We start from the raw sequence: 115,343 nt of genomic DNA, 5'->3' as shown, positions 1-115,343 counted from the left end.
CAATTAAAAATTAAGCTATAAAAGGAATTAAATTATGGATGTAATTATTTCAAGTATTATTGTTTTTTTAGTACTCATTCTACTCTTGGTTGTCATTCTTTTGACCGCTAAAGCTAAACTTTCTCCTTCTGGCCCGGTGACAATTAATGTCAATGACGAAAAGGATATGGAGGTGAGTTCTGGATCAACCCTTCTCAATACATTGAGTGATAATAAATTGTTTTTGCCCTCTGCTTGCGGAGGTGGCGGAACTTGTATTCAATGCAAATGTATCATAAAAGAAGGTGGAGGTGCCATATTGCCGACAGAAGAACCACATTTTACAAAAAAAGAGATTGCTGAAGGATGGCGCTTAGGCTGTCAAGTCAAAGTGAAACAAGACATGGAAATTGAAATTCCAGAAGAAATATTTGGAATTAAAAAATGGGAAGCCAATGTCGTGTCTAATTACAACGTGGCGTCTTTTATCAAGGAATTTATTATTGAAATTCCTGAAGATATGGACTACAAAGCAGGTGGCTATATCCAAATTGAAGTCCCACCATGTGAGGTTAAGTTTGAAGATATGGATATCACTGCACATCCAGAAGAACATCCAGGTGAGCCAGATAAATTTCAAAAAGAATGGGATAACTTTAAGCTATGGCCATTAGTAATGAAAAATAATGAAACAGTTGAACGAGCATACTCCATGGCATCTTATCCAGCTGAAGGACGTAGAATTATGTTAAATGTTCGTATAGCAACACCACCATTTGATAGAGATAAAGGAGATTGGATGGATGTTAATCCTGGTGTGGCTTCATCTTACATTTTTAATCTTAAAGAAGGTGATAAGTGTACTATCTCAGGACCTTACGGAGAGTTTTTTATCAATGAAAGTGAAGCTGAAATGTTATATGTTGGCGGTGGAGCAGGAATGGCGCCAATGCGTTCACACTTATACCATCTGTTTAGAACACTTAAAACAGGTCGTAAAGTTACATATTGGTATGGTGGACGTTCAAAACGTGAACTCTTCTATATAGATCACTTCAGAGCTCTTGAAAAAGATTTTCCAAACTTTAAGTTTTATATGGCTCTATCTGAACCGCTTGAAGAAGATAACTGGAAAGTTAAAAAAGACTTAGAAGATGAAGGTGATGGATTCGTTGGATTTATACATCAATGCGTTATTGATAATTACCTCAAACATCATGAAGAACCTGAAGAAATTGAACTCTATTTTTGCGGTCCGCCACTTATGAATCAAGCTGTCCAAAAAATGGGAGAAGATTTTGGCATTCCAGACGAAAACATCAGATTTGATGACTTCGGAGGATAAACAATATAATAATTATCACAACCCGAGTCTTGCACTCGGGTTTTTTGTTTCAAAATGGTAGATTTAAACAAACAAGAACTTCATAACTTAGCTATGAACGTGGTTGGTAAAGATCTCGAAAAGCAAGGTTATGAATTCTTAGCCGTAAATAGTAAATTTAAAAAGGATCCTCAATTTGTGGCTTTGAAAGATAAAAAGTTGCATTTCGTTATTGTTAGGGCTGTCACCTATCCTGATAACCCTGTCAATTACGACGAGAAATTGATGACCAAAATGAAGAATCACGCTGATAAGTTTGATGCGCTCACTTATTTTGCTGGTGTAGGCATAGCAAATCAATTCGATTATCAGTTACCCGTTAATAAAATGGATAACTATGTCATCAATTACAATGGTTTAATCAAAATTGAATAAGATGAGACCCAAAATTCAAATTTTAATTTTAATAATTACGGTATTACTGTTCTCTTGTGATGACGGTTTTAACAAGTATGAAGTTTACGGTAATGCCTTAGGAACCACTTATTCCGTAAATTATTACGCTCAACAAGATCAGAATATCAAGCCTAAATTTGACTCTATATTTCAGGTCATCAACCTGTCTTTAAGCACTTACATAACTAATTCTGATATCTCCAAGCTCAACAGTGGTATTCAAGCAGAGGTTGACAATCACTTTAAAAATGTGTTTAAAGCTGCTAAAATTATCCATCAAAATACAGAGGGTTATTTTGACCCAAGCACAGGTATCTTTGTAAATGCCTACGGTTTTGGGCCTGAGAGATATAATATGGAGATGTCTCCAAAGGTAATTGATTCCCTGATGAATTTTGTAGGGTTTAATCAATTTAAATTAGATGGTAATCATGTAAAGACAGACTTAGACTCTTTTTATTTAGATTTCAACGCCATTGCTAAGGGCTACGCTGTGGATATTTTATCAGATTTTTTAAAAAATAATAATTTACAGCATTTTTTTATTGAAGTTGGTGGAGAGGTTGTCGCTCATGGTCAAGACCTAGAAAACAACAAAATATGGAATTTTGGTATAGAAACGCCAGATGAAAATAATACATCGCGACAGTTATCTTATGCAGTTAGCATAGAGAACAAAGCATTAGCCACTTCCGGTAATTACAGAAAATTCAAAATTGACTCTTCTTCTGGTCAAAAGTATGTTCATACCATAAACCCAAAGACTGGAGAGGCCAAAAAATCGGATGTCTTAAGTGCGTCAGTAGTTGCAGAAAACTGTATGATTGCAGACGCATATGCCACTGCTTTTATAGCAATGGGTTTTGACAAAGCCCAAAAGACCATAGACAAATATCAAATCAGCACACTTTTAATTTATGTAAATTCAGACAATAAAGTTCAGACTTTTATATCTGATGATTTAGAAGGTATCGCCTCACCGCTTTGAGATTTATAATTGTATTAATTCAATTTATAATAAATATAGTATTTTAGAAGCAGTTTAATATTTATATATGAGTTTAGATTATTCATCAAAGCTTTTGGAAAATGCTGTCGAAGAAATGTCAAGGTTTCCAGGTATTGGGAAGCGATCTGCTTTGAGGTTAATTTTGCATTTACTCAATCAAGACGAAGAGCAAACCGTTGATCTCGCCAAAGCTCTAGTCAAATTGAGAACAGAAATCAAATTTTGTAAAAATTGCCATAATATAAGCGACTCTGAACTATGTGAAATATGTCAAAACTCAAATCGTCAAAGTGAAATCATATGTGTGGTCGAGGATATCAGAGATGTGATGGCCATTGAAAACACTCAACAATATAAAGGCATGTATCATGTATTGGGGGGGAAAATAAGTCCGATGGATGGTGTAGGTCCTCAAAATCTCAATATAGAATCTTTAGTTAATAAAGTAAGGGACGGAAAAATAGACGAAATTATTTTTGCTTTGAGCTCAACTATGGAAGGTGATACGACCAATTTTTATATTTACAAACAAATTCAAGATTACGGAATTAAAACTTCAAGCATAGCTCGTGGCATTTCAGTTGGCGACGAATTAGAATTTGCAGATGAAATTACTCTTGGTCGAAGTATCATCAATAGGCAGCCCTTTGAAAATTCACTAAAATCTTAAAACAAATTGAAAGTATCGGTTGTTATTGTGAGCTATAAAGTGCCTTATCATTTAATGCTGTGTTTGACGAGCTTACAAAAAGCCACCACAGGAATTAAAACTGAAATTATTGTGATTGATAACGCCTCAAATGATCAAACACATATGCTGATTCTAAAATATTTCCCCAATGTAAAATATATACAAAACCAAACAAACGATGGCTTTTCAAAAGCTAATAACATCGCAATACATCAAGCTTTGGGCGAATATATATGTTTGGTTAACCCCGATACCATTCTATCTGAAACCTGCATAAAATCTGTAATAGAAAAACATCAGAGCATAAAAAACTGTGGAATTTTAGGCCTCAGATTAATTGATGGCACAGGTCACTTCTTGCCAGAAAGCAAAATCAATACATTGACTTTAAAAGTTGCCGCATTAAAAATGCTTGGATTTTCAAAACATTATTACAATAACAATATATCTGAACAAGGTGAAGGTCAAACCGCTACGCTTGTTGGTGCTTTTATGTGTTTTAAGAAACAAGATTATGAGCAATTACAAGGTCTAGATGAGGACTATTTTATGTACGGTGAGGATATTGATTTGAGTTATCAGTTTATAAAAAAAGGTTTTCAAAATTATTATTTAGGGTCAGAAAAAATAATACACTTTAAAGGAGAAAGTACACTGAGAGATAAAATATATTTTAAACGCTTTTTTGACTCAGTCAAGCTTTTTTTTAGAAAGCATTACTCCAATTCAAAACTAATGATAGGGTTAGTTTCTGTTTTTTTCCATGTAGCGAAATATTTTAAAAAAATTAAGATGGCTAAAAAAGAAAAAACTGAAATTAACTTTAATTCAGTTTATTTATTTAGCGATGATATACTTTTAATCGAAAACCTAAAACCTCTTTTTAATCAAGAAGTTAAGTTGTTGAATAATGTAGAAAGGCATCAAAAAAAATTTGAAAATGATTTGATAATTTTCGATCCTTCAGTATCCTCATATCTTGAAATTATTGACTTTATGATCAAGCAAAGAAGAGGAAACAATTTGTTTAGGTTTATTATTCCCCAATCTAATATTTTAATAGGAAGTGACAGTAGTACCTCTCAAGCAAGAGTGATGACTTTTTGATTTTGGATATGAAACTTATTTTTTAAAGAATCCTAGCGTTTTTGATAGACTATCTCGTCATTATTACCTATGCTGCATTCTTGTTTATCATGGCTAATGTGTTGATATCATCAATTGATTTCAATAATGATTTTACATATCATCCGCTTAAAAGTCAGGCTATAGGCTTTTTTAGTCTTACACTTCCAGTTTTTTTTATTCATTTATTACAGAAAAAAGTCGTCGGCAAGCTACTTTAGGTAAAAAGGCTCTACATCTTGTTATTGAAACTTGTAGTAAAAATAGGTCTGTCCATCTTTTAAAACGAAATGTTTTTAAGTACCTGCCATGGGAAATCCCACATACAGGCATACATTGGTTATTTTATTACAATTCAAAAGGTCTTCAAATTCCAATTGGGGTGTGGTTGCTTTTAATTATTCCTCAGATTGTAGTGATTGGATATTTTGTAAGTATTTTATTAAATAAGGGTAACCAAGGTATTTACGATGTAATATCTCAAACTACAATTGCTTGTAGGATAAACGACGTGATTTAATATATATAAGTCAGCCTCAGAATATTTAGAAAATTTTAAATCCATACCGCTTAAATTTTATTAATTTTGCAACTCAGAATTCAATAACCTCAATTTTTTATCAATATGGCAAAAATAGAACTCAAACTTCCAAAAATGGGCGAAAGTGTAGCTGAAGCCACATTGACCTCCTGGTTAAAAGATATTGGAGACAGTATAGAAGCCGATGAACCTGTTTTGGAAATCGCTACCGATAAAGTTGACTCTGAAGTGCCAAGTGAAGTTGACGGAAAGCTCCTTGAAAAACGCTTCGAGGTAGATGATGTCATTAAAGTAGGTGAAGTTATTGCTATTATTGAAACTGAAGGCGAAGACACAGACGAAGATTCATCAGATGATGATACTGGTGAAAAAGAAAAAAATACAACAACAGAAGAAAGCGCAAAAGCTGCTGAAGATTTAATGCGAAAAGCAGAACAAACAATAAAACCTGAATCTCATGATTTTTCTGAGGCTCAGCGGTTTTACTCGCCCTTAGTTAAAAATATTGCCAAAGAAGAAGGTGTGTCTTTAAACGAACTTGAGCAAATTCAGGGCAGCGGTAAAGATGGTCGAGTCACAAAAGACGATATGTTAAACTATGTTGAGCAACGTCAATCTTCAAGTCCAAAAGACATGACTTCAAGTAAGATATCAGCTGAGACTACACCAGCTCAACCTACATCAACTGCCGATGTTGAAACTCCTGTAAACATAAATGCTGAGGATGAGGTAATTGAAATGAGTAGAATGGGTAAGCTTATTTCTAAACACATGATTCACAGCGCTCAAACTTCTGCTCACGTTCAGTCATTTATAGAGGTTGATGTAACCAATATCTGGAACTGGAGAAATAAACATAAACAAGCTTTTCTCCAACGAGAAGGTGAAAAGCTCACCTTCACACCAATCTTTATGGAGGCTGTTGTGAAAGCGATTAAAGACTTTCCTCTTATAAATATTTCCGTAGATGGCGACAATATAGTAAAACATAAGCATATCAATCTCGGAATGGCTGCGGCTTTACCTGATGGTAACTTAATTGTACCCGTTATTCACGATGCAGATCAATTAAATTTACTAGGTATGGCAAAAAAAGTTAATGATTTAGCAGGGCGTGCTCGTCAAGGTAAACTCAAGCCCGACGAAACTCAAGGTGGTACTTACACGGTAACCAATGTAGGGACTTTTGGCAGTATTATGGGAACACCAATCATCAATCAGCCCCAAGTTGGAATTTTAGCTCTTGGTGCTATCAGAAAAGTACCAGCTGTAATTGAAACTTCAGAAGGTGATTTTGTAGGGATAAGACACAAAATGTTCTTGTCTCATAGTTACGATCACCGTGTGGTCAACGGTGCGCTTGGCGGACAGTTTGTTCAGCGCGTTGCACAGTATTTGGAAGGATTTGATAGAAATAGAGAAGTTTAAAAATCTTTAATTATCTAATATTTGAATATTTAAAATTAATATTTATATTTATATTTCCTCATTAATGTGCTAACTTTCAAATTACTAACTAATTAGGAAATTATTAAAGCTTTTTCTATTCACTTTTTTATGCACCATTTCGACATATGCATAAAATGGAGATCAAATTTTTGTACAAAACATTTCTGGTACAGATTATGTGATTCATAAATTTACAACAACAGGTACAAGTTCTTTTACACCACCTTCTGGTATTACAGAAGTCGATGTTTTAGTCGTAGGAGGTGGCGGCGCTGGTATCGAAAATTTATCTTTTTCAGGTGCTGGTGGTGACGGAAGTGCTGGACTTGATGGTGGCGGACCATCTGATGGTTTCGGCGGTGGTGGTGGTTCTCAAAGTAGTGCTATAGGCCTAGGTGGTTCTGGCGTAGGTGGAAATGGTGCAAATGATAGTACACCCGCTACCGACGGACAACCCAACACTGGCGGAGCGGCGGTGGCGGTAATAATACTCAAGTTGCAGGTAATGGCGGTTCAGGTATTGTTATAGTTCGTTATAGACTATCTGATGTAACTGAATTCATATTTACAAATGATGGGAATTGGAACGTCAATACAAATTGGGCTAATAATACTCTACCTACAACGGGTGCTGATGTTACAATCGCTGTGAATCCTACTGTAACGGCTGATGAAACCGTTGGTAATTTAGATGTTTTTACAGGAGTTACCGTAGATATAAATAATAGTATAAGTTTAAATGTTGAAGGAGACATTAGCACTTAGGTGAATTTATTGGAGATGGTGAGGTTGTCATGAACGGGACATCAGCTCAATCTATGGGTGGTGGCGGTTCATTTAAAAACTTAAGATTTGATAACCCAACAGCTTTGGATGTTAACGACCCAACCGATTTTTTGGTGTTTTGTATTTAGACCAAGGAACTTTGAACACCAATAATAACGTTACGCTTAAATGTCGTTTTCCTGTGACTCAATTTGCTCAAATGGGACCTCAAACAGGAACTGTTGTAGGAGATGTTACCGTTGAACAATGTTTCCCAGCTCGAAGAGCATTCAGACTGGTTTCGTCTTCTGTGACTACATCAACGACGATAAATGCCAACTGGCAGGAAGGAGCCACAGGATATTTAGATGATCCAAATTCTGGTTTTGGAACTCACATCACTGGTGTTGAACCAGCCCCTGCTATCAATTCGACACCAGCACAGGATGGTATTAATGTTTTTGATTATAGTCCCACTGGCAATGCTTCGCTATTTACCTTTAGCAATGATAATACTCAACAATGGAATGCTGTGTCCAACACAGATACCAATACTTTAACAGCAGGTGATGCTTACAGATTGATGATTAGAGGCGATAGAAGTATAGATGTTACAGATAATGCAACTACACCTACAGATACCAAACTTCAAAGTACGGGTTTAGTAGAGCAAGGTCCGGTAAACTTAAATTTTAACATCAATTCAGGTCAATTTGCAATGGTTGGTAACCCTTTTCACTCTATTGTAGATATGAATGCTGTTTTAAGTGGTAGTGATTTTACAGGGTTTTTTTACCATTTGGGATACCACATTAGGTGGCGCTCCAACCGTCGGACAGCCTGGTGGTCGAGGCGCTTTCGTAACCGTAAATGCTTCTAATGGAAATGCTACGATTCAAGGAGGAGCTTCTGGAACTACATTTATGGAAGAGTTTATACAGCCTTATCAAGCCTTTTTTGTTGAAGCTAACGTTAACAACCCATCTTTGACCTTTGAGGAATCTGATAAAGCTGTGCTTGAAAACCAAGTCGCTGTATTTGGTACAACACCTAGCAGTTATATAAAAATGTTGATGTTTGATCAGCTGTCTTATAATGATAGTCATATAGCAGATGACGGTTTAGTTATTTATTTTTCTCCAGGAGAGAATAATGGAAAAGACATTAATGATGCTCCTAATTTTTTTAATATAGACGAAAACTTTTCAAGAAATGAAAACAACAATTTAATTAGCTACGAAAACAGAGCTATGCCTCAAATTGATGAGATATTACCTTTATATACATCCCAATATAGGGCGACAAACTATGTACTAGAGTTAGAAGTTGGAGATTTCCCAAACAATGAAATTTACCTATTTGATAACTATACAGACACAGAAGTTGAACTCAATGAAAACGCAATTAATACGTATTCATTTTCTAAAGATCAATCCATCACCGAAAGTGTAGCATCAAATCATTTTGATATAAGATTTGAGTCGACAACACTTTCCACAGATGAATTTGAAAAATCAGGGATTTCAGTATATCCAAATCAGGCAAGTAACTTAGTTAATATTAACTTTAGTCAGAACACCGATGAATTGGAACAAATAGCATTATACGACTTAAATGGAAGACTAATACTTACAAGGAAACTAAACAGCAATGATATTGAACAGCAGATTGATGTAAGTAATTTAAGCAGTGGAGTCTATATTCTAGAAATCAATACTGTTAAACACCAGTATAACACCAAAGTCATAGTTGAATAGTCTGTAAACTAGACCTGACAAAGTGCTAAGAACCCTCACTCAGTTGAGGGTTTTTTTATATTAAAAATTTAGTAAATCAATAATAGTTGGGGAGTTTATGAGTTCAAAATTATTACTGGCTTTTGATAGGTGTATTCATATTAAATTTATTTTAAACACTTTACTTATGAATAATATTATAGGTTGAAGAAAAAATGAACTTTATTGTAATTAGGGTAAAGTCATTTAAAACAAAAAGCTTAAAATTAAAGATATAAGTATTTTAGATAAAAAAATGCTTAACTACAATGTATTTTTAAAGTCAATTGATTCTAACTATTGTCATCTTCGGGAAAGGTATCATCTAAATAATCTGGAGTACCATTTCCATTAGAATCTGGAAACTCAATCGATCCGTCTTCTTCATTAATAATAATTTCATCAATAGTTAGGACAGAGTCATTATCATCATCGCGATCAAGGTAATTAGGCAATCCATCTCTGTCTGTATCATCGCCAGTATCATCGCCTTCTGCAATGTCATCAACACGTCTATTACCGTTCATATCTTCCATAAATGAAGGTATACCGTCTTGATCGTGATCGGCTTCTTTAGATTTATAAAGTTGGACAGCAAAAATTATAGGCTGATAGCGTTTAATAGACGAACCAATAGGAGGCGTGGCAAAAAAACCAAGGCCTGAAGGGACAAAAACTACACCAATACCAAAATCATCGTTAAATGTAACAGTGCCATCCCCATTTTCTACAAATCCAGAGGAACCTCTAAGCTCTGGTAAAAGCTCGTAAAACCCTCTTACAGTCTGAGGTAAATCAAACCAAACGGGATTAGGATTAAAATCAAATGTTTCGTTATCTATAGTTATACCTTCAAACGTTACTAAAGTAGAATCTGCAAAAGTTGGTTTTCTCTCTTGAGGATTTCCTTCTCTTTGGATTAAATAGTAAAGCGTGTATTCTACATCTTGTTGTATAACTTGTTTACTCGCTAAAAGATCAGATTCCATAATAGGTGTTTTATCACTATTTTCTCCGGCAATGGTATCAAATGTAAACTTTTGAAAATTCTGATTTTGGGGATTATCAACAAATTCAAAAAAATGGGTTTCTAAAAAGGCTTCTATTTCTGCTTGATTTTCAATTTTTACTTCTTCAGGATCCCTCAATTCTACAGCATTACCACCACCATCATCATCGCTACTGCAAGAGCTCAAAAGGCCTAAAAAAACGAATAAGACTACAAAAAATTTCATTAACTTCATTATAACAATATTTTGGGTGCAAGATACGATTTTCTCTTATTTTTGTTGTTTAAAAACGTTTAAAGAGCAATATTTCTTATGCGTGTCGACAAATATTTATGGTGTGTACGCTATTTTAAAACCCGGAGTAAAGCAACTCGGGCATGTAAAAAGGGGCATGTTGAAGTAAACGGCGAAAAGGTAAAACCTTCAAGAGAGGTCTATCCTGCTGATGAAATCAATATGCGTAAAAACCAAATTGATTATAAAATACAGGTTTTAGATTTACCCAAGTCCCGAGTAGGGGCTAAACTTACAAATATTTACAGGTTAGATAAAACACCTCAAAGCGCATTCAAAGCTCAAGAAAAATTAAAATATGCTCAGGAGTATTATAGAAAAAAAGGAACAGGACGACCTACCAAAAAAGACCGAAGAGATATTGATGACTTTCTTGAAAAACCAGATAATAAAGATTTAGATGAATGAAAAATATTGGGAAAATCGATACCTTAACCATCACACAGGTTGGGATATGAACCAGGTTTCACCACCATTAAAGGTCTATATTGATCACATTGAAAACAAAAACCTGAAAATTTTAATTCCTGGCGCTGGGAATGCTTATGAGGCTGAATACCTACTTAATATGGGTTTTAAAAAAGTCTATGTTGCTGACATTGCTAAGACACCATTAAATAATCTTAAACACAGGGTTCCGAGTTTCCCTGATGAACAATTATTACACATCAATTTTTTTGATATTCAATTAGAGTTTGACCTGATTTTTGAACAAACATTTTTTTGTGCTCTGCCACCAGAATTAAGGTCAGAATATGTAAAAAAAATGCATCAAATTTTAGAACCCAATGGGAGATTAGTTGGGGTGTTTTTCGATTTTCCACTGACTGAGGAAGGACCACCTTTTGGTGGGTCAAAAGAAGAATACTTATCTTATTTTAAAAACTATTTTAAAATCAAAACTTTAGAGCGATGCTATAATTCTCACCCAAAGAGACAAGGGAAAGAGCTTTTTTTTAATTTTAAGAAAAATGTAAATGGACTTTAGAACAGAACTAAAATTAAAACCTTACGACTTTACAATTTCTCTAAACGATAGGCTCTTTTTCTTGGGTTCATGCTTTGCCGAAAATCTGGGATCTTATTTTGATGAATACAAATTTAAATCTACTATCAATCCATTTGGTATTCTATATCATCCTTTAGCTGTAAAAAAATCGGTGGAAATAGCACTTGACAAGAGTTTTAACCCATTGGAGAGTGCTTTTTATTTTAATGGGATATGGTCTCATCTTGATGCGCATTCCAAACTCTCAAGTCCTAATAAAAATGATTTAATTCATGCCATACAACAAGCCAAAGTAAAAACTATTGACAATATTAAAAATGCAAATGTTATTTTTATCACATTGGGTACGGCATGGGTTTACAGATACATAGAGAACAATCAAATAGTCGCTAATTGCCATAAGTTACCGCAACAATATTTTAAAAAAGAATTACTGTCATTAGAGGAGACTCAAAAATCACTTTCAGATACTGCTAATCAAATTTTAAAAGTTAACCCTGATGTAAAGATTGTTTTTACCCTATCACCAGTACGTCATCTTAAAGATGGTTTTATCAACAATCAGGTCAGCAAATCAACTTTGCATATAGGTATTCAAAGCATTGTTAAAAAAATTGATCAAGCTTTCTATTTTCCGAGTTATGAGTTGCTATTAGACGATCTCAGAGATTATCGATTTTTTAAGAACGATAAAGTTCACCCTAGCGATTTGGCTTTAGATTATATTTGGTCTAAAGTGATTGATACGTTTTTTGATGATATTACAAAATCTACACTTATAGAAGTTGAAAAAATAAGCAAACGTTTAAATCATCGCTTTTTTGATTCAGAAAGTGAAGCTGCACAAAAATTTAAACAAAAAACTCAAAAATTAATTCAAGAATTAGAAACTAAAATATCGCTTAAATTATTTTAGCGTATACTTGAATTATAATTGCGACTAATTAAATAAATTTATATTTTTGTTAAAGATATAGTCGTAGAATGCCTAAAATCACAACAGAATATCAACACGGTGAAGCGAGGATTTTTAAAAATCCTTTTTTAGAACGATTGACTAAAACCAACCCATTATCCAATGTTATTGTTTACGGCTTGAGTATTGCGTTTTTTACCTATTTTGCGATAGCCTACATAGGTTTAAATCCTTTAGTTTTTGTAGGTCTTTTTGTTTTTGGATTGCTGTTTTGGACTTTTGCACAGTATATGTTGCATCGCTTTTTGTTTCATTGGATAAATGATAATAAGTATGTACAACGATTTCATTTCATCATGCATGGCTCACACCATAAGTTTCCTAGAGATAAAACTCGATTACTTATGCCGCCTGTTCCCGGCTTAATCTTGGCAAGTTTATTATTCGGTATGTTTTATTTGTTGTTTAGAATATTGCAGATTCCTGATTTATGTTTTGGTTTTTTTCCAGGTTTTTTTAGTGGATATTTGATGTATTCATTTGTACATCGAGCGATACATGTGAAAAAACCCCCAAAACGGTTTAAACACATTTGGTTACACCATAACATTCATCATTTTAAATACCCAGATAAAGCCTTTGGTGTGTCTAATACATTTTGGGATAGAGTTTTTGGTACGATGCCGCCAAAAAAATAATGCACTTTATTAAGATTTTTTAAAGCTTGTCTTATCTTCGTTAAATGCTAGATGACCAACTCAAAACACCTGTAGTTTATCTAAAGGGCGTTGGCCCACAAAGGGCAAAACTTTTAGAAGAAGAAGTGGGTATCAAAACATATGCAGATCTCATTAATTATTTCCCATTTCGTTATGTAGACCGAACCCAGTTTTATAAAATTAAAGCGCTACAAAATAGTACAGCCGAAGTCCAAATAGTTGGTGTTATTACTGAAGTAAGAATGCTAGCTCAAAAAAGAGGAAAACGCTTAGTAGCATCATTTGAAGATAAAACCGGACAAATGGAATTGGTTTGGTTTAAGAGGTATAAGTGGATTAGAGACAATTTGAAAATTAATGTGCCATATGTAATCTATGGAAAAGTAAAATATTTCAATGGTCAATATAGTATGGTCCATCCAGAAATGGAATTTTTAGAGGATTTTAAAAAAGATTTTAGTGTCAAACTTCAGCCGGTATATTCAAGCACTGAAAAATTGAATAAAAGTAATCTAGGGAGTCGATTTTTTAACCGAATTTTAAAACAATTGTTTGCTGAATTAAAATCCCCTTTTGAAGAAACACTTCCCCAAAATATTATCCAAGAATTAAAATTGACCTCACCCTCTAAGGCTTATTTTAATATTCACTTTCCACAATCTAATGCACATTTAGCAAAAGCTCAGTTCAGGCTTAAGTGGGAAGAGTTTTTCTTTATTCAATTACAATTAGTCAGAAAAAATTTATTTCACAAGCATAAAATAAAGAGTTATAAATTTGAACAAATAGGCAATTTTTTTAATAAATTTTACAATGAAATTCTTCCTTTTAAACTTACAAATGCACAAAAAAAAGTACTGAAACAAATTAGAAGTGATTTAGGTCGAACTGCTCATATGAATCGGCTTTTGCAAGGTGATGTTGGATCTGGTAAAACTATTGTAGGTTTTATGAGTATGCTCATCGCTATTGATAATGGTTACCAGACTTGTATGATGGCACCAACCGAAATTCTTGCTCAACAACATTATCAGACTATTGCTGAATATTGTGAACAGTTGGGTGTCACCATAAGCTTATTAACGGGTTCGTCTACGACAAAGCAGCGTAGAGATATCCATCAGAACCTTAAAAATGGTAGTTTACATATTTTAGTGGGAACACATGCTTTGATTGAAGATAAAGTGAAATTCCATAATCTTGGATTTGCTATCATTGACGAACAGCATCGCTTTGGTGTCGCTCAACGCGCTAAACTTTGGAAGAAAAATGACTTACCACCCAACGTATTGGTCATGACAGCAACGCCTATCCCCAGAACACTGGCGATGAGTTTGTACGGCGATCTGGATATTTCTGTAATCGATGAATTACCTCCAGGCCGAAAAAGCGTAAAGACTGTTCACCGCTATGATGCCAATCGGCTTAAAGTATTTCAATTTATAAAACAACAAATCGCTAAAGGTCGTCAGGTTTATGTCGTTTATCCATTAATAGAAGAATCTGCAAATTTTGATTATAAAGATTTAATGGATGGTTATGAAAGTATTTCTAGAGAATTCCCAAAACCTCAATATCAAATTTCAATTGTATATGGTAAAATGAAACCGGAAGATAAAGCTGCTGAAATGCAAAGATTTGTTAATGGTGAAACTCAAATTATGGTAGCCACGACTGTGATTGAAGTTGGTGTAAATATTCCTAACGCAAGTGTTATGGTAATTGAAAGTGCTGAACGTTTTGGCTTATCTCAATTGCACCAACTTCGGGGTAGAGTAGGACGTGGTGCTGAGCAGAGCTATTGTATATTGATGACAAGCCATAAACTTAGTGAAGATGCTAAAACCAGACTGCAAACAATGACCCAAACCAATGACGGTTTTCAAATTGCAGAAGTCGATTTGAAATTACGCGGTCCAGGAGATTTAATGGGAACACAACAAAGCGGATTATTAAATCTAAAAATTGCTGATGTTGTAAAGGATAAATCTATTCTTGAAAGTGCTAGGCATTATGCGATTAGGATCTTAAAAAAAGATCCCAATCTCGAAAATGCAGAACATCAAACACTAAAAGAAAAATTTATAAGGTTGACCCAACATAAATTTAAATGGAATTATATAAGTTAAATTTAAAAAGTATAATAATTTATTAGACGATTAGAAATTATTTTCATCTTCATCATCATTATCTTTAATGTAATAATCTTCATGAAAATTATCAAAACGATAAGATAAGCCAATAACAGCCAACCAACGTTGAGGAGTATTTTTAAAATTAATTAACCCAAAGAGATCTAGTTGTAAATTTTTGTTGAATAGATAAGCACCACCTGCTCTTAGTAACTCATCACTGTAAATATCACTTACCGTAGACTGAATCTCACCAAAAATAGAAAACCGGCTGTCCAGAGCATGAGTAACAGTTAATATACCGCTATAGCTAGGGAAGTCAGTTTCGACTTTATCTGCAATGATATTAATTACAACAACTGTTCTGTCTAAATTACTTTGTGCTGATAATGCAAATTTTGATGAAACACTAGGCTCATCTTCAAACATAAAAGGATTGTCACCATATAAAATATTTGCACCAGCATAAAGTGAAACGGCAGGGATCAAATCACCCCATTGTACGCTATTATTGGCATGATAACTATAAACATTTGGACCTTCTACCTGCTTTTTTTTATGAGGATCAAAAAGTAAATATTTAGCCCCAATTGTATTGGTCTGAAAGTTAGAAAAAGAGAAATTTTGTGTTACACTACTTCTCATATTGGTTTCGTCAGCAAAGGCAAACCTGCCTTCTAAAATCAATTCCAACTCTTCTAAAATTAACCCATATCTTAGCGCATAATCTATAAAAAAATTATCCGTATTGGTCCGTTGCAAATCGTGTTCATCATTCCCAAAACCAACGCCGCCTTCTACCTGTATAACGTTTGTACCAACACTATAGGCACCAAAAGAAGCCCCAGGCCTGTTAGAGTTAATAGTCTCTGTATATTGAGCTGTTGATAAAAACGAAAAACTTAAAAACACCAATACAACAAAAAAAGTTTTCATAGGCAAAATAATATTTCTAAACAAATGTATTAAAAAAATAGATGTCCTGAGTTTTTGAGTTGTATTCGTTTGTATTTGTTGTCATATCAGGTGAATCGTAGTGACAAATCATCTCTCTGTGTTTTCTAAGCGTATAGTTCATAGGTCTCACCAAAACATAGACTGATAATTTGGAATCTTGTAATGACTTATAAAACCTTAACTTTAATAACCTCTTAATACGATTTCATATTGAGTTGTTTAACTTTGTAAATTCAAAGTTTTTTTATGCAAGATTTTTTCATCACACTTTTATATATCATTATTGGATTTTGGATACTTCGTATAATTCTAAAATGGGCATTTCCATATTTGTTGAAATATTTTGTTCAATATCTAGGCAAAAAAGCACAGAAAAGCTATGAAAACCAAAGCCAAAATCCATTTCAAAAAAACTATTCTACATCAAAGCAAAGCAGTAAAAAGAAAGAAAAATCTGATAAAGAAAAAGTAGGCGAGTATATCGACTACGAAGAAATTGATTAATTTGCCACAAAATTTTCTTTTTATGAAAATCAACTGGAAAACTGTCGGTATACATTCAGGAATCATTTTAGGTTTTATTATTGTTGCCGTAGCGTATTTCTATCCGGTTTTACAAGATAAAATCATATACCAAGGTGATATCGTTCAGTATATTGGGATGGCCGATGATAGAAAAGCCCATGTTGAAAATCACGATGAAGAACCCTATTGGATAGATAACGCTTTTGGCGGTATGCCGTCCTATCAAGTTGGTGCGAATTATCCACATCACTACATCAAATCATTCGATCGATTTCTCCGTTTTTTGCCGCGACCAGTAGATTATTTATTCTTGTATTTTGTAGGACTTTACATTTTACTTCTTGTCATGCGAGTCAAACCACTCATTGCTTTTTTTGGAGCCTTGGCGTTTGGGTTTTCGACATACCTCATTATTATTCTAGGAGTAGGTCATAACGCCAAAGCGCATGCCATTGCCTATATGCCGATGGTTATAGCCGGTGTTTTATTGTGTTTGCGGCATAAATATATTTTAGGATTTATCACTTTGGCATTGGGTATGGCATTGGAGATTGCTGCCAACCACTTTCAAATGACTTATTATTTAACATTACTTTGTGTAGTCATAGGTGTTGTATATTTAATAGAAGCGATAAAACATAAGGCATTACTTAAATTTTCAAAAGCCGTTGGTTTAGCTTTTGCTGCTGCTATTCTCGGCTTAAGTCTTAATGCCACAAATTTACTCGCTACACAAGAATACACCCAATACAGCACGAGAGGAGAAACTACTGTAAGTATTACACCTAATGGTCAACCCAAATCTGAACAATCGGCATTAGAATACGATTATATCACAGAATACAGTTATGGTATAGCTGAGACCTTTAATTGGCTTATGCCAAGATTTATGGGCGGTTCAAATGCTGAATCACTTTCTTCAGATTCCGAAACATACGAAGAGCTTTTAAGTATGGGCGCATCACCTTCGCAAGCTAAAGGGTTTCTTGAAAACGTTCCATTATATTGGGGTGATCAAACTTATGTTGCCGCACCTGCTTACATCGGCGCAGGTGTCTTAGCCTTATTTGTTTTAGCTTTATTTCTTGTCAGAAGTAAGTTCAAAACCTGGATTGTTGTCGGGTCGATTTTAGCTTTGCTGTTATCTTGGGGTGATAATTTTTCGGTTTTAACCCAATTGTTTATCGATTATGTGCCCTTGTATGACAAATTTAGAGCGGTATCCTCTATCCAAGTTTTAATTGAACTTTGTGTGCCGTTGATGGCTTTTGTAGGTTTGGCTTATTTTTTCAGTGAAAAAACATCAAAAGAAACCAGACTAAAAGCCCTAAAGATGTCTGGAATAATCACAGGTGGTTTGCTTGTGTTTTTTATGTTATTTAAAACTGTTTTATTTGATTTCTCTGGTGGTTCAGATTCTTATTTTATGCAGCAATATGGTGCTGGATTTGTAAGAGCTTTAAAGCTTGACCGTCAAGCGGTGTTTATGGCAGATGCTTGGCGTTCGCTTTTTATAGTAGTTATAATTTTGGGAATATTGTGGTTTTGGTTACAGCAAAAACTCAAAATGCAGTGGGCAATTTTGATTATTGGTGTCATTTGCGTTTTAGATTTGGTTTTAGTTGATAAACGCTACGTGAATGAAGAGGATTTTGTGTCTAAAATTCAAATGAAAAAGCCTTTTCAAGCCAATTCTGCTGACCAAGAAATTTTAAAAGACAAAAGCCATTTTCGAGTTTTAGATTTGAGCGAAAGTCCATTTAATTCTGCTCGCGCCTCTTATTTTCACAAATCCTTTGGTGGTTATCATGCAGCAAAACCTCAACGCATCCAAGATATTTTTGATTTTCATATTGCTAAGGGCAATCGTGAGGTTTTAAATATGTTTAATGTCAAATACAACATCATTGAAAACCAAGGTGAACTCATAGCTCAGCCTAATCCTGACGCGAATGGTAATGCTTGGTTTGTAGATTCATTGAAAGTCGTCAAAGATGACAATGCTGCTATTTTAGCTTTAAATGACATTGATACAAAAACTACAGCAATTATAAAACAGAAGTTCACGTCTGAAATTGAACAGCAACAACTTCAAATAGAATCTTTGGCCACAATTGAACTTATTGACTACAAAATGAACCATTTGGTTTATGAAAGTCAAAATCAGAATAAAGGTTTTGCTGTTTTCTCAGAAATGTATTATCCTAAAGGTTGGCAAGCCTTTATTGACGGTGAACCTGTAAATCATATTCAAGTAGATTATACTTTAAGAGGTTTATCTATTCCAAAAGGCAAACATCAAATCGAATTCAAATTTGAACCCCAAGTGATTAAAACAGGAAGTCGTTTAAGTTTGGCTGGACATATTTTATTTATTTTGGTTTTGGCCTTTGGAGTTTTTAAGTTCTCAAAACGGTCTTCAACCCAGGTCAAAGATGACTAAAACACCAAGAAAAGTATTGATTGTTTTGTATTACTGGCCACCAGCGGGCGGACCAGGCGTCCAACGCTGGTTGAAATTTGTAAAATACCTGAAAGATTTTAACATTCAACCTACAGTTTTTGTGCCCAAAAATCCGCATTACCCCATTACTGATAAAAGCCTGGAATTTGAAATTCCAAAACATGTTGAAGTAACTAAATCTTCTATTATCGAGCCTTATGCTTTAGCCAAAATATTTTCTAAAAAAGACACCCAATCTTTAAGCAAAGGCATTATTAAAGCTCCGAAAAAACAAAACTTTATACAAAAAGCTTTACTCTATATACGAGGCAACTATTTTGTTCCAGATGCCAGAATGTTTTGGATAAAACCTTCTGTAAGGCGCATTTCAAAACTATTAGATAAAACCAATTTTGATGCGATCATCACGACTGGACCACCGCATAGTTTGCATCGTATCGGCTATTGTTTAAAATTGAAATATCCTGAAATACCTTGGGTTGCAGATTTTCGTGACCCTTGGGTGAATATTGGTTATCACAAGGACCTCAAATTAACGCCATCTTCAGCTGAAAAACATCAGCAGATGGAAGAAGAAGTTTTAACTACAGCAGACCAAATCACAGTGACGAGTCCAAGCACCCGAAAAGAGTTTCAACAAAAAACTGCAAAACCTGTGAGTTTGATTACCAATGGTTTTGATGATACTGATGTTAGTTTTGAACTTGATGAGAATTTTAGTTTAGCACATGTCGGCACATTGATGAGCGAACGCAACCCTGAGAACTTATGGCGGGTTTTAGCCGAGTTAGTAGAAGAAGACGAACATTTTAAAAACAATTTAGAGCTCAAGTTTATCGGACAGGTGAGTCAAAATATTATCGATAGTCTACGACAATACGACTTACAAAAACATTCTACGTTTTTAGGTTATTTACCCCATAAAGATGCTCAGCAACAAATGTTTAGCGCACAAGTTTTATTATTAATAGAAAAAGATTTGATACAAACCCAAGGCATTATTCCAGGTAAGTTTTTTGAATATTTACAAGCGAGACGTCCCATTCTTGGGGTTGGGCCACAAGATTGGGATGTGGCTAAACTAATTTCTAAACATAAGGCAGGTTCAGCCTTTGATTATGAAGAAATAAGTGTACTCAAGAATCAAATTAAAACCTATTTTAAAGCTTTTATGCGAGGAAAACTCCAAGTCAAATCAAATAATATTAAAGTTTATCACCGTAAAGCATTGACAGAGAAGTTGGTTGACATCGTTAATGGTCTTAACTAAATCACAATAATATTTTTTCAGATTCTAGCAAATTCTAATTAAACGTCATTGCGAGGAGCTTACGACGAAGCAATCTAAGGTTATATTTATGATTTATTAAGCAGTTACGTCGTCACCTCTGGTCGTTTACTAGTGAGGATAAATAATAATGATTATAAGTGAAATAAATTTAATATTCTTAGGTTGGTTTAATCATAGGATACAGACAGGTTTGTGAGAAAAACTCACCTATCAAAAGTCTTTAAAATCTCTTGACTAACTTCATGCTTTCCTTCAAAAGCTAAGACTTCAAAATCATTCCCAAACAAATTTTCGGCTTTTTGAATTTCTTGTTGAGCTCTGTTTTCTGTGATGTAAGGGTCAGACTTACCGTAAATTAAATAAGCCTTGAATGATAAACCCTTAAAATCCTTAGCGCATAATTCCACAGGAATACCGCCTGAATGTATCAAGAGTTTATCACAATTAATTTTTGATTGTGCTATCCAGCGCATAGCGACAGAAACCCCTTGTGAGTAGCCTAAAACGATAAGTTTTTTATCAGGATAAGGTTGTATTTCTTTTTGATAAATGGCATTAAAGCAGGCTTTGATGTTTTGCATCTCAAGTTGCGTTTCTTCTCGTGTAAGCCAAGACGCACCAATGCGTTTAAAATTTTTGTCTTGATAATATTTTGACGGCGCTTGTGGAGCGATGATGTAATTTTTATCAGAATCTAGAACTGAAAAATATTCAATGAAATACCGACTCAAATATCCCAATCCATGACAAACAAACCAAATATTTTCAGTTTTATCAGTCAATTGATTTAAGGTTGAGTAGGTTTTTTGAGTTGAGTATGAAATTTTATGTTCGGGCATATATTTATGTGTATTTTTACGTCGATTTCAAAAATAGCAATTAATCATTATGCTAAAAATAACGAATTACAATTCAAACATTTGTATCTAATCAGTGTATTTTTATAGCAGTGTAAACTTTTACAAGCATGCATACTATAAGTAATTTGTTATTTTTTTGGAACATTAAGGCATTAAGAACATAAAGAAAATTCATTAAGATTACTCAACATGAAAATAGGTCTTAATGAATAGTTATTTTATGGTATAACTAATATTTATCAAAATTATGACAAATGAAGAGATTCTAAAGCGCTGTAATGCCATCACCAAAAATACGTTAATGGAGACGTTATCTATAGAATATACAGAAATTGGTAAAAATTATCTGGCGGCAAAAATGCCGGTAAATTCTAAAGTCTATCAACCTGATGGTGTGCTTCATGGCGGTGCAATGGTAGCTCTAGCTGAAAGTGTAGGTAGTGCAGCAGCTATTGTGTTTTTAGACCCTACCAAATTCAGCATTAGAGGTATTGAGATTTCTGCCAATCATGTCAGAAGCATCAAATCCGGTTATGTGTTCGCAAAGGCCATGTCTATTCACCTCGGTAAAACTACTCAAGTTTGGGACATCAAAATCACAGATAAGGACAACCGATTGATTTCTGCAGTTAAACTTACTACTCTAGCTTTACCAAAGTCTTCATAAATGTTTCAAAACGATTTTTTTCAACGTCTAAAATCCCATTATAAGCAGAAACGCCCTTTTGTATGCTATGCGCAAAATTATCAGCTTAAAGCCTATTTACAAAGTGATAACCAGCTAAATATAATTAAAGATTTTAGCCAAACTGGTTTTGTATTTTGTCCATTTACGTCATTAAATCCACAAGTAATATTTCCCGAGAATCAATGTGAAATAATCCAATCTCAACTTTATAAAAAAGATATAAAATCATCGAAACAGAAGAAATTACCTTCTATTGCAGAACGAGAAAACCATATCAAACTAGTTTCAAAGGCTATTGATACCATTAAAAATACAGATATAGATAAAATCGTCTGTTCACGTAAAATAAAAGTTAATTATCAAATCCACATTTTTGAAGTCTTTGAAAGATTATGTCAGAACTATCCAGATGCATTTTCATATTGTTGGTATCACCCTAAAATAGGATTATGGCTTGGTGCAACACCAGAACGTTTTATTTACCTTGATAGAAATGTGCTAGAAACTGCTGCTTTAGCAGGTACCATAAATGCTCAAGAACAACCAGAACCCGAATGGACAAGTAAAGAAAGAGAAGAACAACAAATGGTGGTTGATTTCATTATTTCTGCTTTAAAAAAACATTCCAAAGATGTTAAAATTGTAGAGACTCATAACGTAAGAGCTGGAGATTTATGGCATTTAAAATCGGATGTAAAAGCCAAAATTCAACCTGAACATTTATCTAAAATCATTCAGGATTTACATCCTACTTCTGCAGTTTGTGGCTTGCCAAAAGACAAAGCCATGAATTTTATTGAAACCAATGAGCTTTATGAGCGTAGTTACTATTCTGGCTTTTTAGGCCCTATGCACTTTAAACACGCCGTTACACGATCTAAAACTCGAAGGAATCAAGAACAGCAAGCCATAAAAAACATCAAACGCGTTTCAGATTTGTATGTGAATTTAAGATGTATGCAAGTCTTTGATGACTATATTGAACTTTATGTCGGTGGAGGCATCACAATAGATAGTCAACCCGAAGCAGAATACTTGGAAACGCTTGCCAAATCTCAAACCTTGTTAAATGTGCTCTAAGAAAATTTACCCAAAGAAATACCATTGACTTTAGAATTGTAAATTTGTATAAAAACATAAAGATTGAAATACAATATATCTTCGATTCCATCAGCACAGACTATCGTAGAATTGTGCCGTAAAGCCAGCATAAAACACATCGTAATCTCTCCCGGTTCTCGTAACGCTCCATTGACTATTAGTTTTGCGACACAGCCTTTTTTTAACACTTACAGTATTGTCGATGAACGCTGTGCGGCTTTTTTTGCTATGGGCATGGCTCAACAACTTCAAGAACCAACAGCCATCGTCTGTACTTCTGGCTCGGCCATGTTAAATTATTTTCCGGCTGTGGCTGAAGCCTTTTACAGCCAAATCCCTCTCGTGGTGATTTCAGCAGATAGACCGGAACATTTGATTGATGTTGGTGATGGTCAGACCATTAAACAGCCTTATGTTTTTACCAATCATGTTGCCTATGAAGCCAATTTAAAAAGTGATAACCGTGAGGATGATAATACGTTGATTCAAGATTTTAATTCAAATCAAATTTTTAATGCTTTACAAACTTGCCATCAAAATCAACTCCCCGTGCATATCAACGCTCCATTTGATGAACCACTATATGATAAAATTGATGCTCAAAATGTGGATTTAAATGCATTTGAGTTTACAAATAAAGACGCCTTTTCTCAGGTTCGTCAAATGCATATAGAAAGCTTCGTTGAACACTGGAATGCATCTGATCGGAAATTAGTTTTAGTTGGTGTTAACCATCCCGACGATATCAAAATTGAAGATTTAGAGTTTTTAACACAAGATAACTCGGTTATCGTCATGACGGAAACCACATCTAATTTAAATCACGAGAGGTTTTTTTATAGCATTGATGGGATGATTGCTCCCATAGAGTTGGATGATAAAAAAGAAAATTTATTTGATAAATTGCAGCCCGAAATTGTATTGACTTTAGGCGGAATGTTAGTGTCTAAAAAACTTAAAGCTTTTTTAAGGCGCTTTAAACCTGAATTTCATTATCATATCAATCCATATAATGCTTATGATACGTTTTTTTCAGATGTGATTCACTTACAGTATGAGGTGAAAGAATTTTTTAACGCAATTAAACCTCAAATCAAAGCTAAAACATCAGATTATTTCACGTATTGGAATACCATAAAGAATAGTCGTGAAATACAAACAGAAAATTATATCAAAAACATACAGTATTCAGACTTTTGGTGTTATGATTTTATTTTTAAAAACCTCCCTAAAGACATTTTATTGCATCTCGGTAACAGCTCATGTGTCCGATATTCCAACTTTTTTGATTTAGATACGCAAACACAAGTTTTTTGTAATCGTGGCACAAGCGGCATAGACGGTTCAACATCTACTGCGATTGGGTCGAGTGTTGTTCAAAACAAATCTGCATATTTAATCTGTGGCGATCTGAGTTTTTTATACGATTCCAACGCCCTTTGGAATGATTACACATCAACCGACTTCAAAATTATTATTATCAATAATCACGGTGGTGGTATTTTTAGGATTTTACCCGGCGATAAACACGATGATTATTTCCATACCTATTTTGAAACCCAACATCAGCATACTGCTAAACATTTGGCAAAGATGTATGGATTTGAATATAATAGAGTTTCCGATAAGGCTGGATTAGAAAATCAATTACCGACATTTATTAAATCTAAAAGCAAATCTATTTTAGAAATCTTTACGCCGACAGAACTCAATGATAAAGTGTTGTTAGATTACTTTGAGGTTTTGAAAAGCTCTAATCGAGAAATTTGATGTTTATCTGACAACTCATCGATATATATGCCAGTTCAACTTTTTTCTTTTAGAGTTTGTTGAATTTCATGTTAGTTTTGAAATAAAAAATGAAAATTGAATACGCTTTTTGTTTATCTTTTAGTTTCATATTGATAATATCACTATTCGCTTGTCAATCTTCAGAAAGCCAACAACCGGTCACATGGGTCAAAGGTGCTCACGTATTTCAAAACGGAAATTGGGAAGAGTCAGATTTTTATATCAGTTCAGATTCTTTGCTATTTTCTAAACAAGGAGTGATTAAAGATACCATCGATGCCACAGGTAAATACATCACACCAGGCTTTGTTGAAGGCCATACGCATAATTTAGATCGCAGTTGGCAACATGACCTTGTCGATAAATATTTATCTGAAGGCATCTTGCTGGTTAGAAATATGACCTCCAAGTCTAAAGGTGTTAAGGCTTTTAGGAAGCATTTGGATACTGTGTCCTCACCTCGTGTGCTTTATTCTAACTGGGGGTTTACCTCGACCTTAGGTCATCCGTTTACCGCCTATGAACCCTATACTTTAGGGTATTATACGATTGAAGAAATGAGAGAAAATCTCGAAAAATCTCACAAAGCCGAAATGATTTATATAACTCCTATGCTTTTGTAGACTCCATTTCTCAACTGAAGACGATTTGGCCTGAATTTTTGAAAACTGACCCGGATTTTGTGAAAATCTATTATTTTAATGAAAAAGGCATTGAAGAAAAAAATCCCGGAGCCCATGGTTTAAAGTATGAAGTAGCCAAAGCTATTATAGATAGTGCTCACGCTTATGATTTAAAAGTGCATGCCCATATTGGTAACGTTCAGGAATTAGAAGGAAACGATGCCGGATTTAGAAAACTCCCGGGAACTGAATTGAAAAACTCCGCAACAGGTGAAGTAGTTTATACTCCTCCGCAAGATTACAAAGATATTGAACGATTAATGGATAATCTGGAAACATTTATAAACAGCCACGATAAAGATGAATTAGACCCATTGGTTAAAATGTCAATTAACCATTATCAATTCGAGAGTATTCATCCCTTTTACGACGGAAATGGGAGAACCGGCAGGATTATTAATATTTTATATCTGATTCAGGAAAAATTACAAGACCTTCCTATTCTGTATTTGAGTAGCTATATCATTAAAAATAAAACGGATTACTACCGTTTACTCCAGAAAGTGAGAGATACCGATTCGTGGGAAGAATGGCTATTGTTTATGATTGATGGAATAGAGAAGACATCGAGAGAAACAATAGACTTGATCTTAAAGATAAGTGAGCTTATGATGAATTATAAACATAAAATAAGAGAGAATTATAAATTCTACAGTCAGGATTTATTGAATAATCTATTCAAACATCCCTATACTAAAATTGAATTTTTAGTCAATGATTTGAATGTTTCTAGGATTACGGCAGCTAATTATTTAAATAAGTTAGCTGATGATGGATTGTTGATTAAGAAAAAACTTGGGACTGGAAATTATTACATCAACGAGCCATTATTTGATTTATTAACCAATAGGTAGAAAAATACACAGCCGGCAAACATAATATATAAAATAACAAGTCTTCACTATTAAAATGCTTAGGTCATTACTTTAATTTAACGCCTTTAATTGATCAGTTTTTATAACGTAAAGATTTCTGTTCGCTATAGTATCAGTTTCTGAAGTTAAGCGGTCGGACACGAAAAACAGATATTTACCATCGGGGGTCACAAATGGACTAGTGTCATTATATTTTGTATTGATCGGCTCGTCTAGAATTTTTGGGGTTGACCAGCTGTTATTTTTGCGATGGGAGATGTAAATATCTTCTTTATCGTAGCGCTCATCACGTCCATAAACCGCAAAAAGCATGTACTCGTGTTGTGGATCTACAAAGGGATTGTTTTCTCCGCTATAATCCGGGAAGAGCATTTTTCGGGCGTCTTGTTTATCTTTAATTTTATCATCACTTATTTTAGCTTTAAAAAAATACATGCCGGAACCTCTTTGGTAGGCCCAATAATAAAACGACCCGTCTTTTGCTAAACTTCCGCGCTTTTCGCTCATTTTAACTGTTGAACTGATTCGTTTTACATCTATCCAATTGGAGGATTGAGATACCACAAAAAAATCATCTGCGGATTTGGGCTCTCCTTTTAAGTTATCTGTTCTATCTGAACTAAAAATCAGTCGTTTACCATCCGGACTCATGCTTACATGGCCTTCTTCAAAATCATCAGTTTCAAATGGAGCCGGTCGCGGTTTAGACCATCCGGAAGAAGTTAAACTGGATATAGCAATACCGGATTCACCATCGCCTTTGTCTGTGGTGTGAAAGAAAATGGTATCGCCTTCAGACGTAAAGGCAAAATTATAGATTTCTGCAGTTGGTCTGGACAACACGTCTTTACCAACAAGGTGTAAAGTATCGGTTTCCGAAATCCAAGAAAAACCTTCAGATTTCCGCTTTTCATCAGACATACAACTGAATAAGATCAACATTAGACCGAGAAAACCAATGTTTAATTTGTTATTAAAATTCATCATCATTGATCTTTTGTTTCTGTCAGTTTTTTGTTCTGATTAATCATAAACATAATTTTGCTCTTGTCATAAAATCTTAACCTACCGGTTTTAGCGACCAGAAAGGCTATTGTTTTTTTATCATAGGACGTTATCACATTGCTCATCGGAATAACCTCCAACATAACAGGGTCTGACCATTTGCCCTCTTTATTTTTGAGTGAAAAATGAATGCCTTCAAAGGTATCATCTGAAACCCCATGCTGGGCAAAAATCATGGTCTTATCATCTAACAATAATGGGGAATAAGCTACGGCATTTTCACGATCCGGATATATCATTTGGGGTTTTTGGTATTCACCGTTTTCAAACTTAGCATACAGCAATCCACCATCAGACCTGTTTTCCCTGTTGTAAGTGTAATAGTAAAAGTCTTGATTATCATCCATAAAATAGTAATACATATTATCCACAAAAAGCCGTTCCGACAAATAATAAGGCGCGCCGATATTCTGTGGACCGTCGTATTTGCGTTTTACGGTATAAAACTCACCGGAAACTTCATCCTGAAAATTATGAATGAGATATTCGCCATCAGAAGAAAATGCCGATCGGTTGGGTCTGCTTGTAGAAAGCGTATCAATGTTTACACTGCCATCAGCTTTATTAATGAGCAACATATACTGGGATTTATCAGAACGATTGTAGGCGGTCGAAATCAAAATATCGCCTTTGGGATGAAAACTGATAGTTGTTGGAACAATTTTTAGTGAATCTAATATGCTATTGATTTCTTCTTGAGCTAAACAGATTTGACTTAATAAACATAGCATCGTAATAAAAATTAGTCTTTTCATCATATCAAATTTTTAAGTGTTTTTTGAACTTCTTCGAGTTTGTAATATTCAGTCCTACGGGTTTGAGCATTGATATAAATAATATCGCCATTCTTATCAAATCCTAAGCTCCAACCATAAGGCCAGTCTTCAATCTTGACGGGTGTTTGCCATTTACCGGCTGTTTTTTGACTGACATAAATACCGTTGACGCTCTGATCATCAACTCCATGTTGCGCCAAAAGCATGGTTTTTTCATCTAAAAGCAATGGTGAAAACGGCACATAATTGGATCTGTTGGGGAGTAATAACTCGGCTTTACCGTAGCGGTCTTCGTCAGTTTTCATGATCCGATAAAGCCCTTTCGGGTCTTTCGCATAGGTGTAGAAATAGACATTCTCGTTTTTATCCACCATAAAGTAAGTTAATGCCTTTAGGCCTGTCATTTTTCTAAAATCTACCGGTTCGCTAAATTGACCATTTTCATATGTTCTCAAGTAGGTTTTTCGCACATCCTGAATGGTATCTGCAAAAGCATACAACAAATGGTCACCATCATTAGACAGCTTTGAAATATTCAAGTAAAATCCATAATCCAAAGTATCTATTTTTGCTTCCTCTTCATTTATCGGAGTAAGTTTAAATAATTGAGGGGTTGTTCCCTTAGAATTTGCAGAAATAAACCATTCTCCGTTTGGATGTTGGCTGATCATTTGAGGAATGATTTGATACTGATCTAAGTAATTGTTGATATTTTGAGCTGGCGCTACTGAATTTACTAATAGCAAGATTTCGGCAAGTAATAATTTTAATTTCATAGTATAATATTTTTTAGTTAATAAAATTCTCGTAATTCTTTAACTGCTGATGTCTTGACCCGATAAATTTCAGTTTGCCCTCTGAACCCGCTATTGAAATAAAAATATTTCCCCTGCGGATCTATTCTGCCACCATAAGTCCAGATAAAATCCCGATTCACCGGTGGGCCAATCATTTCAGGTTCAGACCAGCCGTCCTGGAGTTTTCGACTGATGAACAAACGGTCTGGTAAATCTTTTTTTCGGTTATTTTTATGAAAAATGATAAATCTGTTATCGTAACCCATAAACACGCCGGCTTCAGCTTCTTCAGTATTGATGTTCTTATCAAATTCTTCAACACTGTAGCTCCCATCATCTTTAAGTCTTGCGATATAAATATCTCCTTTTCCAGACTTTTCGATATTTTCTAATTTACCGTAAGTGGTTAAAAGTATATCGCCCTGAGTGGTCATCCACGGAAAAATATCATAGCTGTCGGTATTGATTGAATTGGGTAAAGCTGTTATTTTCCCAACTTTTGTCGGGGTCTCAAGGTCAAGAAAATAGTAATCACCGCCACCCTGATGTGGTAAACTATCTACTAAGGGTTTGCCGTGAGCGATAAGTTTAGACTGATCAGCTGCAATGCCTATTGAATAAAACTCCCAATGCTTACGGTCGTAATTCACTTCTTGCGTTTTCCATAGCTCGCCATCGTTATTGGCTAAATAAATTCGCTTTTTACTCACAAAATATATTTGATCAGCAGAAACAGGTGTTGCCCAGGCATTGGTTTGAAAATCTTTATCAAATTGAAGTGGTAAGAAATCTCTGGAATCAGCAAGTGATTGACGCACCATGGTATCAGTTTGACGCATCGTAGCATCATATTCATTTCTCAAAAACGTGAATTTCCCTTGCCAAATGGAGTCTTCCTTTTTCAATCTCAATTTGTTGGTATACGCATGGAAAAAAGCTGAATCATCAACAACGCTATCCAGTGCGATCGGTGAATCATAAGATTTAAAATCAGATCTTAAATATCCGTAAACCTGTTCATCAGTTCCGGTAATCAGTTCTAGTTCAAAGTTAATCGCAGTCGAATCTGTAGCAAGTTGAAGTTGGTAGGTTCCTTTCCAGTTGTCGTGTTTATCTTTGCTTTTCTCCGCTTTTGTAGAGCATTTTATAAGAGTTAAAAGGCTAAGAAAAATGAGAGTTGCAAACTGTACTTTTATTTCCTTTTTATGTATCATAATTTAAATATTATTGTTGTTCCTGAAGGGTTTTTACAGGCACCGCCCGAACGACTTTTAGAGTAATCAAACTTACTGCCGTGGCTGAAATAAAAATGGTAATCAGTGCCGCCCAAAGGAAGATTAACAGGTTTAAATCTATTCTGTAGGCAAAGCTATTCAGCCACTGCGAAACGCCATAATAAGTGAGTGGCGCAGCAATGATAATGGCAATGATCAATAACCATACATATTCTTTATTAAAACGTTTGATCAATTGTAAATAATTGGCTCCAAGAATTTTTCTTATACCGATTTCCTTTTGTTTTAGTGTTGTCAAATACGTTGTTAACGCAATTAATCCGATCACCGCTACGAAAAATGCCACCACGCTAAATAAAATGCAAATACTGCCTAATCGGCGTTCTTTTTTATATAATTCTTCGATATTTTGAGACAAATAACTGGTGTAAAAAGCTTTGTCTAAATTCAACTTTTTATAAGCCGCTTTGATCTGCGTCATTAGTTGTTCTGTGTTGTCGGTATCGAATCCAATTGCAGCCCAGCGTACATTTTCGGGTTCTTTGTAAGCGGTGATGAACATCGGCGTGATGCGTTCTCGTAAAGAAAACATATTGATATCCCTAAAAAAACCGCCAATTTCAAAGGGAAATCCTACTTCGCCGGTTTCTTCATCGGTATATTCGGGTTCTTCTATGATTCGTCGTCCTAAAAGTTCATTAGCCGTTAGATTAAATTGCTTCATTAATTTCTGTTTTAAGGTCTCGTTGATGATTACGATTGACTTTGGCGCGTTATCCGGATTTTCAATGATGTCCGGGATACTGGTTTCAATCCCCAGCATTTTTACAGATTCATAAGTCAGGTAAACATCGTAGGCGTCATCAAAAACCTCATCGGTTTGGCCGAGCTTATATGTGGTTTGGTTAAACGGACTTCGCCCTAGTGGACTACCGGTGCCCACGCCGGTGACACCAGGAATTTTAAGCACTTCATTTTTAAAGGTATTATAGACATCAGCATCTTCACCAAGGTTAACATAAACCAAAGCATCCCGGTCAAACCCAATGTCGGCGGTTTGAATATAGTCCAATTGTTGGTTGACGTATAGCGTTAAACTACACAAACCAATTAGTAAGGCAAATTGAAAAGTAATGATGGCTTTTCGGGTCGTGACACCACTTCCGCCACTTTTGACGAGATTGCCTTGAAACAATCGGATGATTTTTTTCTTTCCCAAATATAAGGCCGGATAAAGTCCGGAAAGTAATCCGATAATCAACGCTATCCCAAACATATACAACCAGATTTTTCCATCGGATGTCTGTAGATCGACATTCATAAAAGTATTAAACTCCGGGATGAGCAATCTTAAACCCAAATATACTAGCGGAATACTCAGCAAACTCAGTAAGAGCGATTCTGCCAGAAATTGCTTGACGATTTGCGGTTTTTTGGCACCAAAGAGTTTTCGCATGCCGATTTCACGCGTTCGCGAGGCATTCATCGCTATGGAAAGGTTGGTATAATTGGATATGGTCAGCAACAGAATAATACCGGAAATGACCCCAAAAATGTAGAGATAGGTCTTATCACCTGGCGGTTTCAACTCATATAACATATTGGAATTGAGGTGAATATCTCTGATGTTTTGAATGATACTCCCTTTAAACAATTCACTTTGAGACAATGGGGTGTTGATTTTATCCATATTGTCATCAATTTGTTGGGCGATATCCTGTGGGTTTTCATTTTCAGCAATTTTAATATAGCTCCGGCTACCCCAATAATTGATTTTTTTAACGTTCATCGCCATATTAAAATCATAATGCGATGTGCCGGGAATGTTTTCAATTACACCTGTAATCACAAAATCATTGTCATTATACCGGAGAGTTTCCCCAATAATATCGTCTTGAGCCCAATTATCCCCAAAAAACCGTTTGGCTTCGCTTTCCGTTAACACTACCGTATTTAATTGCCGGCTAAATTCATTGGCATTACCCTGAATAAATTTCCAGTTGAAAAACTCAAAAAAGCGAGTTGGAGTATTGGTTTCCAATAGATTTTCTACTGCTAATTCTTTGGCATTCGCGGTGACCAATTCCGGTAAACCAAAGGTGTAAAAATGACAAGCCAACTCTACTCCCTGAATATTTTGCAAGCCATTGATCTGTTTGAGTTGCGTTTCTCGTGGCGCACTGTAGTATCCATCAAAACTGTAAACACTGTATTTTTGTGACCTGAATTCTCGACCTAATCGGTATTTCTGGTCGTTATCTTGATGAAAGGCATCAAAGCTGGTTTCATAATCGATATAAAGTATAGCTAAAAGCGTAAACAATAAGCCTATCACCAAGCTGAGGTAATTGATAGCATTATAAAACTTTTTACGGCTCAAATGACGTAAACTTGTTTTTAGGTAATTAGGTAACAAAATGAAAAGTTTTGATTTTTGAGACGGTATAATGGTTTTTTGGGAAGTCACCTTTTGGTATTCCTGACAAGTGCTTTTTAAACATGGCGAAACGGCCTTTTTGGCTTTTTCAAAAGCCGCTTTTTGATCCAGACCTTGTAATAAGTAATCATCATAACGGTCGTAAAGCGAAGCTATGATCTCATCGGCATAGCCCGGTTCCATCACCTCTTGCGCCAGGAGTTCTTTCCGCCATTCTTCCACTGCATTATCAATATTAAAACTCATATTCATTTGGTCTTTAATGTAAGCGTCGCCAGATCATCCTCATTGTTGTTCCATAAAATGCGCATCACCTGATCGACATTTTTCCATTGTTTTTGTTCTTTTTTTAGGGAAGCCAATCCTTCTTCTGTAATTTGATAATATTTACGTTTTCTGCCATTCTCGCGTTTCACCCATTTGGAACAGATAAGATCATCTTTTTCCATACGGTGTAAAACCGGATACAGCATGGCGTCTGTCCATTGTATTTCACCGTCGGACAAGCGTTCTACTTCTTTGATGATCTGGTAGCCGTAATTTTCTCCATAGGATAAAATGGATAATAACAAGGGTTTGGTAGAGGCAGCGACGAGTTGTTTAGTAATCATGATGTTAAGATTTTATGAGTTCGTTTTCGTGTTCAAGCGTTTGGCCGTCAAATAATTCGATGAGGCGTTCGGCATAATCGGCATCGTGTGCCGAGTGTGTGACCATCACCAGGGTTGTTCCGGATTGATGGAGCTTTTGCAAGATAGCCATAACCGCTTCGCTGTTTTTAGAGTCCAGGTTTCCGGTAGGTTCATCGGCAAGGATCAATTTGGGTTGAGTTACTACGGCACGGGCAATGGCGATACGTTGTTGCTGTCCTCCGGAGAGTTGCTGCGGAAAATGATCGCGTCTGTGCATCATTTCCAAATCTTTGAGCACAGCTTCTACACGCGTTTTTCTCGATTTTTGACTCACGCCAAGATAGAGCAAGGGCAATTCGATATTTTCATAAGCAGTGAGTTCATCGATCAAATTAAAGGATTGAAAGATAAAGCTCACATTGCCTTTCCTAAGTTTGGTGCGTTGGGCTTCGTTGAGTTTGTGAATCGCTTGGCCGTCAAAATAATATTCTCCTTTGGAGCAGACGTCTATCATGCCCAAAATATTGAGCAAGGTCGATTTTCCACTTCCGGAAGGTCCCATGACAGCCACAAATTCGCCTTTTTCAATAGTTAAAGACAAATTGTTGATGGCCGCCGTTTCAAGACGGTCGGTGTAGTGGTATTTGTAAACTTGCTTTAATGCAATGAGGTTTTTATCCATGTTTATTTGAGTTTTAATTGATCGTAATCTTTAAAATTGTCATAGTTTGAAATGATGACTTGTTCACCTGCAGTTAATCCGCTTTTGATTTCGTAATAGGCATTGTTTTGTTGTCCGATTTCTATTGATTGTTTTTCAGCAGTTTTGCCATCGACAACAAAAATCCATTGACCGCCGGTATTGCTGTAAAATCTCCCTTTGGGGATGACCAGGGCTTGTTTGGGCTCGGATAGGTTGAGTTGTATTCTGAGGGTTTGTCCGTTATAGAAATCAGCATCTTTAAGATCTTCAAATGCAAACTGAACCCTAAAATTTCCTTCTTCTACACCCGGGAATTTTTTAATCAATTTCACCTTTAGGTTTTTTCCGGAATTTTGGACGTTTCCAGACAATCCGGTTTGTATATTATTGATGTAGAGTTCATCGATTTCGGCTTCTATTTTAGGCGGATTGATGTTGTAAACAATGCCGATGCGTTGACCTTCATCAACGCGTTCGCCATTGGAAAGGCTAAAATCGCTCAGCTTACCGTCAACAGGCGCAGTAATGCATAGTTTATCGAGAATGTTTTGAACGGCGATAAGGTTTTGGGTCAGCCGGTTTTCTGAGGCGTCGATTTGGTTGATTTGGGTTTCCCTTGCCAGAGAATCGGTTTTGTAAACTTTTATCAAGATGTCTTTCCGTTTTTTGAGATAGGTGTAACGCTTGCTGATTTCCTCATAATCCTGAGCGGCAATAACACCTTTTTTAAAAAGCTGTTTGTTGCGTTCGTAACGTCGTTTCTGAATGTCCAATTGGTAATTGACTTCCTCGATTTGTTGTTTTTGGCTCAAATCGTTTTGGTTGAGAAGAATTTTGGTTTGCCTTTGGGTATTGAGTTGTTCTAAAAGTTGAGACTCACGCTGTAATACTTCAAGTCTTAAGTTGGAGTTGGACAATTGAACAATGGTATCGCCTTGTTGTAATTCATCGCCGGATTTGGCAAAGATTTGCTCGACACTACCGGATTCACTGGCATCTAAATAGGTTTGCCGATTGGGAATGATGCTCCCAGTGATGCTAATGCCTTCCTCAAAGGTGGTTTTAGTTACCGTAGCTATATCAACTTGTTTTGCATTTATGGATATAGATTGTGAACCCGCAGCCGCATAAACCAACCAGCCGAGTCCGGATAATAATACAATGGTAGCTGCAATACTGATTCGTTTTTTCCAGTTATTTTTGGGTTTGACCACTTGATCCATATACCTAATATTGTTAGGCAAATATATACATAATGTTGTTATGTAAGTTTGCTTGTCTTTTTTTTAACAATATTTATTGAATTTTAAAGGGAATAATATTGGAAAGCACTTTGCTATTTTGATTTTATGATATAAAAAAACACCTCAATTGAGGTGTTTTAGAATTCAGTTATGTATTGTAAGCCTTAGAATTTCAACATAATATCTAAAGTAAATTCATCATAAATGGTCTTGTCGCCTAGGTCGTCAAAAAATGAACCGGAACCGTATCGGATATCGTATTTGGTTCTGTCAATGACCAATGTTGTTTTAGCCGTATTTTTAGACATTTTCAAATCAAATGCGATAGGATTGGTTTTTCCCTTGATCGTTAAATCACCTGATACACCGTAAACTCCATTAGACTTTTCAGCGGCTGTTTTGATGGTAAACTTAGCTGTTGGATATTTTTTAACTCCAAAAAAATCATCTGAATTAAGGTGGCCTTCTAATTTTTTCTTAGAATCACCTTCAAGATCTGTAACAGTAATTGAAGTCATATCAGCAGTAAATTCACCACCAACCAATTTACCGTCTTTCATTTCAAAATAGCCTTCATTTAGATTGATTGTGCCTTCATGTGAACCGGTCAGTTTTTCACCAGTCCAAGTAATTTTGGAGTTTTGGACATCTACTTTTTTCTTTTCAAAACTAGTTGAAAAAGCAACCAAGGTCAAGGCGATAATGCCTGCTAAAATTCCTTTTGTAAAATTTGTTTTCGTTTTCATAGTTTAATTTAATTTAAGGGTTATAGTTAAGTTCTTAGAGTATTTAATAAATGATTGATATTTTCTAATGCTTCAATATTCAAATGCTGTGTCAATTCTTTTTCTTTTTGCTCAACTGCCGTATTGACTTGTTCTAAAAACGTTTTACCGTAAGCGGTAATCACGATTTCAACCTTGCGGCGGTTGTGTTCACAAACAGTTCTACTTACCAAATCTTTATCGATGAGTTTATCGACCAATCTTGTGGTATTGCTCATTTTACTCACCATCCGATTTTGAATATTGGTTAAACTTGCCGGTTTGTCATTTCTTCCCTTCAATATACGCAATACATTAAATTGTTGAATACTGATGTCAAAAGGTTTTAAAACCTGATTGATTTCTTCATTGATATAATTACTTGTATAAATAATATTGATGAGCGCTTTTTTATGCTCAGAAATGTTATCTGTTTTTATATGCGTTTCAATATCCATGTCAATACAAAAATTGTAGATACAAATGTATTGGAATTTAAACAGTCTAGATGATAAGAAAACGTTAAAATATCAAATTAAAAAACCCTTGCTGATTGGGCAAGGGTTATGGTAATCTAAAATACGATGTTTCTATTATATATCTTCAAAATCGACATCTGTATATTTTTCAGCTTTTGGCTTTGATGCTTCACTACCATTAGACTCTGACTTTTCAGAACTTGGGTCAAAGTTAGGTTGGTGTCTTTCACTGATCACTTCTTCTCCTTTTTCATCAATGATAAAAGAAGTAGCTTCTTCTAATGCAGTTTTAAAATCTTCAAAATCTTCTTTGTAGAGATAGATTTTGTGTTTTCTGTAAAAATAAGACCCGTCATCGTTTGTAAATTTTTTACTCTCTGTAATGGTCAAATAATAATCTCCGGCTTTGGTTTCCCTTACATCAAAAAAATAAGTTCGTCTTCCAGCTCTAATGACGCGTTCAAAAATGTCTTCATTTTTTCTGTCACCCTTGTCACTCATAATCTTTAGAATTTTTGGTTATTGGTTTTGAGGTCAAAAATCTTAAAAAATTTAACACAATACAAACAAATCCTAGTTTTCTTTTGCTTTGAGTTGCTTTTCGTACAGCGATTTATAGTAACCCTCTTGATTGACAAGCTGTTGGTGATTGCCTTGCTGAATAATTTTTCCTTTTTCTAGGACGATAATATCATCGGCATTTCTGGCTGAGGAAACGCGATGGCTCACTATAATAGCAGTTTTATTTTTTGAAATGGTATTAAATTTATGCATAATGGCTTCTTCTGTTTCGGTATCCACAGCTGACAAGCAGTCGTCAAATAAGACAATTTGCGGTGATTTAATGATTGCTCTTGCGATAGATACACGTTGTTTTTGTCCACCTGAGAGTGTGATACCGCGTTCGCCAAGTACTGTATCATAGCCTTTGCTAAAGTTGATAATGTTATCATGTACTTCGGCGCTTTTAGCCGCTTCTATTATTTCTTCTTCTGTAGCATCAGCTTTACCAAATTTAATATTTTCTTTGATGGACTCGCTAAATAAAAAAGCATCTTGTGGCACGTACCCTATTGCACTTCTTAATTTATTTAAATCTAAGTTTTCAATGGGAATACCATCAATTGTAATTTCCCCTTTCGAGACATCATATAATCGTCCTATAAGTTCTAAAATGGTTGATTTTCCCGAACCGGTATTGCCTAAAATAACTAGTCGATGTCCTGATTTGACTTCAAAACTTATGTTTTTAAGCGCTGTAATATTGGTATCTTCATAGGTAAAACTGACATTATCAAACTTTATATGGCCTTCAATATCTTTTTTGATAGGATTGTTACTATTACTTATGTCTGGCTTTTGTTTTAAAAAGTGGTTTATTCGTTTTTGAGACGCTTCGGCGCGTTGCACCATAGTTGTAATAAACCCAACTGATGCCACAGGCCAAGTTAACATGTTGACATAAATAATAAATTCTACTATAACGCCAACATCTGCTATTTCACCGTTGAAATACTGTAAGCTGCCTACATAAATTACAATGATGTTACTTAAACCTATGAGTAAAATCATCAATGGGAAAAACAAGGCTTGAACTTTGACCAAATCTATATTCTTGTGTTTACTTTCATTTGATAAATCCACAAAATTGGCATTGACACTGGCCATCATTCCGTAGGATTTAATTACACTAATTCCACTAAAAGCTTCTTGAGTAAAGGTATTGAGTTTTGATAAAAACTCTTGAACGACATTACTTTTTTGGTTGACTGCAACACTCAACTTATAAATCGCAAATGATAAAATAGGAAAGGGTAGAAGCGTATACAACGTTAGTGTAGGTGCTTTTATAAACATGTAGCTTATCAATACGACAAAAAGCGTGAGTGTAGTAACGCTATACATTAAAGCAGGTCCGACGTACATTCGCGATTTTGAGACATCGTCGCTGATTCTATTCATTAAATCACCTGTTCGGTTTTTCTTGTAAAAATTTAAGGACAAGTTTTCATATTGCTGAAAGACTTCATTTTTTAAGTCAAATTCTATGTATCTTGAGGCCACGATAAAAGTCTGACGCATCAAAAAGGTCAAAATGGCTGAAGCCAAGGCTGCACCAACAATCAAACCAATGTTAATCATCAATTCTTCTCTTAATTCAGCATTGCTATAGGTCTCGCTATTAAGATATTTTTCAATTGCTGCTGTAGAGTCTCCAATCAATTGCGGTGGAAATAAGGAAAATATTCGGGCACCGATAGTAATAAAAACACCTAAAAGCAATCTGCCACGGTATTTATAAAGGTATTTATTGAGATAAAATAATGATTTCATGACCGAGCGCAAATTTACATTTTAAATTTAGTTCCTTCCTCATAATAACAGAAGTTTAAGGGACATTAAGTCAAAAAGAAAATTTATATTAATATCGGATATATCAAAATATTTGTATTACCGATAATAAATATATATATTTGTGGTATGTGGAATATAGATTTGACCTATAGAGAAAAGCTACAAGCCACTTACGACAGGCTTTACGAAAAAAAGAAGCTTTTGCACGACGCAAGACCGCTTCCACAGATTGCTTTGCAAAAAATAAAAGAGGCTTTATCGGTAGAGTGGACTTACTATTCTAATCACATAGAAGGAAATACACTTACACTTCGCGAAACTCAAATGGTTTTGCAAGAAGGCGTTACTATAAAAGGTAAATCGCTTAGAGAACATTTTGAAGTCAAAAATCATGAAATAGCTCTGCAGTATTTGTATAAACTTGTCAGTAAAGATTATCAGCTTAAAGCTGGAGATATCTTAGACATTCATCGCTATGTTTTAAGAAGCATAGAAGATGACTATGCTGGAAGACTTCGTAATGCTGGTGTGCGTATTTCTGGGACTAACTTTATGCCACCAAATGCGCTTAAAGTGCCAGATTTACTAGATGAACTTATTACTTTTGTCATAGAAAATCCCCTTCAGCTCAATGATATTGAGTTGGCAACTGTTTTTCATCATAAGTTTGTGTGGATTCATCCTTTTTTTGATGGTAATGGCCGAACGGTTCGCTTAGTTATGAATTTACTTTTGCTTAAGGTTGGGTTTACGCCAGCCATAATTCTTACTAATGACCGCAAAAAGTATTACACAGCGCTCAATTCGGCCAATAACGGTAATTATTACAAACTCAGTTTGCTGATGGCTCAAGCTTTAGAGCGCACGATGAATATTTATATCAGTTCACTTCCAGATAATGATTTGAATTTTAGAAAAATTTCAAATCTCGTTCAAGAAGAAAGATTGCCTTATGGTCAGGAATATCTTAGCCTCTTAGCAAGACAAGGAAAAATTGACGCTCATAAAGAAGGTCGAAACTGGTTGACTACAAAAAAGGCTATTGAAGAATATCGCGCTAAACGTAAGCGAAAACGATGAGAATGATTAATTAATCCGCCAATACAATTATTAATGTTATTTGAGTATTTATGGCTTTATCCAAATTTAATTTTAAAAACTTTTTAAGTTTAATTATACTTTGCTCAGCCTAAAGTTTAAAACCCTTTAAGTAGATTTGCAGATTGTATTTTAAAACCAAACACTATTGAAAGCTGAAGAAGCCATTGAGGTTTTAGGCGCAAGAGCTCATAACCTGAAAAATATTGACGTTAAAATTCCACGAAATCAGCTTGTGGTGATCACAGGTTTATCGGGTTCGGGCAAATCTTCATTAGCTTTTGATACGATTTACGCTGAAGGTCAACGTCGATATATTGAAACCTTTTCAGCCTATGCCAGACAATTTCTAGGTAATTTAGAGCGTCCAGATGTTGATAAAATTGATGGTCTATCACCTGTGATAGCCATCGAACAAAAAACCACGAGTCGCAGTCCACGAAGCACAGTTGGTACTATTACTGAGGTCTATGATTTTTTACGTTTGCTTTTTGCCCGAGTTGGCACAGCTTACAGTTATAAAACAGGCGAAAAAATGGTCAGTTACACTGATGACCAGATTTTAGATAAAATATTAAGAGATTTTGAAGGAAAATCCATTAATATTCTCGCCCCTAAAATTCGCTCTCGAAAAGGCCATTACCGAGAACTGTTTGAACAAATCGCCAAGCAAGGTTTTGTAAAAGTCAGAATTGATGGGGAAATCAAAGACCTCGTGAAAGGTTTGAAAGTTGACCGTTATAAAACCCATGATATTGAAATTGTTGTTGATCGCTTAAAAGTTGAAGATAAGCCATCAATCAAAAAGCGATTGTCAGACAGCATCAAAACGGCCATGAAATTAGGTCAAAACACTTTGATGGTTTTAGTTAAAGACCAAAACAAACCTGTATTTTTTAGTCGAGAGTTGATGTGTCCTACAACTGGAATTGCATATCCTAATCCTGAACCCAATACGTTTTCATTTAATTCGCCTAAAGGCGCCTGTCCCGATTGTAATGGATTAGGACAAAAATATGTCGTAAACCCAGAAAAAATTATTCCCGACGATAGTTTATCCATCAACAAAGGTGGAATTGAACCTCATGGTAAAGCTAAAAATAATTGGGTGTTTAAGCAACTTAAAGAAATAGCCTTACATTTTGATTTTAAGCTGTCTGATCCTATAAACAAAATCCCAAAAGATGCACTAAATGTTATTTTGAACGGTGGTAAAGCCACTTTTAAGCATTATAATGAAACCATGAAAATGGATATTGAACATCGTTATGATTTTGAAGGTGTGGCAACATTTATTGAAAACACTTATAATGGTAGGCAAACTTCAACTTCATTAAAACGTTGGGCAAAAAAATACATGGATCATATTTTATGTCCATCATGTGAAGGCAGTCGATTGAAAAAAATGGCATTACATTATAAAATCAATAATCATAATATTTCAGATTATGTTGACAAGGATATTTTAGAGCTGTTTGAAATTATTAAACATTTACCAAAAAAACTTTCAAAGTCCGAACTTAAAATAGGAGAGGAGATCATCAAGGAAATTAAAACACGATTACAATTTTTAATTGATGTGGGGTTGACTTATCTCAATCTCAACCGCGGGTCAAAGACTTTGTCTGGCGGCGAAGCCCAACGAATACGTATTGCCACACAAATTGGTTCTCAGTTGGTTGGCGTGTTGTATATTTTAGACGAACCCAGTATTGGGTTACATCAGCGTGATAACGAAAAGCTTATCAATTCCTTAAAATATTTGAGAGATATTGGCAACTCGATTATTGTTGTAGAGCACGACAAGGATATGATGCTCAATGCAGATCACATCATTGATATTGGTCCTTTTGCTGGCAAAGATGGCGGTGAAATTATCAGTCAAGGTTCACCTAAACAAGTTTTAAAACACCAGACTGAAACGGCACAATACCTCAATGGACAAAAAGAAATTGAAGTTCCCAAGAAACGTCGAAAAGGTAATGGTAAACACTTACATTTGGTTGGCGCGACAGGACATAATCTAAAAAACGTCAGCATTAAAATTCCGCTCGGGCAATTAATTCTTGTCACTGGCGTCTCAGGAAGTGGTAAATCGACTTTGATTAACGAAACACTTTATCCCATTTTGAATAACCATTACTTTAATGGTGTCAAAGAACCTTTACCGTATAAAAGTGTTCGTGGTTTAAAACATTTAGATAAAGTTATAGACATCAATCAAAAACCCATTGGGAGGACACCTCGATCCAATCCGGCCACCTATACAGGGGTTTTTGATGAAATACGAAAATTATTTTCAAAAACTCCAGAAGCGCAAATCAGAGGCTACAAACCCGGTCGATTTAGTTTTAACGTCAAAGGCGGACGGTGTGAAACCTGCCGCGGTGCAGGATTAAAGGTAATTGAAATGAATTTCTTACCTGATGTTTATGTTGAATGTGAAACTTGCTACGGAAAGCGTTTTAATAGAGAAACCCTTGAAATTCGTTATAAAGGTCAATCCATCAGTGATGTTTTGCAAATGACCATAGACGAGGCAACAGCATTTTTTGAACCCATTCCCAAAATTTATCGCAAACTCAAAACAATTAAAGATGTGGGTTTAGGTTATATTACTTTAGGACAACAAAGCACAACGCTTTCCGGAGGCGAAGCACAGCGAATTAAATTAGCCACAGAATTATCTAAAATTGCTACGGGAAATACGTTTTATATTCTTGATGAACCAACAACAGGTCTGCATTTTGAAGATATTCGAGTGTTGATGAATGTATTGAATAAACTGGTTGACAAAGGCAATACCGTTCTGATTATAGAACACAATATGGATGTCATCAAAATGGCTGATTATATTTTTGACATCGGTTATGAAGGTGGTCAAGCTGGTGGACAACTCGTTGCTAAGGGTACACCTGAACAAATCATAAAAGACAAGAAGTCTTATACAGCAAAGTATCTCAAAAAAGAATTAAATTAGCAGTCTTTTTGAAATATGATGATATGGTAAATAAACATTTTAAGAATTGGAACGAAATTAAAACCAATGACAGCTGGGCGCTATTTAAAATCATGAGCGAGTTTGTTTATGGTTACGAACGCATGTCTGAAATTGGCCCATGTGTGTCTATTTTTGGTTCAGCACGGATGAAACCTGAAAACCCGTATTATGAATTGGCTGTAAAAGTTGCTGAAAAAATTGTTGAACAAGGTTACGGTATAATTTCTGGCGGCGGTCCAGGTATTATGGAAGCGGCCAATAAGGGAGCACATCAAGGTGGTGGAACTTCAGTAGGTCTAAATATAGAATTACCTTTTGAGCAACACGACAACCCTTATATTGATAAGGATAAAAATTTAGAATTTGATTACTTTTTTGTGCGTAAAGTCATGTTTGTAAAATATTCACAGGGTTTTGTGGTCATGCCAGGTGGTTTTGGTACTTTAGATGAATTGTTTGAATCTATTACTTTGATACAAACCAATAAAATTGATAAATTTCCCATCATTTTAGTCGGTAAAGATTTTTGGTCTGGTTTGATTGATTGGATAAAATTGGTGATGGTCAATACCTATGAAACGGTTAGTGAAAGTGATTTAGATTTAATTCATCTTGTAGACCATGAAGATGAAGTGACCGATATTCTAGACAAGTTTTATAACAAATACGACCTTAGCCCCAATTTTTAAATTATTGACTGATGCGATGTTCGATTTATGCCGGTATATTCATGCTGTGGAGTTTGGCGGTTTGGTCTCAAGGCTCCGCTACAATTATGTTTTATAATCTTTTGGAATTTCCAGAAGCACCGCCAAGTAATAGAGAATTAATTTTAAAAGATATTATAGATGCGGTTAACCCTGATATTTTTATGGTCGCTGAATTGCAAAATCAAGTTGGTGCGGATTTAATTCTCAACCAAGCTTTAAACGATGCACAACCTATTTACGCAGCTGTACCTTTTGTTTTAAACACTTCTGGTAATGGGACTTCACTCAACCAATTGTTATTTTACAATACAGATAAATTTAGTTTAGAACTTACTGATATTATTCAAACTTCTTTGAGAGATATCAATCGCTATCAACTCAAAGCCATAACAACTCAATCTGATATCAATCCTATTATTATTGAATTTTTTGTAGCTCATTTTAAGGCTAGTCAAGGTATGACAAATGAGCAAATTCGATTTAATATGGCACAAAATTTCACCAATTATATCAATGCAAATCTCAGTTTGACTGCTAATGTGATTTTTGCTGGAGACTTTAACTTTTACAATGCCAATGAAAGCGGATTTCAACAGTTGTTTATAGGAAACACCAATATCCCTATGAACGACCCAATTAATCAATTAGGCGATTGGCATACCAATTTTGCGTTTTCAAATGTGCATACTCAAAGCACTAGAGAAAGTAACAATAGCTTTAATGATTTTGGTGCCGGTGGTGGTCTGGATGATCGTTTTGATTTTATATTTACTTCAGCAAACCTATTAGACCCAAATCATGAAGTGTATTATGAAAGTGGGTCTTATCAAGCGTTGGGAAATAATGGCAATTGTTTTAATGAAGACATAAGCGATACGTCATGTTCGGGAAGTTTTTCTCAAAACATCAGAAATTTACTCTGGAATATGAGCGATCATTTACCTGTTGTTATGGATCTGGAATTGAATCAAAATTTTTTAAATATTCAGGATTCTTCAGTTCAAAAAATACTTGAATTTTCTGAGGGAAATATTGTCGATAGTCAATTGATTGTTGAAGTTTCTGAAATTTACCTTTCTGATATCAAAAAGCTCAATATCTATAACACTTTAGGGCAACAAATAAAAACGATAGACGTTTTGAATTCAACAATACATATTCCTGTTGAGGATCTACCTAACGGTATTTTTATGCTAAAGGCCAACCGAGGAAAAGCTTTAAAATTTGTAGTATCGCATTGAAAACTTTTAAACTTTCATACCTCTTATTTTGGATCACTTCTCTTGTATTTTCACAACATGAAATGCAAGTTGAAGCAACTTTATTAGATGACAGCAAAACATTGTCGATACAGCAGCAAATTAATTTTAAAAACGAAACAGGTAAGCCGCTAGAATATATTTATTTATACGACTGGATCAATGCCTTTTCTGATAAAAAAAGTGCTTTGGGACAGTGCTTTTCTGAAGAGTTTGTGAGAAAATTTCACTTTGCCGGGAAAGATGAACGCGGCGGTACAACTATAAAAAATCTAAAGCACAATGGACAAGAGCTCTTTTGGAAAAGACCTGTTAACTATCCGGATGTTATTCAAATAAAGCTAGACCAAGCTTTAGCAGATGGACATACTTTTACTTTCGAGATAAATTATCTTATCAAAGCTCCTGATGCTAAGTTTACAAACTTTGGATTTGAAGAAAATCAGCTCAAACTTAAATATTGGCTACTAAAACCAGCATTTTACAAAAATCGATGGTTTATTTATTCTCACAGAAGACTCTTTGATATGCCACAGCAGGTTTTTGATATAAAATTAAAATTTAATCTGCCCTCTGGTTACGACTTGACAACTTCTTTCAAAGGTGAAACTGTCCGGGAAATTGGCAATCAAAAAATTTATGATTTTCCCAATCAAAGTACAGTTGATACAGATATCTACATTCAACGAAAGCAAAACTTTGATATTATTAAGACAGACTTCTCGACCTTAGTTACCAATATTGAATCAGATGACCTTCAAGCTGAAATCAAATCGATTATTGCTCATCGAATTTTAGAGTATTTAGATCAAAACTTAGGATTTTATCCATTTGAAAATATATTGGTTTCAGAGGAAGATTACCAAACCGCACCTGTATATGGTTTAAACCAACTCCCTGCTTTTATACGTCCATTTCCAGATGGATTTCAGTACGATATCAAATTGATTAAAGCCCTAACAGCAAAATACTTAAAAAATACTATCCTCATAAACACCCGACAGGACAAATGGATGCTTGACGCTATTCAGATCAGTTTAATAATCGATTATGTCAACACGTATTATCCTAAAATGAAATTGCTTGGAAAGCTGAGTGACTTTTATGTGATTAAGTGGTTTCATGTAGCAGACTTGGATTTTAACGATCAGTATGATTTTTTATATAAAAATGTGACTAGAAATAATCTACAACAATCCTTAAACACACCCCAAGATTCATTAATTAAATTTAATCAGAAAATTGCAAATCCTTATCAAGCTGGTCTTGGTATGAATTTTTTAAAACACTATACATCCAGAGAATCAGTCTCAAAAGGCATTCAACTTTTTTATAAACATCATAAACTTCAGTTTTCTGAAGTGAAGGACTTTAAAAAATATCTTAGTCAAACCACTGAAAAGAATATCGATTGGTTTTTTGAAGATTACACAAATTTAAAAAGTCCTATAGATTTTAAAATCAAGTCACTCAAACGAGAAAAAGACTCTTTAAAAATCAAAATTATTAACAGAAACAAAACTAAAGTTCCCGTGTCTTTGTTTTGGTTAAAAGATAAAAAGGTTATAGACAAAATGTGGATTGAACCCTTTGATAGTATCATAGCAGTAAAAGTGGCTAGAAAATCTGCTCAAAGAGTAGGTTTAAATCATGATGCAGTAATACCGGAGGTCAACAAACGAAATAACTATAAAGGCGTTACAAAACTATTTAACAAGCCTATACAGGTCAGGCTTTTAGAAGATGTAGAAGATCCAAAATACAATCAACTTTTTGTCATGCCTGAATTTTCTTACAATCTCTACGATGGTATTTCTATTGGACCAAAACTTTATAACGGCACCTTTCTACCAAGACAATTTGATTATAAACTATCACCCAAATATGGATTTAATAGTGGTGCATTAGTAGGTTCAGCTTCAATAAACTATACGTCTTGGCAATACAACAAAGATTTATTTGGCGTAAAAATGGGGATTAATGGATCTCGGTTTTCTTACAATTTTGACTTATTTTTTGAACGCTATTCTGGTTTTTTGACTTTAATGTATCGCAACAACAAAGATCGTAGAAGTAATAAGCGACAATTTTTAACCTTGCGTACGGTCAACGTGCGCCGTGATAGAGATATTACAAATACAGTAGACGATCCCGACTACAATGTGTTTAATGCGAGATATACGTATCAAAACAAAAATTTGGATCGCTTTTTTGTGGCTTCAATCGATTATGAAATTGCACAAAAATTTAGTAAAATATTTGCTACAGCTACTTTTAGGAGACTTTATGAAAACAATAGGCAAATTAATGTTCGTCTGTTTTTAGGGACATTTTTATTTAATGATACACGAGACTCTGACTTTTTTAGTTTCGCTTTAGACAGACCTTCAGACTATATGTTTGACTTAAATTATTATGGACGAAGTGAAGAAAGTGGGTTGTTTAGTCAACAATTTATTATGGCAGAAGGTGGTTTTAAGTCTCAACTCGAGCCTGATTTTGCCAATGAATGGCTTGCCACCTTTAATACAAGTACAACGATATGGAATTGGATCTTTGCCTATGCTGATGCCGGTCTTGTTGGCAATAAATACAATTCACCAAAGTTTTTGTATGATTCCGGAATTCGTTTAAATCTAGTAGAAGACTATTTCGAATTGTATTTTCCAGTTTATTCAAATAAAGGTTGGGAGTTTAATGAGCCTAATTACGATGAAAATATTCGTTTTATTGTGTCTCTAGATTTTCAAACCCTCTTTAGACTCTTTACCAGACGATGGTATTAAATTTTTAAAAGCAGTATTTAAGATTCTAATCCTAGGGGAGAATTACTTTATCTATGGCATGTATCACACCATTACCAGCTTGTATATTTGTGATAATGACATTAGCCATTCTATTGTTTTGATCGGTTATTGTTAAGGTAGAAGCATCCAAATCTATTGAACTACCAAGCGTTGATAGCGTTTCAGTATTCATGTCTTCTTCTCTTAAATTGGAATTATCTAATATATGAGTATTTAAGGTTGAAGTCAATACGGCTGTATCTATATCATCTATAGCCTCTAATTCGAGTTCTGCTAAAAGATCATCAAAAGCTGTATTTGTTGGAGCAAAAACAGTGAACGGCGCTTGACCATCAAAGTCGTTGAGTAGATTTAAAAAATCAGGTTGATCATCTCTACTCAAAGCTGATTGTAAATTTGAAAATCTAGGATCAGCTGAAACAAATGTCGTGAGGTCAGGTATAGGAATTACAGCATCAACAACATGCACAACGCCATTTGAAGCTTCCAGATCTGATATGGTAACATTAGATATTCCGTTTACAACAATGCCGCCATCGACATTTACATAACTATTTATAGTATTTTCATTACCAGATACTGTTTCTGTCGCATTGGTTAGAATATAAGAATTATTAAAATCAGTAGATTCAGCATTGCCGGTAAGTACATGATTCAGTAATAATTGGGTCAGTTCATCGCTGTTAAAGTTTGCCAAATCAATTTGGTTAAACGCCTCATCATGAGGTGCGAAAACAGTAAAAGTCCCATTGTCAAGGGTTTGATCTAGTCCTGTATCGATTAATAATTGTTCTAAGGTGTTGTGGTTTTCACTATCTGCAATGATATCGAAGGTTGTAAGATTTGTATCTATAATTTGACCAGCTTCATCGTCTGCACATGATATTGTGATAAAAAAGAATAGAAGACCTATTAAGCTTGATTTTAAAAAATCCATTAGAAATAATTTTATGTTTTGACAAATGTAATTTACAATTGTGAAAACTTTAATAGAAAACCGATATAAAGTTAAACATTGTTAATTCCTGTAACTTTTGCTGTTTTAATACGTTTGATATATAAGTGATTGCATTTATTTGAATTAGCCTTTTTATAAATACAATATTTTAAATAGAAATCCTTTGAAGAAATATTTCAAAGGATTTTTTTTACCATTTAATAATCGCACTTGCCCATGTAAAACCACTACCAAATGCTGCCAACACCACTGTATCATTTTTTTGTACTTTATTATTTTCCCATGCTTCGGTAAGTGCAATAGGTATAGATGCTGCGGTAGTGTTGCCGTATTTTTGTATATTGTTGTGCACCTGGTCATTACTTAACTTAAATTTTTTCTGAATAAATTGAGCGATTCTCAAATTGGCTTGATGCGGTATAAACATGTCAATGTCTTCTAGTGATAAATCGTTGTGAGCCAATCCTTCATGAATGACTTCAGAAAATCTCACCACTGCATTTTTAAAAACCAACTGACCATTCATATATGGATAATAAGGGATATTGTCTTGTGGATTATCTTTAATAATTTCCGGCACCCAGTATTTTGTACTTGGCCCTATGAGTGATAATTCTTCAGCAAATTTACCCTCAGAATGAAGATGTGTTGATAGAATGCCCGTATGTTTATCTTTACTTCTTGACAATACAGCAGCACCGGCTCCATCGCCAAAAAGGACTGAAACATTACGACCACGAGTAGTCATATCAAGTCCACCGCTGTGATTTTCGCTACCAATGACAAGTATATTTTCATACATTCCTGTTTTGATGTATTGATCTGCGACAGACAGCGCATATACGAATCCACTACATTGATTTCTTACATCCAATGCCGGACAAGTTGAAATATTCAACATATCTTGAATCTGAACACCACATCCCGGAAAATAATAATCCGGGCTTAAGGTTGCAAACACAATTAAATCAATGTCATTTTTATCAATATTAGCGCGCTCTAAAGCTACTTGAGCAGCTTTAAAACCCATGACAGCAGTGGTGTCTTCGCTACCTTTTTTGATATGTCTTCGTTCTTTAATGCCGGTACGTTCTTGAATCCACTCATCGCTGGTCTCCATTATTTGAGCAAGATCGTCATTTGTGACAACATTTTCAGGAACGTATTTACCTAAACCAGATATTTGTGATCGATACATATTTTATATATTAAATATGCAATGTAAGTATAATTCACTTTTTAAAATCTGTTAAAATTCAATATTAATTATGCGCGCATAATAAATTTTTAAAATCTTTTATGGTTTAAAATTGTGATTTTTGCAATTGGATTACTAAAACTATATTTCAATTGAAGGATAAATTTTTCAAGCTATCATTTCATTATATTTGCCTTATATATTCAAAACATGAGTTTTTTTAAATTTTTACTGAGCAAGACATTTTTTAAAAATCTAATCATAGCTGTATTTGTAAGTTTTGCAATAATTGTAGGCTTATTTTATTGGCTAAATTATTATACCAATCACAATGATTATATTGAAGTCCCAGATCTCAGTAAGTTAGAAATGGATATAGTAGAAAAAAAATTAGACCAAATGGGCTTAAGGTATGTCATAATGGACTCAACCGCATACAATCCAGAATACCCTTCATTTTCAGTTGTTGATCAAAACCCAAAACCAGGTCAATCTGTCAAAGAAAACAGAAAGATTTACTTAACGATTAATCCTAAAGATTTCGCTTTTGTGAATATACCGGATAACATTATTGGCAATACCAAAAGACAAGTCTTACCGACTTTACAATCATTGGGTTTTAAAATAGGAAAGATTTCAACAAAACCAGATATTGCTAGAGATGTCGTATTAGAGCTGAAACAAGATGATAAAGTCTTAAAACCAGGCGACAAACTTAAAAAAACTAGTGTTATAGATATTGTAGTTGGTGACGGTAGCTTAAACTATTTAGAATCCAATTCATCAAAATCTTCTAAAGATGAAGAATAGTCAGAACGACAACAGCGAGGATTTTTTTGAACACTATCATTTTACAGCATCAAAAGGACAAGAACCACTTCGTGTCGATAAATTTTTGATGAATTTTATAGAAAATGCTTCAAGGAATAAAATTCAAAAAGCGGCAAAATCAGGTAATATATTTGTTAATGCACAGCCCGTAAAGCCAAATCATAAAGTAAAAGGCGGTGATGAAGTTAAAGTTTTGATGTCTTATCCACCTTATGAAAATCTGTTGGAGCCTGAAAATATCCCGATTGATATTGTCTACGAAGACGATGACCTACTGGTGGTCAACAAAGAAGCTGGGATGGTTGTTCATCCAGGACACGGCAACTATTCGGGTACTTTAATTAATGCCTTAGTCTATCATTTTGAAAATTTACCAAACAATAGTTCAAATCGACCGGGTTTGGTTCATAGAATTGATAAAGAAACCAGCGGTCTTCTGGTAGTGGCCAAAACTGAAGAAGCGATGACGCATCTCAGTAATCAGTTTTTTCACAAAACGAGTCAACGTGAATATGTTGCCTTAGTTTGGGGTGATGTTAAAGACAACGACGGTGTAATAGAAGGCAATATTGGCAGGCATCCTAAAAACAGATTGCAAAATACTGTTTACGAAGGCGATAAAGCTGAATATGGGAAACCTGCAGTAACACATTATAAAGTCCTTGAACGTTTAGGTTATGTGACTTTAGTGTCTTGCAAACTCGAAACGGGTCGTACCCATCAAATTCGCGTTCATATGAAACATATCGGGCACACTTTATTTAATGATTCACGTTATGGCGGTGATAGAATTTTAAAAGGTACCAGCTTTAGTAAATACAAACAATTTGTAGAAAATTGCTTTAAAGTTTTATCTCGCCAAGCCCTTCATGCTAAAACTTTAGGATTTGAACATCCTAAAACAGGGAAGCAACTGTCGTTTAGTTCTGAATTACCAAAAGATATGTATGACTGTGTTGATAAATGGCGCAATTATGCAAAACACGCCAAATATTAATTACAGTTCACATCATAAGCAATCCCTATTCAGAATCTTAATTTTCTATATCATATAGTCGTTTTGAAGCTATTTTTCTATTAAATTTACATGAAAAAATTAAAATGAAAATTCTATTATCACCGGCTAAATCTTTGAATTTAGATCAAAAGTTACCAACCAAAAACTATACAACACCACAATTTTTAGATAAAACCGAAAAACTTCACAAGGTTTTAAAACAATCTTCCAAAAATGAGTTGAAAGACTTGATGTCAATCAGTGATAAATTAGCTAAACTGAATCACAATAGATTTCAAGACTTCTCCATAGATCACCAGCCTCAAAATTCCAGACCAGCTATTTACACATTTGACGGTGATGTTTATGATGGTATTCAGGCTTACGATCTTGCTCAAGATGATATCAATCGCTTACAAGAGCGATTAAGGATCCTTTCTGGTTTTTATGGTCTCCTTAAACCTTTAGATTTAATGCAACCTTATAGATTAGAAATGGGCACATCACTAAAAGTTCAAAAATCCAAAAACTTATATGAATTTTGGCAAGAAACACTGACAGAATTCCTGAACGATGAGATTGCAGAAGAAGAGTTCGTGGTCAATTTAGCCAGTAAAGAGTATTCAAAATCTATACAAAAATCAAAATTGAAAGGGCAGTGGGTTGAGCCCGTTTTTAAAGATTATAAAAATGGCAAGCTGAAGGTCATTAGTTTTTATGCTAAAAAAGCCAGAGGCATGATGACAAAACATCTTGCAAAGATTGACAATCCTGGTTATGAAGATATTTTAAAATTTAATGAAGACGACTACGCTTTTAGTAAGTCTGAAACTAAAAATGATTTGCAACCTGTATTTGTAAGGTAAAAACAAGGCTGTCTCAAAACCAGAAACCATGTCATTCTGAATTTATTTCAGAATCTTAATAATTTGGTTTTCAGTTGTTATAAGAATCTGAAACGAGTTCAGATTGACGAAACAACAGGTTTTGAGACGCCTTCTTTTAAATCTGTTAATTTTTGACCTTACCTAAATACATAAGTTTTACTTTCACCATTAGGTGCTGTAAAGGTTAATGATAATGGTTCGTAGGGGTCACGATTATCTAATATCTCACGTAAAGATTTTATATCTTTTACTGTTTGGTCTTCTGCTTTTGTGATATAAATGCCTACCAAATTCTCTGCAATCATGCTGTCATTAAGAAGCTTGTTAATTTTAACTCCGTTTTCAATACCATATTCTCTGCGTTCTTCTTTAGTTGGGTTAACCACTTCAACTCCAATTTCTTTAATTCTGTAATATTCGTATTTTTCTAAGGTAACTGTTGTTGTTTTAACTTTGCCATTTCTAATAAAAGTAACCAAAACGCGATCTCCGGGATTTTTTGAACTTAAAAATCCACTCAAATCTGAAAATTTCCTAATTTTTATGTCATCCAATTTGATGATAACATCTTTTTCTTGAAGCCCGGCTTTTTGAGCACCGCTACCATCATCAACTTTAGCAACATAAAAGCCTTGTGTTTGTTCTAGATCTTCAAATTGCTTGTAATTTTCAGCTGTAATATCAGTGCCTCTCACACCGAGAATCGCTTTTTGCACATTGCCATATTCTATTAAATCTTCAACAATTTTTTTGACATTATTTGAAGGAATAGCAAACGAATAACCAATATAACTTCCTGTTCTAGAAGTGATTGCGGTGTTAATTCCTATCAATTCACCTTTAGCATTCACCAAAGCGCCTCCGCTGTTTCCAGGGTTGACTGCAGCATCGGTTTGTATAAACGATTGTATCATATTACTAGATTCATCAAGACTACGACCTTTGGCACTGACAATTCCCGCTGTGACTGTAGACGTTAAATTGAATGGATTGCCAACTGCTAAAACCCATTCACCTAAATTAATATGGTCTGAATCGCCAAAAGATATGTAGTCTAAACCTTGCGCATCAATTTTGAGTAAAGCTAAGTCATTGTCTGGTGCACTACCGATGACTTCAGCTTGATAAGTTTCATTATTATTTAATGTGATTTCCACCTCACTCGCACCTTTTATCACGTGGTGGTTGGTTACAATATAACCATCAGGTGTAATAATCACACCTGAACCAATACCTCTAACCGCTTTTTGCGTTTCACCAGAACCCTGACCAAAATAGTATTCAAAAAAACTTTGTGGTCTAGAATAAGTCGTGACATTTTTTACATGCACAACTTTGCTTACCGTATTATTTGCGGCTTCAGTAAAATTAAAATTTTCTGGAACAGCTTTAGAATAATTATAAGCTGCTGTTTGATGCACTGGTGGTTGATTAAGATTTACGGCCTCTTGATGAGGTCGCTCTATTTCTGTTTGAAATGCAAAATGGTAAGTTCCTAAGCTTATCATTCCGCCTAAAATAGCGATGCTGAGATAACTTGCAATTTTTTTCATAACGTCATACTTTTATTCAAATTTAGTTTTTTAAGATTCTATATTCTTTTGGTTTTAACGACATTTTAACCTGTTTCTACTTGATCAAAAATTGTATCTTTGAGCTCCAATTTTTCATTTTATGTCCAAAGCACTTCAATTTTATAAATATCAAGGTACAGGTAACGATTTTGTCATTATTGATAACCGAACAAATAATTTCAAAAATAATACCAAACTTGTTAAAAAGTTATGTGACCCTAAATTTGGCATTGGAGCCGATGGGTTGATTTGCTTAGAAAACTCTATGAACCATGACTTTAAAATGGTTTATTTTAATGCCGATGGACATGAAAGTAGCATGTGTGGTAACGGCGGAAGATGTATTGTTGCCTTTGCAAAACACCTCGGCATAATAGAGAAACACTGCACTTTTGAAGCTGTAGATGGGCTTCATAAAGCACAAATAGAAAGCAATGGTCAAGTTCAATTAAAAATGTCAGATGTTGATGAAATTAATAATTATGATAATAATATCGTATTAGATACAGGCTCACCTCATTTTGTGTCGTTTATTGAAAATGTAGAAAACATAGATGTTCATAAAAAGGGTGCTGATATTAGGTATTCTGACCCTTTTACAAAAGACGGTATCAATGTCAATTTTGCTCATGTAGAGAAAGACACTCTAAAGATTAGAACATACGAAAGAGGTGTTGAAGATGAAACTTTGTCTTGTGGAACCGGTGTAACAGCTGTTGCTATAGCTGCTGCAGATCAAAAATTGATTTCTACAAATCTTATAAACATAAAAACTCCCGGTGGAAGCTTAAGTGTAAAATTTGATAAGTCAACTTCTGGCTATGAAAATGTTTGGTTAATTGGTCCAGCAAAAATGGTCTTTAAAGGTGAAATACTATGTTAAGTTTTGGCGCTAAGCATATTTATCTAAGAGCCTTAGAGGCTGAAGATTTGTCATTTTTAGAACATATCGAAAACGATGAAAAGTTATGGCATTTAAGTAATACACAAACGCCGTTTTCTAATGATATTTTAAAAAACTATTTAGACAATCGGCATCGAGATATTTTTGAAGTCAAACAATTGCGCCTAGTCATTTGCAAAAATGAAGATAATCAGCGTGTCGGTTTTATCGATATTTACGACTTTTCACCACGGCACAAACGCGCTGGTTTAGGCATTGTGATTGAACAAACTTTTCGAGGTCAGGGATTTGCTAAGGAAGCCATTAATGCCATATCAAAATATGGATTTGAACACTTAGATTTACATCAGTTTTTTGCTCACATAGAATTAGACAACTTTGAAAGTATAAAACTCTTTGAAGCTTGTGGTTTTGAAAAAACCGGTGAAAAAAAAGATTGGAACTATCATCACGGTCAATTTTACACTGAAGCCATATATCAAAATATTAGACATGTACATTAAAAGAATTCTTTTGTTTATTGCGATTGCTCTAGCTTTGGTTTTAGGCTATATGAGTTATACAATTTATCAAGCGATTTTTTCTCCAAACACTGCTTTTAAGGCAAAATCGGTTTCAGTTTATATTTCAAAACATGACAATTACGATAGTCTAATTCAACAATTAGAACCCGTTTTAAAAGATACTGAAAGCTTTATCAGTGTGGCTAAGCGAAAAGAATATCAACCTCAAGCAGGACACTATATCATTAAAAAAGATATGAATAATAACGAAATGGTCAATGTGTTAAGAAGTCAAAACACACCAATTGATATCACGTTTAACAATGCAGAAAGTCTCGCAGAGCTGAGCGGAATTCTGGCGTCACAATTTGATGTAGATTCTATTGAACTCCATAAAGTGCTTAGCGCAGAGTCATTTTTAAAGCAAAAACAAATGACTCCACAACAATCTTTATCCCTTTATATCCCCAACACTTATGAGTTTTATTGGAACGCAAAACCTAAAGATATTCAAAATCGGCTACTGGAGCAAAGTGAAAAGTTCTGGAATGCCTCACGTGAAGACAAACGAAAAGCTTTAAACTTAAATCGCTTAGAAGTTTCGGTGTTGGCCTCAATTGTTCAAAAAGAAACCCTAAAAGTCGATGAACGACCAAAAGTGGCTGGCGTATATATCAATAGGCTAAAACGCGGTATGAAACTCCAAGCAGACCCAACTGTGATTTATGCTTTAAAGCAAAAATATAAAACCCCTGACACTATCATCAGAAGAGTTTTAACCAAAGATTTAAAAATTGACTCGCCATTTAACACCTACAAATATGCAGGTCTGCCACCTGCACCGCTTATTATGCCAGATATTTCTTCGATTGATGCGGTGCTGAATTATGAACAACATAAGTATTTGTATTTTGTCGCCAGCACCACTAATCCTGGATACCATATTTTTGCTAAAACACTTCGCGAGCATAATAGAAACGCCAGACAGTATAGGCGCTGGATCAATCAGCAACAAATTTATAGATAGGTTTTTAAAATTCAAATTCTAAAACCTCTTCTAATGCTCTGTAAACCTGACTTAATTCTGCTCTAGAAATGACATAAGGTGGGACGATGTAAACGGTATTACCTAAAGGTCTCAGATAAATCCCTTTGGTCATAAAAAATTGGTATAAACGATCTCTAACATTACTATATCGTTCTATGTTGAGATCCAGATCTAAAGCTAAAATTACGCCAATGTGCCTAATAGATTTCAAATTAGGATGGTTTTTAATTTTTGTTTTAAAACTCTGATGCGCTTCAATAATATGTTGTATCTGTTGTTGAATTTCAGGTGATTGATACAATTTTAAAGCTTCAATAGCCACAGCGCAGGCTAGAGGATTGCCAGAGTAGGTGTGGGCGTGAAATAGACCTTTAGCCACATCATCGTCGTAAAAGGCATCATAAATATAGTCTTGACATGCCGTGATGCCCATTGGCAGCATTCCTGCTGTAAGGGCTTTACTCAAACAAATGACATCGGGTTGTGTTTCAATTTGCTGAGAAGCAAAACAAGTACCAGTTTTGCCGAAGCCTGTCATCACTTCGTCTGCGATGCATATAATGTTCTGGGTTTTACAATAGTTTAAAATATCATTTAAATCCGATTTATCATAAGTTTTCATTCCTGCAGCACCTTGAATTAATGGTTCGTAAATAAAACCAGCAACCTTATTTTGACTGCAAAGTGTTTTCAGTTGAGTTAAAACAAGCTTATTATTTTTACCATTAGGTTTTGGAAGTCTAACGACTTTTATAAAATGTTTTTCAAACGCACCATTGTAAACCGATAGGCCTGAAACAGACATTGCGCCGAAAGTATCACCGTGAAATCCTTCTTCAAAAGCTATGAGAGTATCTTTGTCCCGACCGAGGTTATGATGGTACTGCAAAGCCATCTTAATCCCAATTTCTGTGGCTGTTGAACCATTGTCATTATAAAATACTTTTGAAATTTTGTCAGGTAAAGCAGCCAATAGATTTTCTGCCAGCTCAACAGCGGGTTGATGTGTAAACCCACTAAAAATAATTTGGTCGAGTTGTTGTGATTGTTGTTGTATAGCGTTGACTAATTTTTTATGACAATGTCCATACATCGCCGTATACCAAGAACTGATCGCGTCAATATAAACGTTTCCATCTACGTCGTAAAGTTTACATCCTTTAGCTTTTACAATTGGTAAGGTGATTTGTTGCGTTTTATGCTGCGTTAAGGGATGCCATATCACGGACTTATCACGTTGTGATAGTGAGGTATTATCTTTTACTGGTGTGTCCGTTTTTTTTGACAATGGTTCTTTTTTTAAAAAATCTCGCTAATTTTGGTCAGCGGCATACCATTCGGCAAAGGCGGTCTCCGTTTCTCTTAATTTGAGTGAATGTAGTCTAAGGTTTTTATCTAATTTGGCTTTAATTGTTTCAGCAAAATCAGCCACCATATTTTCACTTGTAGGTTGGTAATTGACTTCAACAATTTTATGTCCGGAAGACTGTAATTCCTGTGCCAAATTTTGATGTGGAGAATTTGTATTGAGCATTATGGCGTGGTCTAACTTATCGACGATTTCAGATTTTACGATATGTTTTAAGTCACCAAAGTCAATCACCATACCACATTTAGGGTGAGAAGAATCTTCAATAGGTTCTCCAATTACGCAAACATCGAGCTTATAGCTGTGACCGTGAATATTTTTACATTTACCGTCATAGCCGTGTAAAGCATGAGCCATTTCAAAAGTAAATTGTTTTGTAATTCTAATTTCAGACATAATTTTAAATACTTGCACTTTCAGTAGGAAATCGTCGATCAATTTTTTTCATTAAACCTTGAAGCACTTTTCCAGGACCAACTTCAGTGTAATGCGTCATACCATCTTTGAGCATATTCTGCATAATTTGCGTCCATCGCACAGCTGAAGTCAATTGTTCAACAAGGTTTCTTTTAATTTCATCAGGTGTATGAACAGCTTGGGCATTGACATTTTGATAAATCGGGCATTGCGGTTTTGAAAACTTGGTATTTTCAATAGCTGAAGCCAGAGCTTCTTTAGCAGGTGACATTAAAGGTGAATGAAATGCACCACCGACGGGTAAAATTAGAGCGCGTTTAGCGCCTTTTTCTTTTAAAGTTTCACAAGCCTTTTCTACGGCTTTTACTTCACCTGAAATCACCAATTGTCCTGGACAGTTGTAATTTGCAGGGACGACTATGCCTTCTGTATTTGAACAAACTTCTTCAACGACATCATCGTCCAGTCCTAAAACGGCAGCCATTGTCGATGCTTGAGCTTCGCAAGCTTTTTGCATCGCTAAAGCACGTTGGTGAACTAATTTTAGACCATCTTCAAAACTTAAGGTTCCGTTTGCTACCAAAGCAGAAAATTCACCGAGGGAATGGCCAGCTACCATATCGGGCTGAAATTTATCACCCAAAACTTGACTTAAAATGACAGAGTGCAAAAATATAGCAGGTTGTGTAATTTCTGTTTGTTTGAGGTCTTCAGCAGAACCTTCAAACATGGTTTTTGTAATGTCAAAGCCCAAAATAGAATTGGCCTCTTCAAAACGTTGTTTAGCTTGGTTTGAGCTTTCGTAAAGGTCAAGCCCCATGCCCGAAAATTGAGCACCTTGTCCCGGGAATACGTATGCTTTCATCTGATTTTAATTTTATGGTCAAAACATGAACAAATTGAAATTTATTCATAATTTTAGAATTGTTGCTTAAAGTACAAAAGTAGAGCCTTTTTTATGACTTTACAAGTCCTATTTTTAAGGAAATTGATTTATTAAAACATAGCCTTCATTTCTTTTTTAATCATTTGTAGAGCAATATCATGAGGTGAATTTTTTTGATCAAGTAAATTTGTTAATAAAGTTTCTCTAAGTTTATAAGCATCGGTAATATTATCGCTCATATTGGTTTTTCTGATTCTAGAAATTGTGGTGTTTTTGGCAGTTTTAATTACATTCCAGCATTGATTACTAACGTAGATTTGTTGTACTAAGTTGTGTTCAAACTCTTGATCTATAGTCTTAATTAATAAATCTTCATAAGCATTTTTGTCTTGGCTTATAGGCTTAACACGATTCAGCAAACTGCCTAAAGAAAGCCTTTCTGTGAGTAGTGCTAGCCTTTCGTAGGCTTGTAAGCGAATGGGTAAGGTCTCTTTTTGGTATTTAAGTCGAATATCTAGACGTTGTTTTTGCTGAAGATGTTCGACATGGGTTTTAAAAAAATAAAACGCAACACCTCCTACAATTAAACTCGATAGAAAGAAAGAGACTAAAATTGAAAAATTAAAATCTGTCATTATTTGAAAATTTGAGTGTAAATATAAACATTGGTTAACACAATTACGTCTGAATTGCTTTTTGAAATTAAAATACAATCTCAGCTTGATTTCATTAAGGTTTAATTAATTTTGAATTTTAAAAAATAAAAAATTTGCAAGCCTACTTAGACGAATTGAACGATGCCCAACGCGAAGCTGTATTGCAAAAAGATGGGCCAATGATAGTTATTGCCGGTGCGGGTTCCGGTAAGACAAGAGTTTTAACTTACCGTATTGCGCACCTAATGAATCAAGAGATTGATCCTTTTAACATTCTCGCATTGACTTTTACCAACAAAGCTGCTCGAGAAATGAAAAGTCGGATTGCTAAAATTGTGGGGCCAAGTGAAGCAAAAAATTTATGGATGGGAACGTTTCACTCCGTTTTTGCAAGGCTATTACGATTTGAAGCTGACAAATTAGGTTTTCCTTCTAATTTTACCATTTATGATACACAAGATTCCCAAAGATTAGTCAATAGTATCATTAAAGAAATGAACTTAGACAAAGATGTCTATAAGTATAAACAAGTTTATTCGCGAATTTCATCATATAAAAATAGCCTTATTACGGTTAAAGCTTATCGCCAAAACCCAGAACTTCAAGAAGCCGATGCCATGGCAAAGCGCCCACGTCTCGGCGATATTTACGAAGAATACGTCAATCGTTGTTTTAAGGCTGGCGCTATGGATTTTGATGATTTATTATTGAAAACCAACGAATTATTAACGCGCTTTCCTGATGTGTTATCTAAATATCAACACCGTTTCCAATACATTTTAGTCGATGAGTATCAGGATACTAATCACTCTCAATATTTAATTGTTCGGGCTTTAAGTGATAGATACCAAAATATTTGTGTGGTTGGTGACGATGCTCAAAGTATTTATGCCTTTAGAGGTGCCAATATCAATAATATCTTAAATTTTCAAAGAGATTATGATGAGGTCAAAACCTATAAACTTGAGCAAAATTACCGTTCGACTAAAACCTTGGTCCAAGCTGCCAATTCTGTCATTGAAAAAAACAAAAAACGGCTCGAAAAAGTGGTTTGGACTTCAAACCATCAAGGAGATAAAATTAAAATCAACCGATTACTCAATGACGCTGAGGAAGGTCGATATGTAGCTTCTACCATTTTTGAACTGCAGATGCAAAACCAGTTGGATTACGATCAATTTGCAATTCTTTACAGAACTAATGCGCAAAGTCGCGCAATGGAAGATGCCTTGCGCAAAAAAGACATGCCTTACCGTATTTATGGCGGCTTATCCTTTTACCAACGTAAAGAAATAAAAGATACTTTGGCCTATCTGCGACTCATTGTTAATCCTAAAGATGAAGAGTCTTTAAAACGAATAATCAATTATCCTACACGTGGTATTGGTCAAACTACCTTAGACAAATTGGTTTTGGCAGCCAATCACTACAAGCGTTCTATTTTTGAAATCATAGAAAATATTCAAAAAATTGATTTGCCTATTAACAAAGGGATTCAGACAAAACTGATCAATTTTGTCAATATGATTAAGAGTTTTCAGATTACTGCTGATAAACTCAACGCATTTGAATTGACAGATCTAGTCATAAAAAAAACGGGTTTACTCCAAGAATTCAAAAAAGATGGCACACCTGAAGGCATAACGAGAGTAGAGAATTTAGAAGAATTGCTCAATGGCGTTAAAGATTTTGTAGAAGGTCAAAATGAAGTGGAAGAGGCTACAGGTTCAATCAGTGAATTTTTAGAAGATGTGGCCTTAGCGACAGATTTTGATAATGAAAAAGGAGATAGCAATCGCGTTTCCTTAATGACGGTCCATTTAGCTAAAGGCTTGGAGTTTCCATATGTATTTATTGTCGGGATGGAAGAAGATTTATTTCCCTCAGCAATGAGTATGAATACCCGAAGTGAGCTAGAAGAAGAACGACGATTGTTTTACGTCGCCTTAACCCGAGCCGAAAAACAGGCTTACATTACTTATACCTTATCGCGATACCGATGGGGAAAGTTGATAGATGCTGAACCAAGTCGCTTCATAGATGAAATTGATGAGAATGCCATAGAGTATAATATTTCTGAAGATTCATACCGTTACAAACCTCAGATTGATGCAGATATATTTGGTGAAGTAGACAAGTCTAAGTTAAGGCAAACCAAACCCAAAAAAGGGACGCCACCACCAAGCCATAAACCAACAGAGAAGCAACTGCGAAAATTGAGAAAAGTTAAACCCACTTCAAATCAAAACTCAGCAAAAGAAGATCTGATGACATTAAAAAAAGGACAAATGGTAAAGCACGGCAGGTTTGGTAGAGGTAAGGTGTTAAGTATTTCTGGTGTGGGTCAAGATAAAAAAGCAGAAATTCAATTTGAAAAGGCCGGGCTAAAAAACTTGCTGTTGCGGTTTGCTAAATTGGAGTTATTGTCTTGATTTCAAGCTCTTTTTAGCAATTAAATTTTAGTTTTATATTATTTTTATTTTATTTGAATTATAAATGTGTTAATATTAATCAATCTAAATTTTTTAAAATGAAAAATTTTGTGTATTTAATTTTGTTTATGCCATTATTTATGATGGCGCAAGATTAACAAAATGATGAAACAAATAATGATGAGTCTAATAGTGAGTAGACTTATCAGGAATACGAACCTTTTGATGATTACGATCAATGGTTTTTAGAATTTGGAATTGGGGGTAATAAAGCTGCAAGAGCACACACTGGTGCTCAGCCAGAATTTCTGAATCCCTCTAGCGGTATAACAGATATTACGAACACTTCTCTTATTTCAGGAATTCATGCTAATTTGGCACTGCGATATATGTTTAATGATAAGTTTGGTTTGAGATTGAAAGGTGGATACAATGATATTAATGCAGATGAAGATTCAAGTACTTAAGATTATAATTCTACTTACATTCAGTCAAGCTTAGAAACAGTTTTTAACTTAGGTAGTATTCTAGATTTTCAAAACTGGACAAACAATTTTAACCTTCAGTTTTATACGGGTGTAGGCGCTGGATTATTAATGCCGGACGATCAATTTATTGATGATCAAGACTTAGTGTTTTCAGCAGTTGCTGGAGTTACACCTATGTTTAGAATAAGTGATCAAGTGTTCTTAAAATTTGACTTTATGACGGCTGTCAATTTTGGTCAGGATACAACTGGGATGGCATATCATCGGTTACTAAGCGTGCAGTTGATGGTTTAATGTTTAATGCCTCAGTAGGTTTGAATATTGCGTTAGGTAAAAAACAACGAAATATAGATTGGTATCACGTTTACAATAATGAAGAAACAGAATTAGCATTATTGAGAGAAGAAGTTGATGCTTTAAAACAAAAATTAACCGACTCGGATCAAGATGGCGTACTTGATTTCTTAGACCGAGAACCAGGTACAACAAATGGTGTGGAAGTTAACACTAAGGGAATTGCCATTGACAGAAATCAAAATGGTATCCCTGATGAACTTGAGAATACTCTTGAGACAAGTTATGTTTCAAAATCTGAGTTCAGAGATAGTCAGTCAAAAGCTGAAGCCTCAGACGTTGTCAGATTTCTTATCAATAAAGGATATATAAATGTATGTTTTGGTTTTGATAGTGTTGTGCCAGAAGCGTCATCAATACAAGACATTAACTCAATTGTGTTGTTCTTAAAGCAAAATCCTGAAGAAAACATCGAACTTACAGGCTATACAGATCCTATAGGAAACAAAGCTTACAACGAAAGATTATCTAAAAGTAGAACTAAATATATTAACGATATCTTAGTTTCTGCCGGTGTAGAGCAGTCTAGAATAGAATTTAAAGGTTCTGGTGTTAATCCAAACTTTGAGAATAACTCTAAATACTCTAGAAAACTATCTAGAAAAGTTATGATTAAACTCAAATAATGTGAGCTAGTTTTTTAAAATGTTTTTAAAAGGAGTAATTTCAAAAGAAGTTACTCCTTTTTTATTTAGTCTTATAGACATTTTTTAAGTCTAGTAAATTTACCGGATTAATACCCAAACCTTTGATATTTTGCTGTTTAAAGCGAATGACCTCATCATAAAATAATGGTATTATAACAGCTTCATCAATAATTAATGAATCTAATTGATGGTAGTACTGCACCCTTTGCTTTTGAGATGAAGTCTTCAAACTCTTTTTATAAATACTATCGTAAAAACGAGATTCAAAATGGGTGTAGTTTGGACCATTTGGGCTTTTATTTTTACTGTAAAATAAGCTGAGGTAATTTTGAGCATCGGGATAATCTGCTATCCAACTTGCCCTAAAAGCGTCTAATTGCCCTGATGAGCGCTTTTGTCTTAAGGTTGAAGCCGGTAGAACATTAACCTTTACTTTGATGCCAAAATCGCTTAATTCTGCTTGGATAAACTCTATTAAATCTACATACTGGGCGTTTGTTGAAATTGTAACTTGTGGCGTTTTATGACCTGTGTTTTGGATGTATTTTTTCATCAATTTTTTAGCTTTTTCAGGTTGATAAGTAAAACCTTCTATACCGCCAAAACCGGGTAAACCTTTTGGGATAAAACCTTGATTTGCTGGTATTCCTATACCATTTCTTAAATACTTAATCATTTTTTGCCGATCAAACCCATAATTAATGGCTTTACGTAAATTTTTGTTTTGAACATCCGATTGAGAATTGCCTAAATAGAACCCAATATATTCACTATTTAAATAAGGTGACTTATCTAAAATAATTTGGTTTTTATATTTTTCTTTCAGCTGACCGTCAGCTTTCAAGAGTTCGTCTTTGTAAGACACATCAAGTCCACTCATAAAGTCTAAGTTGCCTTGAACAAACTGCATAAATTCACTTTGTTTGTCTGGCAAAAACGTAATGGCAACAGCCTCTAAATAGGGAAGTTGTTGACCTGTACTATCAGTTTCAAAATACAATGGATTTTTTCTAAGCACCAGTTTTTCTTGAGGAATCCAGCGCTTAAACTGAAATGGCCCGGTACCTGTAGGATTTTTTCTAAAATCAATTTCACCAGAGCCCACTTCTTCTGGCACCACAGAGCAATATTTCATGCTGAGCAAACCAAGAAATGCAGGAAAATGTTCTTTGAGTTTTATTTCTACTGTAACATCATCCAAAGTTTTTATTGATTCTACAGGTTTCATAATCCAAGAACCTGGAGAAGCGAGGTTTGGGTCAGTAAGGCGTTTTAAGCTAAAAACGACATCTCTTGCACCAAGTCGTCGCTTTTTGTTTTTAAAAACCCAACTTTTATGAAAATAAACATCATCTCTGAGCTTAAATGTATAAGTTAAACCGTCTTCACTAACTGTCCAAGATCTTGCCAGCTCGGGTTTAAGGTTTAGGCTGTCATTTAAACCAATTAAAGTGTTGTAAAGTTGATGCACAGCCCATATATTTCTTTGGTCTTTGGCAAAAGCGGGATCTAAAGACGTGATGTCAGAATGCTCGTTGTAGCGAAAGACTAAATTTGACCGATCCGGCTTATTTTTGTTTTGACAAGCTGTGAGAATGGCTAAAATTAGAACAATGTATAATCTTTTGAATTTCAATTTTTTCAAGACGTTTATAGTTGATATATTTGCAAAACCATATTCGAAGATAAAGAATATCACATTTACAAGTCGATAATTACAAATTAAAATATGCCAAATCAAGTTGCATTTTACACTTTGGGTTGTAAACTCAATTTTTCTGAGACTTCTACAATAGCTCGTCAATTTCAAGATGAAGGTTTTGAGCGTGTAGATTTTAATCAGCAAGCAGATATTTACATTATCAATACTTGTAGTGTGACTGAAAATGCAGATAAACGTTTTAAAACCATCGTTAAAAAAGCTTTGAAAACCAACCCGGATGCTTTTATTATAGGTGTTGGATGTTATGCACAGCTTAAACCACAAGAATTGGCAAGTGTTGATGGTGTAGATTTGGTTTTGGGAGCCACCGAAAAATTTAAAGTTACAAACTATATCAACGACTTAAGCAAAAATGATTTTGGCGAAGTGCATTCTTGTGAAATTAATGAAGCTGATTTTTATGTCGGATCGTATTCTATTGGTGATCGTACACGTGCGTTTTTAAAAGTGCAAGACGGTTGTGATTACAAGTGCACATATTGTACCATTCCCCTGGCAAGAGGGATTTCGCGTTCAGATACATTAGATAATGTTTTAAAAAATGCTAAAGACATTTCAGAACAAGACATCAAAGAAATTGTGTTAACTGGCGTCAATATTGGCGACTATGGTAAAGGAGAATTTGGCAATAAAAAACACGAACATACATTTTTAGATCTGGTCAAGGCTTTAGATGATGTCAAAGGGATCGAACGATTGCGTATTTCTTCAATCGAACCTAATTTACTTAAAGATGAAACTATTGACTTTGTTGCAAAGAGTGAACGCTTTGTACCACACTTTCACATACCATTACAAAGCGGTAGCAATACTTTATTAAAAAAAATGCGTCGTCGCTACATGAAAGAACTCTATGTCAATCGGGTAGAGCGCATTAAGTCTGTGATGCCCGATGCTTGTATAGGTGTGGATGTCATTGTAGGTTTTCCAGGTGAAACTGATGAGTTTTTTCTAGAAACCTACGAGTTTTTAAATCAACTAGATATTTCTTATTTACACGTTTTCACCTATTCGGAGCGGGACAATACGCCCGCAGCAGAAATGGACGGTGTTGTGCCTAAAGCAGTCAGGAAAAAACGCAGTAAAATGCTAAGAGGTCTTTCCGTTAAAAAACGACGTGCTTTTTACGAAAGTCAAATTGGCAAAACAAAAACCGTTTTATTTGAAGATCAAAACAAGGAAGGTTATATTCAGGGTTTTACTGAAAATTATGTTAAGGTAAAGTTGCCCTGGGATCCTTACCTGGTCAATACACTTCAATCTGTAATATTAAACCATATAGATGCTGATGGCATAGTGAGAGGTGAATTAGTGGAAAGAGAAGTCTTAGAAACTATTTAACCTAAAGGGTAATTCCTACAGGCAGTAGGTGCTTGTATTCTGAACGATTTTTTTTGAAAAAAGCAGCAACTTTTGGACAAGTTGGTACAACTTTGCCATCTTCTTCAACAAGCAGGTCCAATACCTTTGTGATAAATAAATCTTGATATTTTTCCTCTGATAAGGATTTGTCAATCTCAAAGCGAGTTAAAAAAATGTTTTTGGCCTGTTCTGAATATTCAAGTTTTATTAAACAACCCTCAACTTTAGCTTCGAATTGTCTCAAAAAATCATTTTTTTTTATCTCTAAACTCATGTCACAAAAACTTTAAATGAAATTGATAAATATTAAATGAACTTCTATGTGATACCTCAAATATATCGTAAATTTACAAAAAATATTTGTAAAGAATTTATTTTCAGTTGTGTTAGAGTCATCGCTTAATAAATATCAAGTTTATATGATGCCTGGAATGGCGGCAAACCCTTCAATTTTTGAGCATATAAAACTCGATAATTCTCGCTTTGACACCCATTGGTTAAGTTGGCAAATTCCAATTGAAGGTGAAAGCATTCAAGATTATGCTCAACGAATGTTAAGCCATATCAAACACGAAAAACCAATTTTAATTGGTGTCTCTTTTGGCGGCGTCTTAGTTCAGGAAATCGCAAAACTGATTGAAGTTGAACGCCTTATTATCATATCAAGTGTAAAACAAAGTTTAGAGATACCTAAACATATGAAATTAGCGCGAGAAACAGGGGTTTATAAATATTTGCCTTTTGGTTTACTTAATTATATCAATGAAATTGAAAAACTACCTGTTGGGAATATCATTAGAAAACGACTGAAGCTCTACAAACAATATTTGTCAGTCAACGATAAAGTTTACTTAGATTGGGCAGTTAAGGAAATGGTGTGCTGGAATCAGAATGAACCTATGGAAAATGTAATTCATATTCATGGGGACATGGACAAGGTTTTTTCAATTAAAAATATAAAACAATGTATTATTGTGAAAGATGGGACTCATATTATGATTTTAAACCGTTTTAGGTGGTTTAATGAACATTTACCAGAACTTATAGAACACGGAATAATAAAAGAAAAAAACAATGTTGAAAACTAATATTTTTTACAAAACGATTTTTGGAGTGGGCTTAATAACCATATTGAGCCTAGGCTATGCTTTCATCAGTCAAAATGAAGTTAAAACAAACCCTAAACTGGACAGTCCAGAAAAAACATTTGAAAACAACTACAATGTTTTTTCACTCGAAGTGCCAAAGTCTATGAATTTTGCCGGTGAACCAGTGCCTTTAAACCAACCGGATATTTACGAACGCATGGATAGAGAACTTTTAGTCAATACATATTGGCAGTCTAATGGAATTCTCTTAATAAAACGTGCAAAGAAGTATTTCCCCGTTATAGAACCTATTCTCAAGACCAATGGTGTTCCTGATGATTTCAAATATCTTGCTGTTGCAGAAAGTGGATTAACCCCAATTGTATCTCCAGCAGGGGCGACAGGGTTTTGGCAAATCATGAAGTCTACGGCAAGAGAATACGGTTTAGAGGTTAACAGTAATGTTGACGAGCGCTATCACATCGAAAAAGCAACGCAAGTCGCTTGCGACTATTTAAAAGAGGCTAAAGAAAAATTTGGTACCTGGACACTCGCTGCCGCTTCGTATAATGCCGGTATGGCTGGTATTTCAAACCAAATGGAACGTCAGAAAGCTGCGGGCTACTACAATTTACTCTTAAATGAGGAAACTGAGCGTTACGTATTTAGAATATTAGCTCTTAAAGAGATTTTGGGTCATCCTGAAAAATACGCTTTCAATATTGAAGAAAGTCATCTTTACAAGCAAATAGAAACCAAAACTATAGAAGTGGATACTCCAATTACTGATATTCCTGATTTTGCTGATACTTTTGGATTAAACTATAAACAGTTTAAAATACACAATCCTTGGTTGAGAGATAACTATCTAGTCAACCGATCAAGGAAAGTCTATCAAATAAAAATACCTATTAAAAACCAATATTAACTCTAGATTTCTGCACATGAATTTAACGATTATTTTATTTTTAGTTATCATAGGAATATTATCAGGATTTTTAAGTGGCATGATGGGTGTAGGAGGTGGAGTTATCATGGTGCCACTCATGGTCTTTTTGTTAGGTTTTTCACAACATGAAGCACAAGGAACAAGTTTAGCTGTTTTAGCAGTACCAGTCACCTTCTTGGCTGCTTACAATTATCATATGGAAGAAGGATTGAACTGGAAATATGCATTAATTATAGCGGTGTCTTTTGTTGTTGGAGGCTATTTAGGTTCAAAACTAGCCGTGAATATTGGTGATCTTCTTTTGAAACGTATTTTTGGAGTTATAATGCTTATTGCTTCCATTAAACTGATTTTCTTTAAATAATACGATATAACTTATTTTACAGAATATTTGTTATAAAAAAACCGCCTCAATTTGAGACGGTTTTATTCAAATTTTGTTGATATTTATTACATCATGCCTGGCATGCCGCCACCACCCATTGGAGGCATACCGCCACCACCAGCTGGAGCACCACCGTCATCATCTTCTTCAATTTCAGTTAAGGCACATTCTGTGGTTAAAATCATACCAGAGACTGAAGCTGCATTTTCTAAAGCTACTCGAGTCACTTTTTTAGGATCAATTATTCCCTCTCCAAACATATCGACGTAACTCTCAGATTTGGCATCATAGCCTTGATTGCCCTCTTTAACTTTGTTTATAACTACAGAGCCTTCTCCACCTGCGTTTTCAACAATAGTCCTCAAGGGTGATTCAATCGCTTTTGCTACAATTTGGATACCCGTAGCTTGATCTGCATTTGCACTTTCTAAGTCTTTAATCACGTCTAATGCTCTTACTAAAGCGACACCACCACCAGCGACAATACCTTCTTCTACAGCAGCTCTCGTCGCATGTAAAGCATCGTCTACACGATCTTTCTTTTCTTTCATTTCAACTTCAGAAGCAGCCCCAACGTAGAGTACAGCTACACCACCAGCCAATTTGGCTAATCTTTCCTGAAGCTTTTCTTTATCGTAATCACTTGTAGTGGTTTCAATTTGAGATTTAATCTGATTGACGCGATTTTTTATGTCATCTTCATTTCCGCTTCCATTCACTATTGTCGTGTTATCTTTATCAATAGCTACTTTTTCAGCAGTACCTAGCATATCTAAGGTTGCGTTTTCAAGTGTAAATCCGCGCTCTTCAGATATAACTGTTCCACCGGTTAATATGGCTATATCTTCCAACATAGCTTTTCTTCTGTCACCAAAACCAGGCGCTTTAACCGCAGCAATTTTTAGTGATCCTCTAAGTTTATTCACAACTAAAGTTGCCAAAGCTTCACCTTCAATATCTTCAGCAATGATTAATAATGGTTTTCCACTTTGGGCTGCGGGCTCTAAAACCGGCATTAAATCTTTCATAGTAGAAATTTTCTTGTCTACTATAAGAATATAAGGATCTTCGAGATCGGTTGTCATTTTTTCACTATCTGTCACGAAGTATGGCGAAAGATAGCCTCTATCAAATTGCATCCCTTCAACGACATCAACGTAAGTTTCTGTTCCTTTAGCTTCTTCAACGGTGATTACGCCTTCTTTGCCTACTTTTTCAAATGCTTGTGCAATCAAATCCCCAACAACATCATCGTTGTTTGCTGAGATAGAAGCCACTTGTTTAATTTTGTCTGAAGAATCACCAACTTCTACAGCTTGCTTGGCTAAGTTTTCGGTTATCAAACTTACCGCCATATCAATTCCTCTTTTAAGCTCCATAGGATTAGCCCCAGCTGCAACATTTTTTAAACCTTCTTTAACGATAGCTTGAGCTAAAACAGTTGCCGTAGTTGTTCCATCACCTGCCAAATCATTGGTCTTAGAAGCGACTTCCTTAACCATCTGAGCACCCATATTTTCTAAAGCATCTTTTAACTCGATTTCTTTAGCGACGGTTACACCATCCTTTGTAACGGTTGGGGCTCCAAATGATTTTGAGATAATCACATTTCTACCCTTAGGTCCTAAAGTTACTTTTACCGCATTAGCGAGCTTGTCTACACCACTTTTGATGCCATTTCTCGCTTCAATATTGTATCTAATGTCTTTTGCCATTTTTCTATTATTTTAAAATTATTAATTTATACTATTGCTAAAATATCGTCTTCTCTTATCATCAAATAATCCTCGCCTTCAAGCTTTAGTTCAGTGCCAGAATATTTACCATATAAAACTGTATCACCAACTTTAACCGTCATGTCATGGTCTTTTTTGCCTTTTCCTACGGCGACTACCTTGCCTTGTTGAGGTTTTTCTTTTGCAGAATCAGGTATTATTATACCAGAAGCAGTTTTAGTTTCAGCTTCTTGTGGCTCCACAAGAACGCGATCAGATAATGGTTGAATTTTTAATGCCATTGTATTAAAATTTAAGTTATACTTACCAACTAATCCCTAAAATTATGCCACCCTATCAATACTGACATTTTGGTAAAAAAAAATGCCAGCTTGTCACAAGCTGGCATTATACAGTATTTATAGTATTAATAATTATTGAGGAGACCCATTTTCATCAGTTGGCAATGTTGGTATATTATCTGAAGGTGTTTCAGTTTGGGTTTCTGTAGGGTTGTCAGTTTTTAAAATTTTTGAATCTGAAGTCTTATTAGACATAATGCTGACATTTGATAGTAAAACCAATACCAAGAGCAAAGTGGCTAAAACCCAAGTACTTTTATCTAAAAAGTCTGAAGTTTGTTTAACACCGCCAATCTGCTGAGATCCACCACCACCAAAAGATGAAGATAAACCGCCACCTTTTGGATTTTGAACCATAATCACTAAAACCAGTAAAAAGGCTACAATTATGATCAGGAAAAGAAATATTGTAAACGTACTCATATCATTTATTTTCTTGTAATGTTTTAATCATTTTAATTTGGTCTGCAAAGAAACCACTTTTTTTGGGATTATTCAAAATTAATATGTTATAAGCTTCAATTGCCTTCTCATATTTTTTTTGTTCGAGGTAAATTTTAGCCAAAGTCTCAGTCATCATTTCTTGGCTAGGTTTTGTCTTTACTGAAACTTTGCTTGATGAATCAGATTTGTCTGCTTGTTTAATTTTAGGATTTTCTTTTATGAATTTATCAATCAGTGCTTCTTTTTTTTGTTTTTTTGGATCAGTTTTTTGTTTTTGCTCCTCTTGATTTTGTTCAAGCGGCTGAAGTCTAGTTAAGTTAAGCCATTCGTAAAAACTGTGTTTTTCGCTATTAGTTTTAGATTTTTGTGCCGCTTTTTTAAATAGATTAGGGTCATTAATCTGTTTTGCTTCATCCTCAGAAATGCCTAAATCATTTTTTTCTCGATGCTTTGTTATGGTCTGTACGGCTTTTTGTTGTGCTTCGAGGTCTTGATTTATAAAATCAAAAAGTATACGTCTGTCTGCAGTATGTAAAGCTGCAAGCCTCAAATAGCGTTTAAATTCAAAACTATCTTCAGTATGGAGTATTTTTAAGTGAAGCGCTTGAGCAGCTTGAAAGTAAGGGTAGTTGATAGCTAGTTTTTTAAACTCCATTTCATCAGAGGCTTGAAGGGTTTCTGGGGTTTTTATTTTTGAAGTGAGTTCGCCAATTTCCATAAATTACCAATCTGTAAGCGATTCGTTAAATACGTCTTGTGTGATTCTTAAAAATATTTCGTTGATGGCTTCATCTCTAACAGAACCTACCAATTGGCTGTTAGCATCAAAATCAAAATAAAATGAGAATTTTTTTTCAAAATCTTTTTCGGTATCTAAAGTATTGAAAAAACGTACATTTACTGCAATAGTTAATCGTTGTTGTGCTGCTCTTTCATCAGACGTTGCCGTCATAGGAGCGACATAATATTGCGTGATTTCACCTTCATAAATTAAGTCGCCGTTAGAGTTGGTCAATCCCAGATTAGTTTGGTTTTGAATCAAATCTTGGAGGGCTAAAGTAAATTGTCTATCAATGCCTGGTTCAACAATAGGAGCAACATTTTGAAAGAAATTAACTTGAAAGGTTTCGGCATTTCCAGTGTCTGCACCCGTAAAAGAATACGCACCACAACCTATGCAGAATCCAATCAAGACAACACTTATTACTTTACAGAGTTTGGTAACCATTTTATGATAGATCATACTGTTTTATTTTGCGATAAAGGGTGCGTTCGCTGATACCGAGTTCTTCAGCCGCTGGTTTTCGTCTGCCTTGATGGCGTTCAAGTGATTTTTTAATGAGTTCTAATTCTTTATCCTGTAAAGATAAGGTTTCTTCTTCCTCAATATCTTCAGCAAAATCATAATTGTCTTGATGTGGTTCTAAAGCTTGAGTTGGCTTTTTTTCGGGTACTTGCAGGATTTCTAGTTCTTGTTCGTCAGTGAGGTTTCTTTCGGTATCACTGGTTTCAAAGTCTTCTTCATTTTTACCATAAATCTTATTAATGAGATTTTGGTTTTCTTTTTTTACCTCTGTATTATCATCAGACTTTATGAGTTCTAAAGTCAATTTTTTTAAATCACCAAGGTCGCGTTTCATATCAAACAAAACTTTGTATAAAATTTCTCTTTCGTTACTGAAGTCAGCGTTATCATTTTTCTGTTCAACTACTGAAGGTAAATTGTTTCCAGAATCCGGTAAATATTGAAATAAAGTTTGAGCATCAACCTCGCGATTGGTTTCTAAGACTGAGAGTTGCTCCGTTACGTTTCTTAATTGTCTAATATTACCTTGCCATCTGCAATTGAGGAGTTGTTTTACAGCATCATCTGTCAACCTTAGGGTTGGCATTTTGTATTTCAGTGCAAAATCGGAAGCAAATTTTCTGAATAAGAGATGAATATCATCTTTGCGCTCCCTAAGTGGCGGTAAGTGGATTTCTACAGTGCTTAAACGATAATATAAATCTTCTCTAAATTTTTCTTTTTTAATGGCTTCAGTCATGTTGACATTTGTCGCAGCTACAATTCTGACATTGGTTTTTTGCACTTTTGAGGAGCCAACTTTTAAAAATTCACCATTTTCTAAAACCCTTAATAATCTAACTTGAGTTGTTAAGGGCAATTCACCAACTTCATCCAGAAAGATGGTTCCGCCATCAGCTTCTTGAAAATAACCATCACGAGACTGACTAGCGCCGGTAAATGCACCTTTCTCGTGACCAAATAGTTCACTGTCTATGGTGCCTTCCGGAATAGCACCACAATTAACAGCAATATATTTGCTATGTTTACGATGTGAAAGCGAATGAATGATTTTAGGTAAACTCTCTTTACCCACACCGCTTTCGCCAGTGACTAAAACCGAAATATCAGTCGGAGCAACACGAATTGATTTTTCAATTGCACGATTAAGACCTTCATCGTTACCAATGATTTCAAAACGTTGTTTGATAGCTTGAACAGTCTCCATGTTTTATTGATTTTTTGAATAACCAACAGCTTCACCTAATAATGTTGCACTTGTGCAATCATTAATTTTAACCATTACAAAATCACCAATTTTATAATTTTCTTTTGGGAAAACGACCATGGTGTTTTGGGTATTACGTCCTGCCCAATGCTGGTCTGATTTCTTAGACTCCTTTTCAATCAAGATTTCTTCGACTTTTCCAAGGTGTTGTTGTGTACGATATAAAGAGTGTTTTTGTTGAAGAGCTATAATTTCTTGTAATCGTCTTTTTTTGACCTTTTCCGGGACATCGTCTTCAAGTTTTCTTTCAGCCATCGTGCCAGGTCGTTCAGAGTATGCAAACATAAAACCAAAATCGTATTTAACATATTCCATTAGTGATAGTGTGTCTTGGTGGTCTTCTTCTGTTTCTGTTGGAAAACCAGCAATCATGTCTTGAGATATACCACAATCAGGAATAATTTTTCTGATATTATCTATCAGGTTGATATATTCTTCTCGCGTATGTAAGCGATTCATGGCTTTTAATATTCTATTACTTCCACTTTGTACTGGTAGATGAATATAGTTACAAATGTTCTTATGTTTTGCCATGCTTTCTATGACATCCATAGTCATGTCTTGCGGATTGGATGTTGAGAAACGAATACGCATTTTGGGCTGAGCTTGAGCAACCATGTCCAAAAGTTTAGCAAAATTGACGGCTGTAGCTTGCTGCATCGGGCTAGCTTTCTTAAAATCCTTTTTCAGTCCACCGCCATACCATAAATAGCTATCCACATTTTGGCCGAGTAAGGTAATTTCTTTGTAGCCTTTGTTCCATAAATCGTTAACTTCCTCGATAATACTTTGCGGGTCACGAGAACGTTCACGGCCACGTGTAAATGGCACTACACAGAATGTACACATATTATCACAGCCTCTTGTGATGGATACAAACGCCGATATGCCATTGCTCCGTAACCTTACCGGTGATACATCGGCGTAGGTTTCTTCTTTGGATAAAATCACATTGACGGCACTTTGACCACCTTCTACCTCTTCTAATAAATTGGGTAAATCTTTATAAGCATCCGGACCTACGACAAGGTCAACAATTTTTTCTTCTTCTAGAAATTTACTTTTCAGGCGTTCAGCCATACAGCCAAGCACACCAACTTTCATTTGATTGTTGTGTTTTTTGACGGCATTAAATTTTTCTAAGCGTTTTCTTACAGTTTGCTCTGCTTTGTCGCGAATAGAACAAGTATTGACCAATACTAAATCGGCATCTTCTAAGGTTTGAGTGGTGTTATAGCCATTTTCTGAAAGAATAGAGGCGACGATTTCGCTGTCGCTAAAATTCATTTGACAGCCATAACTTTCAATGTATAAATTTTTGGTATTTCTCTTGTCTTTAGACTTTACTAAAGTTTCGCCTTGCTTGGTTTCATCAATAATCTTTTCCATGTGTGGCTTTTGGATTTTTGCAAAGATACGAGGTCTTGAGTTTCTGACAAAGTGTCACTTGTTAATCTTAAAGATTTATTCTTTGATTGGCATGTAGATTTCTGTTTTCCAATTTCTGTCTTCTCTTCCATACATTGGATTATTATGAAAAACTTCAATGGGCTTGCTGTTTAGTTCTATATTCTTCTTTTCAGCATAATGTAATAATTTATACCACGCTCTATCTGAAGAAATATAATTGCCATGGTAAATGGCTTTAATTGATTTCTGAGACTTTATTGTTTTATACTTGATCTTGGGATGCTTTGGCAAGCTGTCTATCTCTACAATTGGAAAACAAAAATTAAAATAGATACTATCTTTTTTCTTATCCCATTTTGTGATTTCTACCATAGGATTGCCCTGCAATTCAATTTTGTTTTTAAGAAGTTCTGTACTTAAATAGTTGTAACTTTTCATCATCTCATTGGCCTTTAGCATTTGCTCTGTTTGAAACGAAAGGTATGCGCAATACACTTCCGGAGACACTGCTTCTCCAATAATTTTTACATCATGACTCTCTAAGTGGCTTTGAAGCAAAGTCATAAAATCGTGAATATTGTCTTTAGATCTCTGTTTTAGTTTAGTGTTTTTAAAGATATGGGATATTCTATTAGAAATATTGCTTTTAGAACCAGTGATATTCACGGTAACTTTAGTTAAAGAATCATGTTTGTTATCAAGTATCCAATTATAAGTATAAGAATCATCGTTATAATTAAAATTTTGCTTGATGTTGTTTAAAGAATTGCTTTCAATAATTTTTGAGTTATCTAAGGACTTTACCCATAATTTTAATGATTGATTTATTGTGCCGGGTAAAGTTTTGGACTCAAAAGTAACCCTATAGTCATAAGGTTTTGTAAAATACCAAACACCTAAAACTATAACAGCAATTAAAGCAGTTAATGTAAAATACCGCAGAATCTTTTTATTCATTTATAGTTTGGATGTTTTCAATGACATAATTACCAAGATCTATGCCTTGTGTCGCCCCAACTTCTACTGCAACTCTGTAGTGAATGCCACCATACATTCTACTGATTGTTGCTTCTGCTGCTGCGTCTTTAAAAGAGTCAAAACTTCGCACTGGTAGGCCGTATTTAACTTCAGTATCATCATCGAATTGAAAATTCTCGCCGAATATATCAGTTAGCGCTATTGAGGCAGCATTAGAAACCACAGAATGCCCACTGGTATATTCTGGAAATGGAGGCGTTTGTAAAATGGGTTTCCAGTTGTCATTAAAATATTTATTTATTAGTGTTTCTGGTCTTACTAAATCGCTTCGGTATTTTTCATCCCAGCAACTGATAAAGGCATCAAAAATTGCAATAGAGGTGAGGGTATAAGCATGAAGTGTTTCGGCTATATTGTAATTACTTTTTTTAGACGCTATTTTGGTAATTCCAATCCAATGTGCACCTGGGGTTATTTTTTTTGTAGCAAACATTAAATGTCCTCTTGTTACTGATACATAAGGGTTACAGTCCCAAAACTGAGCGATTTCAATTTCTTCAGAATCATCTCCATCTTTGGTGATTTTATTACTGATGTCATAGACTTCTCTTACTTCTTTATAAAAATCTGTGCCTTCTTCCATTGAAAATTCAGGAGGTGGAGCGGGTTTAAACTGACTGGCAGAATCTAAAACCAGAGGTCTTATTTTGTTCCAGTGCGGCTCTATACCATCCATATAAGCAGGTGGTGTAGGTTGCCATTTTGAAATATCTTCTGTGTCTATACTGTATTTAGACATGGTTCTCGTTTCTTTGTAGTTATCCTTATCCATCCATTGTGAAATATGTTCTGACACCTGCAGGGCATAGTCTTTTGAGTTTTCGAAAACCGTTTTATTTTGGTCTTCCAACTTGAGGTATAGACTGTCTCTAAAACTTTCCATCATTGCTTCAGAAAAAATAAGCTTTTTACTTAAATCCATATGGGCAATTAAGGCTGAAAGTTCATAGTTGATATCTTCTGGATTATTTGGCTTAGGGATGTTTTGAAACCCGTTAAGTTGATTGCTTAAAGATTTAAATTTTCCCTCTTTTAGTGAGATAATTTCATAAGCAGCAATGTTAGGGTATACAAATACACGACTGGCAACAGGTGGTGAGAAAATATCATGCACCATAATATCTACAACCTTATCAATAGACTTGTGAAAATGATCTGGCGTGATGACAATAGGCTCTTTTTTTTGACATGAGCTTGCCAAAACAATCAAAAAAATGATAACCGAGTGGGTAATAAATTTACCTGTTTTATACATTACATTTAAAATTTATAAATTTCAACTTTATTGTTATTTGTTGTTACCATAAGGTAAGATTTTTTATCCATCTTAATAATACTTAAATGCCTTATTTCTTTTTTTAAGAAATTTAGACCTATTTTTGGGCCTAAATTTATTGAATTAATGTCATTAATCAAAGCACCGGAAAAAGCGTCCAACCTTCCGTGATAAGGGGTTAAGCCAAAGTAATTACCACCTAAAAGTATGCTATTACTACCATTGTTGTTAAAATCATACTTCAAAAAGGATGTCACTGGTGCAACTTGTAAAATATTTTTAAAAGGCATAAATTTAAATTGACCATCATCGTTTGCAAGATAGCCCGATTTGAGTTCATTTACTTCTAATACTTTTGCTTTATCTATCATATTTTTACTTAAAACACTTTCGATAGACTGACCGGCAAATGACTTATAAGTAGTAAACTTTTTCTTTAAAAACACCAGTTGACTTGCTAACTCATCTAAACCGGCAATAGGGTAATAATTGCCGTCTTTAGCGGTACACACAATTGTTTCGGTTTGGCCGTTATTATCAAAATCAGCATAATACATTTTCATGGGATAGTCGTCTGATGCTGAAAATTTTGTATTAGTACCCCAATTGCCCAGAATATAATCGGTATCGCCGTCATTATCTATATCAAAAGGCTGAATGGCTTGCCAAAGCCCGTTGAGGTCTCCTGGTAAATTGACTTCCTCAAAATTTTTACCGTTGTTTTTAAACAATTTAGGACTCATCCATTCGCCGATGACTATCAAATCTTTTAGCCCATCACTATCAAAATCTTCCCAAACTGCATCGGTCACCATACCAAGTTTTTCAAATGGATTGGGGTCAAGCACTGAAAATATGCCTTTGTCATTGACCAAAATATAGGAATCTGGTATATTTCCAAAATCGTTGGTAATCGTGTAATTCCCAACAAAAATATCTAAATCTCCGTCTTCGTCAAAGTCGTAAGGTTCTAGGGTTGAATTATTATTGTATAATTCTGGTGTGCTTTCCTTAACAAAAGTGGTATCTTTCAACGTATAATAGCTATCTAATAATGGTTTTGATGGTGGTTGAAAATCATTCCCAGCAGAGCCTACAAACAATTCGTTTTTACCATCATTGTTAAAGTCATCTATGGCAGCAGAAACTTCTTCTTTTATAGAATCTTTCAGAATGTTGTTGAATTCTTTAGATACATAACTTGTATCTCTTTGAATATAAACATGAGACCTCTTAAATTTTGAGCCACCAAAAAAAATATCTTTTTTGCCATCATTGTTTAAATCACCAATAGCAACAGCCGGCCCTTTGTTGGATAATTGATAAGGAATCAATTTATGTCTGGCAAAATCTTTATAGCTATCTTCAGTGTGAGTGAAGTCTATACCTAAGTTACCTTCAACTTTACTAAAAATAGTTTTGGTTTCTTTACTTTGATTTTTTACTGGAATAGTATGGTTAGGTTTAACAGTAATCGTCTGGTTTGTAGGTAAGTCTTTTATAATTTGATAGGTATTATCGGGCCAAATAATTTTTAAAGAATCAATTTTTTTACTATCGCCAAAGCCAAAATGAATCATAGGCTCTGAAGAAGCTTGATAACCTCTGCAAGTGTAATTTTCTTTGAATTGCAATTTATTGTCTGTATAGGCATAAACTTTAGCACCAATAGCAGATGTGTTGGGTTTTGGGTAAAGTAGATTTACTTTTAGATATCTGGATTTTGAATTAGTTTGGTTTTCTAAAATGCTAGCCGTTTCATTCAGGTTGTTTATGACAATGTCTAGATCACCATCGTTGTCTAAGTCACCTAATGCCATTGCGGTTGAGACATTGGCTTTATTGTGATCTACCCAGGATTGAGATTTATTTTCAAAAGTGAGATCACCATTTCCTTTAAAGATGTAGTTAGCTACTTTTCCAGAGGGCATTTTAGATAATGCTTTTTGATCAACTAAATTGGTTTTATCAATTTTATTTTTAATCTGATCACTTGATATAAAATTGATGTAATCTAAGTCGTTAGGTCTTCTTATAATTCCATTTGTGATGTACAGGTCTTGTTCTCCATCTTGATTAAAATCTGCAAATAAAGCACTCCAACTCCAGTCTGTAGCGGCAACACCACTTAAAAGCCCAATTTCTTTAAAATCACCATTTTTTTGGTTGATTTGGAGCATATTTCTTGAGTACTGGTTGTAATATCCATAATTTTCAATTCTGATTTTTTCCAGTTGGTAATCTTCATCATCGACAGAAGACTTTAGAACTTTTTCATTTTCAGGAAGCATATCTAAAGACAGTAAATCAGGTAAACCATCGTGGTTAATATCACTGACATCGCTTCCCATAGAAAAGCGTGAGGTGTGCCCAAATGAAGACATGAGTTTGTTTGAAAAAGTCCCGTCTCCATTATTAATGTAATAATAATCATCTTCGTGAAAATCGTTTCCTATATAGATATCCGGAAAACCATCTTGATTAAAGTCTGCAACAGAAATCCCTAAGCCATATCCATTTACACCTCCAAAAATCCCAGCTTCTTCACTGACGTCTACAAATTTACCATTGTCATTTCTCAACAATTTATCTCCTGTTTGATAATCTCTCTTATAGCGTACTTCTACTTTACCGTATGATTCTGGTGTATGTGTTGCATGGTTAAGTAAATAAAGATCCAGGTCGCCATCTTTGTCATAATCTAAAAAAGCAGCTGATGAACTATAGGTATCAAAATCCAATCCATATTCTGCAGCAGATTCTGTAAAAGTTTCATCACCATTATTAATGAATAATTCATTATACCCACTGAATCCATTAAGTCCAACAACAGCACAAACATAAATATCTAAGAGACCATCGCCATTAACATCTCCCATAACAGCACCGGTATTCCAGGAACTGTTGCCTTCAATATTGGCTTTATTTGAAATATCTTTAAATTTTAGGTCACCTTGATTTAAATATAATTTATTTTTAACTTGATTGCCGGAAAAGAAAATATCAGGTAGACTATCATTGTTAATGTCACCAACAGCAACACCACCGCCATTATAAAAATACATGTAGTCTAAGATATTGACATCTTCAGTTGGTGTGACTTGATTGGTAAAACTAATATTTGTCTTTTCAGCAGATACAGTTCTAAAAACTACATCGTTTTTTTCTTTGCAAGACCAAAGTAACACCATTGCTATACTTATAAAAAAAGGATATTTAGTTATTAAGTTCAAAAATCTTGGGTTTATCATCATTAATTACTACTAATACATAATTTTTACCAATTTTACTTTTAAATCGGCTGAGGTGTTTAACTTCATTTTTAATAAAAAAACCAGTTTCGGAATAGGCCTGCCATTCAAAATTATTGTTCTTATCATTTAAAAGTACAGAACCATAATTGGCATCGAGTCTGGAAAATTGAGGTTTAAGTTCAAAATTATTACCGCCCGTAATGATATCTTTAAAACCATCTTTATTCACATCTATTACCATAATGCTATTGACTGAAGACAGCTGAGTTCTGGGTGGTAGCTTTTTTATATTAAAGTTACCGTTGCCATTATTTACAGCAATGATAGATTCCATAGTATTAGCTTTTTTAACAATTGTATTGTTAATAATATCTTCTGAAAAAAGTTCATTTATTGTTCTTTTAGCATAATCTGAAGCTTTAAGGTTTTGTTTTTTTAAAGAAACAATTTGATTAGTCAGTTCTTTTTTCATGTGTAGCGGATAGTCTCCATCATTAATAGTTGTTGTACAGATCTGTTCTATAGTACCGTTATTGTCATAATCATTAATCCATAATTTCATAGGATTTTTACGAGTTGCTTTGTACAAAGTATTACTCCCTTGATTCCCTAAAATTAGGTCTAGGTCTCCATCATTATCTATATCAAATGCGGTTACAGTTTTCCACCAGCCGTGATAATCATCTAAAGTCGTATCGAGTTTAGTGAGGTTTCTGCCCGTATTTTTATAAATAGTTGTTGAGCCCCAATCTGATGTTGTAATTAAATCTTTTTTAGAATCACCATCAATATCTTCCCAAATGGCATCTGTGATCATTCCGGCTTTATTTACATCATAAGCGTATCTTTCTGTCGCATCTTGAAAGTAACCATAACCTGTATTTTCTAAGAATAAATGTTCAGGATCTACAGCATAAGTCCCAACCACACTTCTAGAAGCCACAAAAACATCAACATCTCCGTCGTCATCAAAATCATATGGTGCTATGGCAGAAATATTATTGTTGGTGTAGGGCATGTTTTGCTCTGATTTAGAAAAATTTCCTATTCCATCGTTGATATATAAACGAACTTTATAGACTTCCTTGCGATTGACTTCATTACCGCTATTGCCAACCATCAAATCCAAATCACCATCATTATCAGCATCAAAAAAAGCTGCAGCAGTATCTTCTAATTCAATATCATCCTGAAAAACAGGATTTTGTTGAATTTTAAAATTTCCGTTTTGATCATTTATGTAAACAGCTGCCTGTTGATTTTTGCCCCCACCAATAAATAGATCATTAAATCCATCATTGTTAATATCACCTTTTGCAAAAGCCGGTCCTTCTTGTGATACTTTTGATGAAATCAGACCTTCGTGGTCAAAATCGGTGTACACGTTTTCATCGTGAGCTAAGAGGTTGTGAGAGACTTCTTCAAATAACAAATCTTTTTTGTGAGGTGTTTTTGGTGTATAGGTTTCGCTGGCATCCGATTCATTTAAAACCAATTGTTGGTTTGTGGCTACATCTTTAAGTAGTGTAGTTTTACTGCTCGGCCATATCACTCTAATTGAATCTATGGTGTTTACTTTTCCTAAGCCAAAATTAAGCACATAATCCATTGAAGATTGAAAGCCTCTTGAGGGCACTTGTTCTTGTTTAAATACTTTACCGTTAGCGTAAACTTTTATTGAACTGCCAATAGCAAATTTATTGGACTCGGTTCCATTCAGTTTGATCTTTAAATAATGGTTGTCAAGCATTTTATCTGCATTGTTTTGATAAACAAATGAATGCATATTAACATTATTCACAACCAAGTCTAAATCTCCATCATTATCTAAATCACCATAAGCAGCCCCATTAGAGAAACTAGGTTTACTAAATCCCCACTTATCTGTATTATTATTGAAAGTGAGATCTTTGTTGTTTTTGAAAGCATAATTCGGCAAAGGTGTTTGAGGCATTTTTTGAATAATGGAATCTATAGCTTGTTTTTTTCCGGTTAAAGCCATTTTTTGAATAATTTCATTAGCAAAAAAATCTACAAAATCTAAATCTGTTAGATCGTGATTAATACCATTTGTAACATAGATATCTTTATAGCCATCATTATCCATATCAAATATAAGTCCTGCCCAACTCCAGTCTGTTTTTGATATTCCACTAAAGTTAGCAATTTCTGAAAAGCTACCATTTCCATTATTGAGCTGAAGTGTATTTTGAATGTATTGTTGATAAAAGTCTTTACTTTGTTTGAGCTTAAAAACATCATAGCCTTCAAATTCCATCACAGATTTTATTCGCTGATCGGGATCCGGGAGCATATCTGTAATAAAAATATCTGAATGACCATCATTGTTAATATCCTGAATATCTACACCCATCGCAGAGAGGGATAGGTGAGAGGTCCATTTTTTTATTTCTTCACTAAACGTACCATCTTGATTATTAATGTATAAATAGTCGCGCTCATAAAAATCATTAGATATGTAAATATCTGGATACAAGTCATTATTGATATCGGTAATCATGACGCCTAAACCAAATCCAATTAAACTGCCATAAATGCCGGCTTCTTCACTAACATCTACAAATTTACCATTATCATTTCTCAATAGCATATCACCAACACCTCTGAATATATGAGGAACATTTTCCCAATCTTGAGCTCTTTTATCTCTTTGGTGCGCATAGCCTAAACTACTTACAGGGATGTTAGAATTATTTAAAATATAAGCATCTAAATCGCCGTCTTTATCATAGTCGAAAAACGAAGCATGGGTAGAAAAACCTGTTTCGGCGAGGTTGTAGTCTTTTGCTTTTTCTGCAAAGGTTAAGTCGCCGTTATTGATGAATAATTCATTGTCGTGGTTATTGCCTTCCATATTACCGGCATTACTTACATAGATATCTAATAAACCGTCTTGGTTAACATCTGCCATAACTACTCCTGTAGACCATGGTTTATCACCTTGTATTCCAGCTGATTTTGATATGTCTTCAAACTTAAAATCACCTTTATTTAAGTAAAGTTTATTTGGTTTCATATTTGCGGTGAGATAGATATCTGGTAAACCATCATTATTAATATCACCTATTGCAACACCACCACCATTGTAAAAATTACGGTATTTGAAAATATTAAAGTTTTTTTGATTGATAACTTCATTAAAGAATTTTACCCCTGTACTATCAGGGCTTAGCAAAGTAAAAAGTTTATTTTCTATAGGTTTTTTTATCGTATTTGTTTTATATCTACTACATGAGCTTAACATTATAGACAAACAAAAAATGGAAATCAATTTACAATTCATCAAGTATCTTTTAAGTCTATTAATGTTACATTTTTTTCTATTCATAGATAATGTCTGATATTTATACAATTTTTCTAAAACAAAAGAGATGTAAAATTATTAAATAAATCTCTCATAATCAATCAAATTAAGATATAGATTATAAATACTGGATAATAAATTTAAGATAAAACCATAAAAAAAGGGATATTAGAAATATCCCTTTAAATAAACAAAATTTAAACAATATTAGTAACCTGGATTTTGTACTAAATTAGGATTTAAATTTACTTGAGTTGCAGGTATTGGGAACAATTTTCTGTCTGGATTATTGACAGCGCTAGGGTCTTTAAAAGCCCAGTCTCTAGTATATTGTCCAAAACGTATTAAATCATTTCTTCTCCATGTCTCAGTGAATAATTCTCTACCTCTCTCATCCAAAATATCTTGTTCTGATACTGAACTGAGTGGCGAAGCCCCTCTGAGTGATCTCAAATCATTAATCATTGTTGTAGGGTCTTGCCCAGATCTAAACATGGCCTCTGCTTTCATTAGATAAGCATCTGCATATCTCATATAAATAAGATGATTTTGGAATCCTCCTCCAAATCTTGGATTGTATTTAATCACTCTTATCCCTGTAACTTCATTATTACCCACTAAACTCGGCTCACCAGAACCTGCATCAAAGAAGTCTCTTGTGAAGTTTAGCGGATTACCGTTTCTATCTTCAAGAGGGCTACCATCAGGGGCGTATTGCTGTCCTATCAAATATCCACTACCAACGTTAGAGCCATCTACAAATCCATCACCGTTTTCATCGCCCTGTAAGAGTGGGTCGGTTGCATCGCCAATAGGAATACCTTGAGGAGGAACACCACCTCTTCTTTCTTCTTGACCGTCTAATAGATTTCCATCTAAATCTACTCTATTGCTATTAGGATCTCCTTCATATAAGTCATAATATTCTGCAAGTGTTGAGAATCCATTCCAACCGCCGCCACCTAATTCGGTAGAATTATAGTGTAAAGTATGGAAAGTTCTTTCTCCAACAGCTCTTGGTCTGTACCAAATAGTCTCGCTATCAGCATCTTCCTTAAAGATATCATAATAACCATCATGCAGTTGAAAACCTGTATTAGTTATATCATCAACTAATGAAATTACTTGGTTCATATCTGCATTATTAACTTCAGTATCAGTGTATACATGTTTATTTAACAATACTTTAGCCAGTAAAAGTTGAGCAGAAGTTTTTGTAGCTCTTTGATTATCTCCATTAGGAGTAGCATCTGGTAAACTAGAAATTGCAGTATTTAAATCTTCTACAATAAAGTTTACTGCATCTGCACCTGTAAAAACCTCAGGATCAACTGAAGGTAAAGCTTTTGTGTCTCTGAATGGTACCTGACCGTAATGATCGAGAATAATAAACATTGCAAGTGCTCTTAAAAAGTGGGCTTCACCCTTAGCTTCAGCTGATGCTGGTGTTCTGTCATCAATAATTTCTGAAGCATTTAGCTGAAGTCCATTCCATTCATTCCATGTATTGGTAATGAATCTATGGTCTGGATTCCAGGTGTGTTGGTGAAGTTGTCTCCATAGCCCGTTGTCACCCCAGTCTGAACCTCTAGTTGGAATCAATAGTGCGTCAGAAGTAACCTCACTTAGGGCATATAAATTTTCTTGCGTTGCAATGAAGTTGTTTAAGCTATTATACATATTAGTCAAAGAACTATTTGCCTCCTCTGCAGTTAAACCACTAAAGTTTTCTGCGAGGATTGAATCTGTCTCTTCTATTTCTAGATCTGTACATGAAAACTGTACAAGAGCTATAGAAAAAAAGAATATTATAAGTTTTATTTGTTTTTTCATAACATTAATTATTTTTTGTTTTTAAAATTTTGCATTTAAACCAAGTGTTATCGTTCTTGGTCTTGGAAATGATGTATAGTCTATACTGGCACTTGGTATTCCAGTTCCACCGTCACCGGTATTAGAAGATACTTCAGGATCTAAACCACTATAACCAGTGATTAGAAATAAGTTTTGCCCATTGACTGAAATTCTCAATGAATCTAAAGTGCTGTTTTCATTAAGTGTAAAGTTATAACCTAGTGAAAGGTTTTGTAATCTTACAAAATCACCCTTTTCTAAATAAAGTGTTGAAATTTCTTGTGATTGTCTTGTTAAAGCCTCTGGTGTGGCGTTTCTGTTTGTTGCAAATGTTGTTCTGTTAAGAAAAGCATTTGCTGTATTATTATACACATAAAAACCAAATTGACCCGTAAAAAATGCAGAAGCATCAAAATTACCTAAAGTATAATTTAAGGATAAGCCTGTTGTGATATCCGGTAATCCATCTTTATCGACAAATTTTTTGTCATCTGGTGAGAAATTAGGCTCACCGTTTTCGTCTTCAGAGTATTCTGCTAAATAGTATGAAAATAACGAACGCCCTTCCCCTAAACGTTGTACAAAAGCATTAGTCAGCCCAGGACCGTTTAAGGCACCAAACTCTGCGGTGGTTCCATTTAAACCTTCAACAGTATTATCATTATAGGCAATATTAAAGTCTACAGAAAAATTAGAGTCTTCTGTTGCAATAAAATCATAGCCTAGGTTTAATTCTATACCTTGGTTTATTACTTTACCATCTTGTAAATTTCTAAATACAAAAGGGTCAAAAGCTGGTGCAGCAGCAGCTTGTCTAAACAACAAATCACTTGTTTCTTTACGGTAAACATCAAAAGAACCTCTGATTCTGTCAAAATTCCAACCAAAATCTATACCTAAGTTCATGTCTAACGTGGATTCCCATTTTAACTCCTCATTCTGTACTGCAACAGTAGCCAATCCAGGTCTGTTAACATTTCCATCATCTCCAATCCCTGGTGCGGCAAAGCGTTGTCTCTTTAAAAATTGGGCATAACCTAAACCAGCTTGGTTACCAGTTACACCGCTACTCAATCTGAGCTTTAATGTTGAAACATTATCACCTATAAAATCTTCTTCAGATAGTTTCCAAGCAAAAGCACCAGATGGGAAAATACCATATTGGTAATCACTACCAAAACGAGACGAACCGTCAGCTCTTACTGTAGCTGTAAATAAAAATTTATCATTTAAAGAATAGTTAGCTCTACCAAAAAAGGATTGCAACTCATCAGTATTATCAAATGTGTCCACCACTAAAGATTCAAAAGGCTGAACGAAAAAGGGTAGCTCATCAGTATCATCAAAAGGGAAAAGCCTATTTAAAAAACTTCCATCCGAATCATAACCGAATTGCTGATAAGTTCCACGTATCCTAGACTGTAAAGCACCAACACTGTTTGATAAATTTGCATTAAAGCCTAGTCCCCAACCTTGTGAGTTTAAACCCTTTCGTCTAAAGTCTTGAAAGGAGTAACCTATGATGATATCTAAGTTAGAGTTATCAAAATCCTTTTTATAGTTAACCGTAGCTTCTAGTAACTTACTGGTAGCTTCTAAAGTGTTAAAAGATGCACGACCTTCACCAGAAACTCCAGGATTATTGTTAAAATCAGCTGTTGCTAAAGACTCAGCTTCAGCATCTGAATTGTCATAACCTAGGTTTAATTTAGCTGAAAAATTACTATTAATCTCATATTCAAGGGAACCATTTAAGAGTAATCTATTTGTTTTTGTGTTTGAATCGTAATAAGCTAATATGTTAGCAGGATTAAGTCTATTTCCTTCTACAAAAAAGTCTGGATCATTTGGCCATGTAGGAGGGGCAGAATATGCAGAACCTATAATATTACCACTTGCTCCTGCCTGAGCACCTATAAATGGCGATTCATCATTAACTCTTGCAATGGAAGATTGAATTTGAAGTTTTAATTTATCGTCAAAAAACCGATGTCTTAAATTTAATCTTCCAACAATTCTCTCCTGAGAAGATTCTTCTAAAACACCTTGTTGATCTGTATAAGAAAAACTTGCTCTTAAATTACCATCTGTGTAAGCTCTTGAATAGGTTAAGTTGTTTTCAGATGAAAATGTAGTTCGGGTAATAACATCCTGCCAGTCTGTATTAGCACCAGTATCATCAACATTTGGTACTGGGCTTCCAGTCACGTCTAATATGTTTGTTTTATAAGCTTCTGCATCGAATAAATCGAAATCATTAGCAGGAGAAGACACACTTAAATTTGAAGAAAACGTAAAAACACCACCTTTGGCTGCTTTTCCGGATTTTGTTGTGACTATAACAACACCGTTTGCACCTCTTGAACCATATATGGCTGTTGCAGAAGCATCTTTTAAAATAGATATACTTTCTATATCATTGGGGTTTATAAAGCTTAAGGGATTTCGTGGCGTACTACCACCATCAATTATCCCACCAGTAGCCGGCACTGTTCCTTGATCTGATAACGGTATTCCATCTACTACAAATAATGGATTGTTATTAGATCGAATAGAATTAGAACCTCTAATACGAATATTTGCAGCAGCACCCGGTTCACCACTTGCTACAGAAATTTGAACACCTGCGGTTTTACCTTGTATTAATTGCTCAGGTGAAGAAATTACACCTCCGTTAAAATCTTCAGAAGCTACAGAGGATACTGAGCCTGTAGCATCTTTTACGGTTGTTGTCCCATAACCAATCACAACAACCTCATCGAGCTTAGCTGCATCTTCGACCAATGTAACGTTAATTGTAGTTTGTCCATCTACAGCAACTTCTTGAGTTTTAAAGCCAACATAGCTGAATACTAATGTGGCATCTTCAGCAACTTCTAACGTGAAATCACCATCAAAACCCGTAACTGTACCATTCTGGGTTCCTTTTTCTAACACATTTACGCCAGGCAAAGGCCCCATTTGATCGGAAACCACACCCGTCACCGTGACTTGTGCTAGCATAGCTGTGCTAAACAGCATCGCTATAATGTAAAAAGCGTGTTTAAGTAACATTTTTTTCATTGTATTTAGGTTTAAAATTATTCATATTAATTGACATTGAAAATTATTGATTGATAAGGTTTTAAACAAATATTCTCTAATGTTTTCGTAACAAATTTATAATTATTTATTAACAAATCATAATTTTTTTCATTTCCAAATTCATAATCGATAACGTTTTCGAATTCTGAAAAGTTTAAAAAGACAACAATCTTCTGATAACCAAGTGTTTTACTGTATGTGTAAATATTTTTATTATTTTTTTCAAATTCTTCAAATTTTCCATATGTGAAGACATTATGCTCTTTTTTGAGAGCTAAAATAGACCTATAGTAATTTAATACTGATTCAGAATCAGCGATTTGTTGCTCTACATTTATTTTTTCAAAGTTTGGATTGACTTGTAGCCAAGGTTGAATTTCAGAAAAACCAGCATAATCTTCTTTATTCCATTGCATTGGCGTTCTGGCATTATCTCTACCTTCATTATTTATCATTTCTAGCGCTTCTTCTTCTGAGAATTTTTGAGATTCTAAATTTTCATAGTAGAAGTTTCTGGATTGTATATCATTGACCTCTTCAATATTGTCTAATTGTATATTTGTCATCCCAATTTCATCTCCCTGATATATATTAAGCGTACCATTTTGAGTAGCCATAAGCGTTATCAACATTTTCGCAGATTCTTTATGATATTTTTTATCATTGCCAAAACGTGATACTAAACGGGCAAAATCATGATTACCAAGAGCATTGGCAATCCAACCACCTTTGGTCATCACTTTTTGCCACCCTCTAAATATGTTTTTGATATTAATAAGCTCAAATTCTGATATGTCTTCATATTTGCCATTGATAATATTATTTTCTAAGATGTCAAAATGATATATCATATCGAGTTCTTTTCGATCTTCACCAACATAGAGATGTGCATTATCTTGGGTTATACCAACACCTTCACCCATTGAAAATGCATCGTAATGTTTCATGACTTTTTCATGCATTTCATGTAAATATTGATGGATTTTAGGGCCATTAGCGTAGTGTTTTTCTATGATTTTTCTAAATCCGATATTAGGATCAATATTTTCAAAACTCAAATCTTTTGATAATAAACTTACCACATCCATCCTAAATCCATCTATACCTTTATCCAACCAAAACCTCATCACCTCATAAATCCCTTCTCTAACTTTGGGGTTTTCCCAATTTAAATCTGGTTGGTATTTTGTAAAAAGGTGCAAGTAATATTCTTCTGTACTATCGTCAAAAGTCCAGGCAGATCCTCCAAAAAAAGATTTCCAATTGTTAGGTGGTCCTCCGTCTGGACTTGGTTTTTTCCAAATATAAAAATCTCTGTAGGGACTATTTTTGCTTTGTTTGGCTTTCTTAAACCAGCTGTGCTTATCCGAAGTATGATTTGGTACAAGGTCAAGTACGATTTTTAAATCTCTTTGATGTGCCTCATTTAATAGTTCATCGAAATCTGACATTGTACCAAACTCCGGCATAATTGCACAATAATCGCTTACATCATATCCATTATCCTTATTTGGGGATTTGAAAATTGGGCTAATCCAAATAATGTCAACGTTTAATGATTTGATGTAATCTAGTTTTGACGTAATTCCTTTTAAGTCTCCAATTCCATCTGCATTACTATCTTTAAAGCTTCTCGGGTAAATTTGATAAACTACACCTTTTTTAAACCAGTTTAAATTCATAAATTGAGACTAAAACCTTTTCGTTTTATATTTGTATCTACTAATTAAATGATTATTTATCTTAGTTTTACATAAGATTAATATGAAATTATAATGTAAACGTTTGTATTATCAATTTTTCATTAAAAAAGGATTTTTGTTGTTAATTATTTAAAAATTTGAATTCAAAGATTAACAGTAGAGTAAGACTTGAAGATTTGGCAAGAGCTTTAAAACTCTCCATTGCTACTGTCTCAAGAGCTATGTCTGACAGTTCCAGAGTAAAGCCTGAAACAAAACAAAGGGTCTTGTCTAAGGCTAAACAAATGGGATATAGGTCTAATCAAATTGCTAAAAGTTTGAGCTCTGGTAAAACAAATGTCTTAGGGGTTATTATTCCAAGATATGATGAACCTTTTTTTATAGAGGTTTGTAGAGGGATCGACTATTATGTCAGAAAACATGATTACAGAATTCTAATTAATTCTTCCAGAAACTCTTTTAAATACGAAAAAGAAAATGTCTTAGCTTTTGAAAGAGGCACAGTAGACGGTGTTGCGATGTGTTTTACTCATGAAACAAATTCATATGAGCATGTTGAAGAACTTATTGACAGAAAAATGCCACTAGTTTTATTTGATAATATTAGTCATAAAATCGATGGCGCCGGTCATGTTAAAATTGATGACTTCAGCTCTGCTGTTAAGGCTGTTGAAATACTTATAAAACATAAGAATAACAGCATCGGTTATATAGGTGGCACTTCAAAAAAAAGTGTGTTTAATCAACGTTTTGATGGCTTTGTTGAAGCCCATAAAAAACATCACCAATCTTTTAAAACCCGGCATGTATTAAATTGCAAGTCATATCATCAAGAGCACGAGTTTTATGAAGTTTTCAATTTTCTCTCTAAGCTTCAAGATGTGCCAAATGCTTTTTTTTGCTCAACCGATAATTATGCTATTTTGTGTATTAAAGCTTTGACTAAACTAGGTTATAAAGTTCCTCAAGACATTGAAGTCATAGGGTTTGGGAATTTACATTACAGTAATATGTTTACACCAGAGTTAACATGTGTCTCTCAACCCAGTTTTAAAATGGGGGAAAAAGTGGCTGAGATGCTACTAAATAAAATTGATAAAGGTTTTTTTATCTCAAATACCGACCAAAATAGCGAAATTGTATTGCCAACTAAATTGGTCTATCGCGATACTACGCGATGATTTACTCTGAAGAGGCTCTTTTAATAAGTGTTGTAGGTTGAATAAATCGCTTTGGTTTCAAAGTTTTATTCTCAATTCTTTCTAATAATATTTTTACGGTATTTTTGCCTAGTTCTATAGCATGCTGAGACACAACACTCATTTTGGGATAAGCATTTTTGGCTAATAACCCATCTGTAAATCCAACTATAGCTAAATCTTTTGGTATTTTTACTTGATAATGCTTTGCGGCATTAATAGCAATAGACGCTGCAGTTTCATCTAAACCAATCAAAGCATCAAAGGATTCGTTTTTAAAAAAATCATTGATTTTAGATTCTGCGTCTTTAGTTTCACTGATCATGAGGGTTTTGACGTTTGTAGAAGTTTGATTGGCAGATGTCATGACACCTTGAAGTCTCGCGACAATCACACTAAGATGAGGCAAAGTAGAAACTACCGCAATGTTTTTACGATTTTGTTCTTTCAAATACTCAAAAACATCTTGAGCGGCTTTCTGATCATCGACTAGCACTTTGTCGCAATCTATTTCATCAGTTATCCTGTCAAATAGTACTAAAGGTTTGTCTAAACTTTTAAAGTTTTTAAAATGTGAAAAGTCCTCCTTAACCTGCGTTTCCTTGCTAAGCGCTGCAATAATACCATCAACTTTATTATATTCTAGCATTTCAAGATATTCCTTTTCTTTATCGAGAGATTCATTGGTTAAACAAGTTATGATTTTATATCCCTTAAGACTTGCTTGTTCTTCAATCCCATGTAAAACTTTAGCAAAAAAATGATTGAGGATATCAGGAATTAAAATACCGATGGTAAAGGTCTTGTTGCGTTTAAGGCTAACAGCAACCGGGTTAGGCTTATAGCCATAAAGCTTTGCTAATTCCTTAACGCGTTTTATTGTCTTTGTGCTGATTTCAGAGCTATTATTTAAAGCTTTAGATACTGTAGAAACAGAAACGTTAAGTTCTTTAGATAACTGCTTAAGTGTAGTTTTTTGCTTCATGACTTCCTTATGATAAGGTAAAATTAACAAAAAAAATTAGATCACACTTAAAGTGGTTTAAATGATTAAAATTTCTTATTTTAACAAAAAAAATTTGTGGACAGTTTAAAATTTGTGTCTTACATGAGCAACCAAGCTCAAATCCTTACCAATAAAGACATTGAACAATTATTGTTTCAGATTCGTGAAAAAAATAAACGACTAGCTATTACAGGTATTTTGCTACTCATTCAAGGTAAATTTGTGCAATACATTGAAGGCAAAGCACCAGAAATTGATAAAGTTTATGAAAAAATAAAACACGATAGCAGACATAATGATTTGGTGTTACTAGACTCAGGAGATTTGGAAAACAGGCAATTTAAAAACTGGTCTATGGCTTACAAAAAAATTGGCGACGACCAAGTCAAAGCCATTTTAGGTCATACGGCTTTAAATTTAGACGATTTATTTTTATTTCCTAAACAAGAAAAAACACATCCCGTTTTAAAGGTTTTATATAACTTTACAAATAGCTTATCGACTTAAAATTTACTTATGAAAACACTATTTTTAGCCCTTATCACATTTTTGACGTTGACGTCTTGTCAAAACAATAAAAAGCAAAATAAAGAAAAGACCAACACCATTTCAGAGCAAACTGAGGAAAAGAAAGAAGAAACCAAAACTATCTTAGAAAAAATCGCTTATGCTCATGGTTATGAACACTGGCCGTCAGTAGAAAAAATTGAATTTAGTTTTGTCGTTAATCCTGGCGAACAAGAAATGATAAGGCATTGGATTTGGTATCCTAAAAATGATAAGGTCACATTGGTTAAAGAAAACGAAAGAATAACTTACAAGAGAGATAATATTATGCAAGAATTCGTTGATACTGATAAGGCCTTTGTCAATGATAGCTTTTGGTTATTGTTTCCATTTCATTTGGAATGGGGAGTTTTTAATTATGAGACTATTGAAGGGGTAAAATCTCCAATTCAACAAAAAGAAAGCACAAAACTCATCGTGAAATATCCAAATGAAGGTGGCTACACACCAGGTGACCGTTACGATGTCTATCTTGACCAAAATCAACACATTATAGAATGGGCATATTACCCAAGCGGAAAAAAAGAACCTGCATTGCTCAATACATTTGAAGATTTATCAAACTTTGATGGCATCAAGATTAATATGATTCATCGCAATCCTGATACTGGTTTTCAGCTCAATTTTAGAAATGTCAGCATCAATTAATATGAAATTTGAAAATAGCTTAGAATTTGCGCAAAATTGCGATACAAATGACCGTTTAAAAAAATTTAGAAATCAATTTTATTTCCCAAAAACTAATCTAGGGGATAATAAAATTTATTTGTGCGGCAATTCACTCGGACTTCAACCTAAATCAACCTCTGATTATATCCAACAGGAATTAAATGATTGGTCTGATTATGGAGTTGATGGTCACACCGACGCTAAAAATCCTTGGATGCCTTATCACGAGTTTCTGTCAAAACCTATGGCAAATATTGTTGGAGCAAAAGAAAGCGAAGTCATTATCATGAATACATTATCGGTCAATCTACATTTGATGATGGTTTCGTTTTATCAACCTACATCAAAACGCCATAAAATCCTTATAGAAGCCGATGCATTTCCGTCCGATTTATACGCTGTGGAGTCTCAATTAAAATATCATGATTACGACCCCAAAGATGCTTTAATTCTTTGGAAACCTCGAGAAGACCAATATTATGATATAGAAGATTTTAATCAAATTATTCAAAATCATGGCGATGAAATTGCTTTGGTTTTAATTGGCAATACGAACTATTACACCGGACAACATTTTGACATGAAATATATCACTGATTCATGTCATCAAAATGATATTAAAATTGGCTTTGACTTAGCACATGGTGTTGGTAATATTCAACCCCATTTGCACGATTTAGGTGTTGACTTTGCGGTGTGGTGCACTTATAAATATCTCAATTCAGGACCCGGAAGTCTCGGGGGTTGTTTTGTGCATGAAAAGCATCATACCAAAGACTTACATCGCTTTACGGGTTGGTGGGGACATGACAAATCCACACGTTTTAACATGCGTCAGGATTTTAAACCCATCCCAACCGCAGAAGCCTGGCAGTTAAGCAATCCGCCAATATTATCTATGGCAGCCATTAGAGCTTCCCTAGATATTTTTCAACAAGCTGGATTTGACAATGTGGTTAAAAAATCAAAAGATTTGACTGGTTTTTTGGAATATTTATTATTAGAATTAAATGATGATAATCTAAAACTCATTACACCAAAAAAACCAAACGAAAGAGGCTGCCAGTTATCCATACAATTTCTCGATGCTGATAAAAGCTTGTTTGATAAATTAACTCAAGCCGGAGTTGTAGCCGATTGGCGTGAGCCGCAAGTGATACGCGTTGCGCCGGCACCGCTTTATAACAGTTTTGAAGACGTTTACCAATTTGTTCAAATTTTAAAACATATTAGATATGCAGGATAAGCATTTGCTCATCGTTGGCGCAGGATTGTGCGGCTCATTACTAGCCTTAAAACTCGCCCAACACGGCTATAAAATCACACTAGTTGAAAAACGTCCAGATTTGAGAAATGCCGATATTTCTGCAGGGCGATCTATTAACCTCGCTTTTTCTGATCGAGGTCTTAAAGGCATAAAACGCGTTGGTCTCGAAGACAAAGTCAAAGTGCTTTGCATTCCGATGAATGGCCGGATGCTTCACGATAAAAATTCCAATACAAAATTATCGCCTTACAGCGGACAAGATGGTAATTATATTAATTCTATTTCCAGATCTGGTCTTAACGCTTTACTCTTGGATGAAGTCGAGAAACACGACAATGTCCATTTGATATTTCAGGCCGCATGTCAAAATGTTGATGTTGAAAGTGCTAAAGCTGAATTCATAAATGAAAAAACTGACGTAAATTTTCACGTTCAAGCTGACTATATCATTGGCACCGATGGCGCAGGTTCTGTGGTGAGGCAAGCTTTAATGAAAAATAGAGAATTGCGTTTTAGCTTTTCTCAGAACTTTTTAACCCACGGTTACAAAGAACTGAGTATTTTACCTAAAAATGGAGAACATCAAATCTATAAAAATGCGCTACACATTTGGCCAAGAGGCGAAAATATGCTGATTGCTTTGCCTAATTTAGATGGAAGTTTTACGGTGACTTTATTTTTAGCATATGAAGGAGGCGATTATAATTTTAATAATTTAACAAACCCTAAAATAGTTGAAGAATATTTCAAAAAAGACTATCCCGATGCCCACGCTTTGATGCCACATTTAAAAGAAGAGTTTTTTGACAATCCAACAGCAGCACTTGGCACGGTAAGATGTTCGCCTTGGACGTATAAAAAAACATTGATTATGGGTGATGCCGCTCACGCTATTGTGCCGTTTTACGGACAAGGGATGAATGCTTCTTTTGAAGATGTAGCCGTGTTTGATGATATTTTAAACGAAGTCGATTTTGATTTAGACAAAGCGTTTTCTGAATTTAGTCAAACCCGAAAACAAGACGCCGATGGCATTGCCGATTTGGCACTAGATAATTTTCATGAAATGAAAGCCCATACGGCGCAAGAGTTGTTTTTACAAAAACGCCAATTAGAATTGGCTTTTGAAAAGGAATTCCCTGATGATTATGCGTCTAAATATTCTTTAGTCACCTTTAATGAAGACATCGGTTATCACGATGCCAAAGTTCGTGGTCGTGCTCAGGATAAAGTGATTTTGTATTTATTAAAAGAAGGCCACCTACCAGAACATTTAAGTTTAAAAGAAAAACTTGAGATTGTCAAAACACACACGAACCGCTATTTAGAGGATGAAGTGATAAACGTTTAAAAACCTTAGATACTTTGCGTCCCTGACTGCTGTCAGTTAGGTTATCGAGAAAACCAAACAGAATGAATAATAAAACCACAATATCCCAACAACTTGACAAAGCTGCCACAACAGCAACACCAATCGCTCAACCTTCTGAAGCCGTCAAGTTTTCATTAGAAGAAGCCTACAATATTCAACACAAACTTATACAACTTCGTTTGGATAGGGGAGAAACCATCACAGGTTACAAACTCGGGTTTACCAGTAAAGCCAAAATGCAACAAATGGGTGTTGATGACTTAATTTGGGGCGTCTTGACAGATAACATGGAAATTAAACCTGATGAAAATATCGATTTAAACCAATACATCCATCCTAGAGCAGAACCTGAAGTGGCGTTTAGAATTTCTAATGACATTGCACAGGAAATCACATTAAATGATATTCCACAATATATTGATAAGATGGCGGTTGCTATTGAAGTTATTGATTCGCGCTACAAGGATTTCAAATTTTCATTGGAAGATGTCATTGCTGATAATTGTTCGTCAATAGGCTATTGTATAGGTCAGTGGCAAGATTTAAAAGAAGACATTACCAATTTACCCATTCAATTAACATTTAACGATAAAACGGTGCAAAGTGGATTTACCCAAGCTATTCTGGATAATCCTTATCAATCTATCGTTGAATTGTCTCGTTTGGCTGCTGAAAAAAATTTAGTATTAAAAAAAGGACAAATCATTCTCGCTGGTGCTGCTACGGCTGCAGAATGGTTGAAGCCTAAAACTAAGGTTTCTGCTGAATTAAAAGGCTTTGGTGAGGTTAGGTTTAATACACTATAATTTTTTCTCCCAAATTTCTTCCAATTCTTCAAGCGATTTCCCTTTGGTTTCTGGAATAAATTTTATAATAAATACAATCAGAATTATCATAAAACCTATAAAGATAAAGTAGGGCAGAGAGCCATTCCAAAACGGGCTATCGTTAAGTTCGCTTTCCATTACCACTGGAAAACTTTGGGAGACAATATAATTGGAACCCCATTGTGCTGCAACCGCAACAGACATGGCCACACTTCTTATGCGGTTAGGAAACATTTCGGATAACACGACCCAAACCACAGGTCCCATAGACATGGCAAACGAAGCGATAAACAACAATACGCCAATTAAAGAGACTAATCCAACAGCGTCGTTTTTTAAACTAAAGCCCAGTAATAAAAATCCAATAATCATCCCAATACTACCGATGATTACCAAAGGTTTACGTCCAAATCTATCTACGGAGAACATAGCGACAAACGTAAATATCAAATTTACACCGGCTAATAAGATTTGCTGAGCCAATACATCATCCTTACCAAAGCCAAGTGCTTTTTCAAAAATATCGGCACCGTAATACAATACGGCATTGATGCCTGTAAACTGCTGCAGCATCGAGAAAACGGTTCCAATCACAATAATGCCAAGGATGGTTTTAGAGAAGTAATTGACCTTTTTAGTTTGATTTTGGTTTTTTTCGATAGATTTTTTGATTTCTCGCTGTTCGTCAATGGCGACCATTTCGCCATGAATTTTGGTCAAAGTTTTTAAGGCTTCTATATCTCGACCTTGTAAATACAACCATCTCGGACTTTTAGGGACAAAAAACAATGCAAATAAAAATAAGGCGCACGGAATCAATTCAGACCAAAACATTTGTCGCCAGCCAAATTGAATATTTTGTGCTTCAGTGAGATCTTTTCCAATAAAGTAAGTGACGAGAAACACCACAAAAAACCCAACCACAATAGCCAATTGATAAAAACTCACCAAAATCCCACGTTGTTTCGAAGGCGCGATTTCTGCAATATAAACGGGTGCAGACATTGAGGCTAAGCCAATACCAATACCGCCAATAATTCTAAAAACGACAAGTAAACTTACACTTTCAGGTAAAAATGAAGGCATTCCTGAGCCCCAAGCTGATAGTGTAAACAGTATGGCTGAAAGGATTAATGTATATTTTCTACCAAATAAAGTATTAAAAAACCCAGAAGAAATTGCACCCACCAGACATCCTAAAAGTGCACTAGCCACTACCCAACCTTTCATACCGGGATCTAATTCAAAATACTTGCTGAGAAAAAATTGTGCGCCGTTAATCACACCGGTATCATATCCAAAAAGTAATCCGCCAAGCGCAGAGACACTGGTAATTAAAATTAAAAAGGCTTTTTTGTTCATGGCTTAAAGGTTTATTGATGTTGGTTTTAGTGGATTTTTATCCCATAAAATTTCATCTAAATTGCCCAATATTACAAATTTAATTCGAAATTAAAGATGGAGTTTAGAGATTTACGATAACGATTTAGAAAATAGTAGTGAATTAGTCTTTTTATTAAATAGTTTAAAATACAAACGCTTACATGATTTTAAGCTTTGTTTTTCTTAGATATACCTATTAATTTTTAGCATATTTGTTAGGATTTAATGTTTAAAATATGGCTTCAAAATACATTATTGCTTTCGATCAAGGGACAACAAGTACCAGAGCTATCATATTTGATAAATCAGGACAAATTCATGGCATCGCCCAAAAGGAGTTAAAACAACATCACCCTCAATCAGGTTGGGTAGAGCAAGACCCTATTGAAATATTTGAAGATCAAAAACAGGTTTTTTATGAGGTCATTAATCAAAATAAGATACCTGTAAAAGACATCGCAGGTATTGGTATAACCAATCAACGAGAAACTACCGTCGTTTGGGATGCCAAAACAGGTAAGCCTGTTTACAACGCTATTGTTTGGCTCGACAAACGCAGTAGCGATATTTGCGATATACTTATAGAAGACGGTCACGAGGACAACATTATAAAAACAACAGGCCTTAAAGTAGATGCTTATTTTTCGGGCACAAAATTCAAATGGATTTTAGACCACGTACCGGAAGCTCGAGAATTGGCTAAACAAAATAGGCTAAAATTTGGCACCATTGATTCTTGGTTGATTTGGAAATTCACCAAGGGCGAAAAACACTTGACAGACCATACCAATGCGTCTAGGACTCTGTTATTTAATATTCATAATTTAGAATGGGACGATACATTAATAAAAGCCCTTGATGTTCCAAAATCTAGTTTACCCAAAGTACAATATTCATCTTCAGATTTTGGATATGCAGAATATAAAGATATTAAAATACCCATTCTCGGTGTTGCCGGCGATCAACAAGCTTCGTTGTTTGGTCAAGGTGGCTTTAAATCCGGTATTGCTAAAAATACTTACGGCACAGGCTGTTTTATGTTGCTGAATACGGGTAAAAAAGCCAATATCTCCACAAATGGTTTATTGACAACTTTAGCTTGCACATTACCTGATGAGAAAATTAAATATGCTTTAGAGGGCAGTGTTTTTGTTGCCGGCGCTTCTGTGCAATGGCTTAGGGATAAGATGGATTTTATTGAACAATCTGCCGATACAGAGACAATATGTAACGAGACTAAAATTAATTCTGGTTTGTATGTCGTTCCTGCCTTTGCTGGTCTGGGTGCACCTCATTGGGACATGAAAGCCAAAGGCTCTATTTTTGGGTTGACTTTAGATACCGATAAAAATGCATTGACTAAAGCGACTGTTCAAGCTATTGCTTACCAAATACGCGATGTGTTAGAAGCTATGGTTGAAGATAGTGGTCAACAAATGAAAGCTTTGCGCGTCGATGGTGGCGCTTCTGCTAATAATTACTTGATGCAATTTCAAGCCGACATTTTAAACGCTGAAGTAGAACGACCAGAAATGTTAGAGGTGACCGCCATGGGAGCGGCATTTCTCGCTGGTATTCAAGCTGGGATATGGACCAAAGAAGATATTACAGAAATTAGAGATATAGACCAAATTTTTAAACCCAAAATATCTCAATTTGAGCGAACCAAACTTTACGATGGTTGGAAACATGCTGTGGAGAGGACCAAAACCGCTCATGCTAACCAGTTGGCTGTAAGAGAAGATACGCCGATTCGCTTTTCAGTTTTAGATAGAAAACCCTTAATTCATCAAATCAAACATACCAAATACGATATTCTCATCATCGGCGGTGGTGTGACTGGAGCTGGCATTGCGCTTGATGCTGCGTCTCGTGGTCTTAAAACTTGCTTAATAGAAAAAAATGATTTTGCTTCCGGTACCAGTAATAAATCCACAAAATTGATTCACGGTGGGCTACGATATCTCAAGCAGATGGAAATTGGTTTAGTCAAAGAATCTGGTAGTGAACGCGCTATTGTTCACAATCTTGTGCCACATCTGGTCGTCCCTGAAAAAATGCTTTTGCCATTAATAGAAGGTGGAACTTATGGCAAAACAATGACTTCAATTGGTTTAAAAGTTTACGATTTTCTCGCTGATGTGGAAGGTGATGACAAGCGGAAAATGCTATCTGCAAAAGAAACGCTTGAAAAAGAACCTTTATTAAACAAAGATAACCTAAAAGGTGGTGGATTTTATGCAGAATACCGCACAGATGATGCACGCTTGACCATTGAGTTGCTCAAAAAAGCATCTGCTTATGGTGCAGATATTTTGAATTATTGTGAAATGACAGAATTTGTGTATAAAGACAATGGTAAAATCAAGCATATCTATGTTAAAGATCATAATTCTAATGAAAAATTTATCATTAAATCCAAAGCTTACATTTCCGCAGCAGGACCATGGGTAGATAAAGTCAGGACAAAAGATACATCCTTAAATAATAAGCGTTTGCATTTAACTAAAGGCGTACATTTGGTGTTTTCACGCGAGCGTTTTCCACTGTCCCAATCCATTTATTTTGACGTGCCTGATGGCCGAATGATTTTTGCTATTCCACGGGGTAGAGCCACTTATGTTGGGACTACAGATACCACATATAAAGGCGATTTGAATAGGGTAGTGGCGACCAAAGATGATGCTAATTATTTGATAGATGCCGTCAATAATATGTTTCCTAAATTGAATTTAAAAATTGATGATATCGAATCCAATTGGGCTGGCTTGCGTCCACTTATCCATGAAGATGGTAAAGATCCTTCAGATTTGTCTAGAAAAGATGAGATTTTTGTGTCTGACTCTGGTTTGGTATCTATTGCCGGTGGGAAACTCACTGGTTATCGCAAAATGGCACAACGTACGATTGATGAAGCTTTAAAACAATTTAAAAAGAAAAGACTCAAACGGCTAAAGCCATCAACAACTAAGCAAATTCAATTAACCTCAGCGCCTCTTAAAAATCTAGATGATGTCAAAAAATACCAAAAAATATTAACGCACAAACTTGAAAATGAAGGCATAGACGACGATTATCAAGCCTGGTATTTGACCTCTAATTATGGTAGACAAGCTGATATTATTTTGAAAAAAATGAATTTCTTTATCAACCCCACACCGATTGAAAGATTAGTAAGAGCTGAGTTGTGGTATACAGTGCATCATGAAATGGTCAATGGATTATCCGATTTTTTTGTTCGTCGAACAGGTAGATTATATTTTGATATAGAAAGTGTACGTCAGTTTAGACATGTCGTAGAGGAAGATTTAATAAAATATTTAAAATGGGATGAAGCTCATTGCGATCGCGAAAATCAATATTTAGACATGTTAATGCAAGACGCGACAACCTATTACGATAAAGAATTTGAAAGTATTTAAATAATGTTTCATTACATTTGAGTGATTTTGTAATGATGAGGCTGCCTGTTAAAGGCAGCTTTTTTTATCAGAATTAACAGCCATTTAAAACTAAAAAACTACAAGGTTTTCGTATTTTAGTTGCCAAACCAATTAAGCTTTTTTTAATGGACATAAAATTCAATAAAAACGAAGACCATAATAAACTTCTTGTTTCAGATTTAAATTCAAAATTGAAAAAAATTTACCGCGGCGGTGGCAAAAAAAAAATAGAAAAACACCACAGCAAAGGAAAATTAACCGCACGAGAACGTATTGATTATTTGATTGATGACCCTAAGGATAGTATAGAAATAGGTGCTTTTGCCGGCGATGAAATGTATGAAGAATACGGCGGCTGTCCCGGTGGTGGTGTGGTTGTGAAAATCGCTAAAGTCTCCGGTAAAAAAGTCATTGTGGTTGCCAATGACGCCACGGTTAAGGCTGGTGCTTGGTTTCCTATTACGGGAAAGAAAAACTTACGTGCTCAAGAAATATCCATAGAAAATAGGCTGCCAATTATTTATCTTGTCGATAGTGCTGGCGTGTTTTTACCCATGCAAGACGAAATTTTTCCCGATAAAGAACACTTTGGTCGCATGTTTAGAAATAATGCCATTATGAGCAGTATGGGTATCACCCAAATAGCTGCGGTTATGGGCAGTTGTGTCGCTGGCGGTGCTTATTTACCCATTATGAGTGACGAAGCATTAATCGTTAAAGAAACAGGCAGTATTTTTTTAGCCGGAAGTTATTTGGTGAAAGCAGCTATTGGCGAAAGTATTGATAATGAAAGTCTCGGCGGCGCTACAACCCATTGTGATGTGAGCGGTGTCACCGATTATAAAGCCGAAAACGACAAAGATGCACTCGATAAAATCAAAAATATCGTTGATAAAATAGGCGATTTTGATAAAGCCGGTTTTAATAGAAAAGAATCAAAGAAACCCAAAGCCAATCCAGAAGAAATATTTGGACTATTACCAGCCAAACGCAGCGATCAATACGATATGATGCCCATCATTGAGCGTTTAGTCGACAACTCAGAGTTTGAAGAATATAAAGCAGGTTATGGTCAAACCATTATCACCGGTTATGCTCGAATAGATGGCTGGGCGATTGGTATCGTGGCCAATCAACGTAAAATAGTAAAAACCACAAAGGCTAAAACCAAACCCAGTGAAATGCAATTTGGTGGTGTGATTTATAGTGATTCAGCTGATAAAGCCACTCGATTTATTGCCAATTGTAATCAAAAAAAGATTCCATTGGTGTTTTTACAAGACGTCACAGGTTTTATGGTTGGTAGCAAAAGTGAACACGGTGGGATTATAAAAGATGGTGCAAAAATGGTCAATGCGGTGAGTAATTCGGTGGTGCCTAAATTTACGGTAATTATTGGTAATTCCTACGGTGCCGGCAATTATGCCATGTGTGGCAAAGCATACGACCCGAGATTGATTGTAGCCTGGCCAAGTGCAGAATTGGCGGTAATGAGCGGTAATTCTGCCGCTAAAGTCTTATTGCAAATAGAAACCTCAAGACTAAAAGCCAAAGGCGAGAAAATCACTGAAGCTAAAGAAAAAGAACTTTACGATAAAATTAAAAACAATTACGATAAGCAAACCAGTCCTTATTATGCGGCGGCAAGATTGTGGACAGATGCGGTGATTAATCCGCTAGATACAAGACAATGGATATCAAATGGTATTGAAGTTGCCAATCATGCACCGATTGAGAGAGATTTTAATTTAGGGGTTATTCAAACCTAATATTCTACATTAATTTCAAAATATTAAAATATTGATAAGTCCTTTGATGTATAAGGATATTCTCTCTATTTTTGTATGTTCTTATTAAAAATGCACATTGACATATTGATGAGTTAAAAAAACGGGGTCGATTTGGTTTTGACAGCAAGACTTATCGAGGAGTAAGCACGTCGAGCGTTGGAATATTGCTCGTAAATCTCATGTTTCAACCTTTTTTAAACGGCGAGAATAACTACGCCTTAGCTGCGTAATCTGAATTATAGTAGGATTCGCTTAATCCCGACAAGGTCGGGAGCTAAGATGTCTCTGGAAAGCCTTGATTTGCGGCGTTCCATCAAGAGGCACCGGTAAAGTAAATCTAAACACAGCAGTGTCTCGATGTTGTGTTGACATTTGAGAGACTAGATGTAAAGTAGGTGGTTTTCGGCCGGCTTTGCATTGAAATCAAAATGAAAACTAAGCGTGTAGAAAGCTTTTGGGTATCTTGTTTGGACGGGAGTTCGAGTCTCCCCGACTCCACAATATTACTCTCCTGAGTCTGAGCTTAGGAGAGTTTTTTTATTTATGCTGTTTCCCTGTTTTCAATAGCTATAATAACTTCATCTTTTTTGTTTTTTACTTTTTCTAATATCCTATCAAGATAATCAATGCCATATCTATTTTTAATATAGTTTAATTCTTTAAAGAACTGCTTCCATTTGGCTTTTGTAGAATTTGGGGAAAGCACTTCAAATGCTAATCTTCTCAGGGTATATTTAGGCATTGTATAATAATGCTTTATGTCTTTAATTATAGTTTTGATAAAATTTATATTTTCTTCTTCTGAAGCATCAATTACTTTTAAGGCCACTTTTAAATTATCGTGTGCTTTCTTTTCTATGGCTAAATCTGAATTGTTTGAACGTATTTTTTCTTTATGTGTTTTGATGGCTTCATAAACACGCCAAAAAGCCTTTGACATTGGCACTCGTTTTGTTCCGTGTTCACATTCTACAAATTGCAAGAACTTTTCAAATGTTAAACTTCCTACAGTTGCATTTTCTTTGGTTTCAGCTTGTTGTGCAAATAAACTCAAGCCTTTTTTGCGTAACACATTGACGTTAGATTCTTCAAACTCTTTAGAAGTCTTCACTCGATTGGGTAACTTTTCTATTTTTTCAATTACTTCGGGATATTTTTCTTTAATATTATTATACTCATTTCTAATGTAGGTTATTATATTTAACTCTTCATCATCTTCCGGGTTATCGTTTAACTTCTCATAAAGATTTGACGCTTGTGGTTCTTCGTCTGGATGAAAAATTTGAGAATCTTCACCAAGCGCATTATGTATCATAAACATTTTTTGTTCTGCTATTTTTCTTGATTTCACAAAACCTGCTCCGGTTTCAGACGGGAAAAAGTTGAAAATAAACAATTCGTCAAATACTTTTTTGCCAATACGATTGATACGACCTACTCTTTGAATAACACGAGTTGGATTCCATGGGATGTCATAATTTATAATTATTCCTGCCCGGTTTAATTTAAAACCTTCAGACAGTTTATCACTGGTAATTAGCACTTGAAAATCATTGTGTTTTGAGCCTTCATATTGCGCATTAAAATTACGCTCTAAATCTTTAGCTAAAGCTTTGGTGACTTTGCCATCACAAATAATAACTTTATCACCTAATTTAGACCTGAAATAATTTTCTAAGTGTAAAACCGTATCCACATATTCAGTAAATAAAATGATTTTTCTGTCGTCATTTTTATTTAAAATTTCGGTTACTTTTTGGTATATTTTTTCTCTTTTTGGGTCATTTACAACGAGTTGCTCCTCTTCAATTTCCTGTTGTATTTTATTGAATAAATTTAAATCTTTATTAATGTCTGCTATAAAATCTTCTTCTTTTTGAAACTTTTTGACATTATAGACTGTATTATTTTTAGGGGTTTTTCTTTTTAATAAATCATTTTCAAATCTGTATAATACATCTAATATTTCATCTGCATCATACTCATAGATTTTTTCCATCAAACCCCTATCCATTATATATTTACCATCCGTATTTTCTATAAATTCGAGGACAATTTGATGAACATGAATAAATCGCTCTATGGTTTTTTGAAATGCTCCAAACGAACTTTCAAAGCGTTTTACTAGAAGACGCCTCATGAAGTCGAATAAGTTACGTTGTTGCTGAAAGGTTCTGTTGCCTTCCATGTCTAAATCGCTTTCATCCTGAATGGTCTCTTAACTTGAAGGTTGATATATTGCGCCTTTAAATAAACCTCCTTCTGCAAAGTAATCACGAACAATTCGGTCGTAAAAATCAGATTGAGATTTTGTTAAGTAATAAAATAATTCTTCAGGTGGAGCGACTTTAGGAAGGTCGCCTATTTCTTGGCTGTATTCATGATCGTTTTCTAAGTCTATACGGTTTCTTCTTATCACTACTGGTGAAATAACTTCTTTTATTTTATTAGCCAATCTTGCCGATTCTTGGCGAACAATTTTAGGGTCAACAGGTAATTCTTTATCTAATAATTTAATGTATAATTTTTCAGCTTTGTCTCGTTTATCTGGATTATTAGAATTGTAGTTTTTTAATATATCAGATAGTTTATTAAATCTATAAGTATAACTTCTAAATAAACCTTCTAAATTGTTTTCAAGTGTTATTGTTGACAAGCCTGGAATGATAAATAGTTTTAATAAAGAAAATATATCTGCCGGCGAATTGTTAAACGGTGTTGCCGTAAGTAATATTACTTTTTTACCTCTACATATTTGAACTAAAGCTTCATAAGCAGCAGTATCTTGATTTCTAAAGTTATGTGCTTCATCTATAATAACGGTTTCAATGTCTGTATCATCAAAATCTTCTGCGAGATTTTCAACCTGACCACGACTGTAAACACGCCATCCATTCAACTCAAAATTTCTAACATAGCCTTCCCAGCCTGTTTTGTCTTCCCAATTACCAATAAGACCCGGAGGAGATAAAATAATACCTTTAGTATCTAAATGACGAGCAATTAACGAAGCGATAACCGATTTGCCTAAGCCTACCACATCTGCAATGACAACACCATTATTTTCTTCTATTATACCAATGGCTTGATTGACTGCATCTAATTGGTATGAAAATTTTTTAAAACCGTTTTCCTCAAGCAAGCGCTCTACCTGTGGTTTTAGTTTCTTCTGGTTTTGAAGATCTAAATAGGTTTTTAAGACTAAGGCATAAGCTTCAAATGGTTTGACTAATGCGGCTTGAGAACGGTGAATGATAAAGTCAATTAAATGCTGTTTGCGTTGGTCTAACTCTGTAATAGGGATAGCCAATTCCCATGATTCTTCAAAATAGGTTACAGCTTCTTCGTAGCCATAATCTTTAATCTCTACATTAAATTCTTGTTGGCCTTGCAAACCGCTTCGTGTTAGATTGCTACTGCCTGTGATAAGATAGCCCTCAAAATTATGCTTGGCTCGTTCTTCGTCATTCATTTCAAACAAATACAATTTGGCATGATTGGGTTCTCTGGTTTTTTTGATGATTAAACGTTCTTGACGAATCATATCCAGAAAAAAATGAACTTGCTCATAAAAGGCTTTGGTGTCTTGTTGCTCGTTATTTACAGCAAAACCCATTGAGGTCATAAAATCATTAAAATATTCATCACTACTTAAATTTAAATCTTGCACGTCGTGTTCAAATATTTTCTCTAAGTGATTGCCCACCTGTAAGCCTACTAAAAGTTTTATTTTAATATCTGGATTATTTTTAAGATTTTGATAGACTTCTTTCCAACCTGAGAAGTAAAAGAAACCTACCAACCATCGTAATTCTTTACTGAATTTTATGATGTTGTTTAAGCGACCGCTTAAGGTTTTTTGTGGGCTTTTATTTGAAATAAAGTTATTGGCCATTTTATAAATATTTTTTTATGCGTTGGGCTACAGTTGTTATAATTTTATGAGCATCTGCTTGATTTTCTATTTTGATTTGATGCTGTATGCTATTTTTCCAAGCTTTTTCTACATTGGTAAGTTTAGATTCTTCAATTAAATCTTTTGGAGAAGTATATTCTAAATTCTTTAACTTCATTTTCTTTAAGAAATAGAGTTTTATGGTATGCCAGTCTTCTTTATTAAAATCCTTTGTCAGGTAATACAAGTCATAAAAATCTCTGGGCGCTGTGTAAGATCTTTGCTTTAGTGCTCTTAACTTTTCTGATATAACTTCTTTTAAATCATAACAGTTAATGTTGTTAAGCCCTGTCAACGCATCTGAATAAGGATGCATGATGACTTGTGTTGAAGATTCTAATAACAAAGATTCATCTGTGCTTATCTCGAGTTTTATTTTAGTATTCCATCTATTGTGAGGTGGTGGAGCTTGATTTCTGGAGTGATTTGCACCCCAATATTTGAGTTTAACTTGGTAGCCTTTTAATTCGTTTTTAAACAATAATTTCTTTATTGGTTCTATAAAAAACAAGATACCGGTTTGAGCGGTGACTTGCTTAACAATTTTTGAAAGTGTCTTTTGCTCTAAAACAAATGCTTTATCAACGGCTGTAAAATCTAAATCTTCTGAAAAACGATAATTTTCAATATAACATTTTCTTAGACATGTACCGCCTTTAAAGACCAAGTCATCTTTATATTTTTCTATAAATACCGACAAAAAATGCCCTAATACATAGTCTTTATCTACCGTATCTGCCGGTACTTGCCATTGCTTTGCTTGCTCAATAATTTCTTTTTGTAATATCATGTATTGAACTTAATAGGTGTTTTGCGCCATGGCTTTTAAATTATCATAAGATACATTGAGTCGTAATTTCCATTGGCTTACAAATTCTCCTTGTTCTAAACCGCCGGCATCTATAAGGCTATATTTTTTATTAACTTTTGATTTAGCAAATTTTATAAAGGATTTTAATTGTTCAGCTCGAAAGTGTTCAGCTAAAAACCCTAAGCGTTTAGTCACCGCAATATTGTTGTAGGCTTTGGCATATGCCACTAACTTGCTGTTGGTAAGCTTTGCACTTACAAAGGCTTTTATAAGGTCTTCAAAGTCGCCTGCATAGCGTGGTTGGTCAAAACAATCTATTAGCGTCATTTCAACATCTGTAATCTTAAAGCTATCAGCGCCATAACCTATGTGTTGTATTCCTATATTTTTATAATTTTTTACAGTTATGAACTTTACAGTTGTGCCTAGAATTTGCGTATCTCGTTTACGTTGGGTGGTTTTTACAAATAGGATGTTTGGAAAACGCTCGGTAAGGTTATGGTAGTGCAAAGCCGACCAATAGGCTATGCTGCTGTTTTTACTTATAAACGTTGCCAGTACATTGGTGTTGCTATAATTGTTTACTGCATATTTACTGCGTTCTAAACGAATTAACAATTCTTTATCTACTAAATTTTCTAATATTTCGTTTAGGTTATTAAATGATTTCCCGATTTGTTGTTCTATATTTTGCATATTGAAATACAAAACTTCATAAGCTTCTAATAACTTCATAAATTGAAGTTGTTGCTCATCAAGATTTTTTGAAATATATACGCTATCTGCCATTACCTTTTATGTTACAAAAAGACCTAAAAATTAGGTCTTATAGTTACACGAATGGTAAATATAGTTTATTTTTTTTATGTAGCTACTGTCAAACTAAAAACTTTTACCTTTTATGTTACAAAACAACCTAAAAATTAAGTCTTATAGTTACACGAATGGTAAAAAAATATTTTAAACATTAGTCTGTTTTTAATTGACTTTTATTGCTTTTGTTTGTAACCCTCATGAATGAGGGTAGCAAATTCTATAAAATCATAAAACGCTTTGTTTTATAGGGGTTAAAAGCATTTATACATGTAACTTATTTATTATTAAATGTTATTATCTTTATTAAATTTTATAATTATCATATTCTTCTTGGGTTAAGCTAAATTCGGGGTCGATGATTAAAACTTCTTGATAAGTCAGGTTGTAGAGTTTGTAAATTATTAATTCAAATTCTTCATTTATAGCCTCAATATTATCTGTAATTTGATTAATCAAATTTGATATTTTGATTTGAATACTATCATTAACGTATGGAATAGGTATCTTTTCAATTACCTCAATATCTATTTGAGCCATTGCTCTACCCTCTTCTAGAGAAATTTTGTTATAATAAAAATTAATTAATCTTGAATTAAGAACTCCACACACATAATTGATGTTTAACTTTTTATTTATTGGTGAAAAAGAATGAACATTATTTAAGTGATAATAATTATTAGAATCTACTGCACAGATTAAATTATCAGCTGTTTGTCTAATTAAGATTTTGTCATTTTCTATAATTTCTTTTCTAAAGCCTCCTCCGTGTAAAATATTAGGATCTATATTTAAATAATGACCTTCATAATCAATATTGAATTTGTGTATTTGCCCACCTGAAATAATTCCCTTTTTATAAGTTTTTTTAGAAGGGGTATCGAAAATAATGTTTTTTTGACCAATTTTAGAACGCACTCCTGTGTGTCCTCTAAAATAATTTTCTAACTTTTCTCCAACTGAATCAATCTTTTTAATTATTTCATAATCATCTTTATTAAAAAGCATTCTAAATCTATTATAATCAGTTGTATCATAATAATTTTGAGGAAAAGTGAATTTAATATAACTTGAATTTTCTAATTCATTAACTTTTCTACTTAACAAAACTTTAATTTTATTACTTTTATCAATTTTTCTATTTAAAACGTAGACAACAGACTGTCCTAACGAAGCGCTTTTGAAAACTTCTGCTTTAATTAACATTAAACTTTGTATCGTACATCTTTTCAATATATAGTTCCTGATTTTTGAAAAATATCTTCCTAATAAGAAACTATCAGGCACTATATAACTAGTAACACCGCTTTCAGATAATAAACTAATCCCTTTTTCCATAAAAAGAGCATATATATTAATCTTATATTCTGCTGAATTTTTAAATAATAATTTAAATAGTTCTTTTTTTTCTTTTATTAATTTACCAACTCCTCTTGCTCCAAAAGAAACATATGGTGGATTCCCAATCACCACGTCAAACTTATCTATGCCAAACATCCATTGTGGGTCAAACCATGATGAAGGCTCATTTTTAAATGGATTCCAACTAACCAGTTTGTAACTGCGACTATTTTGATCTGCAAACAGATTATGAGTACCTTTAAAAGCTTTTTTCTGTGTTTTAAGAAATTTGTCTTTTATTTTTTGTTTTTTCTTGCTATAGCTTTGTAGATATTCTTCTCTTAATTCTTCTAATGCCTGAAGCTCTTCCATATCATCAAACATTCCTAATTGTTGGTTTTCTGCTTCTGGTAAGCCAATTAGTGTATTAGCCGTGACAAATTTAAACTCAAGATTTGGTAAAGGTTCTATGCCACGATTGGGTGCATTGTCATCTATATTCTCGTCTATCACTAAGCTTAAAAAGCTACGCAGTTTTGAGATTTCTGCAGCAATAGGTTGTATATCTACGCCGTAAATAGAGTTTTGTATCACGCCCAGTTTGCGTGCATAATCGCTGGTAGATTTTTCTAACTTGGCTTTCAAGTTTTTTCTGGCCACAGGGTTTGGGATGAGTTTGACCTGTTGTTCTTTCCACCATTCTGCATCGGGGTCTAATTGCTCTAAAGCCTTGATAATTTTGTTGACAGCACCCATAGGAAATGCACCTGAGCCACAGGCCGGGTCTAAAATCTTTACGCTGCTTAGGGCGTTTAAAATTTGTTCTTTTTCAGTATTAGAAAACACTTCATCTTCTTGTGTTTCCTGAAATAAATTTAAAAGTGCGGTTTCGTTAGTAAGTGTAGTTTTGGTTTTCAGGTATTGCACAAGCGATTGCTCTACCATATAATCTACAATTTCTCTTGGTGTATAGAAACTTCCGGTGGCTTTACGTGCACTTTTTTCGGTATCGGGGTCTATTTCTGCCAGTAAGTTTTCAAAGATAGTACCGAGCATTTCGGGGTCAATAGTCACTTCTGAATCGTTGATGCTGTTTTCGTCTATGGTAAAGTTGTATTGCTCTAAGGTTTCAAAGAAATTTGTGAACCAAGTGTCGGGAATTTTTAGTGCATAATTGGGTTTGTTATTGTCAAAAAAGTCGTCGCTATGGGCTTCAAATAGACCGCCATTTAAAAAAGGAATTTGGTTTGCTTCTGGCGGCAAATCAAAAGCTTTGCGGTCTTCTGTTTTTTTGTTTAAAATTAAAAAAAACAGTTTTTCGAGAACGTTGTGGTAATAGTTTTTTTGCTGTTGCTCAACCGCAGTAGAAGACAATAAGCTCTCTGGCATAAGCGGGCGTCCAGCGTTTGATTTTTTGTTTTTTAAAAACCAACAAAATATACTGCGCCCAATAAGCCGGACAGCAAATTCTTTGTAAATGGTTTCGTTACTAGTATAGGGTGTAGACGGCAACTCTAACAAAGGTTGACTGACGTTTATGGTTTTTGAACCCACCCTGTATTTACCACTGATGAGTTCAAAAAATGTTTTGGCTATATCTTGATAAAATTTCTTATTTAAGGGTTCTACACTAAAGGCTTCTTGGATGTGGTCTAAACTGTTGTAGTTGCAATTATCAATTCTATCTTTAAACGTTTTGTTTTGCTTAACTGGATCTACATAATAGGTATATCTTTTCCAATTAGTATATTTTTCAGATTTATTACCATAATTTCTACGTAAAAAACTAAATCTAAAATTACCTTGAGCATCGTAGAAAACAAATATTACGCCATCTTTATAGACATCTTTAAGTACTTTTTTGGCTATTTCAAACTGTCGTTTTTTGGCACTACGCTCAGACAGTTCACCTTCATATTTACAACTAAACACCAAAAGTTCATTGCTGTCTTTTAAGGTTGCCTAACCAATCTTTACAGGATCTGAGAAAGGTGCATCCTGCTTAACTAAATTTGTAAAAACTTCTTTTTCGGGTTTAAAAGAGGTGATTTTGTTTTCAAAAAAAAGACTGATGTTTTGGTTTGAAATACTATCAATAATTTTGTTTACAGTTGGCATAAAGGAGATCAGTTATTTTTAGACTTTAAAAATAGAAATCTTTTTCAGGTTTAAGAAATTATACAAACAATACTTGATTTGCTCTTACAACCTAAGACGTTTAAGACCATGATTTTATAGGTATTGTTAAGTGGTAAAACAGGTCTTAATTAATCCTACCCCACAATATGATCCGCTGCATAAACCGCAGGTAAAAGTTCAGGCTTGACCCGAGCTTTAAATCCCAGAGATTCTACATAACCGACAGCTGCAGAGACCAATTTGTTGGATTTGTAAGCGGGATCGATATTATAATCTAAATCTATGGTATCGATTTCTATGCCGCGTTCCCGAAGATATAATGCGGTTTCTACAGAGCGTTCGGCTTCGCCCCACAGTCGTGTCCACATATCGGTGATAAGCGGAACAACTTCTTTTTGATAGATCACATGACAACCGGTTGCCCCTACATTAAAAACCAAAGTTGTAGCGTAAGTGGTTTTTAAGCGGTTGTGGCTATCGCAACCTAAATACAAATTGATGTTTCGATTTTTATGAAAATTGAGATACGATTTGACGTATTCTGCGACATCAAAACTTATCTCATCTGTCAATTTTTTAAACTGCATAGTTGAAATTGTGGTTAAATATACCTAAGTTGCATCAAAACAAATCTAAATATTAAATCAACAAATCAATAATTTATGTTGAAAACATTAATCATCGGCGCCTCTGATAAACCTCAACGTTATGCTTACAAAGCTTTACAACTTCTTCAAAAACATAATCATGAGGTTTTTGCTGTCGGTCGTAGAGAAATGAATATAGATGGGGTTAAAGTGCATAAGGATAAACCGGATTTTAATGAAATTCATACCGTTACCCTTTATCTCAATGCTAAAAATCAAATAGACTATTACGAATATATTATCAGTTTAAAGCCCCGGCGTGTAATTTTTAATCCTGGAACCGAAAATCCAGACTTTTATCCTAAGCTTAGAGCTGAAAACATCAAAATTGAAGAAGCCTGTACTTTAGTTTTATTATCGACGAATCAGTATGAGCCCTAAAAAAGTCAATAAACCATTTAAAATTAAAATGAAAAAACCAAATTCAAAACCAAACCAGCTTAAAGCATTCACACTAATTGTATAAGATAAAATAGGGGAGAGAATTGCAACCAGAGGCACTAATTTGTCTTTGATTTTTGTTGAGGTAAACATGCCAAAAGCATATAGCCCTAAAAGCGGTCCGTAGGTATAGCCTGCAAACTCAAACAACTTATTAATGACACTTTTGTCGCTTATGGCATATTGAA

99 protein-coding genes, 1 other RNA gene and 1 pseudogene (2 of these 101 only partly in view) are annotated in these 115,343 nt (G+C 34.6%); 52 read left to right on the top strand and 49 right to left on the bottom strand.

Features of this window, described 5'->3' with window-relative positions; translation table 11 throughout:
- The 9 genes and pseudogenes from nqrE to FCN74_RS12300 all read left to right on the top strand — a co-directional run.
- Positions 1-14, top strand: the end of a protein-coding gene (gene nqrE / locus FCN74_RS10620) for an NADH:ubiquinone reductase (Na(+)-transporting) subunit E (protein ID WP_138932576.1). The gene continues 703 nt to the left of window position 1, outside the view; the window shows 14 of its 717 coding nt (coding positions 704-717); its start codon lies beyond the left edge, outside the window; it ends in the stop codon at positions 12-14.
- A gap of 20 nt (positions 15-34) precedes the next feature.
- The gene (gene nqrF, locus FCN74_RS10615) at positions 35-1,324 is read left to right on the top strand and encodes an NADH:ubiquinone reductase (Na(+)-transporting) subunit F (protein ID WP_138932575.1); all 1,290 of its coding nucleotides are present in this window, start codon (positions 35-37) and stop codon (positions 1,322-1,324) included.
- Between the two features lie 54 nt (positions 1,325-1,378).
- Positions 1,379-1,738, top strand: a complete 360-nt coding sequence (locus FCN74_RS10610; protein ID WP_138932574.1) for a Na(+)-translocating NADH-quinone reductase subunit F — start codon at positions 1,379-1,381, stop codon at positions 1,736-1,738.
- Between the two features lies 1 nt (position 1,739).
- Complete coding sequence (locus tag FCN74_RS10605) at positions 1,740-2,747, top strand: FAD:protein FMN transferase (protein WP_246062611.1); 1,008 nt, start codon at positions 1,740-1,742, stop codon at positions 2,745-2,747.
- 67 nt (positions 2,748-2,814) lie between these two features.
- Positions 2,815-3,438 (top strand): recombination mediator RecR, encoded by a 624-nt coding sequence (gene recR / locus FCN74_RS10600; RefSeq protein ID WP_138932573.1) that lies wholly within the window; start codon positions 2,815-2,817, stop codon positions 3,436-3,438.
- Positions 3,439-3,444: 6 nt separating this feature from the next.
- Entirely contained in the window at positions 3,445-4,566 is a 1,122-nt protein-coding gene (locus FCN74_RS10595; RefSeq protein WP_138932572.1) for a glycosyltransferase family 2 protein, read from the top strand.
- A 196-nt stretch (positions 4,567-4,762) separates the two neighbouring features.
- A pseudogene (locus FCN74_RS12440) lies at positions 4,763-5,104 on the top strand (hypothetical protein); the annotation flags it as partial.
- A gap of 105 nt (positions 5,105-5,209) precedes the next feature.
- Positions 5,210-6,553, top strand: a complete 1,344-nt coding sequence (locus FCN74_RS10585) for a dihydrolipoamide acetyltransferase family protein (protein WP_138932571.1) — start codon at positions 5,210-5,212, stop codon at positions 6,551-6,553.
- A 199-nt stretch (positions 6,554-6,752) separates the two neighbouring features.
- Complete coding sequence (locus tag FCN74_RS12300) at positions 6,753-7,103, top strand: glycine-rich domain-containing protein (protein WP_138932570.1); 351 nt, start codon at positions 6,753-6,755, stop codon at positions 7,101-7,103.
- 4 nt (positions 7,104-7,107) lie between these two features.
- Here the strand turns inward: FCN74_RS12300 and FCN74_RS10575 are convergent, their stop codons facing one another.
- Positions 7,108-7,329 (bottom strand): hypothetical protein, encoded by a 222-nt coding sequence (locus tag FCN74_RS10575; RefSeq protein ID WP_138932569.1) that lies wholly within the window; start codon positions 7,327-7,329, stop codon positions 7,108-7,110.
- A 170-nt stretch (positions 7,330-7,499) separates the two neighbouring features.
- On the opposite strand from FCN74_RS10575, the gene FCN74_RS10570 reads away from it, so the two are divergent.
- Complete coding sequence (locus FCN74_RS10570) at positions 7,500-8,219, top strand: hypothetical protein (RefSeq protein ID WP_138932568.1); 720 nt, start codon at positions 7,500-7,502, stop codon at positions 8,217-8,219.
- The gene (locus FCN74_RS10565; protein WP_138932567.1) at positions 8,107-9,096 is read left to right on the top strand and encodes a T9SS type A sorting domain-containing protein; all 990 of its coding nucleotides are present in this window, start codon (positions 8,107-8,109) and stop codon (positions 9,094-9,096) included. Before FCN74_RS10570 ends, FCN74_RS10565 begins: the two co-directional genes overlap by 113 nt.
- 311 nt (positions 9,097-9,407) lie before the next feature.
- On the opposite strand, the gene FCN74_RS10560 is transcribed toward FCN74_RS10565, so the two are convergent.
- Positions 9,408-10,349, bottom strand: coding sequence for an FKBP-type peptidyl-prolyl cis-trans isomerase (locus tag FCN74_RS10560; protein WP_246062610.1), 942 nt, complete (start codon positions 10,347-10,349; stop codon positions 9,408-9,410).
- A gap of 87 nt (positions 10,350-10,436) precedes the next feature.
- On the opposite strand from FCN74_RS10560, the gene FCN74_RS10555 reads away from it, so the two are divergent.
- The 5 genes from FCN74_RS10555 (at position 10,437) to recG (ending at position 15,191) form a co-directional block, all read left to right on the top strand.
- The gene (locus tag FCN74_RS10555) at positions 10,437-10,826 is read left to right on the top strand and encodes an RNA-binding S4 domain-containing protein (RefSeq protein WP_138932565.1); all 390 of its coding nucleotides are present in this window, start codon (positions 10,437-10,439) and stop codon (positions 10,824-10,826) included.
- Positions 10,819-11,406 carry a methyltransferase domain-containing protein gene (locus FCN74_RS10550; RefSeq protein ID WP_138932564.1) on the top strand — a complete coding sequence of 196 codons (588 nt, stop codon included), beginning with the start codon at positions 10,819-10,821 and terminating at the stop codon, positions 11,404-11,406. Before FCN74_RS10555 ends, FCN74_RS10550 begins: the two co-directional genes overlap by 8 nt.
- The gene (locus tag FCN74_RS10545) at positions 11,396-12,343 is read left to right on the top strand and encodes a GSCFA domain-containing protein (protein WP_138932563.1); all 948 of its coding nucleotides are present in this window, start codon (positions 11,396-11,398) and stop codon (positions 12,341-12,343) included. The genes FCN74_RS10550 and FCN74_RS10545 overlap by 11 nt, the downstream gene beginning before the upstream one ends.
- 68 nt (positions 12,344-12,411) lie before the next feature.
- Entirely contained in the window at positions 12,412-13,041 is a 630-nt protein-coding gene (locus FCN74_RS10540) for a sterol desaturase family protein (RefSeq protein WP_138932562.1), read from the top strand.
- 44 nt (positions 13,042-13,085) lie between these two features.
- Entirely contained in the window at positions 13,086-15,191 is a 2,106-nt protein-coding gene (recG, locus tag FCN74_RS10535; protein ID WP_138932561.1) for an ATP-dependent DNA helicase RecG, read from the top strand.
- A gap of 30 nt (positions 15,192-15,221) precedes the next feature.
- Here the strand turns inward: recG and FCN74_RS10530 are convergent, their stop codons facing one another.
- Positions 15,222-16,130, bottom strand: a complete 909-nt coding sequence (locus FCN74_RS10530; protein ID WP_138932560.1) for a transporter — start codon at positions 16,128-16,130, stop codon at positions 15,222-15,224.
- Positions 16,131-16,397: 267 nt separating this feature from the next.
- Here FCN74_RS10530 and FCN74_RS10525 point away from each other — a divergent pair, with 267 nt between their 5' ends.
- The 3 genes from FCN74_RS10525 to FCN74_RS10515 are packed head-to-tail and all read left to right on the top strand — an operon-like array spanning position 16,398 to position 20,410.
- Positions 16,398-16,655 (top strand): hypothetical protein, encoded by a 258-nt coding sequence (locus FCN74_RS10525; protein ID WP_138932559.1) that lies wholly within the window; start codon positions 16,398-16,400, stop codon positions 16,653-16,655.
- A gap of 22 nt (positions 16,656-16,677) precedes the next feature.
- Positions 16,678-19,119 (top strand): YfhO family protein, encoded by a 2,442-nt coding sequence (locus FCN74_RS10520; protein ID WP_138932558.1) that lies wholly within the window; start codon positions 16,678-16,680, stop codon positions 19,117-19,119.
- Positions 19,112-20,410: a glycosyltransferase family 4 protein gene (locus FCN74_RS10515; RefSeq protein ID WP_138932557.1), complete on the top strand. Its 1,299-nt coding sequence runs from the start codon at positions 19,112-19,114 to the stop codon at positions 20,408-20,410. The genes FCN74_RS10520 and FCN74_RS10515 overlap by 8 nt, the downstream gene beginning before the upstream one ends.
- A 224-nt stretch (positions 20,411-20,634) precedes the next feature.
- On the opposite strand, the gene FCN74_RS10510 is transcribed toward FCN74_RS10515, so the two are convergent.
- Complete coding sequence (locus tag FCN74_RS10510) at positions 20,635-21,270, bottom strand: alpha/beta hydrolase (protein ID WP_138932556.1); 636 nt, start codon at positions 21,268-21,270, stop codon at positions 20,635-20,637.
- A gap of 268 nt (positions 21,271-21,538) precedes the next feature.
- On the opposite strand from FCN74_RS10510, the gene FCN74_RS10505 reads away from it, so the two are divergent.
- The 5 genes from FCN74_RS10505 to FCN74_RS10485 all read left to right on the top strand — a co-directional run bounded on the left by FCN74_RS10505 (position 21,539) and on the right by FCN74_RS10485 (position 26,408).
- Positions 21,539-21,958: a PaaI family thioesterase gene (locus FCN74_RS10505; RefSeq protein ID WP_138932555.1), complete on the top strand. Its 420-nt coding sequence runs from the start codon at positions 21,539-21,541 to the stop codon at positions 21,956-21,958.
- Positions 21,959-23,059 carry a chorismate-binding protein gene (locus tag FCN74_RS10500; RefSeq protein WP_138932554.1) on the top strand — a complete coding sequence of 367 codons (1,101 nt, stop codon included), beginning with the start codon at positions 21,959-21,961 and terminating at the stop codon, positions 23,057-23,059.
- Positions 23,060-23,122: 63 nt separating this feature from the next.
- The gene (menD, locus tag FCN74_RS10495; protein WP_138932553.1) at positions 23,123-24,850 is read left to right on the top strand and encodes a 2-succinyl-5-enolpyruvyl-6-hydroxy-3-cyclohexene-1-carboxylic-acid synthase; all 1,728 of its coding nucleotides are present in this window, start codon (positions 23,123-23,125) and stop codon (positions 24,848-24,850) included.
- 89 nt (positions 24,851-24,939) lie between these two features.
- Positions 24,940-25,494: an amidohydrolase family protein gene (locus FCN74_RS10490; protein WP_138932552.1), complete on the top strand. Its 555-nt coding sequence runs from the start codon at positions 24,940-24,942 to the stop codon at positions 25,492-25,494.
- Between the two features lie 38 nt (positions 25,495-25,532).
- Positions 25,533-26,408 carry a Fic family protein gene (locus tag FCN74_RS10485; protein ID WP_246062609.1) on the top strand — a complete coding sequence of 292 codons (876 nt, stop codon included), beginning with the start codon at positions 25,533-25,535 and terminating at the stop codon, positions 26,406-26,408.
- 72 nt (positions 26,409-26,480) lie between these two features.
- Here FCN74_RS10485 and FCN74_RS10480 read toward each other — a convergent pair whose 3' ends face one another.
- From FCN74_RS10480 to FCN74_RS10425, 12 genes are all read right to left on the bottom strand, one after another.
- The gene (locus FCN74_RS10480) at positions 26,481-27,413 is read right to left on the bottom strand and encodes a PD40 domain-containing protein (RefSeq protein ID WP_171047163.1); all 933 of its coding nucleotides are present in this window, start codon (positions 27,411-27,413) and stop codon (positions 26,481-26,483) included.
- Between the two features lie 2 nt (positions 27,414-27,415).
- Positions 27,416-28,249, bottom strand: a complete 834-nt coding sequence (locus FCN74_RS10475) for a hypothetical protein (protein ID WP_138932549.1) — start codon at positions 28,247-28,249, stop codon at positions 27,416-27,418.
- Complete coding sequence (locus FCN74_RS10470; protein WP_138932548.1) at positions 28,249-29,046, bottom strand: hypothetical protein; 798 nt, start codon at positions 29,044-29,046, stop codon at positions 28,249-28,251. The genes FCN74_RS10475 and FCN74_RS10470 overlap by 1 nt, the downstream gene beginning before the upstream one ends.
- Before the next feature lie 17 nt (positions 29,047-29,063).
- Positions 29,064-30,281 (bottom strand): hypothetical protein, encoded by a 1,218-nt coding sequence (locus FCN74_RS10465; RefSeq protein WP_138932547.1) that lies wholly within the window; start codon positions 30,279-30,281, stop codon positions 29,064-29,066.
- Positions 30,282-30,291: 10 nt separating this feature from the next.
- Complete coding sequence (locus FCN74_RS10460) at positions 30,292-32,985, bottom strand: ABC transporter permease (protein ID WP_171047162.1); 2,694 nt, start codon at positions 32,983-32,985, stop codon at positions 30,292-30,294.
- Positions 32,986-32,987: 2 nt separating this feature from the next.
- Positions 32,988-33,350 (bottom strand): PadR family transcriptional regulator, encoded by a 363-nt coding sequence (locus FCN74_RS10455; protein WP_138932545.1) that lies wholly within the window; start codon positions 33,348-33,350, stop codon positions 32,988-32,990.
- A gap of 4 nt (positions 33,351-33,354) precedes the next feature.
- Complete coding sequence (locus FCN74_RS10450) at positions 33,355-34,053, bottom strand: ABC transporter ATP-binding protein (protein WP_138932544.1); 699 nt, start codon at positions 34,051-34,053, stop codon at positions 33,355-33,357.
- 2 nt (positions 34,054-34,055) lie between these two features.
- Complete coding sequence (locus tag FCN74_RS10445; protein ID WP_138932543.1) at positions 34,056-35,297, bottom strand: efflux RND transporter periplasmic adaptor subunit; 1,242 nt, start codon at positions 35,295-35,297, stop codon at positions 34,056-34,058.
- A gap of 185 nt (positions 35,298-35,482) precedes the next feature.
- On the bottom strand, positions 35,483-36,064 hold the full coding sequence (locus FCN74_RS10440) for a YceI family protein (RefSeq protein WP_138932542.1): 582 nt from the start codon (positions 36,062-36,064) through the stop codon (positions 35,483-35,485).
- Positions 36,065-36,090: 26 nt separating this feature from the next.
- Positions 36,091-36,540, bottom strand: coding sequence for a MarR family winged helix-turn-helix transcriptional regulator (locus FCN74_RS10435; RefSeq protein ID WP_138932541.1), 450 nt, complete (start codon positions 36,538-36,540; stop codon positions 36,091-36,093).
- A gap of 135 nt (positions 36,541-36,675) precedes the next feature.
- Positions 36,676-37,062, bottom strand: a complete 387-nt coding sequence (locus tag FCN74_RS10430; RefSeq protein ID WP_138932540.1) for a PUR family DNA/RNA-binding protein — start codon at positions 37,060-37,062, stop codon at positions 36,676-36,678.
- A 72-nt stretch (positions 37,063-37,134) separates the two neighbouring features.
- Positions 37,135-38,895, bottom strand: a complete 1,761-nt coding sequence (locus FCN74_RS10425; RefSeq protein ID WP_138932539.1) for an ABC transporter ATP-binding protein — start codon at positions 38,893-38,895, stop codon at positions 37,135-37,137.
- Between the two features lie 147 nt (positions 38,896-39,042).
- On the opposite strand from FCN74_RS10425, the gene FCN74_RS10420 reads away from it, so the two are divergent.
- The 5 genes from FCN74_RS10420 (at position 39,043) to FCN74_RS10400 (ending at position 47,770) form a co-directional block, all read left to right on the top strand.
- A complete protein-coding gene (locus FCN74_RS10420) occupies positions 39,043-39,996 on the top strand; it encodes a Fic family protein (protein WP_138932538.1) in 954 nt (317 codons plus the stop codon).
- 166 nt (positions 39,997-40,162) lie between these two features.
- Positions 40,163-42,994 carry an excinuclease ABC subunit UvrA gene (gene uvrA, locus FCN74_RS10415; RefSeq protein ID WP_138932537.1) on the top strand — a complete coding sequence of 944 codons (2,832 nt, stop codon included), beginning with the start codon at positions 40,163-40,165 and terminating at the stop codon, positions 42,992-42,994.
- A gap of 23 nt (positions 42,995-43,017) precedes the next feature.
- Entirely contained in the window at positions 43,018-43,704 is a 687-nt protein-coding gene (locus FCN74_RS10410; protein WP_138932536.1) for an LOG family protein, read from the top strand.
- Between the two features lie 11 nt (positions 43,705-43,715).
- Positions 43,716-44,966 carry an endonuclease/exonuclease/phosphatase family protein gene (locus FCN74_RS10405; protein WP_138932535.1) on the top strand — a complete coding sequence of 417 codons (1,251 nt, stop codon included), beginning with the start codon at positions 43,716-43,718 and terminating at the stop codon, positions 44,964-44,966.
- Positions 44,963-47,770 carry a gluzincin family metallopeptidase gene (locus FCN74_RS10400; RefSeq protein ID WP_138932534.1) on the top strand — a complete coding sequence of 936 codons (2,808 nt, stop codon included), beginning with the start codon at positions 44,963-44,965 and terminating at the stop codon, positions 47,768-47,770. The genes FCN74_RS10405 and FCN74_RS10400 overlap by 4 nt, the downstream gene beginning before the upstream one ends.
- Before the next feature lie 31 nt (positions 47,771-47,801).
- On the opposite strand, the gene FCN74_RS10395 is transcribed toward FCN74_RS10400, so the two are convergent.
- Together FCN74_RS10395 and FCN74_RS10390 are read right to left on the bottom strand one after the other, a co-directional pair.
- A complete protein-coding gene (locus tag FCN74_RS10395; protein ID WP_138932533.1) occupies positions 47,802-48,728 on the bottom strand; it encodes a fasciclin domain-containing protein in 927 nt (308 codons plus the stop codon).
- Between the two features lie 211 nt (positions 48,729-48,939).
- A complete protein-coding gene (locus FCN74_RS10390; protein WP_138932532.1) occupies positions 48,940-49,947 on the bottom strand; it encodes a 3-oxoacyl-ACP synthase III family protein in 1,008 nt (335 codons plus the stop codon).
- A gap of 210 nt (positions 49,948-50,157) precedes the next feature.
- On the opposite strand from FCN74_RS10390, the gene FCN74_RS10385 reads away from it, so the two are divergent.
- From FCN74_RS10385 to yaaA, 3 genes are all read left to right on the top strand, one after another.
- Positions 50,158-50,757 carry a PASTA domain-containing protein gene (locus tag FCN74_RS10385; protein WP_138932531.1) on the top strand — a complete coding sequence of 200 codons (600 nt, stop codon included), beginning with the start codon at positions 50,158-50,160 and terminating at the stop codon, positions 50,755-50,757.
- Positions 50,747-51,775: an RluA family pseudouridine synthase gene (locus tag FCN74_RS10380; RefSeq protein WP_138932530.1), complete on the top strand. Its 1,029-nt coding sequence runs from the start codon at positions 50,747-50,749 to the stop codon at positions 51,773-51,775. The genes FCN74_RS10385 and FCN74_RS10380 overlap by 11 nt, the downstream gene beginning before the upstream one ends.
- A 104-nt stretch (positions 51,776-51,879) precedes the next feature.
- On the top strand, positions 51,880-52,641 hold the full coding sequence (gene yaaA, locus FCN74_RS10375; protein ID WP_138932529.1) for a peroxide stress protein YaaA: 762 nt from the start codon (positions 51,880-51,882) through the stop codon (positions 52,639-52,641).
- 158 nt (positions 52,642-52,799) lie between these two features.
- Here yaaA and FCN74_RS10370 read toward each other — a convergent pair whose 3' ends face one another.
- Positions 52,800-54,215 (bottom strand): S1C family serine protease, encoded by a 1,416-nt coding sequence (locus tag FCN74_RS10370; protein WP_138932528.1) that lies wholly within the window; start codon positions 54,213-54,215, stop codon positions 52,800-52,802.
- 121 nt (positions 54,216-54,336) lie between these two features.
- Here FCN74_RS10370 and dapF point away from each other — a divergent pair, with 121 nt between their 5' ends.
- Genes dapF through mltG form a run of 3 tightly spaced genes read left to right on the top strand, consistent with a single transcriptional unit; the run spans position 54,337 to position 56,670 of the window.
- Positions 54,337-55,119, top strand: a complete 783-nt coding sequence (gene dapF, locus FCN74_RS10365) for a diaminopimelate epimerase (protein ID WP_138932527.1) — start codon at positions 54,337-54,339, stop codon at positions 55,117-55,119.
- Positions 55,113-55,643 (top strand): GNAT family N-acetyltransferase, encoded by a 531-nt coding sequence (locus tag FCN74_RS10360; protein WP_138932526.1) that lies wholly within the window; start codon positions 55,113-55,115, stop codon positions 55,641-55,643. The genes dapF and FCN74_RS10360 overlap by 7 nt, the downstream gene beginning before the upstream one ends.
- A complete protein-coding gene (mltG, locus tag FCN74_RS10355; protein ID WP_138932525.1) occupies positions 55,633-56,670 on the top strand; it encodes an endolytic transglycosylase MltG in 1,038 nt (345 codons plus the stop codon). The genes FCN74_RS10360 and mltG overlap by 11 nt, the downstream gene beginning before the upstream one ends.
- 4 nt (positions 56,671-56,674) lie before the next feature.
- Here the strand turns inward: mltG and bioA are convergent, their stop codons facing one another.
- From bioA to FCN74_RS10335, 4 genes are all read right to left on the bottom strand, one after another.
- Positions 56,675-57,979, bottom strand: coding sequence for an adenosylmethionine--8-amino-7-oxononanoate transaminase (bioA, locus tag FCN74_RS10350; protein ID WP_138932524.1), 1,305 nt, complete (start codon positions 57,977-57,979; stop codon positions 56,675-56,677).
- A gap of 24 nt (positions 57,980-58,003) precedes the next feature.
- Positions 58,004-58,456 carry a 6-carboxytetrahydropterin synthase QueD gene (queD, locus tag FCN74_RS10345; RefSeq protein ID WP_138932523.1) on the bottom strand — a complete coding sequence of 151 codons (453 nt, stop codon included), beginning with the start codon at positions 58,454-58,456 and terminating at the stop codon, positions 58,004-58,006.
- A 4-nt stretch (positions 58,457-58,460) separates the two neighbouring features.
- The gene (gene fabD / locus FCN74_RS10340; RefSeq protein ID WP_138932522.1) at positions 58,461-59,342 is read right to left on the bottom strand and encodes an ACP S-malonyltransferase; all 882 of its coding nucleotides are present in this window, start codon (positions 59,340-59,342) and stop codon (positions 58,461-58,463) included.
- 131 nt (positions 59,343-59,473) lie between these two features.
- Positions 59,474-59,998 (bottom strand): DUF7935 family protein, encoded by a 525-nt coding sequence (locus FCN74_RS10335; protein ID WP_138932521.1) that lies wholly within the window; start codon positions 59,996-59,998, stop codon positions 59,474-59,476.
- Between the two features lie 134 nt (positions 59,999-60,132).
- Between FCN74_RS10335 and FCN74_RS10330 the strand changes: the two genes are divergently transcribed.
- From FCN74_RS10330 to FCN74_RS10320, 3 genes are all read left to right on the top strand, one after another.
- Complete coding sequence (locus tag FCN74_RS10330; protein WP_138932520.1) at positions 60,133-62,451, top strand: ATP-dependent helicase; 2,319 nt, start codon at positions 60,133-60,135, stop codon at positions 62,449-62,451.
- A gap of 596 nt (positions 62,452-63,047) precedes the next feature.
- Complete coding sequence (locus FCN74_RS10325; protein WP_138932519.1) at positions 63,048-63,233, top strand: hypothetical protein; 186 nt, start codon at positions 63,048-63,050, stop codon at positions 63,231-63,233.
- The gene (locus tag FCN74_RS10320; RefSeq protein ID WP_138932518.1) at positions 63,233-63,919 is read left to right on the top strand and encodes an OmpA family protein; all 687 of its coding nucleotides are present in this window, start codon (positions 63,233-63,235) and stop codon (positions 63,917-63,919) included. The genes FCN74_RS10325 and FCN74_RS10320 overlap by 1 nt, the downstream gene beginning before the upstream one ends.
- Before the next feature lie 61 nt (positions 63,920-63,980).
- Here the strand turns inward: FCN74_RS10320 and FCN74_RS10315 are convergent, their stop codons facing one another.
- The gene (locus tag FCN74_RS10315) at positions 63,981-65,576 is read right to left on the bottom strand and encodes an ABC transporter substrate-binding protein (protein WP_317128796.1); all 1,596 of its coding nucleotides are present in this window, start codon (positions 65,574-65,576) and stop codon (positions 63,981-63,983) included.
- A 93-nt stretch (positions 65,577-65,669) separates the two neighbouring features.
- Here FCN74_RS10315 and mtaB point away from each other — a divergent pair, with 93 nt between their 5' ends.
- A complete protein-coding gene (gene mtaB, locus FCN74_RS10310; RefSeq protein ID WP_138932516.1) occupies positions 65,670-67,004 on the top strand; it encodes a tRNA (N(6)-L-threonylcarbamoyladenosine(37)-C(2))-methylthiotransferase MtaB in 1,335 nt (444 codons plus the stop codon).
- A 1-nt stretch (position 67,005) separates the two neighbouring features.
- On the opposite strand, the gene FCN74_RS10305 is transcribed toward mtaB, so the two are convergent.
- Positions 67,006-67,299, bottom strand: coding sequence for a GNAT family N-acetyltransferase (locus tag FCN74_RS10305; protein ID WP_138932515.1), 294 nt, complete (start codon positions 67,297-67,299; stop codon positions 67,006-67,008).
- Positions 67,300-67,408: 109 nt separating this feature from the next.
- Here FCN74_RS10305 and FCN74_RS10300 point away from each other — a divergent pair, with 109 nt between their 5' ends.
- The 3 genes from FCN74_RS10300 to FCN74_RS10290 are packed head-to-tail and all read left to right on the top strand — an operon-like array spanning position 67,409 to position 69,426.
- Positions 67,409-68,113, top strand: a complete 705-nt coding sequence (locus tag FCN74_RS10300; protein ID WP_317128795.1) for an alpha/beta hydrolase — start codon at positions 67,409-67,411, stop codon at positions 68,111-68,113.
- Positions 68,100-69,041: a lytic transglycosylase domain-containing protein gene (locus tag FCN74_RS10295; RefSeq protein WP_138932514.1), complete on the top strand. Its 942-nt coding sequence runs from the start codon at positions 68,100-68,102 to the stop codon at positions 69,039-69,041. Before FCN74_RS10300 ends, FCN74_RS10295 begins: the two co-directional genes overlap by 14 nt.
- Positions 69,042-69,057: 16 nt before the next feature.
- Positions 69,058-69,426 (top strand): sulfite exporter TauE/SafE family protein, encoded by a 369-nt coding sequence (locus tag FCN74_RS10290; RefSeq protein WP_138932513.1) that lies wholly within the window; start codon positions 69,058-69,060, stop codon positions 69,424-69,426.
- A gap of 86 nt (positions 69,427-69,512) precedes the next feature.
- Here FCN74_RS10290 and groL read toward each other — a convergent pair whose 3' ends face one another.
- From groL to FCN74_RS10220, 14 genes are all read right to left on the bottom strand, one after another.
- Entirely contained in the window at positions 69,513-71,162 is a 1,650-nt protein-coding gene (groL, locus tag FCN74_RS10285) for a chaperonin GroEL (RefSeq protein WP_138932512.1), read from the bottom strand.
- Between the two features lie 26 nt (positions 71,163-71,188).
- The gene (locus FCN74_RS10280) at positions 71,189-71,464 is read right to left on the bottom strand and encodes a co-chaperone GroES (RefSeq protein ID WP_138932511.1); all 276 of its coding nucleotides are present in this window, start codon (positions 71,462-71,464) and stop codon (positions 71,189-71,191) included.
- 132 nt (positions 71,465-71,596) lie between these two features.
- Positions 71,597-71,947, bottom strand: coding sequence for a preprotein translocase subunit SecG (secG, locus tag FCN74_RS10275; RefSeq protein WP_138932510.1), 351 nt, complete (start codon positions 71,945-71,947; stop codon positions 71,597-71,599).
- A 1-nt stretch (position 71,948) separates the two neighbouring features.
- Positions 71,949-72,686, bottom strand: coding sequence for a hypothetical protein (locus tag FCN74_RS10270; protein WP_138932509.1), 738 nt, complete (start codon positions 72,684-72,686; stop codon positions 71,949-71,951).
- 3 nt (positions 72,687-72,689) lie between these two features.
- Positions 72,690-73,196, bottom strand: coding sequence for an LptE family protein (locus tag FCN74_RS10265; protein ID WP_138932651.1), 507 nt, complete (start codon positions 73,194-73,196; stop codon positions 72,690-72,692).
- A 1-nt stretch (position 73,197) separates the two neighbouring features.
- Complete coding sequence (locus FCN74_RS10260; RefSeq protein WP_138932508.1) at positions 73,198-74,481, bottom strand: sigma 54-interacting transcriptional regulator; 1,284 nt, start codon at positions 74,479-74,481, stop codon at positions 73,198-73,200.
- 3 nt (positions 74,482-74,484) lie between these two features.
- Positions 74,485-75,930: a tRNA (N6-isopentenyl adenosine(37)-C2)-methylthiotransferase MiaB gene (gene miaB / locus FCN74_RS10255; protein WP_138932507.1), complete on the bottom strand. Its 1,446-nt coding sequence runs from the start codon at positions 75,928-75,930 to the stop codon at positions 74,485-74,487.
- Positions 75,931-76,005: 75 nt separating this feature from the next.
- Complete coding sequence (locus tag FCN74_RS10250) at positions 76,006-76,908, bottom strand: GyrI-like domain-containing protein (protein WP_138932506.1); 903 nt, start codon at positions 76,906-76,908, stop codon at positions 76,006-76,008.
- Complete coding sequence (locus FCN74_RS10245; protein WP_138932505.1) at positions 76,901-78,244, bottom strand: vanadium-dependent haloperoxidase; 1,344 nt, start codon at positions 78,242-78,244, stop codon at positions 76,901-76,903. Before FCN74_RS10245 ends, FCN74_RS10250 begins: the two co-directional genes overlap by 8 nt.
- A gap of 5 nt (positions 78,245-78,249) precedes the next feature.
- Positions 78,250-81,516: a VCBS repeat-containing protein gene (locus FCN74_RS10240; RefSeq protein ID WP_138932650.1), complete on the bottom strand. Its 3,267-nt coding sequence runs from the start codon at positions 81,514-81,516 to the stop codon at positions 78,250-78,252.
- Positions 81,482-84,823, bottom strand: coding sequence for a VCBS repeat-containing protein (locus FCN74_RS10235; RefSeq protein WP_138932504.1), 3,342 nt, complete (start codon positions 84,821-84,823; stop codon positions 81,482-81,484). Before FCN74_RS10235 ends, FCN74_RS10240 begins: the two co-directional genes overlap by 35 nt.
- Before the next feature lie 228 nt (positions 84,824-85,051).
- Complete coding sequence (locus FCN74_RS10230; RefSeq protein WP_138932503.1) at positions 85,052-86,677, bottom strand: RagB/SusD family nutrient uptake outer membrane protein; 1,626 nt, start codon at positions 86,675-86,677, stop codon at positions 85,052-85,054.
- A 21-nt stretch (positions 86,678-86,698) separates the two neighbouring features.
- Positions 86,699-89,761, bottom strand: coding sequence for a SusC/RagA family TonB-linked outer membrane protein (locus FCN74_RS10225; protein WP_138932502.1), 3,063 nt, complete (start codon positions 89,759-89,761; stop codon positions 86,699-86,701).
- A gap of 26 nt (positions 89,762-89,787) precedes the next feature.
- Positions 89,788-91,464: a glycoside hydrolase family 13 protein gene (locus FCN74_RS10220; RefSeq protein ID WP_138932501.1), complete on the bottom strand. Its 1,677-nt coding sequence runs from the start codon at positions 91,462-91,464 to the stop codon at positions 89,788-89,790.
- A gap of 158 nt (positions 91,465-91,622) precedes the next feature.
- Here FCN74_RS10220 and FCN74_RS10215 point away from each other — a divergent pair, with 158 nt between their 5' ends.
- Positions 91,623-92,666, top strand: coding sequence for a LacI family DNA-binding transcriptional regulator (locus FCN74_RS10215; RefSeq protein ID WP_138932500.1), 1,044 nt, complete (start codon positions 91,623-91,625; stop codon positions 92,664-92,666).
- A gap of 1 nt (position 92,667) precedes the next feature.
- Here the strand turns inward: FCN74_RS10215 and FCN74_RS10210 are convergent, their stop codons facing one another.
- Positions 92,668-93,669: a LacI family DNA-binding transcriptional regulator gene (locus FCN74_RS10210; protein ID WP_138932499.1), complete on the bottom strand. Its 1,002-nt coding sequence runs from the start codon at positions 93,667-93,669 to the stop codon at positions 92,668-92,670.
- Positions 93,670-93,765: 96 nt separating this feature from the next.
- Here FCN74_RS10210 and FCN74_RS10205 point away from each other — a divergent pair, with 96 nt between their 5' ends.
- The 5 genes from FCN74_RS10205 to FCN74_RS10185 all read left to right on the top strand — a co-directional run bounded on the left by FCN74_RS10205 (position 93,766) and on the right by FCN74_RS10185 (position 98,371).
- Positions 93,766-94,197: a BLUF domain-containing protein gene (locus FCN74_RS10205; protein WP_246062608.1), complete on the top strand. Its 432-nt coding sequence runs from the start codon at positions 93,766-93,768 to the stop codon at positions 94,195-94,197.
- A gap of 9 nt (positions 94,198-94,206) precedes the next feature.
- Entirely contained in the window at positions 94,207-94,905 is a 699-nt protein-coding gene (locus FCN74_RS10200; RefSeq protein ID WP_138932498.1) for a hypothetical protein, read from the top strand.
- A complete protein-coding gene (gene kynU, locus FCN74_RS10195) occupies positions 94,889-96,172 on the top strand; it encodes a kynureninase (RefSeq protein WP_246062607.1) in 1,284 nt (427 codons plus the stop codon). The genes FCN74_RS10200 and kynU overlap by 17 nt, the downstream gene beginning before the upstream one ends.
- Entirely contained in the window at positions 96,162-97,544 is a 1,383-nt protein-coding gene (locus tag FCN74_RS10190) for an FAD-dependent oxidoreductase (protein WP_138932497.1), read from the top strand. The genes kynU and FCN74_RS10190 overlap by 11 nt, the downstream gene beginning before the upstream one ends.
- A 62-nt stretch (positions 97,545-97,606) precedes the next feature.
- The gene (locus FCN74_RS10185) at positions 97,607-98,371 is read left to right on the top strand and encodes a 2-keto-4-pentenoate hydratase (protein ID WP_138932496.1); all 765 of its coding nucleotides are present in this window, start codon (positions 97,607-97,609) and stop codon (positions 98,369-98,371) included.
- On the opposite strand, the gene FCN74_RS10180 is transcribed toward FCN74_RS10185, so the two are convergent.
- Positions 98,366-99,754: a sugar porter family MFS transporter gene (locus FCN74_RS10180; protein ID WP_138932495.1), complete on the bottom strand. Its 1,389-nt coding sequence runs from the start codon at positions 99,752-99,754 to the stop codon at positions 98,366-98,368. The two genes, FCN74_RS10185 and FCN74_RS10180, sit on opposite strands and share 6 nt — an antisense overlap.
- Before the next feature lie 257 nt (positions 99,755-100,011).
- On the opposite strand from FCN74_RS10180, the gene glpK reads away from it, so the two are divergent.
- The 3 genes from glpK to ssrA all read left to right on the top strand — a co-directional run bounded on the left by glpK (position 100,012) and on the right by ssrA (position 105,509).
- A complete protein-coding gene (gene glpK / locus FCN74_RS10175; RefSeq protein WP_138932494.1) occupies positions 100,012-103,197 on the top strand; it encodes a glycerol kinase GlpK in 3,186 nt (1,061 codons plus the stop codon).
- A 146-nt stretch (positions 103,198-103,343) separates the two neighbouring features.
- Positions 103,344-104,987: an acyl-CoA carboxylase subunit beta gene (locus FCN74_RS10170; RefSeq protein WP_138932493.1), complete on the top strand. Its 1,644-nt coding sequence runs from the start codon at positions 103,344-103,346 to the stop codon at positions 104,985-104,987.
- A 123-nt stretch (positions 104,988-105,110) separates the two neighbouring features.
- Positions 105,111-105,509, top strand: a transfer-messenger RNA (tmRNA) gene (ssrA, locus tag FCN74_RS10165).
- Positions 105,510-105,549: 40 nt separating this feature from the next.
- On the opposite strand, the gene FCN74_RS12135 is transcribed toward ssrA, so the two are convergent.
- The 7 genes from FCN74_RS12135 to FCN74_RS10140 all read right to left on the bottom strand — a co-directional run bounded on the left by FCN74_RS12135 (position 105,550) and on the right by FCN74_RS10140 (position 114,654).
- The gene (locus FCN74_RS12135) at positions 105,550-107,196 is read right to left on the bottom strand and encodes a C-terminal helicase domain-containing protein (protein WP_212751770.1); all 1,647 of its coding nucleotides are present in this window, start codon (positions 107,194-107,196) and stop codon (positions 105,550-105,552) included.
- Between the two features lie 30 nt (positions 107,197-107,226).
- A complete protein-coding gene (locus FCN74_RS12130) occupies positions 107,227-108,903 on the bottom strand; it encodes an SNF2-related protein (protein WP_212751769.1) in 1,677 nt (558 codons plus the stop codon).
- A gap of 1 nt (position 108,904) precedes the next feature.
- Positions 108,905-109,753 (bottom strand): nucleotidyl transferase AbiEii/AbiGii toxin family protein, encoded by an 849-nt coding sequence (locus FCN74_RS10155; RefSeq protein ID WP_138932492.1) that lies wholly within the window; start codon positions 109,751-109,753, stop codon positions 108,905-108,907.
- A 9-nt stretch (positions 109,754-109,762) separates the two neighbouring features.
- Entirely contained in the window at positions 109,763-110,563 is an 801-nt protein-coding gene (locus tag FCN74_RS10150; protein WP_138932491.1) for a type IV toxin-antitoxin system AbiEi family antitoxin domain-containing protein, read from the bottom strand.
- A gap of 330 nt (positions 110,564-110,893) precedes the next feature.
- A complete protein-coding gene (locus tag FCN74_RS10145; RefSeq protein WP_246062618.1) occupies positions 110,894-113,860 on the bottom strand; it encodes an Eco57I restriction-modification methylase domain-containing protein in 2,967 nt (988 codons plus the stop codon).
- A 30-nt stretch (positions 113,861-113,890) separates the two neighbouring features.
- Complete coding sequence (locus tag FCN74_RS12095; protein WP_171047161.1) at positions 113,891-114,046, bottom strand: hypothetical protein; 156 nt, start codon at positions 114,044-114,046, stop codon at positions 113,891-113,893.
- 155 nt (positions 114,047-114,201) lie between these two features.
- On the bottom strand, positions 114,202-114,654 hold the full coding sequence (locus FCN74_RS10140) for a ribonuclease H-like YkuK family protein (protein ID WP_138932489.1): 453 nt from the start codon (positions 114,652-114,654) through the stop codon (positions 114,202-114,204).
- Positions 114,655-114,729: 75 nt separating this feature from the next.
- Here FCN74_RS10140 and FCN74_RS10135 point away from each other — a divergent pair, with 75 nt between their 5' ends.
- Positions 114,730-115,095: a CoA-binding protein gene (locus tag FCN74_RS10135; RefSeq protein WP_138932488.1), complete on the top strand. Its 366-nt coding sequence runs from the start codon at positions 114,730-114,732 to the stop codon at positions 115,093-115,095.
- On the opposite strand, the gene FCN74_RS10130 is transcribed toward FCN74_RS10135, so the two are convergent.
- A protein-coding gene (locus FCN74_RS10130) for a sodium:solute symporter (protein WP_138932647.1) crosses the window boundary here: on the bottom strand, positions 115,069-115,343 show its 3' portion. Its footprint extends 1,162 nt past the window's final position; the window shows 275 of its 1,437 coding nt (coding positions 1,163-1,437); the start codon falls outside the window, past its right edge — the gene reads right to left on this strand; the stop codon is at positions 115,069-115,071. The genes FCN74_RS10135 and FCN74_RS10130 overlap by 27 nt on opposite strands.

Origin of the sequence: Mesohalobacter halotolerans (genome assembly GCF_006120725.1) — a bacterium.
GTDB classification, from domain to species: Bacteria; Bacteroidota; Bacteroidia; order Flavobacteriales; family Flavobacteriaceae; genus Psychroflexus; species Psychroflexus halotolerans.
This window is presented reverse-complemented; position numbering and strand designations above follow the sequence as displayed.

What these genes read in the sequence shown, in the direction of transcription:
- fabD (WP_138932522.1), bottom strand. Translation starts at nt 59,342, where the DNA reads ATGAAAGCATACGTATTCCCGGGACAAGGTGCTCAATTTTCGGGCATG.
- FCN74_RS10280 (WP_138932511.1), bottom strand. Translation starts at nt 71,464, where the DNA reads ATGGCATTAAAAATTCAACCATTATCTGATCGCGTTCTTGTGGAGCCA.
- FCN74_RS10390 (WP_138932532.1), bottom strand. Translation starts at nt 49,947, where the DNA reads ATGTATCGATCACAAATATCTGGTTTAGGTAAATACGTTCCTGAAAAT.
- FCN74_RS10180 (WP_138932495.1), bottom strand. Translation starts at nt 99,754, where the DNA reads ATGAACAAAAAAGCCTTTTTAATTTTAATTACCAGTGTCTCTGCGCTT.
- FCN74_RS10470 (WP_138932548.1), bottom strand. Translation starts at nt 29,046, where the DNA reads ATGAAATTAAAATTATTACTTGCCGAAATCTTGCTATTAGTAAATTCA.
- FCN74_RS10235 (WP_138932504.1), bottom strand. Translation starts at nt 84,823, where the DNA reads ATGAATTGTAAATTGATTTCCATTTTTTGTTTGTCTATAATGTTAAGC.
- miaB (WP_138932507.1), bottom strand. Translation starts at nt 75,930, where the DNA reads ATGGAAAAGATTATTGATGAAACCAAGCAAGGCGAAACTTTAGTAAAG.
- FCN74_RS10475 (WP_138932549.1), bottom strand. Translation starts at nt 28,249, where the DNA reads ATGAAAAGACTAATTTTTATTACGATGCTATGTTTATTAAGTCAAATC.
- FCN74_RS10610 (WP_138932574.1), top strand. Translation starts at nt 1,379, where the DNA reads ATGGTAGATTTAAACAAACAAGAACTTCATAACTTAGCTATGAACGTG.
- FCN74_RS10250 (WP_138932506.1), bottom strand. Translation starts at nt 76,908, where the DNA reads ATGAATAAAAAGATTCTGCGGTATTTTACATTAACTGCTTTAATTGCT.
- FCN74_RS10450 (WP_138932544.1), bottom strand. Translation starts at nt 34,053, where the DNA reads ATGGATAAAAACCTCATTGCATTAAAGCAAGTTTACAAATACCACTAC.
- FCN74_RS10505 (WP_138932555.1), top strand. Translation starts at nt 21,539, where the DNA reads ATGACAAATGAAGAGATTCTAAAGCGCTGTAATGCCATCACCAAAAAT.
- FCN74_RS10380 (WP_138932530.1), top strand. Translation starts at nt 50,747, where the DNA reads ATGAAGAATAGTCAGAACGACAACAGCGAGGATTTTTTTGAACACTAT.
- FCN74_RS10370 (WP_138932528.1), bottom strand. Translation starts at nt 54,215, where the DNA reads ATGAAAAAAATTGCAAGTTATCTCAGCATCGCTATTTTAGGCGGAATG.
- FCN74_RS10150 (WP_138932491.1), bottom strand. Translation starts at nt 110,563, where the DNA reads ATGGCAGATAGCGTATATATTTCAAAAAATCTTGATGAGCAACAACTT.
- FCN74_RS10465 (WP_138932547.1), bottom strand. Translation starts at nt 30,281, where the DNA reads ATGATACATAAAAAGGAAATAAAAGTACAGTTTGCAACTCTCATTTTT.
- nqrF (WP_138932575.1), top strand. Translation starts at nt 35, where the DNA reads ATGGATGTAATTATTTCAAGTATTATTGTTTTTTTAGTACTCATTCTA.
- FCN74_RS10220 (WP_138932501.1), bottom strand. Translation starts at nt 91,464, where the DNA reads ATGAATTTAAACTGGTTTAAAAAAGGTGTAGTTTATCAAATTTACCCG.
- yaaA (WP_138932529.1), top strand. Translation starts at nt 51,880, where the DNA reads ATGAAAATTCTATTATCACCGGCTAAATCTTTGAATTTAGATCAAAAG.
- FCN74_RS10240 (WP_138932650.1), bottom strand. Translation starts at nt 81,516, where the DNA reads ATGATAAACCCAAGATTTTTGAACTTAATAACTAAATATCCTTTTTTT.
- FCN74_RS10225 (WP_138932502.1), bottom strand. Translation starts at nt 89,761, where the DNA reads ATGAAAAAAATGTTACTTAAACACGCTTTTTACATTATAGCGATGCTG.
- queD (WP_138932523.1), bottom strand. Translation starts at nt 58,456, where the DNA reads ATGTCTGAAATTAGAATTACAAAACAATTTACTTTTGAAATGGCTCAT.
- secG (WP_138932510.1), bottom strand. Translation starts at nt 71,947, where the DNA reads ATGAGTACGTTTACAATATTTCTTTTCCTGATCATAATTGTAGCCTTT.
- FCN74_RS10605 (WP_246062611.1), top strand. Translation starts at nt 1,740, where the DNA reads ATGAGACCCAAAATTCAAATTTTAATTTTAATAATTACGGTATTACTG.
- FCN74_RS10455 (WP_138932545.1), bottom strand. Translation starts at nt 33,350, where the DNA reads ATGATTACTAAACAACTCGTCGCTGCCTCTACCAAACCCTTGTTATTA.
- FCN74_RS10530 (WP_138932560.1), bottom strand. Translation starts at nt 16,130, where the DNA reads ATGAAAACTTTTTTTGTTGTATTGGTGTTTTTAAGTTTTTCGTTTTTA.
- FCN74_RS10230 (WP_138932503.1), bottom strand. Translation starts at nt 86,677, where the DNA reads ATGAAAAAACAAATAAAACTTATAATATTCTTTTTTTCTATAGCTCTT.
- FCN74_RS10425 (WP_138932539.1), bottom strand. Translation starts at nt 38,895, where the DNA reads ATGAAATCATTATTTTATCTCAATAAATACCTTTATAAATACCGTGGC.
- FCN74_RS10550 (WP_138932564.1), top strand. Translation starts at nt 10,819, where the DNA reads ATGAATGAAAAATATTGGGAAAATCGATACCTTAACCATCACACAGGT.
- dapF (WP_138932527.1), top strand. Translation starts at nt 54,337, where the DNA reads ATGTCCAAAGCACTTCAATTTTATAAATATCAAGGTACAGGTAACGAT.
- FCN74_RS10335 (WP_138932521.1), bottom strand. Translation starts at nt 59,998, where the DNA reads ATGACAGATTTTAATTTTTCAATTTTAGTCTCTTTCTTTCTATCGAGT.
- glpK (WP_138932494.1), top strand. Translation starts at nt 100,012, where the DNA reads ATGGCTTCAAAATACATTATTGCTTTCGATCAAGGGACAACAAGTACC.
- recR (WP_138932573.1), top strand. Translation starts at nt 2,815, where the DNA reads ATGAGTTTAGATTATTCATCAAAGCTTTTGGAAAATGCTGTCGAAGAA.
- FCN74_RS10460 (WP_171047162.1), bottom strand. Translation starts at nt 32,985, where the DNA reads ATGAGTTTTAATATTGATAATGCAGTGGAAGAATGGCGGAAAGAACTC.
- FCN74_RS10560 (WP_246062610.1), bottom strand. Translation starts at nt 10,349, where the DNA reads ATGAAATTTTTTGTAGTCTTATTCGTTTTTTTAGGCCTTTTGAGCTCT.
- FCN74_RS10575 (WP_138932569.1), bottom strand. Translation starts at nt 7,329, where the DNA reads ATGTCTCCTTCAACATTTAAACTTATACTATTATTTATATCTACGGTA.
- FCN74_RS10510 (WP_138932556.1), bottom strand. Translation starts at nt 21,270, where the DNA reads ATGCCCGAACATAAAATTTCATACTCAACTCAAAAAACCTACTCAACC.
- FCN74_RS10395 (WP_138932533.1), bottom strand. Translation starts at nt 48,728, where the DNA reads ATGGATTTTTTAAAATCAAGCTTAATAGGTCTTCTATTCTTTTTTATC.
- FCN74_RS10520 (WP_138932558.1), top strand. Translation starts at nt 16,678, where the DNA reads ATGAAAATCAACTGGAAAACTGTCGGTATACATTCAGGAATCATTTTA.
- kynU (WP_246062607.1), top strand. Translation starts at nt 94,889, where the DNA reads ATGTCAGCATCAATTAATATGAAATTTGAAAATAGCTTAGAATTTGCG.
- FCN74_RS10440 (WP_138932542.1), bottom strand. Translation starts at nt 36,064, where the DNA reads ATGAAAACGAAAACAAATTTTACAAAAGGAATTTTAGCAGGCATTATC.
- FCN74_RS10245 (WP_138932505.1), bottom strand. Translation starts at nt 78,244, where the DNA reads ATGTATAAAACAGGTAAATTTATTACCCACTCGGTTATCATTTTTTTG.
- FCN74_RS10140 (WP_138932489.1), bottom strand. Translation starts at nt 114,654, where the DNA reads ATGCAGTTTAAAAAATTGACAGATGAGATAAGTTTTGATGTCGCAGAA.
- groL (WP_138932512.1), bottom strand. Translation starts at nt 71,162, where the DNA reads ATGGCAAAAGACATTAGATACAATATTGAAGCGAGAAATGGCATCAAA.
- FCN74_RS10200 (WP_138932498.1), top strand. Translation starts at nt 94,207, where the DNA reads ATGAAAACACTATTTTTAGCCCTTATCACATTTTTGACGTTGACGTCT.
- FCN74_RS10295 (WP_138932514.1), top strand. Translation starts at nt 68,100, where the DNA reads ATGTTGAAAACTAATATTTTTTACAAAACGATTTTTGGAGTGGGCTTA.
- FCN74_RS10360 (WP_138932526.1), top strand. Translation starts at nt 55,113, where the DNA reads ATGTTAAGTTTTGGCGCTAAGCATATTTATCTAAGAGCCTTAGAGGCT.
- FCN74_RS10135 (WP_138932488.1), top strand. Translation starts at nt 114,730, where the DNA reads ATGTTGAAAACATTAATCATCGGCGCCTCTGATAAACCTCAACGTTAT.
- FCN74_RS10265 (WP_138932651.1), bottom strand. Translation starts at nt 73,196, where the DNA reads ATGGTTACCAAACTCTGTAAAGTAATAAGTGTTGTCTTGATTGGATTC.
- FCN74_RS10585 (WP_138932571.1), top strand. Translation starts at nt 5,210, where the DNA reads ATGGCAAAAATAGAACTCAAACTTCCAAAAATGGGCGAAAGTGTAGCT.
- FCN74_RS10405 (WP_138932535.1), top strand. Translation starts at nt 43,716, where the DNA reads ATGCGATGTTCGATTTATGCCGGTATATTCATGCTGTGGAGTTTGGCG.
- FCN74_RS10435 (WP_138932541.1), bottom strand. Translation starts at nt 36,540, where the DNA reads ATGGATATTGAAACGCATATAAAAACAGATAACATTTCTGAGCATAAA.
- FCN74_RS10210 (WP_138932499.1), bottom strand. Translation starts at nt 93,669, where the DNA reads ATGAAGCAAAAAACTACACTTAAGCAGTTATCTAAAGAACTTAACGTT.
- FCN74_RS10320 (WP_138932518.1), top strand. Translation starts at nt 63,233, where the DNA reads ATGTTTAATGCCTCAGTAGGTTTGAATATTGCGTTAGGTAAAAAACAA.
- recG (WP_138932561.1), top strand. Translation starts at nt 13,086, where the DNA reads ATGCTAGATGACCAACTCAAAACACCTGTAGTTTATCTAAAGGGCGTT.
- FCN74_RS10385 (WP_138932531.1), top strand. Translation starts at nt 50,158, where the DNA reads ATGAGTTTTTTTAAATTTTTACTGAGCAAGACATTTTTTAAAAATCTA.
- FCN74_RS10540 (WP_138932562.1), top strand. Translation starts at nt 12,412, where the DNA reads ATGCCTAAAATCACAACAGAATATCAACACGGTGAAGCGAGGATTTTT.
- FCN74_RS10170 (WP_138932493.1), top strand. Translation starts at nt 103,344, where the DNA reads ATGGACATAAAATTCAATAAAAACGAAGACCATAATAAACTTCTTGTT.
- FCN74_RS10325 (WP_138932519.1), top strand. Translation starts at nt 63,048, where the DNA reads ATGCCGGACGATCAATTTATTGATGATCAAGACTTAGTGTTTTCAGCA.
- FCN74_RS10545 (WP_138932563.1), top strand. Translation starts at nt 11,396, where the DNA reads ATGGACTTTAGAACAGAACTAAAATTAAAACCTTACGACTTTACAATT.
- FCN74_RS10155 (WP_138932492.1), bottom strand. Translation starts at nt 109,753, where the DNA reads ATGATATTACAAAAAGAAATTATTGAGCAAGCAAAGCAATGGCAAGTA.
- FCN74_RS12135 (WP_212751770.1), bottom strand. Translation starts at nt 107,196, where the DNA reads ATGGAAGGCAACAGAACCTTTCAGCAACAACGTAACTTATTCGACTTC.
- FCN74_RS10445 (WP_138932543.1), bottom strand. Translation starts at nt 35,297, where the DNA reads ATGGATCAAGTGGTCAAACCCAAAAATAACTGGAAAAAACGAATCAGT.
- FCN74_RS10555 (WP_138932565.1), top strand. Translation starts at nt 10,437, where the DNA reads ATGCGTGTCGACAAATATTTATGGTGTGTACGCTATTTTAAAACCCGG.
- FCN74_RS10305 (WP_138932515.1), bottom strand. Translation starts at nt 67,299, where the DNA reads ATGAGTTTAGAGATAAAAAAAAATGATTTTTTGAGACAATTCGAAGCT.
- FCN74_RS10420 (WP_138932538.1), top strand. Translation starts at nt 39,043, where the DNA reads ATGTGGAATATAGATTTGACCTATAGAGAAAAGCTACAAGCCACTTAC.
- FCN74_RS10410 (WP_138932536.1), top strand. Translation starts at nt 43,018, where the DNA reads ATGGTAAATAAACATTTTAAGAATTGGAACGAAATTAAAACCAATGAC.
- FCN74_RS10190 (WP_138932497.1), top strand. Translation starts at nt 96,162, where the DNA reads ATGCAGGATAAGCATTTGCTCATCGTTGGCGCAGGATTGTGCGGCTCA.
- FCN74_RS10270 (WP_138932509.1), bottom strand. Translation starts at nt 72,686, where the DNA reads ATGGAAATTGGCGAACTCACTTCAAAAATAAAAACCCCAGAAACCCTT.
- FCN74_RS10290 (WP_138932513.1), top strand. Translation starts at nt 69,058, where the DNA reads ATGAATTTAACGATTATTTTATTTTTAGTTATCATAGGAATATTATCA.
- FCN74_RS12095 (WP_171047161.1), bottom strand. Translation starts at nt 114,046, where the DNA reads ATGCCAACTGTAAACAAAATTATTGATAGTATTTCAAACCAAAACATC.
- FCN74_RS10490 (WP_138932552.1), top strand. Translation starts at nt 24,940, where the DNA reads ATGAAAATTGAATACGCTTTTTGTTTATCTTTTAGTTTCATATTGATA.
- mltG (WP_138932525.1), top strand. Translation starts at nt 55,633, where the DNA reads ATGTACATTAAAAGAATTCTTTTGTTTATTGCGATTGCTCTAGCTTTG.
- FCN74_RS10185 (WP_138932496.1), top strand. Translation starts at nt 97,607, where the DNA reads ATGAATAATAAAACCACAATATCCCAACAACTTGACAAAGCTGCCACA.
- FCN74_RS10260 (WP_138932508.1), bottom strand. Translation starts at nt 74,481, where the DNA reads ATGGAGACTGTTCAAGCTATCAAACAACGTTTTGAAATCATTGGTAAC.
- FCN74_RS10525 (WP_138932559.1), top strand. Translation starts at nt 16,398, where the DNA reads ATGCAAGATTTTTTCATCACACTTTTATATATCATTATTGGATTTTGG.
- FCN74_RS12130 (WP_212751769.1), bottom strand. Translation starts at nt 108,903, where the DNA reads ATGGCCAATAACTTTATTTCAAATAAAAGCCCACAAAAAACCTTAAGC.
- FCN74_RS10500 (WP_138932554.1), top strand. Translation starts at nt 21,959, where the DNA reads ATGTTTCAAAACGATTTTTTTCAACGTCTAAAATCCCATTATAAGCAG.
- FCN74_RS10515 (WP_138932557.1), top strand. Translation starts at nt 19,112, where the DNA reads ATGACTAAAACACCAAGAAAAGTATTGATTGTTTTGTATTACTGGCCA.
- FCN74_RS10480 (WP_171047163.1), bottom strand. Translation starts at nt 27,413, where the DNA reads ATGAATTTTAATAACAAATTAAACATTGGTTTTCTCGGTCTAATGTTG.
- mtaB (WP_138932516.1), top strand. Translation starts at nt 65,670, where the DNA reads ATGCCAAATCAAGTTGCATTTTACACTTTGGGTTGTAAACTCAATTTT.
- FCN74_RS10430 (WP_138932540.1), bottom strand. Translation starts at nt 37,062, where the DNA reads ATGAGTGACAAGGGTGACAGAAAAAATGAAGACATTTTTGAACGCGTC.